Below are 115343 nucleotides of genomic sequence, written 5' to 3' on the forward strand. Positions count from 1 at the left end.
ATCGCTTTGGTATCGCGGCGAATATCGACTTTCCCCTGCCTGCCAGTTTTATCTGGGATATGTTTGTTCGCGTCCTGCCGGACGTTCCCAAAGAGAGCGCGTTTAATAAATCAGGCATGAGTTGGAAGTTAATGGCGCTGCTGCCTGGCATGGTCGAGCAGGAGGCGTTCGCCCCGCTGCACCACTACCTTTCCGACGACGCCGATAAACGTAAGCTGTTTCAACTGGCCTCGCGAGTTGCCGATCTCTACGACCAGTACCTGGTTTATCGCCCTGAATGGTTAACACAATGGGAAGCAGATAAACGCGTTGACGGGCTGGGAGATGCGCAGCAGTGGCAGGCACCGCTGTGGAAAGCGCTGGTGAATTACACCGCCGAACTGGGGCAACCGCTCTGGCACCGCGCCAGTCTTTATCAGCGCTTTATTGATACCCTGGAAAACGCCGCTGAGCCGCCTGCCGGGCTGCCGCCGCGAGTGTTCATTTGCGGCATTTCGGCGTTGCCGCCAGTCTATTTGCAGGCGTTACAGGCGCTGGGCAAACATGTCGATATTTACGTGCTGTTCACCAACCCCTGTCGCTACTACTGGGGTGATATTAAAGATCCCGCGTTTCTGGCGCGTTTAATGGCGCGTCAGCGCCGCCGCCATCGTGATGCCCGCGAACTGCCGCTGTTTCGCGATCCAGACCGGGCACCCGGTCTGTTTAACGCCGAAGGTGAGCAGGATGTCGGCAACCCGCTGCTGGCTTCCTGGGGTAAACTCGGGCGTGACTATTTATATCTGCTTGCCGGGCTGGAACGTTACGAAGAGCTCGACGCGTTTGTTGATATTCCCCCCGATAACCTGCTGCATAACCTGCAGTCGGACGTTCTTGAACTGCGTAACGCGCAGGTCGCCGGGCGAACCGAAGAAGAGTTCGCCACCAGTGCGCACAAACGCGAACTGGATCCTGACGATCGCAGCCTGACGGTGCAGGTTTGCCACAGCCCGCAGCGCGAAGTGGAAGTGTTGCATGATCGCCTGCTGGCGATGCTGGAAGCGGATCCTTCGCTGACACCCCGCGATATTATCGTCATGGTGGCGGACATCGACAGCTACAGCCCGTTTATTCAGGCAGTATTCGGCAGCGCCACCGGCGACCGTTATCTGCCATACGCTATTTCTGACCGTCGCGCCCGTCAGTCACACCCGGCGTTGCAGGCATTTATCACGCTGCTCTCATTACCGGACAGCCGCTTTGTGAGTGAAGATGTTCTCGCATTGCTGGATGTCCCCGTGCTGGCGGCCCGTTTCAATATCAATGAAGAAGGGCTGCGCTATTTGCGCCAGTGGGTGAATGAGTCTGGCGTGCGCTGGGGAATGGACGACGATAACGTTCGTGAGCTTGAGCTTCCGGCTACGGGACAGCACACCTGGCACTTTGGCCTGACGCGCATGCTGCTCGGCTACGCCATGGAGAGCCGCGAAGGGGAGTGGCGCGATGTGCTGCCTTATGATGAATCCAGCGGGCTGATTGCCGAACTGGTGGGACATCTGGCGTCACTGCTCATGCAGCTCAACCTCTGGCGGCGCGGGCTGGCGCAGGAACGACCGCTCGAAGAATGGCTGCCAGTTTGCCGTGAAATGCTCAACGACTTTTTCCTGCCGGATGCCGACACCGAAGCGGCGATAACGCTCATCGAACAACAGTGGCAGGCCATCATTTCTGAGGGCGTGCTGGCGCAGTATGGCGAAAGTGTACCGCTGTCGCTATTGCGTGACGAACTCGCGCAGCGTCTGGATCAGCAGCGTATCAGTCAGCGTTTCCTCGCCGGACCGGTCAACATCTGTACGTTGATGCCGATGCGTTCCATTCCGTTCAAAGTAGTTTGTCTGCTGGGCATGAACGACGGCGTTTACCCGCGGACACTGGCGCCGCTCGGTTTTGATTTGATGAGCCAGAAACCACTGCGTGGTGATCGCAGCCGCCGTGATGATGACCGCTATCTGTTCCTCGAAGCGCTCATGTCTGCGGAGCAAAAGCTCTATATCAGCTATATCGGCCGTTCTGTGCAGGATAACAGCAAGCGTTACCCCTCCGTACTGGTGCAGGAGCTGGTGGACTACATCGGGCAAAGTCATTATCTGAAAGGCGACGAACAGCTCAACTGCGATGAAAGCGAGCAGCGCGTGAAAGCACACATTACACATTTGCATACGCGAATGCCTTTCGACCCGGGAAATTACCTGGACGATGAACAGCAAAGCTACGCGCGGGAATGGCTGGCAGCGGCAAGCCAGCAAGGGGAGGCGCATTCGGCGTTTATCCAGCCACTGGCGGCGCAGGAGATTGAGTCGGTTCCCTTCGAGCAACTACAGCGCTTCTGGCAGCACCCGGTGCGCGCCTTTTTCCAGATGCGGCTGCGGGTCAATTTTCGCGCCGAAGAGCGCGAAATTCCCGAGGCGGAACCGTTCACCCTCGAAGGGCTCACGCGCTATCAGCTCAATCAACAACTGCTGAACGTACTGATCGAACAGCAGGACGCCGACAGCATGTACCGCCGCTACCGGGCTGCGGGCGAACTACCTTATGGCGCGTTCGGCGAAATCGCCTGGGATACGCAGCGCCAGGAAATGCAGACGCTGGCCGAGCGAGTGATTGCCTGCCGTCAACCCAGCCAAAATATGGAAATCGATCTGCAATGTGAGGGTGTCAACATAACGGGATGGCTGCCGCAAGTTCAGCCAGATGGGCTGTTGCGCTGGCGACCCTCTTTGATTAGCGTTTCACAAGGCATGCAACTTTGGCTGGAGCATCTTGTCTACTGTGCCAGTGGCGGAACGGGAGAAAGTCGTCTGTTTGTGCGCAATGGGGACGAATGGCGTTTTGCTGCATTGCCCGCAGAAACGGCCATGGGGTATCTGGCAGAATTAGTGGCAGGATACCGTCAGGGGATGTGCTCGCCCCTGTTGTTCATGCCCGAAAGCGGCGGTGCCTGGCTTAAAGCCTGCTACGACGCTGAAAACGACACGATTTTGCAGGACGAAGAGACGCAACAAAAAGCGCGCAGTAAGTTCTTACAGGCGTATGAAGGCAACATGGTGATGCGCGGTGAAGGTGCTGATGTCTGGTATCAACGCCTCTGGCGCACCCTGGAGCCGGAAAACTACGACGCCATTCTTGAACAAACGACGCGTTACCTGCTGCCGGTTTTTCGATTTAATCAGTCGTAAGTGCTGTACAAAAATTGCGCACGTGAAAGGTTTCTTCTATCATGCGCAACTTGTCATGGACTGATGTGGTACAAAAAAAGATGCCGCGATTGATGGCATCAATGTTAATGATGAGGTCCATGAATGCCCCGCAACACCTGGTTTAGCGTTTTTGTTCTGTTTTTTGCCCTCTGGGCGCCCGTCAGTCAGGCAGACACAGGATGGCAGCCAATACAGGAAACCATCCGCAAAAGTGACAAAGATACCCGTCAGTATCAGGCCGTGAGGCTTGATAACGGCATGGTCGTGCTACTGGTGTCCGATAAGCAGGCGGTAAAATCACTTTCTGCGCTGGTGGTGCCGGTAGGGTCGCTGGAAGATCCCGAAGCGCATCCGGGCCTCGCGCACTATCTCGAGCATATGACGCTGATGGGGTCCAAAAAATACCCGCAGCCGGACAGCCTCGCCGAATTTCTCAAAATGCACGGTGGCAGCCATAACGCCAGTACCGCGCCTTACCGTACTGCGTTTTATCTCGAAGTCGAAAACGATGCGCTGGAAGGCGCGGTCGATCGTCTGGCCGATGCCATTGCCGCGCCCGTTCTGGACAAAAAATACGCCGAACGTGAACGCAACGCGGTGAACTCAGAACTGACGATGGCGCGTACCCGTGACGGGATGCGCATGGCGCAGGTCAGTGCAGAAACCATCAACCCGGCACACCCTGGCGCACGGTTCTCCGGCGGCAACCTCGAAACACTCAGCGACAAGCCCGGTAGTCCGGTGCACGATGCGCTGCTCGCGTTTCGCGACAAGTTTTACTCAGCGAACCTGATGAAGGCGGTGATTTACAGCAATAAACCGTTGCCGGTGCTGGCGCAACTCGCGGCAGAGACCTACGGACGCGTACCGAACAAAAATATTGAAAGGCCGGAAATCAACGTACCGGTGGTCACTGATGCCCAGAAAGGGATCATCATCCATTACGTTCCTGCGCTACCCCGCAAAGTGCTGCGCGTTGAATTCCGCATTGATAACAATACCGCGCAGTTTCGCAGCAAAACCGACGAACTGGTGACCTACCTGATCGGCAACCGTAGTCCGGGAACTCTCTCGGACTGGCTGCAAAAACAGGGTCTGGTCGAAGGCATTCGTGCGGATTCCGACCCGGTAGTGAACGGCAACAGCGGCGTACTGGCGATCTCCGCCACGCTGACCGACAAAGGGCTCACTCACCGTAACGATGTGGTGGCGGCGATCTTCAGCTACCTCAATCTGCTGCGGGAAAAGGGCGTTGATAAACGCTATTTCGACGAGCTGGCGCACGTGCTGGATCTCGATTTCCGTTATCCTTCCATCAATCGCGATATGGATTACGTCGAATGGCTGGCGGACACCATGATCCGCGTGCCGGTGGAACACACGCTCGATGCGGTCAATATCGCCGACAAATATGATGCCGACGCGGTGAAAGCGCGTCTGGCGATGATGACGCCGCAAAACGCGCGCGTCTGGTATATCAGCCCGAAAGAGCCGCACAACAAAACCGCGTATTTCGTCGATGCGCCGTATCAGGTCGATAAAATCAGCGCGGAGCAATTCGCCATCTGGCAGAAGAAAAGCAACCAGCTTGCGCTGAGTCTGCCTGAGCTCAACCCCTATATTCCCGACGATTTCACGCTGAATACCCCGGCGAAAAAATACGATCGTCCGCAGCTTATCGAAAATCAGCCCTCGCTGCGCGTGGTGTATATGCCGAGCCGCTATTTCCCCGATGAGCCGAAAGCGGATATCACGATGATCCTGCGCAACCCGAAAGCGATGGCCAGCGCCCGTAATCAGGTGATTTTTGCCCTGAACGACTATCTCGCCGGGATCGCGCTCGATCAACTGGCGAATCAGGCGGCTGTCGGCGGGATCAGCTTCTCCACTGGTGCCAATAATGGCCTGATGCTCAACGCCAACGGCTACACTCAGCGGCTGCCGCAGCTTTTTCAGGAATTATTGAAAGCGTATTTCAGCTACACGCCAACCCAGGAACAGCTGGATCAAGCCAAATCCTGGTATGCGCAGATGATGGATTCCGCCGAGAAGGGCAAAGCCTACGATCAGGCCATCATGCCGGTCCAGATGCTGTCGCAGGTACCGTATTTCCAGCGGGAAACGCGCCGCGAACTGTTGCCATCCATCACGCTCGATGAAGTTATGCGTTATCGCGACACACTGAAAGCCAACGGGCGACCGGAATTTATGGTGGTGGGCAACATGACCACTGAGCAGTCGAAAACGCTGGCCAGCGCGGTGCAGGCTGAGCTTGGTGCCAACGGCAACGAGTGGTGCCGTAATCAGGATGTCGTGGTGGATAAAAAGCAGTCTGTCATCTTTGAAAAAGCCGGAAGCAGTACGGATTCCGCGCTGGCCGCTGTTTTTGCGCCGCCAAATGTGGACGAATACAGTAGCTCGGCGGCGGCATCGCTGTTGGGGCAAATTGTGCAGCCCTGGTTCTACAACCAGTTGCGTACGGAAGAACAGCTCGGCTACGCCGTCTTTGCTTTCCCGATGAACGTCGGGCGCCAGTGGGGGATGGGTTTCCTGCTGCAAAGCAGCGACAAGCAACCCGCGTATCTGTGGGAGCGCTATAAAGCGTTCTTCCCGATAGCCGAAGCGAAACTGCGGGCGATGAAGCCGGAAGAATTTGCGCAAATCCAGCAGGCGGTGATTGCCCAGATGACGCAGGCACCACAAACGTTGGGTGATGAAGCGTCGCAGCTCAGCAAAGATTTCGATCGCGGTAATATGCGTTTCGATTCACGTGATAAAGTAGTGGCTCAGATTAAACTGCTGACGCCGCAAAAACTTGCCGATTTCTTCCATCAGACGGTGGTTGAGCCGCAGGGTATGGCGATACTTTCTCAGGTTTCCGGCAGCCAGAACGGGAAAGTGGACTATGTTCACCCGCAGGGCTGGAAGGTCTGGGAAAACGTCAGCACATTGCAGCAAACCTTACCTCTGATGAGAGCGAATGAATGACCGATACCGCTGAGCCCCTTGATCCCCTGCGCCTGCCGCTTACCGGCGAGCGCCTGATTGAAGCCTCTGCGGGCACCGGAAAAACGTATACCATCGCCGCGCTTTATCTGCGGCTGTTGCTCGGGCTGGGCGAGGAAAATGCCTTCCCCCGCCCGGTCAACGTCGAAGAGCTGCTGGTGGTCACCTTTACCGAGGCTGCCACCGAGGAGCTGCGCGGTCGTATCCGCAGCAATATCCATGAATTGCGCATCGCCTGCCTGCGCGGGCGGTCTGATAATCCGCTTTATACCAGCCTGCTGAACGAGATTGATGACAGGCAGCATGCGGCAGATGTGCTGATGCTGGCAGAGCGCCAGATGGACGAAGCCGCCGTGTTTACCATTCACGGCTTTTGTCAGCGCATGCTGAGCCTGAATGCCTTTGAATCCGGCATGCTGTTTGAACAACAGCTCATCGAAGATGAATCCCGGCTACGCTACCAGGCCTGTGCCGATTTCTGGCGCCGCCATTGTTACCCGCTCTCCAGAGACATCGCTGGCGTGATCCACGCCTCGTGGAAAGGGCCGCACGAGCTGCTCAAATCCATCGACCGCTATCTGCAGGGCGAAGCGCCGCAGATTAAATCTCCCCCTGCCAGCGACGAAACGCTGGCCTCTCGTCATCAGCGTATCCTGACACAAATCAATGAGGTCAAAGCGCAATGGCAGGCCGCGGTTGCCGACATTGGCGACATTATCGAGCGGTCGGGCATCAACCGGCAGAAATTTAACCGCACTAATCAGACGAAATATATTGAAAAGGTGAACACCTGGGCGGCGGAAGAAACGACCAGCTACGCGCTACCGGATGCGCTGGAGAAATTTTCGCAATCGTTCCTGCGCGAACGCACGAAGCCGGAAGGCGACGTGCCGGTACACCCGCTGTTTACCACCATTGAAACCCTGCTGTCGCAACCACTGACGCTGAACGACCTGGTGATCACGCAGGCGATGGTCGAGATCCGCGACGCTGTCGCCCGTGAAAAACGCCGCCGTGGCGAGCTGGGTTTTGACGATATGCTGAGCCGTCTGGATGACGCGTTGCGCAGTGAAAACGGCGATGCGCTGGCTGCTGCTATCCGACAGCGATTCCCGGTGGCGATGATCGATGAGTTCCAGGATACCGACCCGCAGCAGTACCGTATTTTCCGCCGTATCTGGCGGCAACAACCGGATACCGCACTGTTACTGATAGGCGACCCCAAACAGGCTATTTACGCGTTCCGCGGCGCGGATATTTTCACTTATATGAAAGCGCGCGGCGACGTGACAGCACACTACACGCTGGACACCAACTGGCGTTCGGCGCCGGGTATGGTGGAGAGCGTGAATCGCCTGTTCAGCCAGATGGACAACCCCTTCATGTTCCGCGAGATCCCGTTTCAGGCGGTGAACGCGGCAGAGAAAAACCACGCGCTGCGTTTTGAAATCGCCGGAGAAAACCAGTCGGCCATGAATCTGTGGCTGATGCCCGGGAATGGCGTCAGCGCGGGCGATTATCAGACGCTGATGGCGCAACTGTGCGCCACGCAAATCCGCGACTGGCTGACGGCAGGGCAGCAGGGCAAGGCGCTGCTGTGGCGCGAAGAAAAGCCAGAGCCGGTGAAAGCGTCAGATATTACCGTGCTGGTGCGAAATCGCCAGGAAGCCGCGCTTATCCGCGACGCGCTCAATTTGCTGGCGATCCCTTCTGTCTATCTGTCGAATCGCGATAGCGTGTTCGAAACCCCGGAAGCTCAGGAGATGCTCTGGGTACTGCAGGCGGTCCTGGCGCCGGAGCGCGAGAGTCTGTTACGCAGCGCACTGGCTACCGCGCTGTTTGGGCTGAACGCGCAGGATATCGATCAACTGAATCAGGATGAGCTTGCCTGGGATGCGCTGGTGGAAGAGTTTGCCGCCTGGCGTCTGTTATGGCAGCAGCGCGGCGTTATGCCAATGCTGCGCGCGCTGATGAGTGCACGTCATATGGCGGAAAACCTGCTGGCGACGCCGGGAGGCGAGCGCCGCTTAACCGATATTCTGCACATCAGCGAATTGTTGCAGGAAGCCGCATCCCAACTGGAAAGCGAGCACGCACTGGTACGCTGGCTGGCCCAGCATATTGCTGAACCGGATACCAACGCCGCCAGCCAGCAGATGCGGCTGGAAAGCGATAAACATCTGGTGCAGATCGTTACGATCCATAAATCGAAAGGGCTGGAATATCCGCTGGTCTGGCTGCCTTTTATCGCCCGTTTTCGCAAGCAGGATCAGGCGTTTTATCATGACCGACACTCCTTTGAGGCGGTGCTCGATTTACGCGAGGGCGAAGAGAGCCTCGAACTGGCGGAGGCTGAGCGGCTGGCGGAAGATTTGCGTCTCCTCTATGTCGCCTTAACCCGCGCAATTTGGCACTGCAGCCTCGGCATTGCACCACTGACCAGCCGCCGCAGTGACAAACCTGGCGACACAGATGTTCATCACAGTGCGCTGGGGCGACTGGTGCAGAAAGGCGAAGTGATGGATGCCGCGGGTCTGGAGGCGAGCCTGCGCGCGCTCTGCAACGAACATATAGCGCTAATGCGACCCGGCACGGTGGATAACACACGCTGGCAGGCGCCTGAAACAACGCTGACATCGCTTTCGGTGCGCGAGGTGACGCGCCGCGTCAGCGATGACTGGCGCGTCACCAGTTATTCCGGTTTGCAACAACACGGTCACAGCGTGGCGCAGGATCTGCTGCCGCGACTGGATATCGATGCCGCAGGCGCAGGTGAGATCCCCGAGGCTGCGCAATTAACGCCGCACCAGTTTCCGCGCGGTGCCTCACCGGGGACGTTCCTGCACAGCCTGTTTGAAGAACTCGATTTTACCCAGCCTGTCTCCCCCGAGTGGATGCGCGAACAGTTACAGTCAGGCGGCTATGACGAGAGCTGGACGCCGGTGTTAACGCAGTGGCTGGACACCGTGTTGCAGACGCCGTTGCCTGGCGCCGGGATTGCGCTACGGGAACTGAGCGCCAGGCAGAAACAGGTAGAGCTGGAGTTTTATCTGCCGATTGAGCAGATGCTCGAGCCGCAGGCGCTGGATGCGTTGATCCGCCATTACGATCCGCTGTCGGCGGGCTGTCCGCCACTGGATTTTCGCCAGGTACGCGGCATGCTGAAAGGCTTTATCGACCTGGTTTTCCGCCATGACGGGCGCTACTACCTGCTGGATTACAAATCAAACTGGCTGGGTGACAGTGGCGAAGCCTATACGCAACAGGCGATGGCGCAGGCGATGCAGTCGCACCGCTACGATCTGCAGTATCAGCTTTACAGCCTCGCGCTGCATCGCTATCTGCGTCATCGCATCGCGGACTACGACTACGACCGTCACTTTGGCGGCGTTATCTATTTGTTCCTGCGCGGTGTGGACAGCCGTGAACCCGGGCAGGGCATTTTTACCACTCGCCCGGTACGCGCGCTGGTCGATGGCATGGATAACCTGTTTGCCGGTACAACGCCGGAGGTGGCGCAATGAAGATGACCGAACTGTTGCTGAGCGCAGTAGAGCATAAACAACTGCGCCATCTGGACGTTCAGTTCGCCATGATGCTGGCTTCGCCGGAAGAGAATCCGGCACTGGCGCTGGCGGCGGCGATCCTCAGCCGCGACGCCGGAGAAGGGCACGTCTGTCTGCCGCTGTCTCGCCTGTGTGTGGATGAAAAGCTCAACGGCGTCGCCCGCGAAATCTGGACGCAGTTATTTGCGCAAGCGGGAGATCCGCAGCAGTGGCAGGATCTGCTACTGGAGACGCCGGCGGTCAGCCAGGGCGACGCACCCACGCCGCTCATTCTCTCTGGCGAGCGGTTATACCTGAACCGCATGTGGCGTAACGAACTGACGGTAGCCCGTTTCTTTAGCGAACATAATCAACCGATCCTCGTCAATGAAACTCGCCTGAGTGAGACACTGGCGGGGTTGTTTACGCCAGGCGAAGGCGTGGACTGGCAAAAAGTGGCAGCGGCGGTGGCGTTGACCCGGCGCATTTCTGTCATCTCCGGCGGGCCGGGAACCGGCAAAACTACCACCGTGGCGAGACTGCTGGCGGCGCTTATTCAGATGTCAGGAGACGAACGCTGTCGGATCCGTCTGGCGGCGCCAACCGGAAAAGCGGCGGCACGACTGACTGAGTCTCTCGGTAGTGCGCTGCGTAAACTCCCGTTAAGTGAAGAACAAAAAGCGCTGTTCCCTACTGACGCCAGCACGTTGCATCGCTTGCTGGGCGCGCAACCGGGTAGCCAGCGGATGCGTTATCATGCGGATAACCCGCTGCATCTGGACGTATTAGTGGTCGATGAAGCTTCAATGATCGATCTACCGATGATGGCGCGCCTGATTGACGCGCTGCCGCCGCACGGACGGGTGATTTTTCTCGGCGATCGCGATCAACTGGCGTCCGTGGAAGCGGGAGCAGTGCTGGGCGATATCTGCGCGTGGGTCAACGCCGGATATACGGCAGAGCGTGCAGCAGAGATCAGCAGGCTGATCGGCACGGAAATCCCGGCCGGGGAAGGAACCCACGCGGGCGGACTGCGCGACAGCCTCTGCCTGTTGCAAAAGAGCTACCGTTTTGGCAGCCATTCCGGTATTGGACAGCTGGCGCAGGCCGTCAATAAAGGCGATAAATCAGCCGTCAGCCAGGCGTTTCGCCAGGGTTTTGACGATATCACTCTTAAACCGCTGCGCACCCGTGACGAGTATGAAACCATGCTCAACGATGCACAGGCCGGGTATGCGCGCTATCTGCAGTGCCTACGGGACAACGCGAGCCCGGAGGTGATCCTCGCCGCGTTTGGTGAATTTCAGTTGCTGTCGGCGCTGCGTGAAGGGCCGTACGGCGTCAGCGGTCTGAATGAACAGCTTGAGCGGGTGCTGACGCGTCAGCGCTGGATCACGCTGCCGAAGCATTCCCGCTGGTATGAGGGGCGTCCGGTGATGATCTCGCGCAACGACAGTGCGCTGGGGCTGTTTAACGGTGATATTGGCGTGGCGCTCGATCGCGGTCAGGGGCTTCGCGTCTGGTTTATGATGCCGGATGGCACGGTGAAATCATTCCAGCCCAGCCGCTTACCGGAGCACGAAACCGCGTGGGCGATGACAGTGCATAAATCGCAGGGATCCGAGTTTGATCATGCGGCGCTGATCCTGCCTGCACAGCCCACGCCGCTGCTGACTCGCGAACTGGTCTACACCGCGATCACCCGCGCCCGTCAGCGACTGTCGTTATATGCTGATGAAAACCTGTTGGCGCAGGCGATTGTGGCGCGTACCGAACGGCGCAGCGGTCTGGCGGCGTTTTTTGCCGGGTAGATATGCTACCCGGCGGAGAACGCTTCAGCGCAAATCGGCCATCAGCACTTTTGAGCGGCGCTGATAGTTGTACATCTCTTTTTTGCTGTCCGGCAGCAGCTCAATGTCCACCGGCGTGAAGCCGCGCTCCTGGAACCAGTGAATGCTGCGCGTGGTCAACACAAACAGTTTGCTGAGCCCCATCTGTTTCGCCTGGCTGGCAATGCGGTTAAGCAGCACTTCGCCACGCGACGAACTGCGGTAGTCCGGATGCACCGCCACGCAGGCCATTTCGCCAATTTTCTCTTCCGGGAACGGATAGAGTGCAGCGCAGGCGATGGTGGTGTTATCGCGCTGGATAATGGTGAATTTATCGATCTCCATCTCCAGTTGCTCCCGCGAACGGCGCACCAGAATGCCCTGCTGCTCAAGCGGGCGGATCAGCTCAAGAATGCCGCCGATGTCATTGATGGTCGCGCGACGGATCTGCTCGGCGCTTTCCATGACAATCTGTGTCCCGATACCATCACGGGAGAAGAGCTCCTGTAACAGCGCGCCGTCTTCCTGATAGCTGATCAGATGGCTACGGCGTACGCCGCTGCGGCAGGCTTTTACCGCCCCGCGCAGGAAACGTACGGTGCCGGAGTGGTAGTCGCCATCGGCCTCCAGCGCCTCAAGCCGCGCCTGGGCTTCGTTCGGGAAAAGTTCCGGCAGGATTTCACCATCTTCGCCGTACACCCCCTGCGAAGAGCAGAAGCCAATCATCTTCTCTGCTTTCAGCTTGATAGCCAGCTGCGTGGCAATCTCTTCCGACGTCAGATTAAAGCTTTCACCCGTGACCGAGACCGCCACCGGCCCCATCAGCACGATAGCGCCGTTTTCTAACTGGCGGTGAATGGCTTCTTCATCAATGCGGCGAATGCGTCCGCTGTGGCAATAATCCACACCGTCGTCCACGCCCAGCGGCTGCGCGATGATAAAATTCCCGCTCACCACGTTAATATGCGCCCCCTGCAACGGCGTGTTGTTGAGGCTCATCGACAGACGCGCGGTAATGTCGAGCTGCAGAGTACCTGCCGCCTGTTTAACCAGTTCGAGGGTTGTGTCATCCGTCACGCGAATATGCTTGTGATACATCGGTTCGTAGTGATGGGTGATCAGATTGGCGTCAATCTGCGGACGTGCGCCATACACCACCACCAGCCGGATCCCCAGGCTGTGAAGCAGACCAATGTCGTTGACAATGCTGGAAAAATTCTCATGCTCGATGGCTTCCCCGCCCAGCATGATGACAAACGTTTTTCCCCGATGCGCGTTAATATAGGGGACGGAATGGCGAAATCCTTCAACCAGTTCGGTTCTACGTTCCTTCACCACGGCAAAACCCTCAATGCATGATTATTCGTAATTAGTGTATTTTTATTCTGTTTTGATGTCTCGTGCAAGCTTAAAATTTTTCCGGGTCTACGATATTTTTGAGTCGGGAAGCGCAAAACATAAGAATGTTTACCCTTTTCTGGATGACAGCTTATACACGTTTGGTTAAAGTTTTCGGTCAAACTGGACGTTTTATCGTTTAAATTCGTTTGCTTTGCTCGGGAGAAGCATGTCGGGAAGTCAGTCAGCAGTAAGCCGCCGCCGTTTATTGAAGGGGGCTGGCGCCATGTGGTTATTAAGCGTGAGTCAACTTGGCCTTGCCGCTGTCAGTCAGGTGGTGGCGGTGCGCGTCTGGCCATCGTCCACTTATACACGTGTGACGGTGGAATCCTCGCAGGTGCTGAAATACCGCCAGTTTGCGCTGAGTAACCCTGAGCGCGTGGTGGTGGATATCGAAGGGGTCAATCTGAACTCGGTGCTGAAAGGCATGGGAGCGCAGATCCGTGCTGACGATCCGTACATTAAATCCGCACGCGTGGGCCAGTTTGATCCGCAAACGGTGCGGATGGTGTTTGAACTTAAGCAGAACGTTAAACCGCAGTTGTTCGCGCTGGCGCCGGTCGCCGGATTCAAAGAACGACTGGTGATGGATCTCTATCCGGCTAATGCACAGGAAATTCAGGATCCGCTGCTGGCATTGCTCGAAGATTATAATAAGGGCGATCTGGAAAAACAGGTGCCGCCTGCGCAGAGTGGTCCACAGCCAGGTAAAGCGGGGCGCGATCGCCCGATTGTCATCATGCTCGATCCCGGTCACGGTGGTGAAGATTCTGGTGCCGTGGGGAAATACCGCACCCGCGAAAAAGATGTGGTGTTGCAGATTGCCCGCCGCCTTCGGGCGCTCATCGAGAAAGAGGGCAATATGAAGGTGTTCATGACGCGCAACGAGGATATCTTCATTCCGCTGAAAGTACGCGTGGCGAAGGCGCAGAAGCAGCGCGCCGACCTGTTTGTCTCCATTCACGCGGATGCGTTCACCAGCCGCCAGCCGAGCGGTTCGTCGGTGTTTGCGCTCTCTACCAAAGGCGCGACCAGTACTGCGGCAAAATACCTGGCGGAAACGCAGAACGCCTCGGATCTCATTGGTGGCGTGAGTAAGAGTGGTGATCGTTATGTCGATCATACGATGTTTGATATGGTGCAGTCGCTGACCATCTCTGATAGCCTGAAATTTGGCAAGGCGGTACTGCAGAAACTCGGGAAGATCAACGACCTGCATAAGAATCAGGTGGAACAGGCGGGCTTTGCGGTACTGAAAGCGCCTGACATCCCGTCGATTCTGGTTGAGACGGCGTTTATCAGTAACGTTGAAGAAGAGCGCAAGCTGAAAACCGCGACCTTCCAGCAACAGGTGGCAGAGTCGATTCTGGCGGGAATTAAAGCCTACTTCGCCGATGGCGCGACGCTGGCAAGACGAGGTTAACAGGATGGCGCCGAAAGGCGCTATTTTTTGCCAGGTGCAGAAACAAAAAAACACCCGTCAGGGTGTTCATTGCGTTTACGGCATCACGATTAAAATGTTGGTTGCGGGGGCCGGATTTGAACCGACGACCTTCGGGTTATGAGCCCGACGAGCTACCAGGCTGCTCCACCCCGCGTCCGTCTTTATACTTCGTATAAACTTTTCTTCACATTTTAATTGGTTGCGGGGGCCGGATTTGAACCGACGACCTTCGGGTTATGAGCCCGACGAGCTACCAGGCTGCTCCACCCCGCGTCCGTGGATGCGCACTATACTCTGCTGACTTTCTGTTGCAACCTTTTTTTTAACTAAAGGGTTAACTTTGCAGGTAATTGCGCAAAAACCTGTCAGATTGTCTGTTTTGTGCGCGGAATTCCGTTTTGACCGCGCCAGCGCATTTCTTTACCCCTGACGGTTTGTTATCTTCATCACGGATTCGGCTTAAGTAAAAGATGAGACATCATGAAAGGACGTTGGGCAAAATATCTGGTAACGGGAACGCTGCTGACACTACTGGCAGCCTGTAGTTCTAAACCGACCGACCGCGGTCAGCAGTACAGTGACGGGAAATTCACGCAACCTTTCTCACTGGTTAACCAGCCTGACGCCATTGGCGCGCCAATCAATGCCGGTGATTTTGCAGAGCAGGTGAATCAGGTCCGCGACGCCTCGCCACGCCTTTATGGCAGCCAAAGTAATGTCTATAACGCCGTGCAGCAATGGCTCCGCTCTGGCGGCGATACCCGCACGCTGCGCCAGTACGGCATCGACGCCTGGCAGATGCAGGGCGCTGATAACTACGGTAACGTGCAGTTCACTGGTTACTACACGCCGGTCGTGCAGGCACGCCACACGCCGCAAGGGGAGTTCAGATATCCCATTTACCGCATGCCGCCGAAGCGCGGCCGCCTGCCGTCCCGCGCCGAGATCTATGCTGGTGCACTGAGCGACAACTACGTTCTCGCATACAGTAACTCGCTGATGGACAACTTTATTATGGATGTGCAGGGCAGCGGTTATATCGATTTCGGTGATGGTTCACCGCTCAACTTCTTTAGTTATGCCGGGAAAAACGGCTGGTCATATCGCAGCATCGGTAAAGTGCTGATCGATCGCGGTGAAGTGAAGAAAGAAGATATGTCGATGCAGGCCATCCGCCAGTGGGGCGAAACGCACAGCGAAGCGGAAGTGCGCGAGTTGCTGGAGCAGAACCCGTCCTTCGTTTTCTTCAAGCCGCAATCCTTCGCGCCGGTGAAAGGCGCCAGCGCCGTACCGCTGATTGGTCGTGCGTCGGTGGCCTCTGACCGCAGCATTATTCCGGCGGGAACTACACTGCTGGCGGAAGTGCCGCTGCTCGACAACAACGGTAAATTCAACGGCCAGTACGAGCTACGTCTGATGGTGGCGCTGGATGTCGGCGGGGCGATTAAAGGCCAGCACTTTGATATCTACCAGGGCATTGGTCCGGATGCCGGACACCGCGCAGGATGGTACAATCACTATGGTCGCGTCTGGGTGCTGAAAAACGCCCCGGGAGCCGGCAATGTCTTTAGCGGTTAATTGAGGTCTTATGTCTGTGGTAATCAGCGATGCCTGGCGTCAGCGTTTTGGCGGCACGGCACGTTTGTACGGTGAAAATGCGCTGCAATGGTTTGCCGATGCGCACGTCTGCGTGGTGGGTATTGGTGGTGTCGGATCCTGGGCGGCGGAAGCGCTGGCGCGTACCGGTATCGGTGCGATCACATTAATTGATATGGATGACGTATGCGTCACCAACACCAATCGCCAGATCCACGCGCTCGGCAGCAATGTAGGGCTCGCCAAAGCTGAGGTAATGGCCGACCGCATTCGCCAGATCAACCCGGAGTGCCGGGTGAACGTCATCGACGATTTCGTTACCCCTGACAACGTGGCGCAGTACATGAGCGCCGGGTACAGCTATGTTATCGATGCCATCGACAGCGTGCGGCCAAAAGCGGCACTGATTGCCTATTGCCGTCGCTATAAAGTGCCGCTGGTCACCACCGGCGGGGCTGGCGGGCAGATCGACCCGACGCAGATCCAGGTCGCCGATCTGGCGAAAACCATTCAGGATCCCCTGGCGGCTAAGCTGCGCGAACGGCTGAAAAGCGAGTATGGCGTGGTGAAAAACAGCAAAGGCAAACTGGGCGTGGACTGCGTATTCTCAACGGAAGCGCTGGTTTACCCGCAGGCAGACGGCAGTGTTTGTGCCATGAAGAGCACCGCAGAAGGGCCAAAACGCATGGACTGCGCCTCGGGCTTCGGCGCAGCAACGATGGTGACCGCCACCTTTGGTTTTGTCGCGGTCTCCCATGCCCTCAAAAAAATGATGGCAAAAGCAGCGCGTCAGGCCTGATGCCGGCGCGCCGCATCGCTCACGGCCTCGCCCAACGCAGCCAGCCCCTGGCTGCGTGAAGCGCTGAGCTGAGCGCGAAGCCCCAGTTCGTCGAACAGCGTGAGCGGATCCTGCGCCAGCAGCTCCGCCGCGCTTTTCCCTTCCACTGCTGTCAGCAATACCGCCAGTAAACCGCGCACAATTCTCCCTTCGCTGTCGCCAAAGAAATGCAGTTTGCCGTCATTCGTCACAACTGTACCCAGCCAGACGCGGTTTTCACAACCGGCGATCTCTTTCGCCTGCGCTTTCAGTTCATCTGAGAGGGCGGGCAACTGCTTACCCAGCAAAATCAGCTGGCGGTACTTGTCTTCCCATGCCTGTAATGGCGTGAAAAGCTGATGCAACGACGCTGCGGTGACGGTGGTACCGAACGGGTGTCCGGCGTAGAGCGGGTTTGTCATTCATCCACCAGTAGTTCAAGGGCGCGGTCGACGGCGGCGACCAGCGCATGGACATCATCCTGTGTATTATAGGGCGCGAATGACGCGCGTAGCGTACCGCTGACGCCGAGCGCTGCCAGCAATGGTTGCGCACAATGTTGCCCGGCCCGCAACGCAATGCCGTATTCGGCGAGCAGGGTGACCATGTCGCTGTGATGCACGCCATCGAAATCAAACGCCAGCAGGCTGGAATCCTGACAGCGAAATGAGCGGAAACCGGGGCGTTTTGCCAGTTCGGCTTCAGCCAGTGTTGCCAGCCCACGGCTCCAGCTTTCGGCTTGTACCAGATCCACCTCCGCCAGCCATTCCAGCGCGGCGCTGAGGCCAATGACCCCGGCGACGTTCGGCGTGCCGGCTTCAAGCCGGTAAGGCAGCGCCTGCGTTTTGAAACCGTCGAAGGTCACTTCGGTGATCATCTTGCCGCCGCCGAGCCATGGCGACATGCCTTCCAGCAGTTCGCTTTTACCGTACAGCACACCAATACCGGTCGGGCCATACAGTTTGTGCCCGGAAAAGGCATAGAAATCGATATCCAGTTGTTGCACATCCGCCGGGAAATGCACTGCACCCTGCGCGCCGTCCACCATTACCACCATTCCTGCGGCATGCGCATGGCGAATGGCCTGCGGAAGATCGGGGCAACCGCCGGTGACATTCGACATTTGTCCCAGCGCCAGAATGCGGCTGCGTGGGGTGATGAGCGCTGGCAGGCGGGCGACATCCGGCAGGCAATCGCTGCCCAGCGGCAGTTTAACGATGCGGGCGCCGGTCTGCTCCGCCACCATCAGCCACGGCACAAAATTGGCATGATGCTCGGCTTCGCTGACGATGATTTCATCGCCAGGTTTCAGGCGTGGTCGCGCATAGCTTTGCGCCACCATATTGATGGCTTCGGTGGTGCCGCGTGTCCAGACGATGTTTTTGCTGTCCGGCGCGTTAAGCCATTCGGCAACCCGTTCGCGGGCCGCTTCATAGCGTGCCGTCAGGCGTTGCGCTTCGGCAAACTGGCTACGATGCACATTACCGGCGCTCAGGCTGTAAAATTGTGTCGTGGCGTCAATCACGGCCTGCGGTTTCAGCGCAGTCGCGGCACTGTCGAGATAGACGCCAGCATCGCTCAGGGCGGGAAACCGGGCGCGAAACTGTGCGGGATTAAATGCGTTCATGGTGTTCCTCATTACGATCCCTCGATCGTCGCGCAATTTGTCGGTGAGGGCAAGGGGAGCGAATGTCCCTCGGAATAGTCCTGTAATTCTGGCAAGGTAAAAATAGTACGTTATGCTATAGAGTGTTAGGCGAATGTTTTAGCCTGTCAGGAAAGTCGATTTATATAGCATAAATAGCCAGAAGGAGAAGAACATGAACAAGACAACTGCCATTATCTCTGCCTGTATGCTGACTTTTGCCCTGAGCGCCTGCTCCGGTCCGAACTACGTAATGCACACCACGGACGGACGGGCCATCGTTTCTGACGGTAAACCGAAAACCGATGATGAGACGGGCATGATTTCGTATAAAGACGCTAACGGCAACAAACAGCAGATCAACCGTAGTGACGTGAAAGAGATGGTCGCGCTTGAGAAATAACGGTTGGAGTAGCGAAAAAAAAGCACCGCAGCTTGCGGTGCTACATTAATCACTATGGACAGACAGGGTAAATGTACAGGAAGTGAAAAGGGTAGCTTTCCTACCGTGGTCTGAATCGCAGACCAATTGCAAACACAACAACACAACATCACAACCGTAAGCCAAAAGCCCATCAGAACACGCATTCCGAAAAAAGCTCTTCGTTCCGGCTCAGGAAGTGCCGCCACTATAGGTATTTGCTGGTAGTTCCTCAACGGACAAATTATAATGGCTCAGATAAAAAAAACTAATAGGTTAAACGTTGTTTCCTGTTTGTTATGTCGAGTTAACATCTAAGCCAGAGAACCATGTCAAAGCGATTACCACCTCTGAATGCATTACGTGTTTTTGACGCAGCAGCACGGCATTTAAGCTTCACTCGCGCCGCCGATGAGCTTTTTGTGACGCAGGCCGCAGTCAGCCACCAAATCAAGTCCCTGGAGGATTTTTTGGGGCTGAAGCTATTCCGCCGACGCAATCGTTCTCTTCTGCTGACCGAGGAAGGGCAGAGCTATTTCCAGGACATTAAAGAGATCTTTTCGCAATTAACCGAGGCGACGCGTAAACTGCAGGCACGCAGTGCGAAAGGGGCGCTGACGGTTAGTTTACTGCCCAGTTTTGCCATTCAGTGGATGGTGCCGAGACTCTCCAGCTTTAACTCAGCTTATCCGGGAATCGACGTCAGGATCCAGGCGGTGGACCGTCAGGAAGATAAGCTGGCGGACGATGTCGACGTGGCGATTTTCTACGGGCGGGGCAACTGGCCGGGGTTGCGTGTGGAAAAACTGTACGCAGAATATCTGATTCCGGTTTGCTCGCCGCTGCTGCTCACCGGTGAGAAGCCATTGAAAACCCCTGCCGATCTGGCGCAACATACGCTATTACACGACGCCTCGCGCCGTGACTGGCAGACGTACACGCGTCAGCTGGGCCTCAATCTTAACGTTCAACAGGGACCGATTTTCAGCCACAGCGCGATGGTGCTGCAGGCCGCAATCCACGGACAGGGTATCGCACTCGCCAACAATGTCATGGCGCAGTCTGAAATTGAAGCAGGCCGTCTGGTCTGCCCGTTTAATGATGTGCTGGTCAGTAAAAACGCTTTTTATCTGGTTTGCCATGACAGTCAGGCGGAACTGGGTAAAATAGCCGCCTTCCGGCAATGGATTCTGGCGAAAGCTGCAAGTGAACAAGAGAAATTCCGCTTTCGTTATGAACAATAAACACACGATCGTGCAGGCGGCAATGGGGGGCAGCCTGAACGATGAAGTGTAAATCAGTTTAGGGTAAGAACATGACTAGTCGTTTTATGCTGATTTTTGCCGCCATTAGCGGTTTTATTTTTGTGGCGTTAGGTGCGTTTGGCGCGCATGTGTTAAGTAAATCTTTGGGTGTGGTGGAAATGGGGTGGATCCAGACCGGCCTTGAGTATCAGGCATTCCACACGCTGGCGATTTTTGGTCTCGCGGTCGCCATGCAGCGCCGCATCAGTATCTGGTTTTACTGGAGCAGCGTTTTTCTGGCGCTGGGAACCGTGCTGTTCAGCGGCAGTTTGTACTGCCTCGCCCTCTCTCACCTTCGTCTGTGGGCGTTCGTCACGCCGGTGGGAGGCGTCAGCTTCCTCGCAGGGTGGGTATTAATGTTAATTGGTGCAATTCGTCTGAAGCGTAAGGGCGTCGTTCATGAATAAGGTTGTTCTCTATTGCCGCCCGGGCTTTGAGAAAGAGTGTGCTGCAGAAATTACCGACAAGGCCGCGCGCCTTGAGGTGTACGGATTTGCCCGCGTAAAAGATAACGCGGGTTATGTTGTTTTTGAATGCTATCAGCCGGAAGAGGCGGACAAACTGGCTCGCGAGCTGCCTTACAGCTCGTTGATCTTTGCCCGCCAGATGCTGGTGGCAGGCGAGCTGTTGCAGAATCTTCCCCCGGAAGATCGCATCACGCCGATCGTCGGTATGTTGCAGGGCGTGGTGGAAAAAGGCGGCGATTTGCGCGTCGAAGTGGCTGACACCAACGAAAGCAAAGAGCTGATGAAGTTTTGCCGCAAATTCACCGTGCCGCTGCGCGCGGCATTGCGCGAGGCAAAAATTCTCACCAACTATGAAACGCCGAAGCGCCCGGTGGTGCATGTCTTTTTCATTGCCCCGGGCTGCTGTTACGTCGGGTATTCGTACCCGAATAATAATTCCCCGTTTTATATGGGCATTCCGCGTCTGAAATTCCCCGCTGATGCGCCAAGTCGTTCCACGCTGAAACTGGAAGAGGCGCTACACGTGTTTATTCCGGCCGATGAATGGGATGAGCGTCTGGCTAACGGCATGTATGCGGTTGATCTCGGTGCCTGTCCTGGCGGCTGGACGTATCAGCTGGTGAAACGCAACATGTGGGTTTATTCAGTGGATAACGGCCCGATGGCGCAAAGCCTGATGGATACCGGGCAGGTCACCTGGTTGCGTGAAGATGGTTTCCGCTATCGTCCCAACCGTAACAACATCTCATGGATGGTCTGCGATATGGTGGAGAAACCAGCGAAAGTGGCGGCGCTGATGGCGCAGTGGCTGGTGAACGGCTGGTGTCGCGAAACCATTTTTAACCTCAAGCTGCCGATGAAAAAGCGCTACGAAGAGGTGTCACAGAATCTGGCGTACATTCAGGAACAGCTGAGTGAGCATGGCATCAACGCGCAGATTCAGGCACGCCAGTTGTATCACGATCGCGAAGAGGTGACTGTGCACATCCGCCGTATCTGGGCCGCCGTCGGTGGTCGTCGCGACGAACGCTAGTCTGTATGATTGCCCGGTGGCGCTACGCTTACCGGGCCTACACGCAACTGCTGCAAATTCCCGTCTAAGTGTAAATCCTTCCGTAACCGCGCCACATCCCGGCAAATAAAAGCCATCTCTTTATGCGCTTCCAGCTTTTTGCGCCATTTCTCCGGCACTTCATTCAGCCGGGCATACATCCCATCCAGATTTTCAAACTCCGTTAACAACTGCGTGGCGCTCTTCGGGCCAATTCCCGCCACGCCCGGCACTTTTGAACTGCTGATCCCCGCGAGCCCCCAGTAATCCGGCAACTGCTGCGGCGTGACGCCAAATTCGCTGGCGATAAATGGCGCGTCGAGCCAGCGTTTCTGAAAATAGTCGCGAATGCGAATGGTGGGGGACAGCAGCTGACAATAGCCTTTATCGGTCGAGACAATCGTGGCCTGATGCCCGGCCTGCGCCACTTTTACCGCCAGCGTCGCCGCCAGATCGTCGGCCTCGTTACCGGCAGATTCCCAGCAGCGCACGCCACGACCTTCAAACGCTGCCCGCAGCGCGGGCATTTCATCGTGCAGATCGTCCGGCATTGGTGGGCGCCCGGCTTTGTAATCCGGCAATAGCTGGTGACGCCAGCCCTGGCTGCGGGCGTCATCATCAAACACGGCCACCGCATGCGTCGGCTGGCTGTGAACCAGCAACTGTTCCAGTGCATGCAGGCAGGTTTCCGCGCAGGGCGACCCCTGTACAGCATGAATGCGACGAATCAGGTTAAGCGCGTCAACGATCAGCAGATGAACAGCCACGGAAATCCTCCTTGAGCAAGAGCGCTAAGGGTAACATCGTGATGTCTGTGAGGCTATTTACAGAGAATAATTCAGGAAGATGCCTCGCAAAACGAGGCATCCGGGGACGATTAATCGCAGGTGACAATCTTCATCGCCAGGCCGCCGCGTGAAGTTTCGCGGTACTTGGCGTTCATGTCTTTGCCGGTTTCGTACATGGTTTCGATGACCTTATCGAGGCAGACGCGCGGTTCGCTGGTGCGACGCAGCGCCATACGCGCCGCGTTGACCGCTTTCACTGCGGCAATCGCGTTGCGCTCGATGCACGGCACCTGAACCTGTCCGGCGACCGGATCGCAGGTCAGCCCGAGGTTGTGCTCCATGCCGATTTCCGCGGCAATGCATACTTGCGTCGGGCTACCGCCCAGCAATTCTGCCAGACCCGCCGCCGCCATGGAGCAGGCCACGCCGACTTCACCCTGACAGCCCACTTCGGCGCCAGAAATAGATGCGTTCATCTTATAGAGCGAACCAATGGCGCTGGCCACCAGCATATAGCGCGCCAGCGAATTCGCATTCACTTCGCGGATGAACTTGTCGTAGTAGGCCAGCACCGCCGGGACAATCCCGCAGGCGCCGTTGGTTGGTGCGGTCACTACGCGACCACCGGCGGCATTTTCTTCGTTTACCGCCAGTGCGAACATGTTGATCCAGTCAACGACTGCCATCGGATCGCTGGTTGTCTTGTCCTGACTTACCAGCATACGACGCAGCGCCGCCGCACGACGCGGAACCCGCAGTTTACCCGGCAGGACGCCTTCGGTGGTGATGCCGCGCTCAATGCCGCTGCGCATGACTTCCCAGACGTTTGCGAAATGCTGCTCAAGCGCCTCTTTGCTGTGCAGCGCCAGCTCGTTTTTCATCATCAGGCCGGAGAGCGACAGCCCGGATTCCTGGCAATGACGCTGAAGGTCAGCCGCAGATTTGTACGGGTAAGGCACCTGTACCGGCGCGCTGTCGGTCTGGCCGAAATGTTCTTCGTCAACGATAAACCCGCCGCCGATAGAGTAATACGTTTTGCTGTGCATCACGGTATTGCCGCTCAGGGCAGTGATGCGCATACCGTTCTCATGCAGGGAGAGATTATCGGTATGGAAATTCATGCACTGGTCGACAGGAAATTCGACTTCGTGCTCGCCGTTTGCCAGCAGCAGGCGACCGTGGGTATTCACATCCTGAATAAAAGAAGGGATGGAATCGATATCGACAGTATCCGGCAGATTTCCCGCCAGGCCCATAATAATGGCAATATCGGTGTGGTGACCTTTACCGGTCAGAGAGAGCGAGCCGTACACATCGACGACCACGCGGGTAATATCATTGAGGATCCCGCGTGCAATCAGGTCGTCCGTGAATTGTTTGCCCGCTTTCATTGGCCCGACAGTATGTGAACTGGAAGGACCAATGCCGATTTTGAAAATATCGAAAACGCTGATCATGATGCATCCATGGCTGAAAGGAAGTGCGCCACCCGAAGGTGGCGCGGGGGATTAACTGAACAGAGAGAAGAAAATCGCGGAGATGGCGATGAGGCCCATGATGACAACGAAGACGTTGCTGATGTGGCCGCTGTATTTACGCATTGCCGGGACTTTCTGAATCGCGTACATCGGCATCAGGAACAGGATCATCGCGATAACCGGGCCGCCCAGGGTTTCAATCATCCCCAGAATGCTCGGGTTCAGCGTCGCCACCGCCCAGGTGGTCAACAGCATGAACAGCGCAGTGATTTTGTTCAGACGGCTGAGTTCAATGGTTTTGCCTTTGCCGCGCAGAGACTTGATTACCATCCCGTTGAAGCCTTCACGTGCACCCAGATAGTGGCCGAGGAAGGATTTGGTGATGGCGATCATCGCGATGATCGGCGCCATCCAGGCAATCAGTGGGGCGTTAAAGTGGTTCGCCAGGTAAGACAGAATAGAAATGTTCTGCTCTTTCGCTGCGGCCAGGTCTGCCGGAGACAGGCTCAGTACACAACTGAAGACGAAGAACATTACGGTGATCACCATCATGATGTGCGCACGCGCCAGGATGCTGGAGCATTTTTTCTCTGCGCCGTCACCGTATTCTTCACGTTTCGCCACGGCGAAAGAGGAGATGATCGGTGAGTGGTTGAAGGAGAAAACCATCACCGGAATGGCCAGCCACAGCGTCATCCACAGGCCATTGCCGGTAGACGCGGCGCTGCTCAGCGACAGGGTTTCCAGCGCCGCGCCGCTCCATTGCGGGATCAGGTACAGAGCCAGCAGCATCAGCGCGGCCACAAACGGGAATACCAGGATGCTCATCGCCTTAACGATCATCTGCTCACCAAAGCGGACGATGGTCATCATACCGACGATCAGGATCAGCGACAGAATCGCACGCGGCGGCGCCGTCATGCCCAACTGGTGGGTAATAAAGCTGTCGACGGTGTTGGTGATCGCCACGCTGTATACCAGCAGAATCGGGTAGATGGCGAAAAAGTAGAGCAGGGTGATGATCTTACCTGCGCCGACACCGAAGTGCTCTTCAACTACTTCGGTGATATCTTCGCCCGGATTTTTACCGGACAGCACGAAGCGGGTCATACCGCGGTGGGCAAAAAACGTCATTGGGAAGGCGAGGATTGCCATGATAATCAGCGGGATCATCCCGCCGACGCCGGCATTGATCGGCAGGAACAAAACGCCTGCGCCGATGGCCGTGCCGTAAAGACCCAGCATCCACATGGTATCCGTTTTACGCCATGTGCTTCTTTTTTCAATCGAAGCAATAGTGCTGGTTTGAGTGCTTTCCATCTGTATCTCCTGGAAGAATCAAAAAAATATATTAAAAAAATAGAAATTACTGGTCTGAAATTCGTTCAATGACGGCTTTTTTGTAATATTTTCTCGTCAATCTTATGGGGCCGGAAAGATACATTTAACTTATCGATGTATCAGTGATCCCGATCCCAATTGCAATAATCAGCTCCCGATATGACAGTTTTTAGACCATCACTCTGTCTTTTTTGTCATGCCAGAATTTTATTGGCGCAAAGGCTAACACCGGCAGGATATACGGGAAAAGCGCACAGGCGTAATACCGCGTTTTCATCTGCAAAAAAATGCAGAAATGGCGGTTTCTGATGACTTATCAAAATTTTGTGCGATTAACGTAGCTTAACCTGCCGCAGAAAGGCGGATTCTGGAAAGTTTAGGTAAGAAAAAGAAATGGGCGGCTCTGGCGCCGCCCGGGAGATTATGAACAGATTTCGTAGCAGGGGATGTAGGCGGAACCCGGGAGTTTCATGCGGTGCTGGGCCACAAAGCCCTGCAGCAGATCGTCCATCCGGCGCATCATGTCGCTGTCGCCGTGGATCTTGTACGGGCCATGCTGTTCGATGGCGCGAATGCCCACCTCTTTCACGTTACCCGCGACGATACCGGAAAAAGCACGACGCAGATCAGCCGCCAGCACTTCGACGGGTTGATCCGGGTAGAGCTTCAGGTTTGCCATGTTCTCGTGAGTCGGCTCAAACGGCAGTTGCAGATCCGGCGCAATGCGAATCGACCAGTTGAAGCTGTAGGCGTCTCCCGTGTCGCGGCGGTTTTCTTTCACCAGCGGCATGGCCTTTTTCATCTGCCGGGCCACTTCGGCGGCATCGTCAATGATGATGCGGTAGTGGCGGCGCGCGTTTTCCCCCAGCGTATGAACGATAAACTCATCCAGCACGCGGAAGTAATCGGCACTCTCTTTAGGGCCGGTCAGGATCAGCGGCAGCACCTGATTTTTGTTGGCCGGATTCATCAGAATGCCGAGCAGGTACAATAATTCTTCCGCCGTACCCACGCCGCCCGGGAAGATGATGATGCCATGCGCAAGGCGCACAAACGCTTCCAGACGTTTTTCGATGTCCGGCATGATGATCAGTTCGTTCACCAGCGGGTTTGGCGGCTCGGCGGCGATGATTGAAGGCTCAGTCATGCCGATAAAACGCCCTTCTTTGTAGCGCTGTTGAGCGTGGCCAACCGCCGCGCCTTTCATCGGCGCTTCCATCGCTCCGGGACCACAGCCGGTGCAGATGTTCAGTTCACGCAAGCCAAGCTGGGTGCCGACGCGACGGGCATACAGGTATTCGGTTTCGTTGATGGAATGGCCGCCCCAGCACACGACCATGCCAGGCGCTTCGCCAACATGAAGCGCGCGGGCGTTACGCAGGATCGAAAACACCAGGTTGGTAATGTGGGTGGAACTGACCAGATCCAGATTCGGAAAACGGACGGTATTGTGGATTTGCCCATAAACGAACAGGATGTCACGCAGAACGGCAAACAGGTTGGCCTGTAACGCGCGGATAATACGTCCGTCGACAAAAGCCTCTTCCGGCGGGTTAATCAGCTCAAGCTTCACGCCGCGCTCGCGGCGCAGCACGTTGATGTCAAAGCTCTCGAAACGAGAAAGCAGCTCCTGGCTGCTGTCGGTCAGACTGCCGGAGTTAAGTACCGCCAGGGAACAGTTACGAAACAGTTGATACAGGTCGCTGCTGGCCGTGCGTTTCAGCATGTCTACTTCCAGCTGCGACAACATGTCCATAGAGCCCAGTGGGCTAATGTGTGTAATCAAGTGAACTCCTTACGGGACGATAATAAGCTTTCCCTATGGATTACAATAGCCTCGTCGGTTCTGTTTTCACAAGGTAATGCGCGGAAATGTCCGCGCATTTTACGTAAATATTTCTTATTGACGAGCCAGTCGTCCGGTGGCGGGGGCGAAGTCGGTGTTCGAACGCCAGGGGTTGATATCCAGACCGCCGCGGCGGGTATAGCGGGCATACACGCTCAGCGTTTCCGGCTGGCAGAAGCGCATAATGTCATTGAAGATACGCTCCACGCATTGCTCATGAAATTCGTTGTGATGGCGGAATGACACCAGATAGCGCAGCAGTTTTTCCCGGTCGATTTTCGCGCCGCGATACTGGATCTGCACCGAGCCCCAGTCCGGCTGATGCGTGATGAGACAGTTGGATTTCAGCAGATGGCTGACCAGCGTCTCCTCCACACGCTTGCCGCTGGCGGCACCCTGCAGATAGTCGGCGCTGAACTGGTAGTTGTCGATGTCGATATCCTGATCATCAATACACGTGCCGTTGAAGTGGGCGACCGGCTGTCCTTCGATTTCATCCAGACGGTACAGCGCCACCGTAACGTTGCCCTGCGCGCAGGCGCTGAGGTCGCGCTCAAGCGTAGTACGCACCGCGTCCCGGTCGGCAAAACGCGTCTGGTTAAAACTGTTGAGATAGAGCTTAAAGCTTTTTGATTCCACCAGATTAACCGTCGTGTCATCCAGTTCAACATGGCCCACCGCTACTTGCGGCAGCCCTTTCGCATTGAGCCACGACAGTTCGTACAGCGTCCAGATGTCCGCACCGTGGAAAGGCAGGTTGTCGGCGTGTAAGCCGAGAGGATCGCGATTCAGACTGCGCGGAACGCCCTGCAGCAGCGAGGCGTCGTAGGTGTCGCGGTAGTCGGTCGTTTTACCGAGCGTCAGGCCAGCCAGCGCCTGATGATTTTCATAAGAAGACATGTTTCACCGTGATAAAGCAGGTACACTATGGCGCAATTGTATACCGGCTGATGAGAAGAGAGAAATCGGTGGATAACCAGACCGCAGAAGCGCTTCAGGCGTTTACCCAACGGTATTGTGACGCATGGCGGCGTGAATATGACTCCTGGCCGCGCAGCGAGGATCTCTACGGCGTGCCGTCTCCCTGCACGCTATCCACCACTGATGAGGCGGTCTTCTGGCAGCCGCAATCGTTTGATCTGACGCCGAATGTAAACGCGGTTGAACGCGCCCTGGACATTGTGATACAACAGCCGCTTCATTCATACTATACCACCCAATATGCGGGTGATATGTCAGCAACGTTTATGGGTGAACCCCTGTTGTTGCTACAGACCTGGAGTCCGGATGACTTCCGGCGTGTTCAGGAAAACCTGATTGGTCACCTGGTCACACAGAAACGCCTGAAACTGTCGCCGACGTTATTTATCGCGACGCTGGACAGCGAACTGGACGTGATATCGGTCTGTAACCTGACCGGCGAAGTCATTAAAGAAACCCTCGGTACGCCACAGCGTACGGTACTTTCTTCCTCTCTTGCGAGTTTCCTCAATCAGCTTGACCCCCTTTTGTAATCCAGAGTACTACAGGACTTGTGAGACATCTCTTACACGCACTGTGAGAGATCGCCTTGAGACAGGTGAGAGACTGGCTTAAAAAAATAGCGAGTCTCTATAAATTTCAATAAGTTACAATTCTCACTTCATGCTTTCATATGAAACCAGGCTTACGGATTTGTCTTATGGCGGGGTTGTAAGACGAAGCGGAATAGGCGATCCTATGTTCGTCGACAGGAAGTCACACAAAAGAAGCGAACATCAGGATGATGACGCTTCAGGGAACACACCAGGACGGTGCTGCAGGGAAAGGCTTCAGGATGAAGCAAAAGGAGAACGCAGGAACGCGTTAAGGGACACCTCCAGGAGGGAGAACGAGAGCCGGTCGGGATGTTCGGTGGATCAGGAAGATCAAGGAATACTTAAGGATGAGTATATTCACATCGGGGTGGTGTGAAGCAGGATGCACGCGTTTACGGATGAACATGGGTCAGGAGACCCCAGGAAAAGTTGTCAAGGATGAGCAGGGAGCACGTTGAGTAGCCGGATTGCTGCGAAACGAACCGGGAGCACTGTTTCGACAGTGCTCCCTTTTTTTGTTTTTCCGCCGCCAGTGGTATCCTGCGTCACCGTTTTTTTGCACCGAGGTTCTCATGACTCTTCACGACAACGTACGTGCGCAGCTGCGCGCCATTGAAACCGTGATGCGGCTGCATCAGCACTGGCAGAGCGACGCACCCGACGCCAGCGCCTTCAACAGCGATCAGCCTTTCTGCATGGACACCCTGGCGCCGCTGGAATGGCTGCAGTGGGTGCTGATCCCGCGGATGCACCAGTTACTCGACAACGGTCAGCCGCTGCCGCAAAATTTTGCCATCGCCCCCTATTATGAAGTGGCTCTCGAGGCCAGCCACCCCCTGCGTGAGCGTGTGCTGCCCGAGCTACTGGCGCTCGACGCCCTGTTTGCGGACGACAACGCCTGATGCTGGAAATCATTTATCAGGACGAATGGCTGGTGGCGGTGAATAAACCGTCCGGCTGGCTGGTACACCGCAGTTGGCTCGATCGCGATGAAAAAGTGGTGGTGATGCAGACCGTGCGCGATCAGATAGGCCAGCACGTCTTTACCGCTCATCGTCTCGATCGCCCGACGTCCGGCGTGCTGCTGATGGGGCTGTCCAGTGAAGCGGGCCGTCTGCTGGCGCAACAGTTTGAACAGCATCAGATCCAGAAACGCTATCACGCCATCGTCCGTGGCTGGCTGACTGGCGACGATCTGCTGGATTACCCGCTGGTTGAAGAACTGGACAAAATTGCCGATAAATTCGCCCGCGACGATAAAGGTCCGCAGCCTGCCGTGACGCACTATCGTGGGCTGGCGACAGTGGAAATGCCTGTCGCCACCGGTCGTTATCCAACCACGCGTTACGGTCTGGTGGAGCTGGAGCCCAAAACGGGTCGCAAGCACCAGCTGCGCCGCCACCTTAAACATCTCCGTCATCCGATCATCGGTGACAGCAAGCATGGCGATTTACGCCAGAACCGCAGCGCCGCTGACCATTTTGGCTGTCACCGGCTGATGCTGCATGCCAGCACGTTGTCGCTGACGCATCCGTTTACCGGCGAGCCGTTAACGCTGCATGCCGGTTTCGACGAGGTCTGGATGCAGGCGCTGGCGCAATTCGGCTGGCGCGGTCTTCTCCCGATAAACGAAAGGGTTGAGTTTGCGGGCGGCAGCGGTCAGGATGGCGTTATCGATACAACATCAGGGAGTTGAACATGGCGGAAGTGGGTATTTTTGTCGGCACCATGTATGGAAACGCGTTGCTGGTTGCCGAAGAAGCAGAAACCATCCTGAGCGGGCTGGGGCATAAAGCCACCGTTTTTGAAGATCCCGAGATCAGTGACTGGGAAGCGTATACCGGAAAATACGCGCTGGTCGTTACCTCGACCACCGGCCAGGGCGACCTGCCGGACAGCATCGTCCCGCTGTTTGAAGGGATGAAAGACATGTACCAGCCGCACATGCGCTACGGCATTATTGCGCTCGGCGACAGCACCTACGCCAATTTCTGCGGCGGGGGTAAAAAGTTTGACGAGCGCCTGCAGGAGCAGGGCGCGCAGCGCATCGGCGAGATGCTGATGATCGACGCCAGTGAAGATCCCGAACCCGAAAGCGTCTCCAGCCCGTGGGTTGAACACTGGGCCACGCTGCTCAGCTGAACGTTCGCCCTTCTGCGGAAGGGCACACCTCACATTTCCTCTGATTTCCGTGAACCAGCCCCCACGCGGTTGGGCATAAGCCATAAATCTCCTTAACCAGACTTGTTAATGCTGTGTTATTGCACGGTGAGCACCCGACCACCTGTTTTTATACTTTCTGCTGCCAGTGCATAAAGCAGCCTGTCATCGCGCGGCGCTGCAATAAAAAAACATAAAACGTCATTCTGATTACCCTACCGGTTGTGCTGTTCAGAATGGATGTAGCTCAAAGCAAAGCTATGATTCAGGAGTACAACAATGAGTTCATTAAGTCACGAGGCGAGCGCCGTCGAAAAGCGCACTAACGCCCGCTACTGGATAGTGGTGATGCTGTTTATCGTCACCTCCTTCAACTACGGTGATCGTGCCACGCTATCGATTGCCGGTTCGGAAATGGCCAAAGAGATTGGCCTTGATCCGGTTGGCATGGGTTATGTTTTCTCCGCATTTTCCTGGGCCTATGTCATCGGTCAAATCCCCGGTGGCTGGCTGCTTGACCGCTTTGGTTCGAAACGGGTTTATTTCTGGTCGATCTTTATCTGGTCGCTCTTCACCCTGCTGCAGGGTTTCGTCGACGTATTCAACGGCTTTGGCATCATCGTGGCGCTGTTTACCCTGCGTTTCCTCGTCGGCCTTGCGGAATCGCCTTCTTTCCCAGGCAACAGTCGCATCGTCGCGGCCTGGTTCCCGGCGCAGGAGAGGGGAACCGCGGTGGCGATTTTTAACTCGGCGCAGTATTTCGCGACCGTGATTTTCGCGCCGATCATGGGCTGGCTGACGCACGAAGTGGGCTGGTCACATGTGTTCTTCTTTATGGGCGGACTGGGGATCATCATCAGCTTTATCTGGCTGAAAGTGATCTATGAACCCAATCAGCACCCTGGCGTGAACAAAAAAGAGCTGGAGTACATTGCCCAGGGCGGGGCGCTGATCAACATGGATCAGAAAAACGCGAAACCCCACGTGCCGATGAGCGAAAAATGGGGGCAAATCAAACAACTGATTAGCTCACGCATGATGATCGGCGTATACATCGGACAGTACTGCATTAACGCACTGACCTACTTCTTCATTACCTGGTTCCCGGTTTATCTGGTGCAGGCGCGCGGCATGTCGATTCTGAAAGCCGGGGTTGTCGCTTCCATTCCGGCGGTGTGCGGATTTATCGGCGGCGTGCTGGGCGGCATCATTTCCGACTGGCTGATGCGGCGCACCGGGTCGCTCAACGTCGCCCGTAAAACGCCCATTGTGCTCGGTATGCTGCTCTCCATGACGATGGTGTTCTGTAATTACGTCGATACGGAATGGATGATTATCGGCTTCATGGCGATGGCCTTCTTCGGTAAAGGCATTGGCGCGCTGGGCTGGGCGGTGATGGCTGACACGGCGCCGAAAGAGATCAGCGGTCTCTCCGGCGGGCTGTTCAACATGTTCGGCAACATTTCCGGCATCGTGACGCCGATTGCGATTGGCTACATTGTCGGGGTTTCCGGCTCCTTTAACGGTGCGCTGATTTATGTCGGGATCCACGCGCTGGTGGCGGTACTGAGCTACCTGGTGGTGGTCGGCGATATCAAGCGTATTGAACTGCAACCTGTGACAGGACGTGAATGATGAGTACACAATCCAGCCCCATCATTACTGAGATGAAAGTGATCCCCGTTGCCGGTCACGACAGCATGCTGCTGAACATCGGTGGGGCACATAACGCATACTTTACGCGCAATATCGTGGTGTTGAGCGACAACGCCGGAAATACCGGCGTGGGGGAAGCGCCGGGCGGTGAGGTTATCTACCAGACGCTGGTTGATGCCATTCCGATGGTGGTCGGCCAGGAAGTGGCGCGCCTGAACCGGGTGGTGCAGCGCGTGCATAAAGGTAACCAGGCAGCGGATTTTGATACTTTCGGTAAAGGCGCGTGGACGTTTGAACTGCGCGTCAACGCGGTCGCGGCTCTCGAAGCGGCGCTGCTGGACTTGCTCGGCAAAGCGCTCAATGTGCCGGTGTGCGAACTGCTCGGCCCGGGCAAACAGCGTGATGCGGTGACAGTCCTCGGCTATCTCTTTTACATTGGCGACCGCACGAAAACGGATCTGCCATATCTCGACGCCACACCAGGTTCGCATGACTGGTATCGCCTGCGCCATCAGGAAGCCATGAGCAGCGCCGCGGTGGTGCGACTCGCGGAAGCCGCACAGGATCGCTATGGCTTTAAAGATTTCAAACTGAAAGGCGGCGTGTTGCCTGGCGAGCAGGAAATCGACACCGTGCGGGCGCTGAAAAAGCGTTTCCCGAACGCGCGGATCACCGTCGATCCAAACGGCGCCTGGCTGCTTGATGAAGCCATTGCACTCTGCAAAGGGCTGCAGGATGTACTGACTTACGCCGAAGATCCCTGTGGCGCGGAGCAGGGCTTCTCAGGGCGTGAAGTGATGGCGGAATTCCGGCGTGCCACCGGGTTGCCAGTCGCCACCAACATGATCGCCACTAACTGGCGGGAAATGGGGCATGCGGTGATGCTCAATGCCGTCGATATTCCGCTGGCCGACCCGCATTTCTGGACGCTGTCCGGCGCGGTGCGCGTCGCTCAACTCTGCGACGACTGGGGGCTGACCTGGGGCTGCCACTCCAATAACCATTTCGACATTTCGCTGGCGATGTTTACCCACGTCGGCGCCGCGGCGCCAGGCACGCCAACCGCCATTGATACACACTGGATCTGGCAGGAAGGGGATGCGCGCCTGACGAAAAATCCGCTGCAAATTAAAGACGGCAAGATTGCCGTTCCCGATGCGCCAGGGCTTGGCATCGAGCTGGACTGGGATCAGGTGCAAAAGGCTCACGAAGCCTACAAACGACTGCCGGGCGGCGCGCGTAATGACGCAGGCCCAATGCAATATCTGATCCCCGGCTGGACTTTTGATCGCAAACGCCCGGTTTTTGGCCGTAATTAATTAAAGGACTGACTTATGACAACGCGACATTCCACACCGGTTGTGACTACCATGCAGGTGATCCCGGTTGCCGGTTTTGACAGTATGCTGATGAACCTGAGCGGCGCGCATGCACCGTTTTTCACCCGTAATATCGTGATCATTAAAGATAATTCGGGCCATACCGGCGTAGGTGAAATTCCGGGTGGCGAGAAGATCCGCCAGACGCTGGAAGACGCTGCGCCGCTGGTGGTGGGGAAAACGCTGGGCGACTATAAAAACGTCCTGACCGCTGTGCGCAATACTTTCGCTGATCGCGATGCTGGTGGGCGCGGATTGCAAACCTTTGATTTACGAACCACTATCCATGTGGTGACCGGTATCGAAGCCGCGCTGCTCGATCTGCTCGGTCAGCATCTGGGCGTGAACGTCGCCTCGCTGCTTGGCGACGGCCAGCAGCGCAGCGAAGTGGAAATGCTCGGTTATCTGTTCTTTGTCGGTAACCGGAAGCAAACGCCGCTGGCGTACCAGAGCCAGCCGGATGACGCCTGCGACTGGTATCGTCTGCGCCATGACGAAGCGATGACCCCGCAGGCCGTGGTGCGTCTGGCGGAAGCGGCGTATGAAAAATATGGTTTCAACGATTTCAAACTGAAAGGCGGCGTGCTGGCGGGCGAAGAAGAAGCCGAAGCCATCACCGCGCTGGCGACGCGTTTCCCGCAGGCGCGCGTGACGCTCGATCCGAACGGTGCCTGGCTGCTGGATGAAGCCATTAAAATAGGTAAACAGCTTAAAGGTGTGCTGGCGTATGCCGAAGATCCTTGTGGTGCCGAACAGGGTTTCTCGGGCCGTGAAGTGATGGCGGAATTCCGTCGCGCGACGGGGCTGCCGACGGCCACCAACATGATTGCCACCGACTGGCGTCAGATGGGCCATACTTTGTCATTACAATCGGTTGATATTCCGCTGGCTGACCCGCATTTCTGGACCATGCAGGGCTCGGTTCGCGTCGCGCAGATGTGCCATGATTTTGGTCTGACGTGGGGTTCTCATTCCAACAACCACTTTGACGTCTCGCTGGCGATGTTTACCCATGTTGCCGCGGCGGCGCCGGGGCAAATCACCGCCATTGATACGCACTGGATCTGGCAGGAAGGCAACCAGCGTCTCACGAAGCAGCCGTTTGAAATCAAAGGCGGCATGGTGCAGGTGCCGACGACGCCTGGACTGGGCGTCGAGCTGGATATGGATCGCGTTATGCAGGCGAATGAGCTGTACAAAAAACACGGTCTCGGCGCGCGTGATGATGCAATGGGAATGCAGTATCTGATCCCGAACTGGAAGTTTGATAACAAACGCCCGTGCATGGTGCGTTAATGAGTGATAGCCGCCCCGGGTGGGGCGGCAGTACGCCGTACAGACCCGTAAGGACAGCCTATGAAGATAGTTATCGCACCGGATTCATACAAGGAAAGCCTGAGTGCACTGGCGGTCGCGACCGCGATTGAACAGGGTTTCAGGGAGATTTATCCGGAAGCGGAATACGTCAAACTGCCGATGGCGGATGGCGGGGAAGGTACGGTGGAAGTGATGATTACCGCGACGCAGGGGCGACGGGTTGACGTCGATGTGACGGGGCCGCTTGGCGACACGGTGCGCGGGTTTTACGGCATTTCCGGCGACGGACAATGTGCGTTTATTGAAATGGCCGCTGCGAGCGGTCTCGAGCAGGTGCCGGTCGAGCGACGCAATCCGCTGAAAACGACGTCGTGGGGTACCGGAGAATTAATCCGTCATGCGCTGGATGCGGGCGTCAGGCAGATAATCATCGGCATTGGCGGCAGTGCGACTAACGATGGCGGCGCTGGCATGATGCAGGCGCTGGGCGCGCAACTCTTGACTGCCGATGGGCAGCAAATTGCTCATGGCGGCGGCGCGCTCGAAAAGCTCGATCGCATTGATATCCGCCATCTCGACCGTCGTCTGGCGACCTGTCAGATTGATGTCGCCTGCGATGTCACTAATCCTCTCACGGGCCCGGAAGGCGCTACCGCCGTGTTCGGCCCGCAAAAAGGGGCGACAGAGGCGATGATTGCGCAACTGGATCGGGCGCTGGAGCGCTATGCCCGGATCATCGCCCGCGATCTCGACGTTGATGTGCTGGAGCTGGAAGGCGGCGGTGCGGCAGGCGGGCTGGGCGCGGCGCTGTATGCATTTTGCGGCGCGCGCTTACGGCAGGGGATTGAGATCGTAACGGATGCGCTGAAGCTCGACGAGCAGGTCGCCGACGCGGATCTGGTGATCACCGGCGAAGGCCGCATCGACAGCCAGACTGTGCACGGTAAAGTGCCGGTGGGCGTTGCGAGAATTGCGACGCGGCATAACGTGCCGGTCATCGGGATTGCGGGTAGTCTGACGGCTGACGTCGGCGTCGTGCATCAGCACGGGATCGATGCGGTGTTCAGCGTCATCTACACCATCTGTACGCTGGAGGAGGCACTGGCGCAGGCGGGCGATAACGTGCGCATGGCGGCGCGCAATATTGCGGCGGTACTGAAAATCGGAACATCCCGGCGTTTCTGAACGCTGAAAAACACTGGCCCGACGGGTTGCCCGGGCCGATAATATTCAGCCAATCATCTTCCGCGCTTCGCGGGTCACGTTATCCATCTCATCAAGCAGTTCCAGAAACTCAGGCTCGAGTTCATCCGCCGACGTTCCGCTACGCAACTGGCCTTCAATCAGATGACACAAGTTTTTCAGCCGTGGCACACCGCTGTAGCCGCAACTGCCGTGTAGTTTATGGATAGCATCCACCAGCCCTTCCGGGTTTTCCCCCACCAGTTGTTCTTCCACTTTGTTACGGATTTCCGGCAGGAAGGCGATGAGCATCTGCAGCATTTCGCGCGCCAGATCAGTCTTACCCGCCGCCTGACGCAACGCCAGTTGCCAGTCGAGGGTGACGTTCAGGTTAACTGGCGGCTCCGGCAGATCCGGTAGCGCCGCGGTAACCGGCGTTGCCAGACCGGGTTTGTAGCGCAGCAACAGACTCCGCAATTTGCTCTCTTCGATGGGCTTCGCCAGATAATCGTTCATCCCGGCGCTGAGCAGTTTCTCTTTTTGACCTGCCATCGCATGCGCCGTCACGGCAATCACCGGGGTCAGTTGCTGATGCGGTAACTGACGGATCAGCTCGCAGGCGCGGATGCCGTCCATTTCGGGCATCTGAATATCCATCAGAATGAGATCAAGCTGCAACTGTCTGGCGCGATCAATCGCCTGCTGCCCGTTTTCGCATAGCTCTACTTGCTGAACCTGATCTTCCAGCAGCGCGCCAATCAGTTTCAGGTTGGCCGGGTTATCATCCACCGCCATCACCGTCATCGGCAGCTTGCTGTTATCGACCAGTTGCGGTGGCACCGGTTGGTTCAGGCGGCAGTACTCGGTTAACGCCGGGAGCAGGCGCGTTGCGGTCAGCGGTTTCAGCAGACAGGCCGCCGCGCCGTTACGCTTGAGCGCTTCCGCATTGACCTGGATATGGCACGGCAGCGCCAGCAGCAGGTAATCGGTCATCGCACAGGCCTGTTCCAGCCTCTCCTGATGCAGGTTCAGTTCCCGCATCGATACCGGGATCGCCACCAGCAGAATGTCGTAATGATCCTGCGGCAGCGCGGAGAAGGTCGGGCTGTAAACCACTTCCAGCGGCGTGGTCGCCAGCAGATCCAGCGTACATTGCGCGGCGGCAGCGTTAGCCTCAACGTAGGCAAGGCGTTTGCCAGCCAGGCTGTCCATCACCACCGTATCAGAAACCACATTCGTATTGAGGTCGAGATTAATATGGAACCAGAAGGTTGAGCCGCGATTTGGCTGGCTGTGGAAGGAGATATCCCCGCCCATCTCTTTTACCAGTTTTTGCGTGATAACCAGCCCGAGCCCGGTGCCGCCATGGCGACGCGAAATGCTGGCATCCGCCTGACGGAACGCCTGGAACAGGCGCGACTGGTCGCGCTCAGGAATACCGATGCCGGTATCGCGGATCTGCACTTCAATCTGCACTTTGGTATTGCTGATGGCGCGTTTCTCCACCAGCACATCAATGTTGCCGCTCTCGGTAAATTTAATGGCGTTACCCACCAGATTGGTGATCACCTGCTGCAGACGCAGCGGATCGCCAATCACGTTATCCGGCACGTCGCTTTTGATATTCAGCGTCAGTTCCAGGCTCTTGTCGTGGGCCGAATGCGCCAGCAACGTGACGACTTCATCCAGCGTGCTGCGCAACGGGAACGGAATGCTTTCGAGGAGCAGTTTTCCGGCCTCCAGCTTCGAGAAGTCGAGCACGTCGTTAATAATCGCCAGCAAATTATTAGCCGACCGTTCGATGGTATTCAGGTGATCGCGCTGAGTAGTGGTCAGATCGGTTTTCAGCGTCAGGCGGGTAAAGCCGATTACGCCATTGAGCGGCGTGCGCAGCTCGTGCGACATGTTCGCCAGAAACTCGGATTTAATTCGCGCCGCTTCCTGGGCGCGCTTTTTCGCCAGATCCAGTTCAACGTTCTGGATCTCCATCTGCTCCAGCGTTTCGCGCAGGTCAGATGTCGCCTGATCGACGTTATGCTGCATCTCTTCATGGTAAGCGGCGAGCGACATCGCCATCGAGTTAATGCCGTTTTTCAGCATATCCAGCTCGCCGAGCATAAAGCCTTCCACGCGGCTGTCGAGCTGCCCACGGCGGATGCGGTCAACGGTGTTCACCATGTTGCGGATCGGGCCAGTGACGTCGCGCATCAGCCGCCAGCCGAAAATCAGCGCAATGCCGATACAAAACAGCATCATCACGCTGGAGATAAAAATTTCTTTGTACTGTTGCAGGCGCACTGATTTGAGATCCAGCTCCAGCGCCACATAACCAAGCATATTCAACGGCGGCTTAGCTTCTGCACCGGGAGATTCATCTGGCGAATAACTTTCCGAAACGATCGGTGTTCGCAGGATCATGATATCGCCATGTCGTGAGACGCTAAGGCTACGTGGCAACGGCACCCCTTTCGGCAACCTGAGTTCGCTGGGATCAAGCTGATAGTTTGACGTGACAAACAGGCGGTTCTGTTCATCGTAGACCGAAATGGCCCGGACAATGTCCGAATGGCGGCGATGCAGAACGCTGATGAGCTGACCAATAGATTCGCGGTTTTGCAGATTCATGCCGTATTCGCTGGACACCGCGAGCGGTTCAATAATACTGGCTCCGGCGTCTTCCAGTTGACGCTGTAGATCGTTATAGCGGTGGACGACAAAGAAAATACTGAGCAGCAAGCCAATCAGTACGGTCGGCGCCAGGATCAGAATCATCATGCGAGCACGCAGGCTGTAGTTGGTCATGGAGTTCCGTTATGGGAGAATGAGAGTCAATATGTTCGTATGAGACAAATCTCTACAATGGCGCAATTCTACTCTGCAAAACGACGCGTGACGACGCGTGAGATCATAACCGTGACAGTCAATGACCTCGATCCCTTCGGTCAGGGCGTTGCCCGACATAACGGAAAAGCGCTATTTGTGAATGGCTTACTGCCGCAGGAGAGCGCAGACATCACGCTCACCGAGGATAAGAAACAGTATGCCCGCGGTCAGGTCAAACGTCGACTCAATGATAGCCCGGAACGTGAAACCCCGCGCTGCCCGTACTTTGGCGTTTGCGGCGGCTGCCAGCAGCAGCACGCGTCTGTCGCCCTGCAACAGCGCAGCAAACGCGCCGCGCTACAGCGAATGATGAAACATGAGGTGGACGAGGTGATCGCCGGTACGCCGTGGGGCTATCGCCGTCGTGCGCGCCTGAGCTTGAATTATCAACCGAAGACCCAACAATTACAGATGGGTTTTCGCAAGGCGAACGCCAGCGATATCGTCGATATCCGGCAGTGCCCCGTTCTGGTGCCCCGTCTTGGGGCGTTGCTTCCGGCGTTGCACGATTGTCTGAGCAACCTGAAATCTGCGCGTCAGTTGGGGCATGTTGAGCTGGTGCTGGCGGACAACAGCCCGCTGATGGTGCTGCGCCATACGGTAGCGTTACCGGCGGCTGATAAAGAAAAACTGGAATGCTTTTCGCATACGCATGACGTTGCGCTGTATCTGGCACCGCAAAGCGAGACGCTCGAACGCGTCACTGGCGAGGCGCCCTGGTATACCTCAAACGGTCTACGCTTAACGTTCAGTCCGCGCGATTTCATTCAGGTGAATGATGGCGTGAACCAGAAAATGGTGGCGACGGCACTGGCCTGGCTGGATGTGCAGCCAGACGATCGCGTGCTTGACCTGTTTTGCGGTATGGGCAATTTTACGTTGCCTGTGGCGCAACGTGCAGCAGAAGTTATCGGCGTGGAAGGCGTTCCCGCGCTGGTGGATAAAGGGCGTGAAAACGCCGTATTCAATCATTTACACAATGTGACCTTCTTTCATGAGAATCTGGAGGAAGATGTCACTCGTCAGGCGTGGGCGAAACAGGGCGTTGATAAAGTGCTGCTCGACCCGGCCCGCGCCGGTGCACCAGGCGTAATGGCGCATATTATCAAACTTGCGCCGAAGCGCGTGGTCTATGTTTCATGTAATCCTGCGACGCTTGCGCGGGATAGCGACGCGTTGTTACAGGCTGGCTATCAGATCCAGCGTCTGGCAATGCTCGACATGTTCCCGCACACCGGGCACCTGGAATCTATGGTGCTGTTTGCGTGTGAATAACTGACAGACAGTTTACGGCTTGTCGAGTTCGGCAGGCCCGGTCCCAAAAGGAGAGGACAATGGTTGCGGTACGAAGTGCACATCTCAATAAGGCTGGAGAATTTGATCCGCAGAAGTGGATCGCAAGTCTGGGGATCACCAGCCAGCAGTCATGTGAGCGCTTAGCCGAGACATGGACATATTGTCGTGAACACACCGAGGGACATGCGGATGCGGATTTGCTGCTGTGGCGCGGCGTTGAGATGGCGGAAATCCTCTCAACGCTGAGTATGGATATCGATACCCTGCGCGCGGCGCTACTCTTCCCGCTGGTCGACAGCGGCGTGGTCAGCGAAGAAGTGCTGACCGAGAGCGTCGGGAAATCGGTGGTGGATCTGATCCACGGCGTCCGCGATATGGCCGCTATCCGCCAGCTGAAAGCCACTCACACTGATGCCGTCTCGTCTGAGCAGGTCGATAACGTGCGCCGGATGCTGCTGGCGATGGTGGATGATTTCCGTTGCGTGGTCATTAAGATCGCTGAGCGTATCGCGCATCTGCGGGAAGTCAAAGACGCGCCGGAAGATGAACGCGTACTGGCGGCGAAAGAATGTACCAATATCTATGCGCCGCTGGCGAACCGTCTGGGTATCGGCCAGTTGAAATGGGAACTGGAAGATTACTGCTTCCGCTATCTCCACCCGGCAGAATACAAACGCATCGCCAAACTGCTGCATGAACGCCGTATCGACAGGGAACACTACATTGACGAGTTCGTCGGTCAACTTCGCTCTTCCATCAAAGAAGAGGGCGTCAAGGCTGAGGTTTATGGCCGTCCGAAACACATCTACAGCATCTGGCGCAAAATGCAGAAAAAACACCTCGCGTTTGACGAGCTGTTTGACGTGCGTGCGGTGCGCATCGTTGCGGAACGCCTGCAGGATTGTTACGCCGCGCTGGGGATAGTGCATACTCACTTCCGCCACCTGCCTGATGAATTCGACGACTACGTTGCTAACCCGAAGCCAAATGGCTATCAGTCCATTCATACCGTGGTACTTGGCCCCGGTGGGAAAACCGTCGAAATTCAGATCCGTACGAAGCAGATGCACGAAGACGCTGAACTTGGCGTGGCGGCGCACTGGAAGTACAAAGAAGGCGCGGTTGTCGGTGCACGCACGGGCTATGAGGATCGCATTGCGTGGCTGCGTAAGTTGATCGCCTGGCAGGAAGAGATGGCCGATTCCGGCGAAATGCTGGACGAGGTCCGCAGCCAGGTCTTCGACGATCGGGTGTACGTCTTTACGCCAAAAGGTGACGTGGTGGATCTCCCGGCAGGTTCAACGCCGCTCGATTTTGCTTATCACATCCACAGTGATGTGGGGCACCGCTGTATCGGAGCGAAAATTGGCGGGCGCATCGTGCCGTTTACCTATCAGTTGCAGATGGGTGATCAGATCGAAATCATCACCCAGAAACAGCCGAACCCGAGCCGCGACTGGCTGAACCCGAACCTGGGCTATGTCACGACCAGCCGTGGGCGCTCGAAAATTCACGCCTGGTTCCGCAAACAGGATCGCGACAAAAACATCCTCGCCGGTCGTCAGATCCTCGACGAAGAACTGGAGCGGCTGGGCATCAGCCTGAAAGAAGCAGAAAAACACCTGCTGCCGCGCTACAACTTTAATGAGGTTGACGAACTGCTGGCGGCCATTGGGGGCGGTGATATTCGTCTCAACCAGATGGTCAATTTCCTGCAGTCGCAATTCAACAAACCGAGTGCGGCGGAAGAGGATGCCGCCGCGCTGAAACAGCTTCAGCAGAAAACGTACACCCCGCAGGCCCGCAGTAAAGACAACGGGCGGGTAGTGGTTGAGGGCGTCGGTAATCTGATGCACCATATCGCCCGCTGCTGCCAGCCGATCCCCGGTGATGAGATTGTTGGTTTTATCACCCAGGGGCGCGGGATTTCCGTGCACCGGGCAGATTGCGACCAACTGGCGGAGCTGCAATCCCACGCGCCAGAGCGCATCGTCGACGCGGTGTGGGGAGAAAGCTACTCAGCCGGGTATTCGCTGGTCGTCCGGGTCGTCGCCAACGACCGCAGCGGCCTGCTGCGCGACATCACCACAATTCTCGCCAACGAAAAGGTCAATGTACTTGGCGTTGCCAGCCGCAGTGATACTAAACAGCAACTGGCGACCATCGACATGACTATCGAAATCTACAACCTGCAGGTGCTGGGCCGGGTGCTCGGTAAACTGAATCAGGTATCAGATGTGATCGACGCCCGTCGCTTGCATGGCGGGTAAGTGCCTCTTTTAAAGCCGGATAAGGCGTTAACCGCCACCCGGCTTACTCTTTTTAACGGGAATGACTATGACTCAAATCGACCGCCTGCTCGGCATTATGCAGCGCCTGCGCGACCCGGAAACCGGCTGTCCGTGGGACAACGAGCAGACGTTTGCCACGATCGCGCCATACACCCTCGAAGAAACATACGAAGTGCTGGACGCCATCAACCGGGAAGATTTTGACGATCTGCGCGGTGAGCTGGGTGATCTGCTGTTCCAGGTGGTGTTTTACGCGCAGATGGCCCAGGAAGAAGGGCACTTTGATTTTAATGATATCTGCGCTGCCATCAGCGACAAACTGGAACGCCGCCACCCGCACATTTTTGGTGATGCCACCGCTGGCGACAGTACGGAAGTGCTGGCACGTTGGGAGCAGATCAAAAGCGCGGAACGTGCTGAAAAAGCCCAGCACTCCGCGCTGGACGACATTCCCCACAGTCTGCCTGCGCTGATGCGCGCCCATAAAATTCAGCGTCGCTGCTCGGCGGTCGGTTTTGACTGGACTTCACTCGGCCCGGTGCTGGATAAAGTGCATGAAGAAATTGACGAAGTGATGCACGAAGCGCAGCAGGCGGTCATCGATGAGGCAAAACTGGAAGAAGAAGTGGGCGATCTGCTGTTTGCTACCGTGAATCTCTCCCGCCATCTTGGGGTGAAAGCCGAAGTGGCGCTGCACAAAGCGAACCTGAAATTCGAGCGTCGTTTCCGCGAAGTGGAAAGGATTGTTGCCGAGCGAGGCCTGGAAATGACCGGCGTTGATCTCGATACCATGGAAGCCGTCTGGCAGCAGGTAAAACAACAGGAAACTGATCTCTAACGGTTTTTCGCCATCAAGCGTAATTTGTGTGATTTTTAAAATGACAAGCGCTTGATTTGCGTCAAAAACATTTCGCCAAAAGCGGCTATTTTCTCCCTCCCCGTATCGTGTGAACCTGAGGAAAAGGAGGGAGAATGAAAGTTTGTGGCGCCTGCCATGTTCGGGTATACTACTTTCCCGTCCTGGTTATTCCATCGTCTTTTAAACCTAACTTCTCAGGTTCAGCATGACAACGAACTATATTTTTGTGACCGGCGGGGTAGTTTCCTCTCTGGGTAAAGGCATTGCCGCAGCCTCCCTCGCAGCCATTCTCGAAGCCCGTGGCCTCAACGTGACCATCATGAAACTCGATCCGTACATCAACGTCGATCCGGGGACCATGAGCCCAATCCAGCACGGGGAAGTGTTCGTTACTGAAGACGGCGCTGAAACCGACCTGGACCTGGGTCACTATGAGCGCTTCATTCGCACCAAAATGACGCGCCGCAACAACTTCACCACAGGTCGTATCTACTCAGACGTTCTGCGCAAAGAGCGCCGTGGCGACTACCTGGGTGCGACCGTTCAGGTCATTCCGCACATCACCAATGCCATTAAAGAACGTATTCTTGCTGGTGGCGAAGGCCACGACGTGGTGCTGGTAGAGATCGGCGGTACGGTGGGCGACATCGAGTCATTACCGTTCCTTGAAGCGATTCGGCAGATGGCGGTTGAAGTGGGCCGCGAACACACGCTGTATATGCACTTGACGCTGGTGCCCTACATGGCCGCCGCGGGTGAAGTCAAAACTAAACCGACGCAACACTCTGTTAAAGAGCTGCTCTCCATCGGTATTCAGCCGGATATTCTGATCTGCCGTTCCGATCGCGCGGTTCCTGCTAACGAACGCGCCAAGATTGCTTTGTTCTGTAACGTTCCCGAAAAAGCCGTTATTTCTCTGAAAGACGTCGATTCTATTTATAAAATCCCGGGCCTGTTGAAATCACAGGGTCTGGACGATTATATTTGTAAACGATTCAGCTTGAGCTGCCCGGAAGCAAACCTGGCCGAATGGGAACAGGTTATCTATGAAGAAGCTAATCCGGCAGGCGAAGTCACTATTGGTATGGTCGGCAAGTACATTGAACTGCCGGACGCCTACAAATCAGTGATCGAAGCGCTGAAACACGGTGGCCTGAAGAACCGTCTGACCGTCAACATCAAGCTTATCGATTCGCAGGATGTAGAAACCCGCGGCGTCGATATTCTGAAAGGGCTGGATGCGATTCTGATCCCGGGTGGCTTTGGCTACCGCGGTGTAGAAGGTAAGGTTGCCACCGCACGTTATGCGCGTGAAAACAATATTCCGTATCTGGGCATTTGCCTGGGTATGCAGGTTGCGTTGATGGAATTTGCGCGCAACGTAGCAGGTATGGAAAACGCCAACTCAACGGAATTTGTGCCAGACTGTAAGTACCCGGTTGTGGCGCTCATTACCGAGTGGCGTGACGAAGACGGTAACGTTGAAGTGCGTACAGAGAAAAGCGATCTCGGCGGCACCATGCGCCTTGGCGCGCAGGCGTGCCAGCTGGTTGATGACAGTCTGGTTCGCAAGCTGTACGGTACGCCGGTTATCACCGAACGCCATCGTCATCGTTACGAAGTTAACAACATGCTGCTGAAACAAATCGAAGCTGCGGGTCTGCGCGTTGCGGGCCGTTCCGGGGATGATCAGTTGGTCGAGATCATCGAAGTACCGAACCACCCATGGTTCGTGGCTTGTCAGTTCCACCCGGAGTTTACTTCTACGCCACGTGACGGGCACCCGCTATTTGCTGGCTTTGTGAAAGCCGCTGGCGAGTACCAGAAGCGTCAGGAGAAGTAAGAAAAGTTAGAACAGCAGTGCACCCTACGGGGTGCATTGTTTGTCTGGAGTTTTAGTTTAACTTGTACTGAGGAAAACCTAATGTCCAAAATCGTTAAAGTCATCGGTCGTGAAATCATCGACTCCCGTGGTAACCCGACTGTTGAAGCCGAAGTACACCTGGAAGGTGGTTTCGTCGGTATGGCAGCAGCGCCATCAGGTGCTTCTACGGGTTCCCGCGAAGCGCTGGAACTGCGCGATGGCGACAAATCCCGCTTCCTGGGTAAAGGCGTAACCAAAGCCGTTGCCGCGGTTAACGGCCCGATCGCTCAGGCAGTTCTGGGTAAAGATGCTAAAGACCAGGCGGGTATCGACAAGATCATGATCGACCTGGACGGTACTGAAAACAAATCTAACTTCGGTGCGAACGCAATCCTGGCGGTCTCTCTGGCTAACGCCAAGGCAGCAGCGGCTTCTAAAGGTCAGCCGCTGTATGAGCACATCGCTGAGCTGAACGGCACCGCGGGCAAATATTCCATGCCGGTTCCGATGATGAACATCATCAACGGTGGTGAGCACGCAGACAACAATGTTGATATCCAGGAATTCATGATTCAGCCGGTTGGCGCGAAAACCCTGAAAGAAGCCGTACGTATGGGTTCTGAAGTGTTCCATCACCTGGCTAAAGTTCTGAAATCCAAAGGCATGAACACAGCTGTGGGTGACGAAGGCGGCTATGCGCCGAACCTGGGCTCCAACGCTGAAGCACTGGCTGTTATCGCTGAAGCGGTTAAAGCAGCGGGTTACGTACTGGGTCAGGACATCACTCTGGCGATGGACTGCGCAGCGTCTGAATTCTACAAAGACGGCAAATACGTTCTGGCTGGTGAAGGCAACAAAGCGTTTACCTCTGAAGAGTTCACTCACTTCCTGGAAGAACTGACCAAACAGTATCCGATCGTCTCCATCGAAGATGGCCTGGACGAGTCTGACTGGGACGGTTTTGCATACCAGACCAAAGTACTGGGCAACAAAATCCAACTGGTTGGTGATGACCTGTTCGTAACCAACACCAAGATCCTGAAAGAAGGTATCGAAAAAGGCATCGCTAACTCCATCCTGATTAAATTCAACCAGATCGGTTCTCTGACCGAAACTCTGGCTGCTATCAAGATGGCAAAAGATGCTGGCTACACTGCCGTTATCTCTCACCGTTCTGGCGAAACTGAAGATGCAACCATCGCTGACCTGGCGGTAGGTACTGCAGCAGGCCAGATCAAAACTGGCTCTATGAGCCGTTCTGACCGCGTTGCTAAATACAACCAGCTGATTCGTATCGAAGAAGCGCTGGGCGAAAAAGCACCGTACAACGGTCGTAAAGAGATCAAAGGCCAGGCATAATCCGGCTCTTCGTTCTGATAAAAAAACCCGCTTCGGCGGGTTTTTTTATGTCTGCTATTTATAACAGCAGCGGTAATGTTGCACTGGCCGTCAGCTGGTTCGTCTCGGCGTAATGCGGGTCGCGCGCCACTAGTGTGGTGGTCAGCAGTTCTATCAGCAGCATCACGCCCACTTTGGCATTGAGTGCGCCGGCGCTGAGTGGACCTTCCGGTTTTGCGGCAACCAGCAGGATATCGCTGAGCGAAGCGAGCGGGCTGCGCGAGGTGTTGCTGAGCGTCAGCACACACACCCCATGTTTACGCGCCTGTTTGACCACATGAAGCAGGTCGCGGGTTGAGCCGGAACTGGAAATGGCGACCACCAGATCTTCCTCTGACAGCGTGCTGGCATTCATTGCTGCGCGGTGCATGTCGCTAAACAACTGCGCCGGTTTCCCCAGCCGCAGCAGCTTATAGTGTAAATACTCACCCAGGATCGCGCTGGCCGCGACGCCATAGATCTGTACTGAACGCGCCTGATGCAGCGCTTCGACTGCCGAGGTCAGCAGAGCGCGGTCCAGCAGCTTCGCCGTATCCTGTAGTGCCTGCACCGATTCATTCACGATATGGTCAATCTCATCGGCAGGTTGCTGGCCTGAGGAAGGCTGTTGTGTATCCAGTGCCAGCGCCATTTTGAATTCGTTGTAGCCCTTACAGCCCAGCGCACGGCAGAGCCGCGTCACGCTGGCTTCACTGGTACCACTTTCTCTCGCCAGCTCGGTAATAGTCATATACAGCACATTCGCAGGATCGTGCAGTACAAACTCCCCCAGCTTTTGCTGCGTGGGACTGTATCCGGAAACGCTCTGCCGCAGTCTGAGCAGCAGATTTTGTTTTTCTGACATGCAGGATCCTTATGAGTAATGACCGTCGCGAAAGCCGTAACAGAATACCAGTCATTTTGAAAAAGTATGATCAGTATCTTTCTTTTTGGTGATAATTTTCATCTTTAATTTTATTTGTGATAAATATTTTCAAATAAAGCGGATGGATGAAACTCAAAAAGAGGAAGGCGACGCGGATGCAAACAATATTGAACAGACTAAAAGGTAAGCTGGTGGTTTCGTGCCAGGCACTGGAGGACGAACCGTTGCACAGCGCGTTTATCATGTCGCGAATGGCTGTCGCGGCGGCGCAGGGCGGCGCGTCCGGGATCCGCGCCAATAGCGTGGTGGACATTGACGCGATCAAACAGCAAGTCTCATTGCCGGTCATTGGCATCATCAAGCGCGACTACCCGGACAGCGAGGTGTACATCACCCCCACTCTGCGTGAAGTGGATGAGTTAATGCGCGTTGCGCCGGAGATTATCGCCCTTGATGCGACAGACAGAGTGCGCCCCGGCGGGCTAACGCTTAGCGAACTGGTAGCGCAAATCCGTGCCCGCTATCCGTCAGTGTTGCTGATGGCGGACGTTTCTACCGTTGCCGAAGCGAAAACCGCACAGGCGCTCGGTTTTGACTGCGTGGGCACAACGCTCTATGGCTACACGCCAGCAACGGCGGGGCATCGGTTACCGGAAGAGGATTGCCGCCTGCTGCGTGAAGTGATCGCCGCCGTCTCGGTACCGGTGATTGCCGAAGGCAATGTCGAGACACCGGAACTGGCCGCTCGCTGCTTTGCGCTGGGGGCGCATGCCGTGGTGGTTGGCGGGGCGATCACCCGTCCGCAGCAGATCACCGCGCGCTTCGTGGCAGCAATTCACGCGCAAAGCACCGATGGCGCATGATCCTCACGGCGGGATCTGCGATACTTATCGTTTACCCCTTTCACTGAGATGATTATGCAGTACCCGATTAACGAGATGTTCCAGACCCTGCAAGGCGAGGGTTATTTCACCGGCGTTCCCGCTATTTTTATTCGCTTACAGGGATGCCCGGTCGGGTGTGCGTGGTGTGACACCAAACATACCTGGGATAAGCTCGCCGATCGGGAAGTGTCGCTGTTCAGTATTCTGGCGAAAACCAAAGAGAGCGATAAGTGGGGGGCGGCGAGCGCAGAAGATTTACTGGCAATCATCGGCCGCCAGGGCTGGACGGCGCGCCATGTGGTGATCACCGGGGGTGAGCCGTGCATCCATGATCTCACGCCACTGACAACGCTGCTGGAGCATAACGGCTTTAGCTGCCAGATTGAAACCAGCGGCACGCATGAAGTGCGCTGCTCTCATGCCACCTGGGTGACGGTATCGCCAAAGGTGAATATGCGAGGCGGTTATGGCGTGCTGTCGCAGGCGCTGCAGCGGGCGGATGAGATCAAACACCCGGTGGGACGTGTACGCGACATCGAAGCACTGGATGAGTTACTGGCAACGCTCTCCGACGACAAGCAGCGGGTGATTGCGCTCCAGCCGATCAGCCAGAAAGACGACGCGACGCGGCTGTGTATCGAAACCTGCATCGCCCGTAACTGGCGCCTGTCGATGCAGACACACAAGTATCTGAATATTGCATAGTAAAAACAGGGCGCTGAAGGCGCCCGTTTGTTTACGCATTCGACCAACTCTGAATCGCGTTAACCTGCTCCCGCTCCCCATGAAAAACACCGTACGATTTTTTCAGTATCACATCGGTATAGCTTGTTAACTCCCTGAAAATCCCTTTATTCATTGCCTCGTAGCGGCTGGCGTTTTCGGCTACTGGCAGGAATACATCTTTAATCCGCACCATCTTTTCAACTGCTTTTTCATAAGACGGATAGAGACCAAGCCCGACAGCAGTATTGATCGCCGCGCCCAGACTTGCGCAGCCGTTCACTTCGTTGCGTCTGACGGGGAGGTTAAACACATCGGCAAAAATCTGCATAAACAAGTCGCTATTTGAACCGCCGCCGGTGATGATGACCTGTCTGGCGAACTGGTTCATTTCATTACACATATTGTCGTAATTATTCTTCAGCGTCAGGGCGATGCTCTCCAGAATGGAGCGATAGATCCACGCGTAATCCATGTTGGAGGTAAAGCCTAGCATGATCCCGCGTTTGAACGGCTCCCAGGGGTTAGTCAGCCAGTCCAGCACGGTCATCAGACCGTCACAACCCGGCGGTACCCGAGCCGCTTTTTCGTTGAGCAAATCTTCCGCCGACAGGCCACGCGCTCTGGCATCCTGAATCAACGAATCGCCGAGCATGTCGCGCAGCCAACTGACAGTCCACATCCCCTTGCGGATGCCGTAACCTTCGTACAGCAGCGTTTCCGGGATCGAGGACATGATCGGCCAGTAGCTGGTGGGATTGTTGGGCAACGTCTTACCGTTCATCATCAGGGCGATATAGGTTCCGAGAGAAATGACGGCGGTTTCATCGTCCAGCAACCCGGCGCCGAGGGCTTCAACCGGTTTATCACTGGTGGTGCAGACGACGGGTAACCCTTGCGGGAAACCGGTGGCCCGCGCGGCATCGCCGGTGATATGGCCTAACACGGTGCCAGGCATTTGTACGTCAAACAGCATGTGGCGCGGAATATTAAATTTCCTGAATACCTCGGCATCGTCGCTCCATGTCCAGGTTTTATAATCCACCGGCCACTGACCGAAGTAGTTGGCGATGTTGTCCTTAAACTCACCGGTCAGGCGATGCGATAAATAACCGGAAAAAGAGGTCACCCAGGCGACTTCGTCATTCGCATGTTCATATGGCCGGGTGACGCGCGCATCCTGCCAGCTGATTAACGGCGCGGCGGGCGTGCCATCAGCTTTCAGCAGCGCGCGGCAGCAGCGGATCGAACCGAGGCCGATACCGACAATATCTTCCTTCCTGCCGGTAAACTGGCTCATCAGGTTCTGGCCCGCGGCGCAGAGCGAGGTCCACAGATCATCGTCAGGATGTTCTGCGGTATCCGCGTCCGGCGTATACATCGGTTGCAACAGGCCCTTGCCTTCACACACCACATTCCCATCGAGATCGTACATCACGACCTTGGTGCTCTGGCTTCCACCATCAATTCCGATGATGTATTTCGTAGACATTATGCTTCTCCTTTAATTACTGGCCCGGCGCTTCGGTCGTCAGTGATGGCGCATTTTCCGGGCCAGCGTTGGCGGCACGTATTTTTCTGAATAATAAGAATGTAAAGAGGATCACCAGGCACATGGCGGTCAGCCCCATCAGCCACATATTGTGATAGGCCTCGGCGGCGGGCAGCGTGTCCTGCCAGTGTCCGATGATCGGGTAGACGAAGATGTCAGGCAGGAAGCCGATGACGGAGCAGATCCCGACGGTGGTGCCCATGATATATCTCGGTGTTCTCGCTTCGCCCGGGCAGGCAAAATAGAGGCCGCGCGAGGCGTAGCAGGTAAACGCCAGCAGCAAAATCAGGCCAATCCCCACCATTACCGATTGCGGATGCGCGCTGGTGATCAGCAACGCTACCAGCGTCAACGCACCAATGACAGACAGCAACTGAATAACCCGTGTGGGTGATTTAAGCCGACTGTAGGTGGTAATCAACCCACCCAGCGGGCCGCACATGGCGCGGAAGATTTTATTGATCACAATCCCCATATAGCTTGCCGCGATAAGCGTCATACCGTACATCTCGGTCAGGTAATTGGTGGAGTAGCTGAGAATGGCGTAGATGGTATAAACGCCAAGAATAATCATGCTGCAATACCAGGTGGTGCTGATCCGTAGTACGGAAAGGATGTCGCTGAGCTGGAAGGTTTTTTTCTCCGTTGTCGTTTCTTCCGCGGGGTGGGTGTTATCACTGACGAAAAACCAGCACAGGATCCCGAGCAGAATATAGACCACGCTGTAAATCAGGATCACCGTTTTCAGGCTGTTGCTGTCTTCTGGCGCGAAACGGGAGAAAATCCACATAGTAAACACTGCCAGCGACATCACGCCGACGCCACGCAGGCCCTCCATCCAGCCCATGATTTTTCCCTGCTCGCTGTGATCGCCCAGCAGCGATGCGGCTTTAATGGAAACCGACCACAGCATCAGGATCGTGGTGATGGCAAAAGCCACCTGGATGAGCAACATTACCCATAGCGGCGGATAAGTGGACATTAATAACCCGAGCAGGCCGGTGGCGATCATCGCGGCGGTGATCATTTTGCGGTGGGAGAACTTGTCTGCCACAACCCCGCTGGGCGCATATAAAATAATGGCGGTAATACCAAACGTACTCATGATAAGTCCGATTTCGGTATTACTGAATCCCATAAATTTAGCCATGGGAATTTGATAGATATAGCGTAAATAGGCCAGATCAAAGCTTACGCCACCGCTGAAGCTTATAATTGCGAGCGTTATCCAACGGCGATATGAAGGAGTTTGCATATCGTAATCTCATTTTGTGAAGACAAAAAAAAGAGAAAAGTAAACCGCCTTTTCAGGTGGATTACTTTTCTCATGGTCTCTAGTAATTGCGTTCAGAAATATCACGGAATCTTTTTGTTGAGTGTGAGAATAATCACGAATCGCAGTTTTGCTCACCAAATAAAAATGAAATGTCTGTCTGTGACATTGCTCACATCCGCCGATAATCCACTGTGCTAAAAAATTGTCTCAGTTACCAGAGATGATGAGAAAGGTAACTTCCCTTTCGCGGGGGAAGTTACCTTTCTTTTTTTTTGCCTAAAGGAATTCGGAGCTAAATATGTCAATCGAGTCTCTCAACGCATTTTCAATGGATTTTTTCTCCCTGAAAGGTAAGACCGCTATCGTTACCGGCGGCAACAGCGGGCTGGGTCAGGCGTTTGCGATGGCGCTGGCGAAGGCCGGAGCAAATTTGTTTATCCCGAGCTTCATCGAGGATAACGGCGAAACGAAAGAACTTATCGAGCAACAGGGCGTAGAAGTCGCGTTTATGCAGGTGGATATCACTGCCAAAGGCGCACCGCAAGAGATTATCCAGGCCTGCTGCGCGCGTTTTGGTACCGTGGATATTCTGGTCAACAACGCGGGGATCTGTAAGCTCAACAAGGTACTGGAATTTGGTCGTGCTGACTGGGATCCGATGATCGACGTTAACCTGACGGCGGCGTTTGAGCTCAGTTATGAAGCCGCAAAAGTGATGATCCCGCAAAATCACGGCAAGATAATTAATATTTGCTCGCTATTTTCGTATCTCGGCGGGCAATGGTCACCGGCATATTCGGCAACAAAACATGCGCTTGCCGGGTTTACTAAAGCGTATTGCGATGAATTAGGGCAATACAATATTCAGGTTAATGGCATCGCGCCAGGGTATTACGCAACGGATATTACACTTGCCACCCGCAGTAATCCCGAAACCAATAAACGCGTACTCGACCATATTCCTGCTAATCGTTGGGGTGATACCCAGGATTTAATGGGGGCAATGGTCTATTTAGCCAGTCGGGCGTCTGATTATGTTAATGGACATTTATTAGTCGTCGATGGGGGATATCTGGTGCGTTAATTTCATCCGAACTATTTTTGCTGTTTCTCTCAATATTATTCCTTATTTATTATCAGGAAGGAGTTGTTATGCCATTATCCCGCGACGCGATTGTAGAGCAGGTCAAAGAGATTGTTGGCCCAGGGCAGGTGATTACCGATGAAACGGTGCTGAAAAAAAACAGTATCGACCGTTTTCGTAAATATGCTGATATCCATGGCGTCTATACGCTGCCGATTCCGGCAGCAGTGGTGAAATTAGGTTCAACCGAAGAGACGTCCCGTGTGCTGGCATTTATGAACCAGCACAAGATTAACGGCGTGCCGCGTACCGGCGCCTCGGCGACGGAAGGAGGGCTGGAAACCGCCGTGGAGAATTCGCTGGTGCTGGATGGCGCGGGCATGAATAAGATCCTGAATATTGATATCGAAAATATGCAGGCGACCGCGCAGTGCGGCGTTCCGCTGGAGGTGCTGGAAAACGCGCTGCGGGCGAAAGGTTACACCACCGGCCATTCGCCGCAGTCGAAACCACTGGCGCAGATGGGCGGCCTGGTGGCGACCCGCAGTATCGGCCAGTTTTCCACCCTATATGGCGCAATTGAGGATATGGTTGTCGGTCTGGAAGCTGTGCTGCCGGATGGCACTATCACTCGCATCAAAAATGTCCCGCGCCGCGCTGCCGGGCCGGACATCCGCCATATCATCATCGGCAATGAAGGCGCGCTGTGTTACATCACCGAAGTCACGGTGAAAATCTTCAAATACATGCCGGAAAACAATCTGTTCTACGGCTATGTACTGGATGAGATGAAAACCGGCTTCAACATCCTGCGCGACGTGATGGTGGAAGGGTATCGCCCGTCGATTGCTCGTTTGTATGATGCAGAAGACGGCACGCAGCACTTCACCCATTTTGCCGACGGAAAATGCGTGCTGATCTTTATGGCGGAAGGGAATCCGCGCATCGCGAAAGCCACTGGCGAGGGTATTGCGGAAATCGTTGCGCGCTACCCGCAGTGCCAGCGTGTGGACAGCCGCCTGATTGAAAACTGGTTTAATCATCTCAACTGGGGGCCGGATAAAGTCGCCGCCGAACGAGTGCAGATCCTCAAAACGGGCAATATGGGGTTCACCACCGAAGTCTCGGCAGACTGGGCGAATATTCACAAGATTTATGAAAGTGTGATCCAGCGGATCCGTCGGGAATTCGCGCACATTGACGATATCACCATGCTGGGCGGTCACTCCTCACACAGTTACATTAACGGCACCAATATGTACTTCGTCTATGACTACAACGTCGTGGACTGTAAGCCGGAGGAGGAGATCGACAAATACCACAATCCGTTGAACCAGATCATTGTGGAAGAAACGCTGCGTTTTGGCGGCTCGATGGTTCACCATCACGGTATTGGCAAACACCGAGTGCACTGGAGTAAGCAGGAGCACGGCAGCGCGTGGGCGCTGATGGAAGGGCTGAAACGTCAGTTTGATCCAAACGGGATCATGAATTGCGGAACGATCTACCCGATTGAAAAATAAATCCTGACGCGGCTTTCCGGTGGGAGAGCCGCGCTTTACCGGATACGAAAGGAGTGGCGATGAACACTTCACCGGTGCGAATGGACGATTTACCCCTGAAGGGATTTCACTGTCGGATTGCCGGGCTGACGTTTGGTGCGCATCTGACCGATGGCTACGTGCTGGGGGTGATTGGTTACGCCATGATCCAACTGGTGCCCGCCATGCAGCTTACACCGTTGCAGGAAGGGCTGATTGGCGGCTCTGCGTTAATAGGGCTGTTTGTCGGCAGCCTGACGCTGGGCTGGATTTCAGACCACATCGGGCGGCAAAAAATATTCAACTTCAGTTTTATGCTGATCACCCTGGCGTCGTTTTTACAATTTTTCGCCACCACGCCGGAACAACTGTTCTGGCTGCGCGTGCTGATTGGTTTTGGGCTGGGCGGCGATTACTCGGTAGGGCATACGTTGCTGGCGGAGTTCGCGCCGCGCCGCTACCGGGGCATGTTGCTGGGCTCATTCAGCGTGGTGTGGACGATAGGCTATGTGCTGGCGAGCGTGATGGGCCACTGGCTGATTCAGGGGCAACCGGATGCCTGGCGTCTGCTGCTGGCCTCCGCCGCCGCACCGGCGCTCATCATTACGTTATTGCGCTGGGGAACGCCAGAGTCGCCGCGATGGCTGATGCGCCAGGGGCGGATTTCCGAAGCCTACGCGGTGGTGCATCGCTATCTCGGGCCGAATGTGCAATTGGGCGAAGAGATGGCTGTGTCGACATCGCGGAACATCCGGGCGCTGTTTTCACAACGCTACTGGCGGCGCACGGCCTTTAACAGCCTGTTTTTTGTCTGTCTGGTCATCCCCTGGTTTGTGATTTACACCTGGCTTCCCACCATCGCCCTGACGCTGGGGCTGGCGGATGCGCTTACTGCCAGCCTGATGCTCAATGTGCTGTTGATCGTCGGTGCGCTGCTGGGCATTGTGCTGACGCAACTGCTTTCGCGCCGCCACTTTTTGCTCAGTAGCTTTTTCGTCCTGTCCGTCACACTGCTGGTGATGGCGTTTCTGCCAACGGAACAGCACTTCCTGCTGCTGATGTTGTTTGTGCTGTTCAGCACCATTATCTCGGCGGCCAGTAATCTGGTCGGCATTCTGCCTGCAGAAAGTTTCCCTACGGATATCCGCTCGTCGGGCGTTGGATTCGCCACGGCGATGAGCCGCCTCGGCGCGGCGATCAGCACCGGGTTACTGCCCTGGGCACTGGCGGTGTGGGGGATGCAAATTACGCTGCTGATCCTGACGGGGGTGTTGCTGGTCGGCCTGCTGGTGACCTGGTTGTGGGCGCCGGAAACCAAAGATCTGTCGCTGGTGGCCGCAGGAAACGGAGACAAACGTCCGGGAGGGGCGAATGAACGTTCTGTTAGCCTTTAAAGCGGAACCGGATCTGGCCGGGATGGCGGAAAGCGCCTGGCTCACGCCCGACGGCGGCGGGCCGGATACCATGCTCCTGCGATGCGAGCCGGGCGTGGACGAACAGGCGGCCGCGGCGCTGCTGCTGGAAAACCGGGCGGCGGGGCACGATCTGCGGCTGACGGCGCTCAGCATTGGTGATGACCGCGCGCTGCACTGGCTACGCCATTTTGCCGCGCTGGGGTTTGACGAACGTGTTCTGCTGGAAACCACCGCCAGTCTGCGTTTTGATCCCGCTTTTGTCGCCGGGCAGCTTGCCATGTGGCAGCAGCACTGCGATGCAGAGATGATCGTCACCGGCTGCCAGAGCAGCGAAGGGCAGAACGGGCAAACCCCCTGGCTGTTAGCGGAGAGGCTCGGCTGGCCGTGTCTTACTCAGGTTGAACGCTTTACCCTCGTACCGCCTTTTGTCACCGTGGAACAGCGCACAGAAACGGGAAGTCGCCAGTGTCGGGTGCGGCTTCCTGCGGTTATTGCCGTCCGGCAGTACGGCGACGCGGCGCTGCCGGTGCCGGGCATGCGCCAGCGCCTGGCAGCGAACCGTGCGGAGATTGTTCGCGTTCCGGTAACGCCGGGCGACACGCCGCCTGTCACCTGCCGGGATCTGCAAAGAAAAACACAACGGCGTGATGTGCACATCATCCAGGGGAACAGCGTGCAGGAAAAAGCGCAAACGCTGTGGACTATGTATCTTCGTTCAGGAATCAGACCATGACGCTGGCATTTGTCACCTATGACGACGGTCACGATGCCTTACTGGTGGAATGGCTAATGACGCAGGGCGTCATGGTGGATGACTGCGAACACTGGCGCGCGGCAGCCACGCCGGCGGTGGCGGAACAACTGCTGGCGGCGCTGGTCGCGCAGTGGCAGCAAACCCCGGTCGATGTTGTGCTTTTTCCTGCGGGCGCCCTGGGCGACGAGCTGGCGACCCGGCTCGCCTGGCGGCTGAAGGGCAGCGGCGTTTGTCAGATATCGTCGCTGGCTCTGGCGGCGGGCGAAGTAACAAAAGCCACTTTCGGCAGTGCGTTACAGGCCACGTTGGTGTTAACAATGCGTCCTTTTTGTCTGTCACTGGCGCGTCAACCAGCGCGTCACACGACGATATCATTGCCAGAAGGACTGACGCAGCGTGAGCTCTCGCTGGCGCCATTACCGGCATGGTGCGCGGAAATTAGCGTCTCGCCATCACCCTCTGTTCATCCGCTGACGTTAGCCAGACGCGTGCTGGCGGTCGGGCAGGGAGCGGAAAGTGTCGATGAAACCACGATCCTCGCCATGGCGGCGGCGATGGATGCAGAAGCCGGTTACAGCCGGGCAAGAGTGATGAATGGTGGGTTTGATGCGCTGCGGATGATTGGCATTTCCGGTCATTTGCTGGCGCCAGACGTGTGCATTGTGGCCGGGGCATCCGGTGCGCCCGCGTTCAGTGCCGGGATCCGTCAGAGTCAGTTTATTGTGGCGATCAATCGCGACGCGCAGGCGCCGATTTTCAGCACTGCCGATGTCGGCATTGTCGATGACTGGCCATCGCTACTGACGGCGCTGACAGCGTGTATGCGCGATAGCTAGTTAAGCTGTTTCGCCAGTTTCCAGACATCGGTATTGGTGGTGGAGAGCGCCGCGACACCGGCGTTGATGGCGTTACGGGCGTCTTCTTCATCACACACCAGCCCGCCGGCAATCAGCGGCTGGCGGATCTTTTCCGTTACCCAACCGAGCACTTTGGGCATGCAGCCCGGCAGAATTTCGATGCAGTCAGGGTTCGACTGCGCGACCTGTTTATCAATGTTATGGAAGGAGATGGAGTCGACGATAAACAGACGATGAATACAGAAATAGCCTTCTGCCCGCGCGGCTTTCAGCATCGCCGCTTTGGTGCTGATAATGCCGTCAGCTTTCGTCACCAGCTTGAGAAACTGAATCACTACCTCTTTATTCGACGTGCCTTCCAGCAGATCAACATGGATAAAGGCGTATTTCCCGGCGCTTTTAATTTTTTGCACAATGCCGCTGATGGTACAGATATTGCCGTACAGCACTGAAATAAACTGGCAGTCAGAGTCGATTGCCAGTTGCAGGCTGGCGTTATCTTTCACCGCCGCAATGACCGGGTTTTGTCGAAGCAGGTGTAACAGAGGCATACTTGCTCCCGTTAAATTGTGTGAAACCACAAAACCCGTCAGCGGAATGTATTACTCGCCGCGATACACGCAGCCCGCCGTGCAGGTTTCTTTTACCATCACCGCGCTCAGCAGTGGGACAACCGGCTTAACCTGATCCCAAATCCATTTTGCCAGCACTTCACTGGTCGGGTTTTCCAGACCGGGAATATCGTTCAGATAGTAATGGTCGAGACGATTGTATGTCGGCTTAAATGCCGCTTTCAGATCGGCAAAATCCATAATCCAGCCGGTATGCGGATCGACCTCACCGGTAATCTCCAGACGAACCATGAAGGAGTGACCGTGAAGACGCCCGCACTTATGACCTTCCGGCACGTGCGGCAGGTGGTGAGCGGCTTCGAAGGTGAAATCTTTAAACAACGTGGTGGACATGGTGAACTCTCAAATAAGACGAAAAACCGGAAAATCATACCGGAAAGCACCTTTTTTCTCATTAACTAAAACAGCCTTTCCTGGCGACCGGATAATGATACGGTGAGTGGTATATTTTTTGTTATAATATTCAAATGGTTAATTAATCGATTTTCCTGTTAACAGGTATGAGTAAAACAGGTTAGTCGATTTGGTTATTTATTATTTCCATCCCTTCTTTAATTGTTATTATCCTCGCCGTTAACCTTACCTTCAGTTTGGATTTTTCCGCAAAATGACGGCTTTAATACTGGAACATAACAACGCATGACGACACAGGCCCCACCTTCCAGTCTGCTCCCGCTTAACCCGGAGCAACTGGCCCGCCTGCAGGCGGCAACCACTGATTTTTCTCCAACCCAGCTGGCCTGGGTTTCTGGCTATTTCTGGGGCATGCTCAATCAGCATCCCGGCACGGTGACAACGGCCTCGCCCGTCGCGGCCGTTATCCCGGCCATCACCTTAATTTCTGCTTCCCAGACCGGCAACGCGCGTCGCGTGGCAGAGCAGCTTCGCGACGATCTGCTGGCGGAAAAACTGAACGTCAACCTGGTTAATGCCGGAGATTATAAATTCAAGCAAATCGCCGCCGAAAAACTGCTGGTTGTCGTCACCTCAACGCAGGGAGAGGGTGAGCCGCCGGAAGAGGCTGTTGCGCTACATAAGTTCCTGTTCTCGAAAAAAGCGCCGAAACTGAACGGTACTGCTTTTGCCGTGTTTGGCCTCGGTGACACCTCTTACGAATTTTTCTGCCAGTCCGGTAAAGACTTTGACAGCAAACTGGCGGAACTCGGCGGTGAGCGTCTGCTCGATCGCGTTGATTGTGATGTGGAGTACCAGACTGCGGCCACTCAGTGGCGCGCTCGTGTGGTGGAAGTGCTGAAGGCGCGTGCGCCTGTTGCCCCTGCGGCACAGACGGCTGTCGCGGCGACCGGGGCTTTCAACGAAGTTCACACCAGCCCGTACACCAAAGAAGCGCCGCTGACTGCGACGCTGTCAGTGAACCAGAAAATCACCAGCCGCGACTCGGAAAAAGATGTGCGTCATATCGAAATCGATCTTGGCGACTCTGGCTTGCGCTACCAGCCTGGCGATGCGCTCGGCGTCTGGTATCAGAACGATCCGGCGCTGGTCAAAGAACTGGTTGAACTGCTGTGGCTGAAAGGCGATGAGCCGGTGATGGTTGACGGTAAAACGCTGCCGCTGGCCGAGGCGTTGCAATGGCATTTTGAGCTGACGGTCAACACCGGCAACATCGTGGAAAATTACGCAACGCTGACCCGCAGCGAAAGCCTGCTGCCGTTAGTGGGCGATAAAGCCCAGCTCCAGCATTACGCCGCTACCACGCCGATTGTCGACATGGTGCGTTTTTCGCCGGCACAACTGGATGCCGATGCGCTGATCGGGCTGCTGCGCCCGCTGACGCCGCGCCTCTATTCCATCGCCTCTGCGCAGGCGGAAGTGGAAAGCGAAGTTCACGTCACCGTGGGTGTCGTACGCTATGACATAGAAGGCCGCACCCGCAGCGGTGGCGCGTCGGGCTTCCTTGCTGATCGCGTGGAAGAAGACGGGGAAGTGCGGGTGTTCATCGAGCACAACGATAACTTCCGCCTGCCTGCCAACCCGCAGACGCCAGTGATCATGATTGGCCCGGGCACCGGTATCGCGCCGTTCCGCGCCTTTATGCAACAGCGTGCCGCCGATGGTGCGGAAGGCAAAAACTGGCTGTTCTTTGGCAACCCACATTTTGTGGATGATTTCCTCTATCAGGTGGAATGGCAGCGCTACGTCAAAGAGGGCGTACTGAGCCGTATTGATCTCGCCTGGTCGAGAGACCAGAAAGAAAAAATCTACGTACAAGACAAACTGCGCGAACAGGGCGCTGAGCTGTGGCGCTGGATCAACGACGGTGCGCACATTTATGTCTGTGGCGACGCCAATCGCATGGCGAAAGATGTCGAACAGGCTTTATTGGACGTGATTGCCGAATTTGGCGCGATGGATGCCGAAGCGGCGGATGAATATTTAAGTGAGCTGCGCGTTGAGCGCCGTTATCAGCGAGATGTCTACTAATGAGCGAAAAACACCCAGGCCCTTTAGTGGTCGAAGGCAAACTGACCGATGCCGAGCGCATGAAAGTCGAAAGCAACTATCTGCGCGGGACGATTGCGGAAGATTTAAATGACGGCCTGACCGGCGGGTTTAACGGCGACAACTTTTTGCTGATCCGCTTTCATGGCATGTACCAGCAGGACGATCGCGATATTCGCGCCGAACGCGCTGAGCAGAAGCTGGAGCCGCGCATCGCGATGATGCTGCGCTGCCGCCTGCCGGGCGGGGTGATCACCACGAAACAGTGGAAGGCGATCGACAAGTTTGCCGGTGAAAACACGATTTACGGCAGCATTCGGTTGACCAACCGCCAGACGTTCCAGTATCACGGCCTGCTGAAGAAAAACGTCAAACCGGCGCATCAGATGCTGCACGAGGTGGGGCTGGACGCGCTGGCGACCGCCAACGACATGAACCGTAACGTGCTTTGTACGTCTAACCCGGTTGAGTCGCAACTGCATGCAGAAGCCTATGAGTGGGCGAAGAAAATCTCTGAGCACCTGCTGCCGCGTACTCGTGCTTATGCGGAAATCTGGCTCGATCAGGAAAAAGTGGCGACCACTGACGAAGAGCCCATTCTCGGCAAAACTTATCTGCCGCGTAAATTCAAAACCACGGTGGTGATCCCGCCGCAGAACGATATCGATCTGCACGCCAACGACATGAACTTCGTGGCGATTGCTGAAAACGGCAAGCTGGTGGGCTTTAACCTGCTGGTGGGCGGCGGTCTGTCCATCGAGCATGGCAACAAGAAAACCTATGCCCGCACCGCAAGCGAGTTTGGTTATCTGCCGCTGGAACATACGCTGGCGGTGGCGGAAGCGGTAGTCACGACCCAGCGCGACTGGGGTAACCGTACCGACCGTAAAAACGCGAAAACCAAATACACCCTGGAGCGCGTCGGCGTGGAAACCTTCAAAGCCGAAGTTGAGCGCCGCGCGGGGATCAAGTTCGAGCCGATCCGCCCGTATGAATTTACCGGTCGCGGCGATCGCATTGGCTGGGTAAAAGGCATCGATGACAAATGGCATCTGACGCTGTTTATCGAAAACGGCCGTATTCTGGATTACCCGGGTCGACCGCTGAAAACCGGGCTGCTGGAGATCGCGAAGGTTCACAAAGGCGATTTCCGTCTGACCGCCAATCAGAACCTGATCGTCGCAGGTGTGCCGGAAAGCCAGAAAGCGAAGATCGAAAAGCTGGCGCGGGCGCACGGGCTAATGGATGCGGTCAAGCCGCAGCGTGAAAACTCGATGGCCTGCGTGTCGTTCCCGACCTGTCCGCTGGCGATGGCCGAAGCCGAGCGTTTCCTGCCGTCATTTGTCGACAAAGTGGAAGCCGTCATGGGCAAGCACGGTGTTGGTGACGATCATATCGTCCTGCGCGTGACGGGTTGCCCGAACGGTTGTGGCCGCGCGATGCTGGCGGAGATCGGGCTGGTGGGCAAAGCGCCGGGCCGCTACAACCTGCATATCGGCGGTAACCGTGCGGGAACACGGATCCCCCGCATGTACCGGGAAAACATTACCGAGTCAGAAATTCTCGACAATATCGACGAACTGGTCGGGCGCTGGGCGAAGGAGCGCGAAGCAGAGGAAGGCTTCGGTGACTTCACGGTGCGTGCGGGCATCATTCGCCCGGTGCTCGACCCTGCCCGGGATTTCTGGGAATAACGAGAGGTACTTATGGCGATTCTCGATCTACAGGCTCTCAACGACTTGCCGAAAGTTGAGCGTGTGCTGGCGCTGGCGGAAACCAACGGGCAGCTGGAAAAACTGAGCGCGGAAGAGCGCGTCGCCTGGGCGCTGGAAAACCTGCCCGGCGACTATGTGCTCTCTTCCAGCTTTGGTATTCAGGCGGCGGTGAGCCTGCATCTGGTGAATCAGATCCGCCCGGATATCCCGGTGATCCTCACCGATACCGGCTATCTGTTCCCGGAAACCTATCAGTTCATTGATGAGCTGACGGAGAAGCTCAGCCTGAATCTGAAAGTCTATCGCGCCGAAACCAGCCCGGCCTGGCAGGAAGCGCGCTACGGCAAGCTGTGGGAGCAGGGCGTCGAAGGGATTGAGAAGTACAACGACATCAATAAGGTCGAGCCGATGAACCGGGCGCTGCGCGAATTGAATGCGCAAACCTGGTTTGCCGGGTTGCGCCGCGAACAGTCCGGCAGCCGGGCGACATTGCCGGTGCTCGCCATTCAGCGTGGCGTGTTCAAAGTATTGCCGATTATCGACTGGGATAACCGCACGGTGTACCAGTATCTGCAAAAACACGGCCTGAAATATCATCCGCTATGGGATCAGGGCTATTTGTCGGTGGGCGATACTCACACCACACGCAAATGGGAACCAGGCATGGCGGAAGAAGAGACGCGTTTCTTTGGCCTGAAACGCGAGTGCGGATTGCACGAAGGGTAATATTTTTATCCCACTCCCGTCCGGGAGTGGGATCACTTATGCTTTCGCCAGCTCTTTCATCAGCGGCAAGAGTACCCGCATCACGTCGCGGCTGCGGCGTTCAATGCGCCCCGGCAGCGCCTTATCGATATACTGTTGGTTATCCAGACGCACATCATGCCAGCTCACACCGTTCGGGAACGTGCGGGATTTCGCGCGTTGCTGGTAGCCGTCTTTCTTTCCTAACGTCCAGTTAGTCGCTTCGATGGAAAGTACCGGAATACCGGCCTTATCAAACACCTCGGCGTCGTTGCAGCAACCTGTGCCTTTGGGATAATCCGGGTTCAGGCCGGGATTCATCGCGGCGTTAATACCGTGACTGCGGGCGATGGCCAGCGCCCGGTCACGGGTTAATTTGCGCACCGAGGCAGGCGTCTGTTTGCCGCTGTTGAAATAGAGTTTGTCGCCCACCACGAGGTTATCGAGGTTAATCACCAGTAGCGTGTTTTTCCGCTCTTCCGCGCTCATGCGTTTGAGCAGGTTTTCGGCGCCGAGTTTGCCTTCTTCTTCACCGCTGGTGGCGATAAAACGAATGCCATATTGCGTGGCGGTGTTTTTCAGTTTTTCCGCCAGTTCGAGCATGACGCCAAGCCCCAGCGCGTTGTCGTCCATGCCCTGTAGTGTCAGGCCACCGAGATTGTTTTCGTTGTCGGCGTCGCTGCGCGGGGCGTAGGTATCCAGGTGCGCCATGACGATTATTTGCTGACGGGACAGGCCTTCATGTGCGGCGATCACCGTACTGCCGGTCACGTTATGCCAGTTCTGGCGGTTGTTTTTCGCGGTATAAATGTAGCGGCTGTTGAAGGTGCGGATGTCGCTCTGGTAACCCATCTGTGCGAACTGCTGGCGCAGATAATCCGCTGACAACATTTCGGCGGGCGTTCCCGTCATACGACCAGGAAAATAGGTCGCGATATGGCGGGCCTGGGTATTCGCGATATCACCGATGGGCGACGCAGCGCCCGGCACCGGAAAAGAAAAACATGCACCGAGCGTCAGTGAAATCAGAGAGCGGCGCAACGCGGAAAACATAACGTGTCCTTACACATACAAAAAAACGACGCACTAGTATGAAACTGTGACCCGGCTTACACAATTTCATTTGCACTTAAATCCCCGAAAAGCCTGACGTTAAGCACTTTTTGATATTTGCATTCCTGGCGGGTTATTCCTTTGAGGAACTAGTCATTCCATTTCGTAATTTCATTTGATCTAAGCCGCACCCTATAGTCCCTTTCTATACGCAAAGTACGTAAAGACAGGCTTAAGGAACGGTAATGGATCAAAAACGACTCACTCATTTGCGGCAACTGGAGGCGGAAAGCATCCATATCATCCGTGAAGTCGCCGCCGAATTTTCGAATCCGGTGATGCTCTATTCCATCGGCAAAGACTCCAGCGTCATGCTGCACCTGGCGCGTAAGGCGTTTTACCCGGGGACGCTGCCGTTCCCGCTGCTGCATGTTGATACCGGCTGGAAATTCCGCGAAATGTATGAGTTCCGTGACCGGACCGCCAAAGCGTACGGTTGTGAACTGCTGGTGCATAAAAACCCGGAAGGGGTGGCGATGGGGATTAACCCGTTTGTCCACGGCAGCGCCAAACACACCGATATCATGAAAACCGAAGGGCTGAAGCAGGCGCTGAACAAATACGGTTTTGACGCTGCGTTCGGCGGCGCGCGTCGCGACGAAGAGAAATCACGGGCGAAAGAGCGCATCTACTCTTTCCGCGACCGTTTCCACCGCTGGGACCCGAAAAACCAGCGCCCGGAGCTGTGGCACAACTACAACGGCCAGATCAACAAAGGCGAAAGCATCCGCGTGTTCCCGCTCTCCAACTGGACCGAGCTGGATATCTGGCAGTACATCTATCTGGAAAATATCGATATTGTTCCGCTGTATCTGGCGGCGGAGCGCCCGGTGCTGGAGCGTGACGGCATGCTGATGATGATCGACGACAACCGTATCGATCTGCAGCCGGGCGAGGTGATCAAAAAACGGATGGTACGTTTCCGTACACTTGGCTGCTGGCCGCTGACTGGCGCGGTGGAATCTGAGGCACAAACGCTGCCGGAGATCATCGAAGAGATGCTGGTTTCCACCACCAGTGAACGGCAGGGGCGCGTTATCGATCGCGATCAGGCAGGCTCGATGGAGCTGAAGAAACGTCAGGGTTATTTCTAAGGAGCCGCCATGAACACCACCATTGCACAACAAATTGCCGATGAAGGCGGCGTTGAAGCGTATCTGCACGCCCAGCAGCACAAAAGTCTGCTGCGTTTTCTGACCTGCGGCAGCGTCGATGACGGCAAAAGTACGCTGATTGGTCGCCTGCTGCACGATACCCGTCAGATTTATGAAGATCAGCTCTCTTCGCTGCACAATGACAGCAAACGTCACGGTACCCAGGGCGAGAAGCTGGATCTGGCGCTGCTGGTGGATGGCCTGCAGGCGGAACGCGAGCAGGGCATCACCATCGACGTGGCGTATCGCTATTTCTCAACCGAAAAGCGCAAATTTATCATCGCCGATACCCCTGGGCATGAACAGTACACCCGTAATATGGCGACCGGGGCATCTACCTGCGATCTGGCGATCCTGCTGATTGACGCGCGCAAAGGCGTGCTCGACCAGACCCGTCGCCACAGCTTTATTTCCACGTTGCTGGGGATTAAACACCTGGTAGTGGCGGTGAATAAAATGGATCTGGCGGATTTCAGCGAAGCGCGCTTCAACGACATCCGCGAAGAGTATCTGACGTTCGCCCAGCAACTGCCGGGAAACCTCGACATCCGCTTTGTACCACTGTCGGCGCTGGAGGGCGATAACGTCGCCAGCCAGAGTGAGAATATGCCGTGGTACAGCGGCCCGACGTTGCTGGAAGTGCTGGAAACGGTAGAGATCCTGCGTGCGGTGGAAAGCCAGCCGATGCGTTTCCCGGTGCAGTATGTGAACCGGCCAAATCTTGATTTTCGGGGTTATGCCGGGACGCTGGCATCCGGTACCGTCAGCGTCGGGCAGCGGGTCAAAGTCCTGCCGTCTGGCGTGGAATCGACGGTCGCGCGCATTGTTACCTTTGACGGCGACCTGCCACAGGCGCAGGCGGGCGAAGCCATTACCCTGGTGCTGAAAGATGAAATCGATATCAGCCGCGGTGACCTGCTGGTGGAGGCGAGCGCCTCGCTACCGGCTGTGCAGAGCGCCAGTGTGAATGTGGTATGGATGGCCGAACAGGCGCTGCAACCAGGCCAGAGTTATGACATCAAAATCGCCGGCAAGAAAACCCGTGCGCGCGTCGATTCGATTCGGTATCAGGTCGATATTAACAACCTGACTCACAGCGAGGTAGATTCGCTGCCGTTGAACGGTATCGGGCTGGTGGATCTGACCTTCGACGAGCCGCTGGTGCTCGACAAATATCAGAATAACCCGGTGACGGGCGGGCTGATTTTTATCGACAGACTGTCGAACGTCACCGTGGGGGCGGGGCTGGTCCACGAACCGCAGACTGAAGCCGCAGTGCAGACGTCTGAATTCAGTGCTTTTGAACTGGAGCTGAATGCGCTGGTGCGTAAACATTTCCCTCACTGGGGCGCGCGTGATTTGCTGGGAGGCCGGTAATGGCGCAGCATGACGAAAACGTCGTCTGGCACCCCCATCCGGTTACCCGGGAACAGCGCGAACAACGTCACGGTCACCGTGGCGTTGTACTGTGGTTTACCGGGCTTTCCGGCTCAGGAAAGTCCACTGTCGCCGGCGCGCTGGAAGAGGCGTTGCATGAGCTTGGCGTGAGCACTTACTTGCTGGATGGCGACAACGTGCGTCATGGGTTGTGTCGCGATTTAGGTTTCAGCGATGCCGATCGCAAAGAGAACATTCGTCGCGTCAGTGAAGTGGCGAAACTGATGGTCGATGCCGGGCTGGTGGTATTGACGGCGTTTATCTCTCCGCACCGTGCGGAGCGGCAAATGGCGCGTGAGTTGATCGGCGACGGGCGCTTTTATGAAGTCCATGTCGACACGCCACTGGCGATTTGCGAAGCCCGCGATCCTAAGGGACTGTATAAAAAGGCACGCGCCGGTGAACTGCGGAATTTCACCGGTATTGATTCAGCGTACGAATCTCCCGAAGCGCCTGAGATCCACCTTAAGGGCGAACAATTGGTAACAAATTTGGTTAACCAATTATTAGATCTCCTCAGGCGGGACGATATCATCAGATCCTAAGACAGCGCCGGATATGTTCATCTTCCGGCCGGTCAGGTAACAGGATTTGATATGCGCGATACCCAGAACATGAGCCTCACTTCCACCAAATCGCTTGCTGAAAGTGAGGAAACCACATGGACGCTGCCGGGCGCGGTGGTGGGTTTCATGGCATGGCTGCTGGCGTTGGGTATCCCGTTCCTGATCTACGGCAGTAATACGCTGTTTTTTCTGCTCTACACATGGCCCTTCTTTCTGGCGCTCATGCCTGTCGCCGTATTAATCGGTGTGGCGCTGCACTCACTGCTCGACAGCAAACTGCTCTATAGTCTTCCTGTTACCGTGCTCACGGTGATGGCGCTTTTCGGCCTGCTTTTCCTGTGGTTGATGGGGTGATCCGCGGCTCTGCGGCAACGAGGCGTACGTATTTGCGGGGAAAATGTGGTACATTTCCCGCGATGACGCGGCATCGTCCGCGCCGGGGTGGAGTACCCGGTCAAGATATGGGATGATGATGCCGTTTTTCAGGGGGCAGGATGGGTAAACTAACGCTGCTATTGCTGGCTTTGCTGGTCTGGCTACAATATTCGCTGTGGTTCGGCAAGAATGGTATTCATGACTACAGCCGGGTCAGCGAAGATGTCGCCGCACAGCAGGCGACGAACGCCAAACTCAAAGCGCGAAACGATCAGCTTTTCGCCGAAATTGACGATCTCAATGGCGGTCAGGAAGCGATCGAGGAACGCGCACGCAATGAACTTAGCATGACCCGCCCGGGCGAAACGTTCTATCGTCTGGTTCCGGATGCGTCAAAACGCAATCAGGCTTCAGGGCAGAATAATCGATAGACACTCCCAGGATTAAAACATGGCAGCAACTATTCCGGGCGTTTGCGCCGTGGTCCCGGCAGCCGGATTTGGCCGCCGCATGCAAACGGAATGCCCAAAACAATATCTCTCAATCGGTAACAAAACGATTCTCGAACACGCGGTGGACGCGCTGCTGGCAAATGCCCGCGTTCAGCGCGTGATCATCGCCGTCAGCGCAGGCGATGACCGTTTTCAGTCATTACCGCTGGCCTCGCATCCGCAGATTACCGTTGTCGAAGGCGGCGCCGAACGTGCCGATTCCGTCCTTGCCGGGCTGAACGCCGCCACAGGCGCCGAATGGGTGCTGGTACACGACGCTGCACGCCCTTGTCTGCATCAGGACGATCTCAAGCGTTTGCTGGCGCTCAGCGAAACCAGCCGCGTGGGCGGCATTCTGGCCGCGCCGGTACGCGACACCATGAAACGCGCCGAACCTGGTGCCACCGCCATTGCCCATACCGTCGACAGAAACGATCTCTGGCACGCGCTGACCCCGCAGTTTTTCCCCCGCGAATTATTAATTGATTGCCTGACCCGCGCACTCAACGATGGCGCGACCATCACGGATGAAGCGTCCGCACTGGAGTATTGCGGCTTCCATCCTGAGCTGGTGGCGGGTCGCGCTGATAATATTAAAGTCACGCGCCCGGAAGACCTGGCGCTGGCGGAATTTTACCTCACCCGATCTGACTATCAGGAGAAGGCGTAATGCGAATTGGACACGGTTTTGACGTGCATGCCTTTGGCGGCGAAGGCCCCATTATCATTGGCGGCGTACGTATCCCTTACGAAAAGGGGCTGTTGGCTCATTCTGATGGCGATGTCGCGCTGCATGCCCTGACCGATGCTCTGCTGGGCGCGGCGGCGCTGGGCGATATCGGCAAGCTTTTCCCGGATACCGATCCGGCCTTCAAAGGCGCTGACAGCCGCGCGTTGCTGCGCGAAGCCTGGCGTCGCATTCAGGCCAAAGGCTACACGCTCGGCAACGTCGACGTCACCATCATTGCGCAGGCGCCAAAAATGCTGCCGCACATTCCGCAAATGCGGGTGTTCATCGCCGAAGATCTCGGCTGCCATATGGATGACGTCAACGTGAAAGCAACCACCACAGAAAAACTGGGTTTCACCGGCCGTGGCGAAGGGATTGCCTGTGAAGCGGTGGCATTGCTGCACAAGGTCAACCCATGATTGCGTTTGACGACCTGACTTACCTGCACGGTCAACCGCAGGGGCAGGGCCTGCTGAAAGCCAGCCCGGAAGATTTTCTGGTGGTGGAAGATTTAGGGTTTGAGCCGGACGGCGAGGGTGAGCATATTCTCGTGCGGATCCTCAAAAACGGTTGTAACACCCGTTTTGTCGCCGATGCGCTGGCGAAATTCCTCAAGATACACGCTCGAGAAGTCAGCTTCGCCGGGCAAAAAGACAAACATGCGGTCACCGAGCAATGGCTCTGCGCCCGTGTGCCCGGCAAAGAGATGCCGGATCTCAGCAAATTCGCGCTGGAAGGCTGCCAGGTGCTGGAATATGCCCGTCATAAACGCAAGCTGCGACCGGGCGCGCTGAAAGGGAATTATTTCACGCTTATTCTGCGTGAAGTGTCGCACCGCGATGACGTGGACGCACGTCTGCAGGCCATCGCGGCGCGTGGCGTCCCGAACTATTTCGGCGCACAGCGCTTTGGTATCGGCGGTAGTAATCTGCACGGTGCGCTGCGCTGGGCGGAAAACGGCGGGCCGGTGCGCGATCGCAACAAACGCAGTTTTTGGCTCTCTGCGGCGCGGAGTGCCTTGTTTAATCAGATTGTCAGCGATAAATTAAAAAAAACAGACTTTAATCAAGTTGTTGACGGCGATGCGCTACAATTAGCGGGGCGTGGCAGCTGGTTTGTGGCGACGGAAGACGAGCGCGGCGAATTACAGACGCGCGTCGATAACCGGGAGCTGATGATCACCGCAGCATTGCCCGGCAGTGGCGACTGGGGAACCCAGCGTGCTGCGCTGGCCTTCGAAGAAAATACGCTGGCGCAGGAGACGCTGTTACAGTCGCTGCTGGTGCGGGAAAAGGTCGAGGCGGCGCGCCGTGCGGTGCTGCTTTATCCGCAACAGCTAAGCTGGAACTGGTGGGATGATGTGACCGTTGAGCTACGTTTCTGGCTACCTGCGGGCAGTTTTGCCACCAGCGTGGTAAGGGAACTGATCAAGACAACAGGTGATTATGCGAATATTGCTGAGTAACGATGACGGGATCCATGCCCCAGGCATTCAGACGCTGGCGAAAGCCCTGCGGGAATTTGCCGTGGTGCAGGTGGTCGCGCCTGATCGTAACCGCAGCGGAGCGTCAAATTCCCTGACGCTGGAATCCTCACTTCGTACGTTTACGTTTGAAAATGGCGACATCGCCGTGCAGATGGGTACGCCGACGGACTGCGTCTATCTTGGCGTCAATGCGCTGATGCGTCCGCAACCGGATGTCGTCGTGTCGGGCATCAACGCCGGGCCGAATCTCGGCGATGACGTCATCTATTCCGGCACTGTCGCGGCGGCAATGGAAGGGCGACATCTCGGTTATCCGGCGCTTGCAGTTTCGCTGGACGGCCATCAGCATTATGAAACCGCGGCGGCGGTGACTTGTTCGATTCTGCGTGCGCTGTCGCGCGAACCGTTGCGCACCGGGCGTATTCTCAATATCAATGTTCCCGACCTCCCGCTTGATCAAATCAAGGGGATCCGCGTGACGCGCTGCGGCAGTCGCCATCCGGCGGACAAAGTCATCCCGCAACAGGATCCGCGCGGAAACACGCTGTACTGGATTGGCCCGCCGGGTGAAAAATGCGACGCGGGGCCGGACACCGACTTTGCTGCGGTGGATGAAGGTTATGTGTCGGTCACGCCGCTGCATGTCGATTTAACCGCACATAGCGCGCATGACGTGGTATCCGGCTGGTTAGAACGCGTGGGAGTCGATGCGCAATGGTAAGCAAACGCGTACAAAGCCTTCTTGATCAACTACGTACTCAGGGTATTCATGATGAGCACGTACTTGAAGCGATAGCTCAGGTACCGCGTGAAAAATTCATTGATGAGGCGTTTGAACACAAAGCGTGGGAGAACGTCGCATTGCCAATAGGTCAAGGGCAAACCATTTCGCAGCCGTATATGGTTGCGCGAATGACGGAGCTTCTTGAACTCACTGAGGCGTCACGGGTGCTGGAGATCGGCACCGGATCCGGATATCAGACGGCAATTCTGGCACATTTAGTCCATCATGTTTGTTCGGTGGAACGTATAAAAGGTCTGCAATGGCAGGCGCGCCGTCGTCTCAAGCAACTGGATTTACACAATGTTTCTACCCGCCACGGCGATGGCTGGCAGGGATGGCAGGCGCGTGCGCCATTTGACGCCATCATTGTCACAGCCGCACCGCCGGAAATTCCGGCTGCGCTGATGTCGCAACTGGACGAAGGCGGCATTCTCGTTTTGCCTGTCGGCGACGAACACCAGTGGTTAAAACGGGTTCGTCGGCGGGGCAGCGAATTTATTATCGATACCGTGGAAGCCGTCCGCTTTGTGCCTTTGGTCAAAGGGGAACTGGCGTAATAACAGGAGTTTTCCTGGTTTATTCGGCGCGTGTTCGGGCGTAGGGTAGGCACATTTTCAGTGCCTGAGCCGGCGCGTTGCGCGGTAATGACATCACTGGCAGTTAACACATTCCTGGGGGATAAATGAGCGCGGGAAGCCCAAAATTTACCTTAAGCCGTATTGCGGCGCTATCGCTGGTCTCCGTCTGGCTTGCAGGTTGTACGAGTTCGAATAACGCACCAGCCCCAGTGAGCTCGGTGGGCGGAAATGCCGCTTCCGGCACCAATTCCGGCATGTTGATCACCCCACCGCCGAAGATGGGGAATTCGACGGCGCAACCGTCACAGCCGCAAATTCAGTCTGCACAGCCGATGCAGACGCAGCCTGTACAGACACAAACGATGTCGCAGCCGGTACAAACCAACGCGGAAGGTCATATCGTTTATAACCGTAAATACGGCGACATTCCTAAAGGCAGTTACTCGGGCGGCAGCACCTATACCGTGAAGCGCGGCGATACCCTGTTTTATATCGCCTGGATCACCGGCAACGATTTCCGCGATCTTGCACAACGTAACAACATTTCTGCACCTTACGGTTTGAATGTAGGCCAGACGTTACAGATCGGAAACGCAGCTGGACAGCCCATCACAGGTAACAATCCTGTTGCGCAAGCAAGCGTACAGGCCAGTAGCGGTTCGCAGGGCCTTACCTCAAAACCTGCACAAAATTCCGGCGCGGTGGTTGCTTCTAAACCAACAATTACGTATTCTGAGGATTCAGGTGAACAAAGTGCTAACAAAATGTTGCCCAACAATAAGCCTGCGACCCCGGTCACAGCGCCTGTTACGGCACCAGTTGCAAGCACAACCGAACCGACTGCAAGCAGTATGTCTACCAGTTCGCCGATTTCTTCATGGCGCTGGCCGACTGATGGCAACATTATCGAGAAATTCTCTGACAACGGGAATAAAGGTATCGATATCGCAGGCAGTAAGGGACAGGCTATCGCCGCGACCGCAGATGGGCGCGTCGTCTATGCCGGTAACGCACTGCGCGGTTACGGTAATCTTATTATCATCAAACATAACGATGATTACCTGAGCGCCTACGCCCATAACGACACTATGCTGGTCCGGGAACAACAAGAAGTTAAGGCGGGGCAGAAAATCGCTACCATGGGTAGCACCGGAACCAGTTCAACACGCTTGCATTTTGAAATTCGTTACAAGGGGAAATCCGTAAACCCGCTGCAGTATTTGCCGCAGCGATAATTCGACGGAATATGGCTTTACTTGCATGTTCCGTCAGGGGATCACGGGTAGGAGCCACCTTATGAGTCAGAATACGCTGAAAGTTCATGATTTAAATGAAGACGCGGAATTTGATGAGAACGGAATGGAGGTTTTCGACGAGAAAACCTTAAATGAAGAGGAACCCAGTGATAACGACCTGGCTGAGGAAGAGCTGTTATCGCAGGGTGCCACACAGCGTGTACTGGACGCGACTCAGCTTTACCTTGGGGAGATTGGATACTCTCCACTGTTAACAGCCGAAGAAGAAGTCTATTTTGCACGTCGTGCACTGCGTGGAGATGTTGCCTCCCGCCGTCGGATGATAGAAAGTAACCTGCGTCTGGTAGTGAAGATTGCCCGTCGTTACAGCAATCGTGGTCTGGCGCTGCTGGATCTGATTGAAGAGGGGAATCTGGGGCTGATTCGTGCCGTGGAGAAATTTGACCCGGAGCGCGGATTCCGCTTCTCAACCTACGCAACCTGGTGGATCCGCCAGACGATTGAACGGGCGATCATGAATCAAACCCGTACCATTCGTTTACCGATTCACATCGTTAAAGAGCTGAACGTTTATCTGCGTACCGCGCGTGAGTTGTCCCATAAGCTGGACCACGAGCCGAGTGCGGAAGAGATTGCCGAGCAGCTTGATAAACCGGTTGATGACGTCAGTCGTATGCTGCGTCTCAACGAGCGCATCACCTCGGTCGACACCCCGCTGGGTGGCGATTCCGAAAAAGCGCTGCTGGATATCCTGGCCGATGAAAAAGAGAACGGTCCGGAAGACACCACGCAGGACGATGACATGAAACAGAGCATCGTCAAATGGCTGTTCGAACTGAACGCCAAACAGCGTGAGGTACTGGCGCGTCGTTTCGGGCTGCTGGGGTATGAAGCCGCAACGCTTGAAGATGTGGGGCGTGAAATTGGTCTGACGCGTGAACGCGTTCGCCAGATTCAGGTAGAAGGTCTGCGTCGCCTGCGTGAAATCCTGCAAGGGCAAGGGCTGAACATCGAAGCGCTGTTCCGCGAATAAGCGAGCTTTCATCAAAAAAAGGCCAGTCATTGCGACTGGCCTTTTTCTTTTGCTGTAACGAGTGGGTTACAGCAGATTCTTCAGCCGGTAGATCCACTCCAGCGCCTGGCGTGGCGTCAGCGTATCAGGATCAAGATTTTCCAGCGCTTCAACCGCCGGTGATGTCTCTTCCGGTGCCGCAAGCAGCGACATCTGTGTTCCGTCAATCTGCGTGGCGGCGGCATTTGGCGTAATGCTTTCCAGCTCGCGCAGTTTCTGACGCGCGCGTTTGATGACCTCTTTCGGCACACCTGCCAGCGCGGCAACCGCCAGACCGTAACTTTTGCTGGCCGCACCGTCCTGCACGCTGTGCATGAAGGCAATGGTGTCGCCATGTTCCAGCGCGTCGAGATGGACGTTCGCCACGCCTTCCATTTTTTCCGGCAACTGCGTCAGTTCGAAATAGTGCGTCGCAAACAGCGTTAACGCCTTGATGCGACTTGCCAGATTTTCCGCGCAGGCCCAGGCCAGCGACAGGCCGTCATAGGTTGACGTACCGCGGCCGATTTCGTCCATCAGGACCAGACTGTACTCGGTGGCGTTGTGGAGGATATTGGCGGTTTCGGTCATCTCCACCATGAAGGTAGAACGCCCGCTGGCCAGATCGTCAGCCGCGCCGACACGGGTAAAAATGCGGTCAATGGGACCGATCTCCACTTTCTGCGCCGGAACGTAACTACCGATATACGCCAGCAGCGCAATGAGCGCGGTCTGACGCATATAGGTACTTTTACCGCCCATGTTCGGACCGGTGATGATAAGCATTCGGCGTTGCGGTGACAGGTTCAGCGGGTTGGCAATAAACGGTTCATTCAGTACCTGTTCCACTACCGGATGGCGACCTTCTTCGATGTGAATGCCGGGCTTGTCGCTGAACACCGGGCAACTGTAGTTGAGCGTATAAGCCCGCTCGGCCAGGTTGACCAGCACGTCCAGTTCAGCCAGCGCCGAGGCGCTCAACTGCAGCTCAGCGAGGTGCGGTAACAACAGGTCAAACAGTTCGTCATACAGTTGTTTTTCCAGCGCCAGCGCTTTGCCTTTCGAGGTGAGCACTTTGTCTTCGTACTCTTTCAGTTCAGGAATGATGTAGCGTTCGGCGTTTTTCAACGTCTGGCGGCGCACGTAGTGGATCGGTGCAAGGTGGCTTTGCCCGCGGCTTATCTGAATGTAATAACCGTGAACGGCGTTATAACCCACTTTCAGCGTGTCGAGACCCAGACGCTCGCGCTCGCGGATCTCCAGCCTGTCGAGATAATCCGTCGCGCCGTCTGCCAGTGCGCGCCATTCATCCAGTTCGGCGTTGTAACCGGGAGCGATCACGCCGCCATCACGCACCAGCACTGGCGGCGATTCAATCACTGCGCGTTCGAGCAGTTCGCGCAGCTCAGTAAACTCGCCCATTTGCTCGCGCAGGCGCTGCACCGGCGCGCTGTTGACCTCAGCCAGTTGCGCGCGCAATTCCGGCAACTGCTGGAAGGCATAGCGCATGCGGGCGAGATCGCGCGGACGGGCGGTGCGTAGCGCCAGACGCGCCAGAATACGTTCCAGATCGCCCACCTGGCGCAGTACCGGTTGCAACTCGCTGTAGCGATCCTGTAACGCGGCGATGGTTTGCTGACGCTCTTCCAGAACGCGGGTGTCGCGCACCGGCATATGCAGCCAGCGCTTGAGCATGCGGCTGCCCATCGGCGTCACGGTGCGATCCAGCACTGAAGCCAGCGTGTTTTCCGTACCACCCGCCAGATTCTGAGTGATTTCGAGGTTACGGCGAGTGGCCGCATCCATGATAATGCTGTCCTGCTGGCGTTCCATGGTGATGGAACGAATGTGTGGCAACGCGGTGCGCTGCGTGTCTTTCACATACTGCAGCAGACAACCGGCGGCGCACAGACCGCGCGGCGCGTTTTCAACACCAAAACCGACCAGGTCACGGGTGCCAAACTGCATGTTCAGTTGCTGGCGCGCGGTGTCGATTTCAAATTCCCACAGCGGACGACGGCGCAGGCCGCGGCGGCCTTCAATCAGCGCCATCTCGGCGAAATCTTCCGCGTACAGCAATTCTGCGGGATTAGTACGTTGCAGTTCGGCGGCCATGGTTTCGCGATCGGCGGGTTCGCTGAGACGAAACCGCCCGGAGCTGATGTCGAGCGTCGCGTAACCGTAGCCTTTGCTGTCCTGCCACAGCGCCGCCAGCAGGTTGTCCTGGCGTTCCTGCAACAGCGCTTCGTCGCTGATGGTGCCAGGCGTCACGATGCGGACGACTTTACGCTCGACCGGACCTTTGGTGGTCGCGGGATCGCCAATTTGTTCGCAAATTGCCACCGACTCGCCGAGGTTCACCAGTTTAGCCAGATAGTTTTCCACGGCATGGTGCGGAACGCCCGCCATCGGTATCGGCTCGCCTGCAGATGCGCCACGCTTCGTCAGCGAAATATCGAGTAACTGTGATGCGCGCTTCGCATCGTCATAAAACAACTCGTAAAAGTCGCCCATGCGGTAGAACAGCAGGATCTCGGGATGCTGAGCCTTGAGCTTCAGGTACTGCTGCATCATCGGGGTGTGAGCGTCGAAATTGTCGATAGTGGTCATGGAATCCGGATGTCCATTTTCATTGAAAATCAAAAAGATCTATTCAGTTCACCTACGCGTAATGACTGGTATTGTCGCATGAAAAAATGGTGGGGGGCATTAAAAAGTCTCCCCACATCAACTTTGATTAACGATTCTCTTTTTGCGACAGCGAGCGGATGACCAGCATGCCGGATTCCACGGCCACGCTGACCGACGTGCCGGTAGAAAACCCGGCAGCTTCCAGCCATTTGCCGCTCAGTACCAGGCTTGGGCTGCATGACAACCGGGTGGCGCGCCCGCTGTCGAGATCGATATGGCGTTTGCGGACGTAGCTGACGGTTAACTGGCGGAGGGGGTTCGCAACAGGGCTGGTGGGGGGGACGTTCATATTATGCATATTCTCTCCGGTTATTTTCAGAATTATTGCCGGGGCATCATATAACGTCGAACAAAATAAAGAATATTTCAGGAGAATAAATGCGAGGCGCTTTCCAGAATTTCACCCTCTTAAAAAAAGAAAAGAGGGTGAATCAGGAATTAAACATTTTCAGTAATACGTCGTGCGGTTTCATAATGGTCTTGCCAGTAGCTGTCAGACAGTTCTGACACCGTCACACCCTGGCTTTTTGACGCGTGGATAAATTTATCGTGACCGATGTATACGCCCACGTGGCGGTCTTCCGGCGAGGTTTTAAAAAATACCAGATCGCCCGGTTTCAGCTCGTGCTGCGTGATGCGGTAACCGCCTTTGATCTGCTCGCCGGTGGTGCGTGGCAGTTCCATCTGCAGCGAGCCGCGAAAAATTTTCTGCATCAGGGCGGAGCAATCAATTCCGCTGCGCGACTGACCGCCCCAGCGATATTGCGTCCCTTTCCATTTCGCATATTGGGACAGAATTTTGCTTTTAATATTTCCCTTCGGCGAAGGCAGTGTATACATCGATGGAGCGTATTCATCCATAGATGCTAATTCGGCTGGTAAATTAAAAGCGCAGGCATTACCTGCCAGCATGGATGTTGTAATAACAACCATTACAGGGATCAATTTTTTAAAATTCATAACAAACCGTCAATATATAAAAGAGAGAAAAGGGATTCCTTACGCGATATCTATCGGGTGCTGTCGGAAAGTAGGAGGATAATAATTTCTGGTTATTATTTGTTCAAGAAAAAGACAGTCCAGGTTTAGACTCTCAGAATCTTTCTCGACTGGTGCGCAAAAACGCAAAGGGGTATTATTGATGCAACTTATGTTTTGCAGAGGACACCACAGTGAGTGAACGTCTTGATCGTGAGAAGCTGACGATTCGCAGGATGATTGCGCTCTATGAACAGAAGTGTCCTGAGGCTTCTGCAGAGCCCGGGCATTATCTGGCACTGAACGCGTATGCGGATAAACGCCTTGATAAGTGCGTCTTTGGTGACGAAAAACCGGCCTGTAAGCAGTGCCCGGTGCATTGCTATCAACCGGCAAAACGGGAAGAGATGAAGCAGATTATGCGCTGGGCGGGGCCGCGCATGCTATGGCGCCATCCGATCCTGACCATTCGCCATCTGATTGACGATCGCCGCCCGGTGCCGGAACTACCTGAAAAATATCGTCCGAAAAAGTAATCCACGCGCCTACGCCAGCGCGTCTTTATCTATGCCAAGCCGTTTCATCCGTGAGAGCAGGGTGGTGCGTTTCAGCCCCAGCTTTTGCGCGGCGCCTCGTGGCCCGGCGACCACGCCGTTCGACGCTTTCAGCACCCGAACAATCAGCTGATATTCGTCTTCGCCATCCCGTGCCTGTTCCGTGGCGGTCAGCGGCATGTCCGGTATCTCTGTGGTCAGTTCCGGTAGTGACAGTTGCAGCACGTTGCCGTGCGTCAACAGCACAGCGCGCTCGACCACGTTCTCCAGCTCGCGCACATTTCCCGGCCACTCCATACGACTGAGCGCGCGCAGCGTTTCTGCCGGAATGCTGTCGATGTTGCGCCCCATGCGGCGGGAAATTTTAGTGGTGAAGGCTTTGACCAGCAAGGGAATATCTTCCGGACGCTCGCGCAATGGCGGCAGGTGGATCGGAAACACGTTCAGACGATAGTAAAGATCGCTGCGAAACTCCCGGTCGGTCACCATCTGCTTCAGGTTGCGGTTGGTGGCGGCAATCAGCCTGACGTCGGTCTGAATCAGCTTGTTGCTGCCGAGACGCTCAAACTCCTGTTCCTGCAATACCCGTAACAATTTTGGCTGCAACTCCAGCGGCATGTCGCCCACTTCATCCAGAAACAACGAGCTTTTATCCGCCAGTTCAAACCGCCCGATGCGTTGCGCGCTGGCGCCGGTAAAGGCACCGCGCTCATGGCCGAACAGATCGCTTTCCAGCAGCCCGGCAGGCATTGCGGCGCAGTTCATTTTCACCATCCGGCGGCTGTTGCGACTGCTGAGATTGTGGATAGCGCGGGCAATCAGCTCCTTGCCGGTGCCGGTTTCGCCGAGGATCAGCACGGTGCTGTCGCTTTGCGCCACCATTTCGACCTGCTTGAGCACGCTGTACATGGCGTCGCTGCGGCCGATGATCTCGCCGGATTCGCTTTCGACACTATTGAGCTGTTCCGTGAGCGCCAGGTTTTCATTTACCAGTCGCTCTTTCAGGCGATGAATTTCCTGATACGCAAGCGCGTTATCCACGGCGATGGAGATGCGTTCGGCAATCTGGCGCAGCAGCTTCAGGTTGGTGGTGGTAAATACTTTTTCATCACACTGCGCCAGCTTCAGCACGCCCAGCATGGTCTCGCCGGACATCAGCGGTAGCAGGCACAGCGTCTGGATTTTGTTATCCCAGATCTCAAACAGCATCCGCTCGTAGGGCGCAAACGGGTCGCGCTCGTGCAGGTTGAGCAGAAGCATCTCTTTGCTTTTAAATACTCGCTCTGTCAGCGTTCCCGCTTCGTCGGTTTCACTCTGGTTGTGGACAGGGTGATGGTCGTCGAGGTAATGGGTGGAGTAGATGTTGAGCTTGCCTTTGCGGTTGCTGCGCAGCACCACGCTGATGGCATCGATACGGAAATAGTGGTGGATCTCCTTCGCCACTTCGCTGACCAGTTCATCCATGTCGAGACGCGACAGCACGGCGTTGGTGATCGCCACCAGAATGCGGAAGTTATCGCGCTCATGGCACAGCATTTCGTAATCGACGTTGTTGGTGACCCGGCTCTGGATCTGCTCGGTGACGACAGCAACGAGCTGGGTAAACACATGCAGGCGCTGATACTCCTGCTCAGTCCACGGCCTGTCATCATTGCGAATAAATTCGCAGCCGCCAAAGATATGGCCTTCCGCTGCCAGCGGCAACAGGCAGTAACGGCCGAATGCCGGATAGAGCGGCTCTGCCGCCAGTTGGGGCCAGGCGTCGCGGAATTCCTGATAGTTGCAATGCAGCGCATCCGGTCGCGACAGCAGACGGCGCACTGGCCCGTGCGCCAGTACCGTTTCATCTTCGTAGGTGATGGGTTTTCCCGCGACCGGCGTGGCGTAGTAGCTGGCCCGGTGATTGCCAGGATGCCAGAGCACAATTGCCGCCCGATCCGCCAGCGCGGACTGCTTTACCAGCCGCAACAGCGCCTCGCTGAGCGCGGCAAGATCCGGCTGCTGTAGTAACGTGCGGGTGATATCGAACAGCCCCTGCTGCCCGAGATCCCCCATGGGGGTATATGACATTGCACTCATCCAAAAAATGACGCGGGAAACCGACGAATTTTATTGTGACTTAATGATTAATATCGGTTTTTTGAATAAAAGCATTAACAGATTCTGGGTAACGGCTCCGCATGCGGTAAATCCAGCGTACGCTTCACGCCGTACAGGCCCGTCAGGCGAACGCCGCGGCGTTCCACCACTTCACCAATCATAGCGGCATGCTGGCCGAGCGGGTGTGAACGTAGCTGTGCCAGCACGCTGTCGGCGGCATCACGGGCGACCGCGATCACCAGTTTGCCCTCGTTAGCGAAGTTGAGGGCTTCCAGACCGAGCAGTTCGCAGACGCCGCGCACCGCGGCATTGACCGGCAACTGCTGTTCGTTGAGTTCGATACCGCAGCCGCTGGCGGCGGCAAATTCATGCACCACCGCGTTCACGCCGCCACGGGTGGCATCACGCAGGGCTTTCACACCAGTAATGCCGCGCAGCGACTGGATCAGCGGCGTCAGTACCGCGCAGTCGCTTACCAGCTCGCCGTCAAGCCCCAGCTGTTCACGTAGGTTAAGGATGGTAGCGCCGTGATCGCCGAGCGTGCCGCTGACCAGCAACACGTCGCCAGGCGTTAGCGTCTGCGCGCCCCAGTGAATATCCGCCGGAATGGCGCCCAGCCCGGCAGTATTGATAAACAGCTTGTCCGCCGCGCCGCGCTGTACCACTTTGGTGTCGCCGGTGACGATGGCGATGTCCGCCGCTTTTGCTGTCTGCGCCATACTGTTAACCACCGCTTCCAGCGTCGCCATTTCCAGCCCTTCTTCGAGAATAAATCCGCAGGAGAGGAAACGGGGGATGGCGCCACTGACGGCGACGTCATTGGCGGTTCCGCAAACCGCCAGCTTGCCGATGTTGCCGCCAGGGAAAAACAGTGGATCGATAACATAGCTGTCGGTGGAAAACGCCAGCCGATCGCCCTGGGCGGTGAACTGCGCCAGATCAAGCCGCGCCTGATCTTCCTGCTCCGCCAGCCACGGATTATTAAACGCCTGCATAAACAGATCGTTGATTAACTGCTGCATCGCCTGGCCGCCGCTGCCGTGCGCTATCTGGACGCTTTTCATGCTTCACATTCCTGACTTCGATATTGATACCATGCGGCGCATGCGCCTTCGGAAGAGACCATCAGCGCGCCAAACGCACTCTGTGGGTTACAGGTATTGCCAAATAACGGGCACTGATGCGGTTTGCAACGGCCCGTCAGCACCTCGCCGCAGCGGGCGCGCGGATCGTCATACACTTTCTGCGGCGCTGGCCGGAAATACGCTTCGGCATCAAAACGCTGGTAGTCGTCGGTTAAGCGGACGCCGGAGTCGTTAATCAACCCCAGCCCGCGCCATTCGCTGTCGCCTCTGACGGTAAACACCTCGGCGATGGCGGCCTGCGCCAGCGGGTTGCCGCTGTCCGGCACCACGCGACGGTACTGGTTTTCCACCTCGCTTTTCGCGGCGATTTTCTGCTCGACCAGCATGCAGACGCCCTGCAGCAGATCCATCGGCTCAAACCCGGCGACCACTAATGGCCGGTGATACTGGCTGGCGATAAACCCGTAGGCGTCAGTGCCAATCACCATGCTGACATGCCCCGGCGCAAGGAACGCGTCGATGCCGTTATCCGGTTGCTCCAGCAAACTGCGCAGGGTCGGAATTAAAGTGATGTGCTGGCAGAAAAAGAAGAAGTTGTCGACATTCTGCTCGCGCGCCTGTTGCAGGGTAATGGCGGTGGTGGGCATGGTGGTTTCAAACCCGAGGCCGAAGAACACCACTTTGCGTTGCGGGTTTTGCTGCGCCAGTTTCAGCGCATCCATCGGCGAATAGACGATGCGAATATCCGCACCACGCGCTTTTGCCTGCATCAGCGAGCCGTTTTTGCCAGGTACGCGCATCGCGTCGCCAAAGGTGCAGAAAATCACTTCCGGGTGGCTGGCGATCTCGGTACAGGTATCAATGCGCCCCATCGGTAGCACGCACACCGGGCAGCCCGGGCCGTGGATGAATTCGATGTTTTCCGGCAACAACTGGTCGAGGCCAAATTTAAAGATGGCGTGCGTATGCCCGCCACACACTTCCATGATGCGCAGCGGTCGCGCGGCGGTGTAATCGAGAAGTCCGGCGCGCGCGCTGAGGTGAGCGATAAGTTTCATCACCTGTTCGGGCGCACGGTATTCATCCACAAAGCGCATTATCTCTCCTCACCGTACAGCAGGGCACCGACATCCGGCTCCACCTCGTACATGTTTTGCAGCGCCGCCAGCGTGTCGCGGGCTTCCGTTTCATTAATCACGCTCATGGCAAAACCGACATGCACCAGCACCCACTGACCGAGGCGCGACGCGCCGGTGTCATCAACGTGACCGACCAGAGTGAGATCGACATCGCGGCGAATGCCATTGACGTCCACTTTCGCCATGCTGCCGTCAATGGCGCAAATCTGACCGGGAATGCCTATGCACATCGCTGTGCCTCCAGCCAGTTTAGCCAGTGTTCCATGCCTTCGCCGCTGGTGGCGGAGATAAGGATGATTTCAATGTCCGGGTTCACTTCCCGCGCATACGCCATGCATTTTTCCACGTCGAAATTGAGGTACGGTAGTAAGTCGACTTTGTTGAGCAGCATCAGCGAGGCGGCAGCGAACATATGCGGATATTTCAGCGGCTTGTCTTCGCCTTCGGTGACCGACAGCACCGCCACTTTATGACGTTCGCCGAGATCAAACCCCGCCGGGCAGACGAGGTTGCCGACGTTTTCAATAAACAGAATGCCGCCATCGTCGAGCGGCAGACGCGGCGCGGCATCGGCAATCATCTGCGCATCCAGATGGCAGCCTTTACCGGTATTCACCTGAATGGCAGGCGTGCCGGTAGCGCGGATGCGCGCGGCATCGTTAACGGTTTGCTGATCGCCTTCAATGACCGCACAGGGCACACGGCCGTTCAGCCGTTGCAGGGTTTCGGTCAGCAGGGTGGTTTTACCGGAGCCGGGGCTGGAAACCAGATTCAGCACCAGTTGTTGATGCGCGGCAAAGCGCGCGCGGTTGCGGGCGGCGAGCTGGTTGTTTTTATCCAGCACGTCGATTTCCACTTCCAGCATCCGGCGCTGGCTCATGCCCGGCGCATGGGTGCCTGCTTCGCCATGACCGTAATGCAGGTCGCCGTGCTCAGATTGTGTGGGGGCGAAATCCTGCGTTTTGATCCCGGTGATGCTTAGCGCAGGGCGCGCAGCAGGGGCGAACGGGGCGCCACGAAACGCCGAATGAGGATTGTGTTCGTCACCTTCAATATAGAGGTTGCCTTCTCCGCAACCGCAAGTGGTACACATAGCTTACTCCTGATCAATTTCAATTCGCTGGATCTGCATCCCGTCATCCGCCACGATCTGCAGCGCGTCACTCTGACACTGCGGGCAGCGGCGAACATGTTGTGACAGCAGATGAACGTATTGCTGACAGCGTTCGCACCAGCACTCGGCCTGCTGCTCTTCAATATGCAGTTTACAGCCTTCCGCAAGCGTGCCGCGACATACCAGATCAAAACAGAAGCGAAGTGAGCTGCTTTCTACGCAAGAAAAAGCCCCAATTTTGAGCCAGACCCCGGTTACGCGTTTCGCGCCATTTGCCGCGGCCTGCTGTTCGACGATTTCTATCGCCCGCTGGCAAAGCGTAATTTCGTGCATAGTGCCTCCGTCTGCAATTTGTCGCAGAAATGCAAAATACAGACCAGCTTTTATCCCTTTGATTTTTGAAACGAATAGCACAAGCGACACGGTAAAAATGACACTTATGACGATCTGTCGCCACGAATGACGGTGGCCGGGGATCGGCTAAAAACGGCGATCGTCAGAAACGTCGTCACACTGTCGATGACAGGCCATACTGATGTCTTATTTTGTTTATCTTATTGATTTTAATATGAATGTTTAACTGGCATGAGATTTGCTAATCAAGCGAGATCATTTTCTTCAGCTTCAGAGGAATATACATGAACCGCTTTGTGATTGCGGATCCTCAGTGGTGCATCGGATGCAATACCTGCCTCGCAGCCTGCACTGATGTCCATAAAGCGCAGGGGTTACAGCAACACCCCAGGCTTGCGATGACGCGAACCGAAAGCAGCACTGCGCCTGTGCTCTGTCGTCATTGCGAGGACGCGCCCTGCAAACAGGTGTGTCCGGTGAACGCCATCGCCTTCGAGGACGGCGGCGTTCTGCTTAACGAAAGCCTGTGCATCGGTTGCAAGCTGTGCGGCCTGGTCTGCCCCTTTGGCGCGATTACGCCGGCAGGCAGTTCGCCGGTGGATGTGCCCGCGCAGTATGAACACGTCGTACCCGCCGGGCTGCTCGGTGATGTGCCGGCAAGCCCGGAGGGGATGAACCCTTTCCTGAGCTGGAACGCCGGTATCCGCACCGTCGCGGTGAAGTGCGACCTGTGCCACTTCCTGCCGGAAGGACCCGCCTGCATTCGCTCCTGCCCAACGCACGCACTGCATCTTATCGAACCTGAGTCGGTGAACGCGCAAATACAACAGCGCAGGGCGCTCACGGCGCTGTCGATGCCGGATGCGTTGCCGGGCATGGATTACCTCACAGGGGAGCAAAGCTGATGGATTCACTGCAATTACTAATGTGGTCTGTGGTGCTGTATGTCATCGGTGGGGTGATTTCGCTGCTGCTGCAGAATAACGAGCGGGGCGCTATCCGCGTCGCCGGGTTGTGCGCCATCGCCGGGGGTATCCTTGGGCTTTGCAGCGCGCTACCGGTGTTGCTCGGCGGAGAAGTGCTGACCTGGAGCGCCACGGGGCCGTTCTCGTTTGCCCCCTTTAGCGTGCGCATGGACAGCCTTGCGGCCTTTATGGTGACAGTGATTTCACTGCTGGTAACCCTCTGCGCGCTCTATTCACTCTCCTATATGGAGGAGTATCTGGGCAAAGGCGCGGCGTCGATGGGCTTCTTCATGAATCTGTTCATCGCCTCAATGGTTGGCCTGATGGTGATGGACAATGGCTTCTGGTTCATCATTCTGTTCGAAATGATGTCGCTGGCATCGTGGTTCCTGGTGATCGCCGACCAGAGCGAAGAGTCAATCAAAGCCGGTCTGCTCTACTTCTTCATCGCTCACGCCGGTTCAGTGCTCATTATGGTGGCCTTCTTCCTGATGTGGCGCGAAAGCGGCAGCCTCGAGTTTGAGTCGTTTCGTCACCTGAGCCTGACCCCGGTGATGGCTTCCGTGGTCTTTATTCTTGCCTTCCTCGGGTTCGGCGCCAAAGCCGGTATGCTGCCATTGCACAGCTGGCTGCCGAAGGCGCACCCGGCGGCACCTTCCCATGCTTCTGCATTAATGTCCGGGGTGATGGTGAAGGTGGGGATCTTCGGCATCATCAAAGTGGGTGTTGATTTGCTCGGCGCGAGCCAGAGCTGGTGGGGCATCCTGGTGCTGGCCTTTGGCGCGGTTTCCTCCGTGCTGGGCGTGCTGTACGCGCTTGCTGAGCACGATATCAAACGCCTGCTGGCGTGGCACACGGTCGAGAACATCGGCATCATCCTGATGGGCGTCGGGGTGGGGATGGTCGGCATTGCCAGCCATCATCCGCTGCTGGCGGTCATCGGTCTGCTCGGCGCGCTGTTCCACCTGCTGAACCATGCGCTATTCAAAGGGCTTTTGTTCCTTGGCGCCGGGGCGGTGATCTTCCGCGTTCACACCCGTGATATGGAAAAAATGGGCGGTCTGGCGAAGCTGATGCCGCTCACCGGCGCTGCTTTTCTCATTGGCTGTATGTCCATTTCTGCACTGCCGCCGCTGAACGGTTTCGTCAGCGAGTGGTTTACCTATCAGTCGCTTTTCACCATGAGTCACGACGGCGATTTCGCCATGCGTCTGGCGGGGCCGGTGGCGATCGTCATGCTGGCGATCACCGGCGCGCTGGCGGCGATGTGCTTCGTTAAGGTCTACGGCATCAGCTTCTGTGGCGGGGCGCGCAGTGAGCAGGCAGAGCATGCGCGCGAGGTGCCATGGCCGATGACGGCGGCAATGATCGTGATGGCGCTGCTGTGCGTTGCACTCGGTGTGGGCGCTTCCGTTGTCGCTCCGGTGCTGGCGCAGGTGGCGACCTCGCTGACGCACGGCGCCGATGTGACCGTAGCGAACAATATGCTGCTACAGCCGGGCGACAGTGCGCAGGCGATGCTCTCTCCGGCGGTCTCTTTCCTGCTGCTGATTGCGTTGCCAGTGCTACCGCTTGCGGTGTGGTGGGCGCTGCGCGGCGATCGCGGCGCATTTCGTCGTCGTGGGGAGCCGTGGGCTTGCGGTTATGCCTGGGAAGAGGCGATGTCGGCTTCCGCTGGCAGCTTTACCCAGCCACTGCGGGTGATGTTCGCACCGCTGTATCGCATGCGTAAGCAGCTTGATCCGTCGGCGGCGTTGAATCGCAGCCTGACGAAAGTCACCGAAGGGGCCGCGGCGGTCGAGCCGTTCTGGGACGACCGTATTATCTGGCCGCTGGTACGTCTGGTTCAGCGGATGGGGGCCGGCATCCAGCGGATGCAGAGCGGGGATTTCCGCCTCTACTGCCTGTATGTGGTGGTAGCGCTGGTCGTTCTGTTACTGGCTGTGGCCCTGTGAGGAGAATGAGATGTTAATCCAACAAACGCCAGAATGGGGAATGGGGCTGTTTGCGCTCTGTCAGGCGGCGGTACTGCTGGCGCTGACGCCGCTGATGACCGGTATTTCCCGCCAGATCCGCGCGCGGATGCAATCGCGCCGTGGCCCGGGCATTTTTCAGGACTATCGGGATCTCGGCAAGCTGATGAAGCGTCAGCCGGTAGGGCCGAAACAGTCCGGCGCCATGTTCCGCGTAATGCCATGGGTATTGCTCAGCAGCATGCTGCTGGTAGCGATGGCGCTGCCGGTCTTTACTCGCACGTCGCCGTTCGGCGGGGCGGGAGATCTGATCACTCTGCTGTATCTGTTCGCCCTGTTCCGTTTCTTCTTTTCGCTCTCGGGGCTCGACAGCAGCAGTACCTTCGCCGGGATTGGCGCCAGCCGTGAGCTGACTCTCGGCATTCTGGTTGAGCCGATTCTGATCCTCGGCCTGCTGGTGGTGGCGCTGATTGTTGGTTCCACCAACATTGGCACCATCAGTGCGGTGCTGTCAGCGGGCTGGTCCTCGCCGCTGGCTATCTTTATGGCTTTCCTGGCCTGCGGTTTCGCTGCGTTCATCGAGATGGGCAAAATCCCCTTTGACGTGGCGGAAGCGGAACAGGAACTGCAGGAAGGGCCGCTCACCGAATATTCCGGTGCCGACTTTGCGCTGGTGAAGTGGGGGATTGGCCTCAAGCAGGTAGTGGTCGCCGAGATGTTTCTCGCAGTGTTCATTCCGTTTGGCAAGGCGGCGAGTCTCACTGCATCGGCGCTGCTGCTGGCACTGGTGGTGATGATTATCAAGCTGGTGGTGGTCTTTGTGCTGGCCTCCATCGTTGAGAACTCGCTCGCACGCGGACGCTTCCTGCTGACCCATCGCGTGACCTGGCTGGGCTTTGGCATCGCGGTGCTGGCCTTCGTCTTTTACTTTACCGGTCTGTAAGGAGCGCCGCTAATGATGGAAAAAATAGCGCTGACGACCCTGCTGCTGCCGTTTATCGGCGCACTGCTGACGGCCTGCCTGCCGCAGCGCCGGGCGCGCATCGTCTGTACTTTGTTTGCGCTGCTGGCAACCCTTGGCACGGTGGCGCTTGGCTGGCAGTTTCTGGCAGGCGGAAAGGTGGCACAGACCTGGACGCTGGTGAGCTATCACGGTGTGGCGCTTTTTGGCTTCACTCTTGACCGGATAAGCACGCTGATTGTTTTCGCGGTGGTGTTCCTCGGCTTGCTGGTGAGCCTGTACTCTACCGGCTATCTGACGACCGGCAACCGTGAACACCCGCATGACGGCGGGAATCGTTACTACGCGTTTCTGCTTATCTTCATCGGCGCGATGGCGGGGCTGGTGCTCTCTTCAACGCTGCTCGGGCAACTGCTGTTCTTCGAAATTACCGGTGGCTGTTCCTGGGCGCTGATTGGCTACTACCAGACGCCAAAATCCCAGCGTTCGGCAATGAAAGCGCTGCTGATTACTCACGTTGCGTCGCTGGGGTTGTATCTGGCTGCCGCCACGCTGTTCCTCAACACCGGTACCTTTGAACTGAGCGCGCTGAGCCAGCTTTCAGGTAGCGCCAGTTATATCGTCTACGGCGGGATCCTGTTCGCTGCGTGGGGGAAATCGGCGCAACTGCCGTTGCAGGCCTGGCTGCCGGATGCGATGGAAGCCCCTACGCCAGTGAGTGCTTACCTGCATGCCGCGTCAATGGTGAAAGTCGGGGTGTATATTTTTGCCCGCGCCATTATCGACGGCGGTAACGTGCCGCACGTGATTGGCTGGGTCGGGATTGTGATGGCCACTATCACGCTGATCTACGGCTTCATGATGTACCTGCCGCAGAAAGACATGAAGCGCCTGCTGGCGTGGTCCACCATCACCCAACTCGCGTATATCTTCCTCGCATTGTCGTTGGCGGTGCTGGGCTCGAAAGAGGCGTTTGACGGTGGGATTGCCTACATCTTCAACCACGCGTTTGCCAAGAGCCTGTTCTTCCTGGTTGCCGGGGCATTCAGCTACAGCTGCGGCACGCGTTTGCTGCCGAAGTTGCGGGGTGTGATGAGCAAATCGCCGCTGCTCGGCATCGGTTTTTGCGTCGCCGCGCTGGCGATTGCCGGTGTGCCGCCGTTTAACGGTTTCTTCAGTAAATTCCCGATTTTTGCCGCTGGCTTTTCACTCTCCACCCACGACTGGGCGCTCATCCCGGTCATGGTGCTGGTGCTGATTGAGTCGGTGGCGAGCTTCGGCTGGCTGATTTACTGGTTTGGTCGCGTTGTGCCCGGGGAGCCGAGCCCGGAAGTGGCGCAGATGTCGCCGCTGCCGCTGGCAATGCGTGTGGTATTGGTCGTGCTGGTAGTGATGTCGCTGTGCTCAAGCGTGATTGCTGCCCTCTGGCTTAACTAAGGGAGTCGATGATGACCGGAACCTTAATTGTTAATAATCTCGCCGGGCTGATGATGGTGACATCGCTGCTGGTGATTGGTGCCAGGCATCCGCGTAGCTCCTGCTGGTTCTACGCCCTGCAATCGCTGGTGCTGGTGCTGATTTTCTTCACACTTTCCAGAACGCTGGATTCCGAACAACTGCTGATGTGGTCGTTCAGCGCCTTCCTCACCAAAGTGGTGCTGGTGCCGCTGATTATGGGCTATGCCCTGCGTAAGCTCGCCGATCCGGCAGCGGATGTGAGCCTGATAAGCCCGGCGATGTTAATGGTCGCGGCGGCAGTGATTGTGGTGCTGTGCTGGTTTGTGGTGCATCCGGTAGCGCTGCCGCTGTTGCACGAGCTGAAGCCTGCGCTGGCGGTGGCTCTGGGTCACTTCCTGCTGGGGCTGCTGTGTATCGTCACTCAACGCAACATCCTCAAACAGGTGTTTGGCTACTGCCTGATGGAAAACGGTTCGCATCTGGTTCTCGCCCTGCTGGCGTACAAAGCGCCGGAACTGGTAGAGATAGGGATTGCCACCGACGCTATCTTCGCGGTGATTGTCATGGTGCTGCTGGTGAGGAAAATCTGGCGCACGCTCGGCACGCTGGATGTCAACAAACTGACGGCGCTGAAGGGATAACACCATGAGTCATAATGCTATTTTCACTTTACTCATTGCCACGCCGCTGCTGTTTTCGCTGCTGGCATTTGTCTGCAGACCGCTTGGCGCGGCGGCCCGCACAGCGGTGACGCTGCTGCACGGCCTCGGCATTCTCGCGCTGCTGGGCGTCACGTTCTATGCCGTTCGCGCGGTCTGGCTGCAGGGGGAGATTTTCTCCGACAACCTGTGGCTGCACGTGGACAGCCTGAGCGCGCTGTTTCTCGCCATTCTCGGACTCATCGGTTTCCTGACCGGGCTGTATTCGATGGGGTATATGCGTCATGAGGTAGACGAAGGGGAAATTTCCGTCGCCACGCTGTGCAACTACTACGGTTTCTTCCATCTGTTCCTGTTCACCATGATGCTGGTGGTCACCAGTAATAACCTGATTGTGATGTGGGCGGCGATTGAAGCCACCACGCTCAGTTCGGCGTTTCTGGTGGGCATTTACGGTCAGCGCTCTTCGCTGGAAGCGGCGTGGAAGTACATCATCATCTGTACCGTCGGCGTGGCGTTTGGCCTGTTCGGTACTATCCTGGTGTACGCCAACGCGGCAAGCTTTATGCCGGATCCGGGCAATGCCATTTTCTGGACCGAAGTGCTGAAATATGCCGGGCAACTTGACCCCACGCTGATGCACCTGGCGTTTGTGTTCGTGCTGATTGGCTTTGGTACCAAAACCGGGCTGTTCCCGATGCATGCCTGGCTGCCGGACGCGCACAGTGAAGCGCCAAGCCCTACCAGTGCGTTGTTGTCGGCGGTGCTACTCAACTGCGCGCTGCTGGTGATCATTCGCTTCTACATCATCATTAGCCAGGCCATCGGCCCGCAGTTCCCCAGCACATTACTGCTGATCTTCGGCCTGCTGTCAGTGGCGGTGGCGGCGTTCTTCATTCTGGTACAGCACGACGTTAAACGCCTGCTGGCCTATTCCAGTGTGGAGAACATGGGGCTTATCGCCGTGGCGCTGGGGATTGGCGGCCCGCTGGGCGTGCTGGCGGCGCTGCTGCACACTCTCAACCACAGCCTCGCGAAAACACTGCTGTTCTGCGGTTCCGGTAACGTACTGCTCAAGTATGGCACGCGTGATCTGGGCGTGGTGCGCGGCATGCTCAAATTGATGCCATTCAGCGCGGTGCTGCTGGCAGGCGGTGCACTGGCCCTCGCCGGTATGCCGCCCTTCAACATTTTCCTCAGTGAATTTATGACCGTGACCGCAGGGCTCGCGGCCGGGCATCTGGGGCTGACCATCGTCCTGCTGTTGCTGTTAACGGTGGTGCTTGGTGGTCTGGTGCGGATGGTGGCCTGCCTGCTGTTTGGCGCGGCGCCTGAGGCCACCAGCCGCGGTGAGCTTGGTCTGCTGACCACGCTGCCGATGGCGATCCTGCTGGCGCTGATGCTGCTGATGGGCACGCATATTCCGCAGCCGGTCAGCCACATGCTGGAAAACGCGGCCTCGGTGGTGATGAAAGCCTCCCCGCAGCAGACGTTTCAGTGGCCCTGGGCGGCGAGTCGTGCCACATCCTCGAATCACAGTGATTGCACCCGCGAGTGTGCTGGAGAAATGAAGTGAGTTATCAACAATATATGAACGGTCTTGCACAGGGCGATCTCCGTGGTATGGGCTATGTGGCGGCGGTGCGGGAGAAATTCCCCGGCGCTATTCTTGAGGAAGAACGTCAGACTAACGACCAGCTCACCATCACCGTCAAAATGAACGTGATGCCGGAGATTGTCGAATTTCTCTACTATCAGTGCGGCGGCTGGCTGCCGGTGCTGTTCGGCAACGACGAGCGTACGCTCAATGGCCATTTCGCCGTTTACTATGCGCTGTCGATGGAAGAAGGGGAGAAGTGCTGGGTAGTGGTGAAGGCGCTGGTGGATCACTCTCTCGAGTTCCCGTCTGTCACGCCCCGCGTTCCGGCGGCGGTGTGGGGCGAGCGCGAAATTCGTGACATGTTCGGCCTGAAGCCAATTGGTCTGCCGGATGAGCGCCGACTGGTGCTGCCGGATGACTGGCCGGACGATATGCACCCGCTGCGTAAAGACACCATGGACTATCGCCAGCGCCCGGCGCCCACCACGGAGACCGAAACCTATCCGTTCATCAACGATGGCGACAAACGTTCGCGCGTCGTCCCCGTGGGCCCGATGCATATCACCTCTGATGAGCCAGGCCACTTCCGGTTGTTTGTCGATGGCGAGCAGATTGTTGATGCCGATTACCGTCTGTTCTACGTGCATCGCGGCATGGAAAAACTCGCCGAAACGCGAATGGGCTATAACGAAGTCACCTTCCTCTCTGACCGCGTGTGCGGTATCTGTGGCTTCGCTCACAGCGTGGCGTACGCCACATCGGTCGAAAATGCGTTAGGCATCGTGGTACCGCAGCGGGCACACACCATTCGCTCGGTGCTGCTGGAGGTCGAACGCCTGCACAGCCACCTGCTGAATATCGGGCTTTCCAGCCATTTCGTCGGCTTCGACACCGGTTTTATGCAGTTCTTCCGCGTGCGTGAGAAGTCGATGACCATGGCGGAGTTGCTCACCGGTTCGCGCAAAACCTATGGCCTCAACCTGATTGGCGGTATTCGCCGCGACATTCTGAAAGAGCAACGGATTAAAACCCTGCAACTGGTGCGCGAGATGCGGGCCGAGGTCAGCGATCTGGTTGAAATGCTGCTGGCGACGCCGAACATCGGACAGCGTACCCAGGGCGTCGGGATCCTCGACCGCAAAGTGGCGCGCGATTACAGTCCGGTTGGCCCGTTGATCCGCGGCAGTGGTTTCAAACGCGATATGCGCTTCGACCACCCGTATGCTGATTACGGCAACCTGCCGAAAACGCTGTTCTCTTTCGACGGCGGCGATGTGTTTTCCCGCGTCATGGTTCGCGTAAAAGAGACCTTCGATTCACTGGCGATGATCGAATACGCGCTGGAAACCATGGGGGAAGGGCCGTTGCTGACCGAGGGCTTTACCTATCAGCCGCACAAATTCGCACTGGGGTATGTCGAAGCGCCACGCGGCGAAGACGTCCACTGGAGCATGCTCGGCGATAACCAGAAGCTCTTTCGCTGGCGCTGCCGTGCGGCGACCTACGCCAACTGGCCGGTGCTGCGCTACATGCTGCGCGGCAACACGGTTTCCGATGCGCCGCTGATTATCGGGAGCCTCGATCCGTGCTACTCCTGTACCGATCGCGTGACCTTAGTGGATGTGCGTAAACGCAAGTCCACCACGGTGCCATACAAAGAGATTGAACGTTATGGCATTGAGCGTACACAGTCGCCGCTTAAGTAAGGATTGAACGATGCTGAAACTGTTTAAAACCATCCTGAAAGCGGGTGAACCGACGGTGAAATACCCGTTCAAACCGCTGGAGGTGTGTCCGGGCTTCCGTGGCAAACCGGAGCTGGATCCGCAGCAGTGCATCGCCTGTGCCGCCTGTACGATGGCGTGCCCGGCCAATGCGCTGACCATGGAAACCCATCCGGAAAGCAACGAGCGCATCTGGCAGTTGTTTATCGGCCGCTGTATTTTCTGCGGCCGTTGCGAAGAAGTGTGCCCGACGAGCGCCATTCGGCTGTCGGAGGATTTCGAGCTGGCGGTGACTAACAAAGCTGATCTGTACGTGAAAGCGGTGTTTCGTCTGGAACACTGTGTGGCGTGTCATCAGCCCTTTACGCCGGAAAAATCGGTGCAGTATGCCGTGGAGCTGCTGCGCCATTCCGGGGTCAGTGACGAGGCGCTGGCGGGCATGAGTACGCAATTCAGTACCTGTCCGGCGTGCAAACGCAAGCAGACTCTCGCCAGCCATGACCGGCAGCCCATCAGTTTTACCGTCGCGGAGGAGCGCCATGAGTGAATTTAATCATCACGTCAGCCAGCCGATTACGCTGACCGACGATGTCGCGCGGATGAAGCAAACGCTACTGAAAGATATTAAGCGTTCTGCTTATGTTTACCGAGTGGACTGCGGCGGCTGTAATGGCTGTGAGATCGAGATCTTTTCCGCCATCACCCCGGTCTTTGATGCCGAGCGCTTTGGTATCAAGGTCGTGGCCTCACCGCGCCATGCCGATATTCTGCTGTTTACCGGCGCCGTCACCCGCGCCATGCGCATGCCTGCGCTGCGGGCGTACGAGTCGGCACCGGACCCGAAAATCTGTATCTCTTACGGGGCCTGCGGCGTTGGCGGCGGGATTTTTCATGATCTCTACTGCGTCTGGGGCGGCAGCGACACCATTGTACCGGTGGATGTGTGGATCCCCGGCTGTCCGCCAACGCCCGCAGCCACTATCCACGGCTTTGCTGTGGCGCTGGGGCTGCTGGAGCAAAAACTCAAAGGGGTTGAGCACGTTCAGGGCGAAGACGAAAAACCGGCGCTGATCCTGCCTGAGATTCCGTTGAGCCTGCGCGTCTCGGTTGAACGCGAAGCGCGGCGGATGGCGGGTTACCGACAGGGGAAAATGATCAGCCACCGCTTCCTCGAACTCCTGCAACACCAGGAGACCGCGGGCGTGGAAGCCTGGCTTAAGCAGGAGAATGATCCCCGGCTGGCGGAAATTGTGCAGCGGCTGACGGGCATTGTTGCCGGGCAGGTGGTGGCATGAGCGAATCAGGAAAAGTCACCTTCTGGTCGCTGCGGCAGAAGTTTGTCGACAGTGACGATGATGTTCCCGCTGAGAGCCAGCAGGTGATGTACTACTCGCTGGCGATTGGTCACCACGTCGGCATGATTGACTGCCTGAAAACGGAGCTGCAGTGTCCGCTGGAAGGGTACAACGACTGGCTGACGCTGCTACCGGAAGGGGAAGGACGGCGCAAGCTGAGCGGATTGCTGAAGTTCGGCGAAATCACCATCGACGCGACGCACACCTCGCTGCTGGCTTATACCGTTGATGCGCTGAGCAAAACCGGCGCCGAGCCTTTCAAAAGCTGGAGCCTGCGTCTGATTGAACTGCTGGCAGAGATTGAGCGCGAGCCGGCTATCTACCTCATTGCGAAGCGTCACTGACGCGCATCTGATGCGGGAGCGGTTACAGCTCCCGCGTATTAATTCCCAGCCGCTGCATTCTCGACAATAACGTGGTGCGTTTCAGCCCAAGCTTGTTGGCTGCTCCTCTCGGTCCGGCGACAATACCGTTGGTTTCACGCAGCGCCTGCAGAATACGCGCCCGCTCGTCGTCGTCGTTTTCCGGCGTTTGCGGGTCGAACATAGCGGGCAGTTTGCGCGTGGTGATGTGAACAGGGGCGACCGGAGCCGTTGCCGGGGGGATTTTCAGCTCGTTGAGTTGCAGGTTCAGCGTGCTGCCTTCGGTGAGGATCACCGCGCGTTCAATCACGTTCTGCAGTTCCCGCGCGTTACCTGGCCACGGGTAGCGACACAACGCCTGGATCCCGGCGGCAGGCACGGTATCGATGGTTTTATTCATGCGCGCCGCCAGCTTGCGGGTAAAGCTGGTCACCAGCGGCGGAATATCCTCCGGGCGATCGCGTAGCGGCGGCACTTCCACCGGGAAGACGTTCAGGCGGTAAAAGAGATCGCTGCGGAAGGTTTTCTCGTCGACCATCTGCTTCAGATTGCGGTTGGTGGCCGCTACCACGCGCACGTCCACCGGGATCACCTGGTGACCGCCCACGCGTTCAATTTCACGCTCCTGGAGAACCCGCAGCAGTTTGGGCTGAAGCTCAAGCGGCATATCGCCAATCTCGTCGAGAAACAGCGTCCCGCCTTTCGCCATTTCAAAACGTCCGATATGGGTGCTGGTGGCGCCGGTGAATGCCCCTTTCTCATGACCGAACAGATCGCTTTCCAGCAGACTTGCCGGAATAGCCGCACAGTTTATTTTCACCAGCGGCCCGGCAGAACGTGGGCTGAGCTTATGGATTGCGCGGGCGATAAGCTCCTTGCCGGTACCCGTTTCTCCCAGTAGTAAAACCGTGCTGTCGCTGGTGGCGACGATTTCCACCTGGCGGAGTAAATTTTTCATCGCCGTGCTTTGAAAAATAATGTCGTTCAGGCTTTCGGCATTCTGGATTTGTTCGTTAAGCCAGGTATTTTCCTGTTTTAACGTATCCTTAAGTCGGGTTATTTCATCCCAGGCGTTGGAATTATCCACGCCAATGCTGATCCGCGAGGCAATTTGCCCTAACAGGGAACAGACGGCGGGGGTAAATGCGCTGATATCGGTATGGGCAAGGATCAGGATCCCCGGCGAGTGGGAATTAAAGGTCAGCGGTAATAACAGCGCGACCTGCATGCCAGCACAATAAAGATCGTGCAACAGCGGTTCAGTGGTTTCTGCGCTCAGGGCAACCGCCTGCGGATGCTGGAGCCGGTTTTGAATATCGCTCTCTGCCAGCGAATAGTTTTTCTGCTCGCAATAATAGCCCTGGTTTTCATTCCACAGGCAGTGGGTAACCGGGAAATGGCCCGTATTACCGCCATCAAGAAAAGCGATGGCAACTGAAGGAATGGCGAAGTAGCGGTGAATATCTTCCGAGATGGCGCCGACCATTCCGTCCCGGTCGAGGTGCGCGAGCACCGAGTTAGTGATATCCACCAGAATACGATATTCGTCTCGTTCGTCTTTTAACTGATGAAAGAATTCCAGCAGTTCCGGTTCGACGCCGGAATTAATCATTGCTATCAGATGGTTATTCCACTCTTCATTCGAGATGGGAATGGTTCTTATTTTCTTGCCTGACAGCTTCTTTACATCATTCATCTGTTCAGCCTGTTCGGGAGATATCGTCTGATAGTAGCAATGATTCAGCAATACTATTTAAGATCATTATTCATGTGCAGCGTGCAATATAAGATATCCGGCGCTGAGATTTCGTTGATATCAGTAGGTGTTTCTTCAATTAAGACAGATACAGGTGGGAGATGAAGGTGACCAGCGTATTACTGTGTGTCGGCAATAGCATGATGGGTGACGACGGTGCCGGTCCGTTGCTGGCGGAAATGTGTGCCGCTGCGCCACAAGGTGAATGGATTGTTTTCGACGGGGGAAGCGCGCCAGAACGAGAAGTGGCGGCGATTCGCGAACTCCAGCCACAGCGCCTGATGATTGTCGATGCCACCGACATGGGGCTCGATCCTGGCGAAATTCGCATCGTTGACCCGGACGATATCGCGGAAATGTTCCTGATGACCACGCACAACATGCCGTTGAACTACCTGGTGGATCAACTGAAAGAAGACGTTGGAGAGGTGATTTTTGTCGGCATTCAGCCGGATATTGTCGGGTTTTATTATCCGATGACACCGAACATCAAGGCGGCGGTGGAAACTGTTTATTCGCGTCTGGCAGGGTGGGAAGGGAACGGCGGATTTCTTCCGCTCTGAGCTGTGCCGGGCGGCGCTTCGCTTGCACCGGCCTACGGTTTTGTAGGCCTGGTAAGCGAAGCGCCACCGGGCAAAACAAACTACGCTAAATCTGCCCCGTTACTGGCAATCACTTTCTTATACCACCAGAACGATTTCTTGCGCGTACGCGCCAGCGTGCCGTTGCCTTCGTCATCGCGATCAACATAGACAAAACCGTAACGCTTGCTCATTTCTCCGGTCGAGGCGGCCACCAGATCAATGCAGCCCCAGGTGGTGTAACCTATCAGCGGGATCCCGTCGTCAATGGCGTCGCGCATCGCTTTGATGTGCTCGCGCAGGTAATCGATGCGGTAGTCGTCGTTGATCTCGCCACTAGCATCCGGTTCATCGCGCGCGCCAAGCCCGTTCTCCACCAGAAACAGCGGCTTCTGGTAGCGGTCGTACATCATGTTCATGGTGATACGCAGCCCCAGCGGATCAATACCCCAGCCCCAGTCGCTGGCCTCGAGATAAGGGTTTTTCAGCGACTTAACAACGTTCGCCGCGCTGGTGTTGTTGGTGTTCATCTCCGCCGACGCGCAGCGTGAGGCGTAATAGCTGAAGGAGACGAAATCGACGGTGTTTTTCAGTACCTCGTCGTCGCCCGGATCTTTAACAATCACTACCCCTTTTTCACGAAACACCCGCGCGGAATAGGCTGGATAAGCGCCGCGCGCCTGCACATCAATAAAGAACAGGTTTTCGCGATCCTTCTCCAGCGCTGTCCAGACATCTTCCGGTTTGCAGGAGTAAGGGTAAAAATTGCCGCCTGCCAGCATGCAGCCGACCTGGTTGTCCGGGTTGATCTCGTGGGCGATTTTCGTCGCCAGCGCGCTCGCCACCAGCTCATGATGCGCCGCCTGATACTTCACCTGATCCTGATTTTCACCTGCTTCAAACACCAGTCCGGCACCGGAGAAGGGGCTGTGCAGCATGATGTTGATCTCGTTGAAGGTCAGCCAGTATTTCACCAGACCGTCAAAGGCTTCAAAACAGGTGCGCGCATAGCGGGTAAAGAAGTCGATCATCTTGCGGTTGCGCCAGGAGCCATATTCCGTCACCAGATGCATCGGCACGTCAAAATGGCACAGCGTCACCAGTGGTTCGATGTTGTACTTTTTGCACTCTTCAAACACCGAACGGTAAAAGGCGATCCCCGCTTCGCAGGGAAACGGCTCGTCACCGTTCGGGTACAGGCGGCTCCAGGCGATGGAGGTGCGAAATACGCTGAACCCCATCTCCGCCATCAGCGCGATATCCTCTTTGTAGCGATGATAAAAATCGATCGCCACGTGGCTTGGGTAAAATTCGTCGTCACGCAACTGAAAACGCTTTTCCAGACCCAGCTTGACCGGCATTCTGCCTGCGCCGTGTGGGATCATATCGACGGTGGTTAATCCCTTGCCGCCTTCCTGATACGCGCCTTCAGACTGGTTGGCGGCCAGTGCGCCGCCCCATAAAAACCCTTGCGGAAAACTCGACATCCGTTACCTCTTTACTGTGTTAATTCAGGCTTTTGCCGCGTTGGTATCGGCGGCATGCAGCGCCCGGGCTTTCGCTGCGTCCTCTTCAACCGGGATATCCTCAAAGCCAAGCAGCAGCGTCAGGACAAAGGACAGTACGACCGCCAGCGCCATCACGCCAAACACCCAGACGATGGAAACCGGGTTGGCCGGGTCAAAGAACTGGACACTGGTGAACAGGCCCGGTGCTGCCATCGAATGGCTGGCAAGCCCGGCGACACCGGCGACCGCGCCGCAGACAAAACCGCTGATCAGGCTGGCGATAAGTGGGCGTTTCAGGCGAACCGCCACCCCGTACAGCGCCGGTTCAGAAATCCCCGCCAGAATGGCGGACGCCGCAGCGGCCAGCGCCGTCTGGCGCAGTTCCGGGTTTTTGGTTTTCCATGCCACCGCCAGTGAAGAGCCGCCGAGCGACAGGTTCGCGCCGATTTCCGACGGCATAACCATGCCCTCTTTGCCGGTTTCGGCGATGGTCTGAATAATGGTCGGAGTAAACACGCGGTGCATCCCGGTCATCACCAGCAGCGGCCACAGAGCGCCCATAATGGCGACCGACAGCCAGCCGAGGTAGCCGTGAATGGTGTACACCAGTGCAGAAATCGCGCTACCGATCCAGATGCCAATCGGCCCAATTAACAGGATAGCCAGCGGCGCCGCGATCAGCACAATCAGCATCGGCTTGAGGAAGTTTTTGGTCACTGCCGGGGTGATTTTGTCGACCCAGCGTTCGATGTACGACAGGCACCAGGTCATCACCAGTGCCGGGATAACCGTATAGGTGTATTTCACCGCGGTGACCGGAATCAACGCGAACTGCACCTGCTCGCCCTGGGCGGCTTTCGCCATCAGGTCGATAAACGCCGGATGCACCAGCACACCAGCAATGGCAATCGCCAGCGACATGTTGGTTTTGAATTTTAGTGCGGCTGAAGCCGCCACCATCAGCGGCAGGAAGAAGAACGCGCCATCGCCGATGACCGTCAGAATGGTCAGCGTGGGCGACGCTTTTGGCAGCGCGCCGGACATTTCCAGCACCATCGCCAGCAGTTTGATCATAGAGCCGCCGATAATGGCCGGGATCAGCGGCGACATGGTGCCGATCAGCGCGTCGAGGATCCCGGCGCCGATGCGGCGGAGCGTCAGCTTCGGTTTTTCCGTCGGCTCTGCGGGTTTGAGATCTCCCGGCAACAGGGCGACCACTTCCTGATAAGCCTGGGAGACGGTGTTGCCGATAATCACCTGGCATTGATTGTCGCTGCGCACCACACCCAGCACGCCATTGAGGCTTTTCAGCGTTGCACTGTCGACGCGGTCGTTATCTTTCACCACGAAGCGCAGCCGGGTCATGCAGTGGGTGACTGCGGTAATATTATCGACGCCACCGAGAGCATCGATGACGGCGCGGGCCAGAGCCGGATAATTTTTGGACATCGGATTGTCATCCTGTTTTAGGGGTACGAATATCACGTAGGAAACCGGTTCCACAAAATCATGATGAGTTTCATAATGTGAAGCAAGATATCATCCAAATCATTTTTTCGTTTTGTGATTCAGATCGTCAATTGCAGCGGGGTGCTGAAAAAGCACAACGGCTGAAGTACACTGCGAAGATTAATTTCAAATGGATACGCAACATGGCAACGATGCTGGAAGTGGCAAAGCGTGCCGGGGTCTCGAAGGCCACGGTTTCCCGGGTGCTATCGGGGAATGGCTATGTCAGCCAGGAGACCAAAGATCGCGTTTTTCACGCCATCGAAGAGAGCGGTTATCGGCCGAATCTGCTGGCGCGCAATCTGGCGACGCAAAAAACCCAGACGCTGGGTCTGGTGGTCACCAACACGCTTTATCACGGCGTTTATTTCAGTGAGCTGCTGTTTCATGCCGCGCGGATGACAGAAGATCAGGGGCGTCAGCTGATTCTGGCGGACGGTAAGCACAGCGCCGAAGAAGAGCGCGAGGCGATCCAGTATCTGCTTGATATGCGCTGCGACGCGATCGTGATTTACCCCCGTTTTCTCAGCGTCGAAGAGATGGATGAGATCGTCGAGAGTCACTCGCGGCCGATTGTGGTGCTGAATCGCCGCCTGCGGCATAACAGCAGCCACAGCGTGTTCTGCGATCACAAAGCCACCAGCCAGGCGGCGGTCGAACAGCTGATTGCGCTGGGCCACCGCGACATTGCCTTCGTGACGGGTTCGCTCGATTCGCCGACCGGTGTGGAACGTCTTTCGGGTTACAAAGAGGCGCTGTCCCGGCACAACATCCCGCTGCGCGAGTCGTTGATCGTGTCGGGTAAATGGACGCCCGCCAGCGGTACGGAAGCGGTAGATACACTGCTGGCGCGGCAGGAAACGTTCAGCGCGATTGTCGCCAGCAACGATGACATGGCGGTCGGCGTCCTCAAGCAGTTGCATCATCACGGCGTGCAGATACCGCAGCAGGTGTCGGTGATCGGGTTCGATGACATCGCGTTAGCGCCGTATATGATCCCGTCGCTGGCGAGCGTCAGAATTCCTGTCACGGAGATGATCAAAGAGACAATTGACCGGGTGATTTTTATGCTCAACGGCGGTGAGTTTAAATTACAACAACGCTTTACCGGCGAGCTGATTTCGCGCGATTCTGTCACACACGGGCCGCACGCCTGATGTCGTCAGCTGTCATCGTCACAAGTGTCGATGACAGCGTTCCTGTATTGTAATTTCTCAATAAATCAATCAATTAAAAGATGGCGTGATTTATGCATTCTTCCGACGTTAACTGTTAATGCTGGAGAACTGGATGAACCGTTTCATCATCGCTGATGCGAGCAGATGTATTGGCTGCCGCACCTGTGAAGTGGCCTGCGTGGTTTCCCATCAGGAAAATCAGGACTGCGCGGCGCTGACGCCACAAACCTTCCTGCCACGTATTCATGTGATTAAAGGCGTGAACGTCTCCACGGCTACCGCCTGTCGCCAGTGCGAAGACGCGCCCTGCGCCAACGTCTGCCCGAACGGCGCCATCAGCCGCGATCAGGGCTTTGTGCATGTGATGCAGGAACGTTGCATCGGTTGCAAAACCTGCGTGGTGGCCTGCCCGTATGGCGCGATGGAAGTGGTGGTGCGCCCGGTGATCCGCAACAGCGGCGCGGGGCTGAAAGTGCGGGCGGAAAAAGCCGAAGCTAACAAGTGCGATCTCTGCTTTCATCGCGTCGACGGCCCTGCCTGCATGGCGGCGTGTCCGACCCACGCGCTGGTGTGCGTCGACCGCAATAAACTCGAGCAGCTCAGCGCAGAAAAACGCCGCCGTGCGGCGCTCGACACCCACGTGTCGCTCCCCTTTTAAAATCTCGTCAACCGCGCTAATGTCGGCGTGAAAGGGCAGGTAGCGACGACATAAGCGAGGCACATGAACAGTAACGGCGTACAGCTGCGCATTCGCGGCAAAGTGCAGGGAGTCGGTTTTCGACCTTTTGTCTGGCAACTGGCCTGCCAGTCTCAGCGCGTGGGCGATGTCTGTAACGATGGCGCGGGCGTGCTGATCCGTCTGCTGGGCGAGGAAGGAGATTTCATCACTCAGTTGCAGGCGCACTGCCCACCACTGGCGAAAATCGACAGCGTGGAACGTTCGCCGTTTGACTGGTCGCCGATCCCCACTGACTTTACGATCCGCGAAAGCGGTGCGGGCAGTATGGCGACGCAGATCGTCCCCGATGCGGCCACCTGTGCGGAATGCGTCGCCGAAATGAATGATCCGCGCGATCGCCGTTACCGTTACCCCTTTATCAACTGTACCCACTGCGGTCCGCGCTTTACCATCATCAACGCCATGCCTTATGACCGTCCTTTTACGGTGATGGCGGCGTTCCCGTTGTGCGCCGACTGCGACGCCGAATATCGCAATCCGGCGGATCGTCGTTTCCACGCCCAGCCAGTGGCATGCCCCGTCTGCGGGCCACAACTACAGTGGCAACAGGGAACGCAAACGCAACATAAAGAAGCGGCATTGCAGGCGGCGATTGATCTGCTGCGTACTGGCGGCATTGTCGCCATCAAAGGTATCGGCGGTTTTCATCTCGCCTGCGATGCCCGTAACGACGCGGCTGTCGCGCTGCTGCGTGCGCGCAAACATCGCCCGGCGAAACCGCTGGCGGTGATGATCCCGGATGTCAGCATTGTTCCGCCCGCGGCACGTCAGTTGTTAATGACGCCGGCCGCGCCCATCGTGCTGGTGGCGAAATCCTGCATGCCCGATCTGAGCGACGCCATTGCGCCGGGGCTGGATGAAGTGGGCGTGATGCTGGCGGCGAATCCGTTGCAGCATCTCCTGATACAGGCGCTTCAGTGCCCGCTGGTAATGACCTCCGGCAACCTGAGCGGCAAACCGCCCGCCATTACCAATGCGCAGGCGCTGGCCGATTTACAGGGGATCGCCGACGGATTTTTATTGCATAACCGCGATATCGTACAGCGTATGGACGACTCGGTGGTTCGCGCCAGTGGCGAAATGCTGCGCCGTTCGCGGGGTTACGTGCCGGATGCACTACCATTGCCGCCGGGGTTTGCCGATGTTCCGCCCATACTGTGTCTGGGCGCCGATCTGAAAAATACCTTTTGCCTGGTGCGCGGTGATCAGGCGGTACTGAGTCAGCATCTTGGCGATTTGAGTGATGAGGGCGTTGAAAAGCAGTGGCGCGATGCGCTGACGCTGATGCAGGACATCTACGATTTCACGCCGCAGCGGGTGGTGGCGGACGCGCACCCGGGTTACTGCTCATCGCAATGGGCGGCATCAATGGCGCTGCCGGTACAGACGGTTCTGCATCATCATGCTCATGCTGCCGCCTGTCTTGCCGAACACGGCTGGCCACTCGCGGGTGGCGATGTGATCGCCCTGACGCTCGACGGCACCGGGATGGGCGAACACGACACGCTGTGGGGCGGGGAGTGCCTGCGCGTTAATTATCGCGAATGTGAGCATCTTGGCGGCCTCCCGGCAGTGGCGCTACCGGGAGGCGATCTGGCGGCGCGTCAGCCGTGGCGAAACCTGCTGGCGCAGAGTCTGGCGTTCATCCCGGACTGGCAGCAGGAACCGCAGTTGCAGAAGTTGCAGGGGTATAACTGGCCGGTGGTGGCGCGGGCGATTGACAAAGGCATTAACGCGCCGAAGGCGTCCTCCTGTGGGCGTCTGTTTGATGCGGTGGCCTGCGCGCTGGATTGCGCGCCAGAAACATTGAGTTACGAAGGCGAGGCTGCCTGTCTGCTGGAAGCGCTCGCCGCAACCTGTGAGGATCGCAATCATCCGGTGACGCTACCCTGCCGGGAAGGCGAGCTTGATCTCGCTACGTTCTGGCAGCAGTGGCTGCACTGGCAGGCGACGCCCGCACAAAAAGCCTGGGCATTCCATGATGCGCTGGCGCAAGGGTTCGCCGCGCTGATGCGCTACCATGCGTTGTCCCGTGGCATTCAGACGCTGGTGTTCAGCGGCGGCGTAATGCACAACCGCCTGTTGTGCGCACAGTTGTCGTTGTACCTGAGCGATTTCACGCTGCTTTTCCCGTCGCGTTTACCGGCAGGTGATGGCGCAATTGCCTTCGGTCAGGCGGTAATTGCCGCTGCGAGCAGAGAAACCCCCGGCAGGCGAACTGTCCGGGGATGAAGCCTTAGAGAATACCGGCCTGATAGAAGTTTTGCAGGTTGATGGCGCCGCACAGCCGACCCTGTTCATCAACCACCGGCGCGGCGCTGATTTTGTGGCGCATCAGGATCTCTTTGGCGTCGATGGCGCGCTCCTGCGCCTGTAGCGTCACGCCGCCGCGGGTCATCGCTGTGTCCACCGCATCGTTGAGCGAGCCGCCTTTGACCAGCCAGCGACGCAGATCGCCGTCGGTGAAAACGCCTTCCACGCCGCCGTTTTCATTGCAGACCGCCACCAGACCCAGCCCGGTACGGCTCAGCTCCAGCATCGCGTCCATCACGCTGGCGCTGTTGCTGACCTGCGGTACTGCGTCATCCTTGCGCATCAGATGATGCACATGATTCAGCAGGCGTGCGCCCAGCGCCCCTGCCGGGTGCGAACGGGCAAAATCCTCTTCACTGAAACCGCGCGCCTGCATGACTGCCATCGCCAGCGCATCGCCCAGCATCAGGGTATTGACCGTACTGGAGGTGGGTGCGAGGTGCATCGGGCAGGCTTCCCGCTCGACGGAAATATCCAGCACCGCAGCGGCGGCCAGCGCCAGCGGCGACTGCGATTTGCCGGTCATCGCCAGCAGCGCGACGTTGCGCTCTTCAAGGCGGGGAATAATCAGTTCCAGCTCTTTTGCACTGCCGGAGTAGGAGATAAACAGCATGACGTCGCGGCTGTCGATCATCCCCAGATCGCCGTGCAGCGCTTCCGCCGGGTGAACAAAAAACGCAGGGGTACCGGTGCTGGCGAAAGTGGCAGCGAGTTTTTTGCCGATATGCCCGGATTTCCCGATGCCGGAGACGATCAGCTTGCCTTTGCAGTTGATGATGGTTTCCGCCGCGCGGACGAAGCTTTCGTCGAGGCGATCCGGGAGTCGGCTGGCTTCCTGCAGTTCCAGTAACAGCGTCTGACGCCCGGTGTTCAGCAGAACATTACTCATGAGGTTCTCCGGTAATAATGACATCAATGCCCTTCGCTTCGAGGGCCTCGCGGAACGCCGGGTCGATACCGGCGTCGGTAATAATTTTGTCGACTGTCTCCAGACCGCAGACAATGTTCGGGCTCTTGCGGCCAAACTTCGAGGAATCCGCCATCAGGATCACCTCGCGGGCTGCGTTGCACATCGCTTTGCTGACCGTATACACCTCGTTAAACGTGGTGACGCCGGCGATCAAATCAAGGCCATCGGTGCCCATAAACAGCTTGTCGAAGCTGAACTGCTCGAAGGCGTTTTCCGCCAGCTGGCCGTGGAACGAGGCTGATTTTTTGCGAAAGGTGCCGCCCGGCATCAGGATCGTCTGCTCGTTATCAAACTCCGCGAGCGCGTTGACAATATGCAGGCTGTTAGTCATCACGGTGATATTACTGAAGCGGTTGAGGAGCGGAACCATTTGCAGCACAGTGCTGCCCGCGTCGAGGATAATCGAATCGCCATCATGAATGAAACGTACCGCCGCGTCGGCGATTAGCGCTTTTTTATGGGTGTTGATCAGCGTTTTATGATCGATGGGCGGATCCGCTTCATCTTTATTCAGCACGACACCGCCGTAGGTGCGAATGACCGTGCCTGCATGTTCGAGAGCCACCAGATCCTTTCGAATGGTTGTGCCGGTCGTGTCAAAGTGCTGCGCCAGCTCTTCAACCGAACCTTTTCCCTGCGCCTGCAGGTATTCAATAATCGCTGCCTGGCGCTGACGTGGTTTCATAAGCGTTAGTATCCTGCGTTCAGATTTCACAATGATAATTTCGCAAGATATAAACGTTCGAAACGAAATTATCCATGTTTCAATTTAAGCGCTAATGATAGTGCATTCTGACAGAGCGGATCATGGGGAAAGATCACATCAGGCTGTAATTCCTTGAGCGGTTTTCCTTCCAGTCCGGTGATTTTTTTCGGCCTGGCAAAGACGGTTAAGCCTCTCATTATTAACGTATCGACGACGTTATCGTTATTATCCAGCGCGATCGCCACAACAACGCGGGGTTTGAAGCGCCCCCCTGAACGACCCACGCCTACGCGGCCCTGCTGGCAGAGCTTGTCAAATGCGCGATTAAACAGGTGGATCTGCCAGCCGCCAAACGCCATCTGTAACAGCCAGGCGATAACGGCCACCGCGATTAATGCAGAAACCATGCTTCCCTCCTTGTAATATCGGCCCCAGAGCGGGGCCGATTTTATCAGAACATCACCTGTCCGCCGGTGATATTGATCGACTGTCCGGTGCAATACGCGGCACCCGGGCTTGCGTAGAACAGCAACACGTTCAGTACATCCTGATAGTCGCAGCCGCGCTTGAGCGGGACTTTGTCGATGTAATACTGCTCGACTTCATCGGCAGCGATGCCCAGTTTCTCTGCATATTGCGGCAGCAGCGACTGGAACATCGGCGATTTCAGCAGGTTACCCAGCATCAGTGAATGCACGGTAATGCCGTATTCCGCCAAATCGAGCGCCAGCGACTGTGTCAGCCCGACGCCGCCAAACTTCGCGGCGCTGTACCCGGAGTTGTGTTTACTGCCCACTTTGCCGGATTTCGAGTTGATCTGAATGATCCTGCCAGCGATGCCGTCGCGGATCATCAGGCGGGAAAACTCGCGGGCGCAGAGGAAATAGCCCACCAGATTGACCTGCAACGACCGATCAAAATCACCTAACGTAAAATCACTGATAAACGCGGCTTTCGCGATCCCTGCGCTATAGATAAGTAAATCAACGCGACCGAAAACATCATCTACTCCCCGGGAGAGCGCCTGAACGCTGGCTTCGCTGGTGGCATCCGAGCCAAAACCATACGCCATTCCCTCACCATATTGAGCGTTAATTTCCTGTGCGACGTGGTTGGCTTTTTCACTCTGAATATCCACCACCGCCACACGATACCCTTCAGCAGCAAGCCCGTGGCACAAAAATGCGCCTAACGTTTGTCCTCCACCGATGACAACGGCAACCTGACTCATCTCTTTCTCCTTACAACTTAAGCTAAAAATTTCAGAACGCAGCCCGGTGCGATAGCGACCGGAACCGGACCGGCAACGTGGACGGTGCCCGGGAATTCCGCTGTGGTTTGCCCGTCAAAGCGCAGCGTGATGTGGCCCAGCTCGCGCAGGTTTTGTTCCGCGACGTCACCTACCGCGGTTACCGGATAGCGATGCTCACCCAGTTCCAATGCCGCCCCGGCATGCAGCGAGCCGGAAAGCTCGCCATGACAGTGAATAAAGCAGTACTCCTCGATATCGGCAGGCGCTCCCTCGCGAAAGGTGATTAACATGCTGTCTTCCAGTGCCAGACAGGCGCTGGCACCAATTTGGGTAATCGTGGTCTGGTAAATGACCGTCATTTTCGGAACCTCTTATTGATAAATAAATCCGGAAACAAACCAGGCAATCAGTACCGTTGGCGCACCGGTCAGGAAGCGGCTGACCAGCACGGAGGGCACGCCCACGCGCACGGTCTCCTGGCGCGCTTCCGCCAGCGACAGTCCAACAGGAATAAAGTCACACGCCGCCTGGGCGTTAATGGCAAACAGAGCGGGCAGCGCCAGATGCGGCGGAATGTTGCCCTGACCAATCTGCACACCAATCAGTACACCGATAACCTGCGCAATGACCGCGCCTGGCCCAAGGAAGGGCGACAGCAGCGGGAACGAACAGATCAGCGCCAGCGTCACCAGACCCAGCGGATGGCTGGCAAGCGGTGCGAGTCCGTGCGCAATCCAGTCGCCAAGCCCTGACGCCATGATGATCCCGATAAGCGCCGACACGAAGGCCATAAAAGGAAGAATGGTTTTCAGCACCGTGTCGATGGTGTCGCGTCCGGCCTGGAACAGCACGGCAACGGCAGAACCCATTCCCATCCCGACTTTGGCCAGCAGACCGTCGCTCTGTTCGGTGATTTTTTTGCTGGTGTCGTATTCACGCGGCGCGGCTTTAGCGGCGGGCTGCGTAGCCTGCTGCGGCGCGTCGCCAGCGAGACGAATGTTCTCTTCTTTCACCCCGGAGACATAAATATCTTCGGTGATGTACTGCGCCAGCGGGCCGGATTTCCCTGTGGCGTGGATATTGACGGTAGGAATACGTCGTTTCGGATAGAGCCCGCAACGCAGCGTGCCGCCGCAGTCGATGATTGCCACACCAATTTCATTTTCCGGCGGCTCGCCTTCTTTAAAACCGTCCACCGCCTGCCAGCCTGTCAGCTCAGCCAGCCGGTCAACAATGGCCGGACGCGTTCCTGCCGTGATGTAGACAATCTTTTTCCCGTCCGTCACGTCCAGTTCCAGCGGGCCGCCCCAGCCGCTGGCGCCTTTCTCTATACGAATACGCGTCATGATGTTGCCCCTGTTAAATGCACTTTCTGCTCAAGCTCAATGGCCATCTTTTTCTCAAAAATCGAGGTGGTCAGGTCGGTGACCCAGCCGCGGAAGAAGTTCGTCACCAGACCGACCAGCAGATAGCTGACGGCCAGCGGGCCGAGCGGTAAACCGAGCGTGGTCAGGCCGCTGGCGATGCCGAGATAAACAAACAGTTCGCCGGGGTTGATGTGCGGGAATAAACCGTTCATGGAGTGGCAGCTGTAGGAAGCTGCGGCGTAGTAGCTGGGCTTGTATTTTTCCGGCATAAAGCGGCCGAGGCTCAGCGTCATTGGGTTACAGAACACAAAGGTGCCGATGCAAGGCAGCAACAGATAGCGGCTAACTGGATTTCCCGCACACTTTTGCGCCAGCTTTTCGATTCGGTGTTGACCGATAAAGTTGATCAATGCGTTCATGATCACCAGCAGACTGATCAGCAGCGGCAGGATCCCGGTCACCATCCCGGTGAAGACCTCCCCGCCTTTCTGAAACAGCCCGATGAACCATTCGGCACCATGGGTAATGGTTTCTATCATTATTATCTCCTTCAGAGGTTTTATTTTTCATCTCGTGAGCCATTTTAATCACTTTGAAAGATTTAAAAGTGTTATTGCGATCTCAAAATGAAAGATAAATCTTTTAATTTGAAAGATTGTTGGGAAAGGAGAAAAAATGACGTGCCGGGGAGAGTACTGCTTCCTTGTCGGCGGTGGGATGCTTTACCATACTCATTTCTTGCCGAAATTTGTTGAATGGATATCCCATGTTGAAGCGTCGTTTCCTGGCTTTGCTCCCCCTCGCTGTTCTGATCGCTGCCTGCAGCAGCTCACCGAAAACCACCGCCCCGCAAACGGCAAATTCCCCCGGGTCTTCTGGCAGATTTTTGCTGGAGCCGCAGCACAATGTGATGGTGATGAGCGGCGACTTCGCTAATAACCCGGCAGCGGAGCAGTTCATCGATAAGATGGTGAGTAAGCACGGTTTCAACCGGGAACAGTTGCACGACATTTTGTCGCAGGCCAAACGGCTTGATTACGTGTTGCGCCTGATGGACCGACAGGCACCAACGGCGCAGGTGCCGACCGGACCTAACGGCGCGTGGCTGCGCTACCGCAAGCAGTTCATCACGCCGGATAACGTGCAAAACGGCGTGGCGTTCTGGAATCAGTATCAGGACGCGCTGAACCGCGCCTGGCAGGTCTATGGCGTGCCGCCGGAAATCATCGTCGGTATTATCGGCGTTGAAACCCGCTGGGGGCGCATCATGGGCAAAACCCGTATTCTCGACGCGCTGGCGACGCTCTCCTTTAACTACCCACGCCGCGCGGAATACTTCTCCGGCGAGCTGGAAACGTTCCTGCTGATGGCGCGTGACGAACAGGACGATCCGCTCGATCTGAAAGGGTCGTTTGCCGGGGCGATGGGCTACGGCCAGTTCATGCCGTCTTCCTATAAACAGTACGCGGTGGATTTCAACGGCGACGGTCACATCAACCTGTGGGATCCGGAAGACGCTATCGGCAGCGTGGCAAACTACTTCAAACAACACGGCTGGGTGGCAGGTGACTCCGTGGCGGTACTGGCGACAGGCCAGGCGCCAGGGCTGGAAAACGGCTTTAAAACCAACTATAACGTCGCGCAGCTGACTGCCGTGGGTTTGTCGCCCACACAATCGCTGGGGAACCATCAGCGGGCGAGCCTGCTGCGTCTGGATGTCGGCACTGGCTATGAGTACTGGTACGGCCTGCCGAACTTCTACACCATCACCCGTTATAACCACAGCACCCACTATGCGATGGCCGTCTGGCAACTGGGGCAAGCCGTGGCGCTGGCGCGCGTACAGTAATCATCATGCGCCCTTTCTGCCCGGCGGAAAGGGCGTGCCGGACGATTTTTCTGAAGCCTCCTCGTAAAATCTTCACGTCATCCCCATCTTCGTGTGGAAAGTGGTATCGTGAGGCTCCTCATTTTTGGCTATTCGGGGTGATGTATGACCGATCAAGAATTGATGCAACTGAGCGAGCAGATTGGACAGGCGCTGAAGGCGCAGGGGGCAACGGTCACCACGGCGGAATCCTGCACTGGCGGCTGGATTGCGAAAGTGATCACCGATATCGCGGGAAGCTCCGCCTGGTTTGAGCGCAGCTTTGTCACCTACAGTAATGAAGCCAAAGAGCAGATGATTGGTGTACGCGGTGTAACGCTGGAGACGCACGGCGCCGTCAGCGAACCGGTGGTGGTTGAAATGGCCATCGGCGCATTGCGGGCAGCAAGAGCCACCTACGCGCTGTCAGTGAGTGGCATTGCCGGGCCGGATGGCGGCAGCGAGGCAAAACCGGTGGGTACCGTCTGGTTTGGTTTCGCCTGCGCCAATGGGCAGGGAATTACGCGCTGCGAACAGTTTACTGGCGACCGCGATGCGGTGCGCCGTCAGGCCACTGCCTACGCGCTAAATACCCTCTGGCAACAATTTCTACAAAATACTTGATACTGTATGATTGTACAGTATAATTGCTTCAACAAAACAGAGTTTACCCGGTAACACCCGGCATGAAAGCATGACAGGAGTAATAATGGCTATCGACGAAAACAAACAGAAAGCGTTGGCGGCAGCACTGGGCCAGATCGAAAAACAATTCGGTAAAGGCTCCATCATGCGCCTGGGTGAAGACCGCTCTATGGATGTAGAAACCATCCCGACCGGCTCGCTTTCACTGGATATCGCACTGGGCGCAGGCGGTCTGCCAATGGGCCGTATCGTCGAAATCTACGGGCCGGAATCTTCCGGTAAAACCACGCTGACGCTGCAGGTGATTGCCGCCGCACAGCGTGAAGGTAAAACCTGTGCCTTTATCGATGCGGAACACGCGCTGGACCCAATCTACGCTCGCAAGCTGGGTGTTGATATCGACAACCTGCTGTGTTCCCAGCCGGATACCGGCGAACAGGCGCTGGAAATCTGTGACGCGCTGGCGCGCTCCGGTGCGGTCGACGTTATCGTTGTTGACTCCGTCGCGGCGCTGACGCCGAAAGCGGAAATCGAAGGCGAAATCGGCGACTCTCACATGGGCCTCGCGGCACGTATGATGAGCCAGGCGATGCGTAAGCTGGCCGGTAACCTGAAACAGTCCAACACGCTGCTGATTTTCATCAACCAGATCCGTATGAAAATTGGTGTGATGTTCGGTAACCCGGAAACCACCACCGGGGGTAACGCGCTGAAATTCTACGCTTCCGTACGTCTGGATATCCGCCGTATCGGTGCGGTGAAAGAGGGCGACAACGTCATTGGTAGCGAAACCCGCGTGAAAGTGGTGAAAAACAAAATTGCGGCACCGTTCAAACAGGCTGAATTCCAGATCCTCTACGGCGAGGGTATTAACTTCTTCGGCGAGCTGGTTGATCTCGGCGTGAAAGAGAAGCTCATCGAGAAAGCCGGTGCATGGTACAGCTACAACGGCGACAAAATCGGTCAGGGTAAGGCTAACGCAATTAGCTGGCTGAAAGAGAACCCGGCTGCGGCGAAAGAGATCGAGAAGAAAGTGCGTGAGCTGCTGCTCGGCAACCAGACCTCCACACCGGACTTCGCTGTTGATAGCAGCGGTGAAGGCGTAGAAGAAACCAACGAAGATTTCTGATGACGTTATAAACAAGAAAAAGGGCTGCTGATGCGGCCCTTTTGTTTTTTCTCACTGATGGGGTTTATCATGTCTGAATCTACGGGACGCCGCTCCGCTTATGCCCGTCTGCTGGACAGAGCCGTGCGAATTCTGGCGATGCGCGATCACGGCGAACAGGAACTTCGCCGCAAACTTGCCGCACCAGTAATGACAAAAAATGGCCCCGAAGAGACGGACGCCACAGCGGATGACATCGAAAATGTCATCAACTGGTGCAAAGAGAGCCATTATCTGGATGATGCGCGCTTTGCCCGCCAGTTCATCAACAGCCGCAGTCGCAAAGGTTACGGGCCGTCACGCATCCGTCAGGAGCTGAATCAAAAAGGCATTTCACGTGAAATCAGCGAATTAGCCCTGTATGAGTGCGACGTGGACTGGGCAGAGAAGGCACGCGATCAGGCAGTGCGAAAATATGGCGAACCACTGCCGACAGAATTTGCGATAAAAGCAAAAGTGCAGCGATTTTTGCTTTATAGGGGGTATCTGATGGAAGATATCCAGGAAATATGGCGAAATTTTGCAGATTGACCCCATCGGGGATTTTACTTCCCTTTAAAGAAAACTTATCTTATTCCCACTTTTTTCCGTCAGGACGCTGACCCGCTCAAAAAGTGGTCAACCGGCACCTGCGCAATTCGTTAGCTTGATTTCAGGATAATTATGAGCAAGAGCACCGCTGAGATCCGTCAGGCGTTTCTCGATTTTTTCCATAGCAAGGGACACCAGGTTGTTGCCAGCAGCTCCCTGGTGCCGAACAACGATCCGACCCTGCTGTTTACCAACGCCGGGATGAACCAGTTCAAGGATGTGTTCCTTGGTCTCGACAAACGTAATTATTCCCGCGCGACCACCGCGCAGCGTTGCGTGCGTGCGGGCGGTAAACACAACGACCTGGAAAACGTCGGCTACACTGCACGTCACCACACTTTCTTCGAAATGCTGGGTAACTTCAGCTTCGGCGACTATTTCAAACACGACGCCATCAATTACGCATGGGAGCTGTTAACCGGTGAAAACTGGTTCAACCTGCCAAAAGATCGCCTGTGGGTGACCGTCTACGAAACCGACGATGAAGCCTTTGACATCTGGGCAAACGAAGTCGGCGTTCCGCGTGAGCGCATCATTCGTATCGGCGACAACAAAGGCGCGCCGTTTGCCTCAGACAATTTCTGGCAGATGGGCGATACCGGCCCGTGCGGTCCGTGCACCGAAATCTTCTTCGATCACGGCGACCATATCTGGGGTGGACCTCCGGGTAGCCCGGAAGAAGACGGCGATCGCTACATTGAAATCTGGAACATCGTCTTCATGCAGTTCAACCGTCAGGCCGACGGCACCATGGAACCGCTGCCGAAACCGTCCGTTGATACCGGGATGGGGCTGGAGCGTATTGCGGCTGTGCTGCAGCATGTGAACTCAAACTATGAAATCGATCTGTTCAGCAAGCTGATCCAGTCCGTGGCTCGCGTAACGGGTGCGACCGATCTCAACAATAAATCGCTGCGGGTTATCGCTGACCATATTCGTTCCTGTGCGTTTCTGATTGCCGATGGTGTCATTCCGTCGAATGAAAACCGTGGCTACGTGCTACGCCGTATCATTCGTCGCGCCATTCGTCACGGTAATATGCTGGGCGCGAAAGACACCTTCTTCTACAAACTGGTTGCGCCACTGATTGAGGTCATGGGCTCAGCCGGTGAAGACCTGAAACGCCAGCAGGCACAGGTTGAGCAGGTGCTGAAAACCGAAGAAGAGCAGTTTGCCCGCACGCTGGAACGCGGACTGGCGCTGCTCGACGAAGAGTTGGCAAAACTGAAGAGCGACACGCTGGACGGCGAAACCGCTTTCCGCCTGTACGACACTTACGGTTTCCCGGTAGATCTAACCGCCGATGTGTGCCGCGAGCGCAATATCAAAGTTGACGAAGCAGGCTTTGAAGCCGCGATGGAAGCGCAGCGCCGCCGTGCCCGCGAATCCAGCGGTTTCGGCGCTGACTACAACGCAATGATCCGCGTTGACGGAGCATCAGAATTCAAAGGTTATGATCATCTGGAACTGAACGGCAACGTGACGGCGCTGTTTATCGACGGCAAAGCCGTGGATAGCGTC

At 56.5% G+C, this 115343-nt stretch carries 100 protein-coding genes and 2 tRNA genes (2 of these 102 cut by a window edge); 66 read left to right on the forward strand and 36 right to left on the reverse strand.

Going from position 1 to position 115343, the window contains the following annotated elements; genetic code table 11:
* The 4 genes from recC to recD all read left to right on the forward strand — a co-directional run.
* Positions 1–3215, forward strand: partial view of an exodeoxyribonuclease V subunit gamma gene (recC, locus tag QMG90_RS05295; RefSeq protein ID WP_283282900.1) — the 3' portion only. Its footprint begins 154 nt before the window's first position; 3215 of the gene's 3369 nt are visible here — the last part of the coding sequence; its start codon lies beyond the left edge, outside the window; it ends in the stop codon at positions 3213–3215.
* 123 nt (positions 3216–3338) lie between these two features.
* The gene (gene ptrA / locus QMG90_RS05300) at positions 3339–6224 is read left to right on the forward strand and encodes a pitrilysin (protein WP_283282901.1); all 2886 of its coding nucleotides are present in this window, start codon (positions 3339–3341) and stop codon (positions 6222–6224) included.
* On the forward strand, positions 6221–9766 hold the full coding sequence (gene recB / locus QMG90_RS05305; protein ID WP_283282902.1) for an exodeoxyribonuclease V subunit beta: 3546 nt from the start codon (positions 6221–6223) through the stop codon (positions 9764–9766). Before ptrA ends, recB begins: the two co-directional genes overlap by 4 nt.
* On the forward strand, positions 9763–11598 hold the full coding sequence (gene recD, locus QMG90_RS05310; protein WP_283282903.1) for an exodeoxyribonuclease V subunit alpha: 1836 nt from the start codon (positions 9763–9765) through the stop codon (positions 11596–11598). The genes recB and recD overlap by 4 nt, the downstream gene beginning before the upstream one ends.
* Positions 11599–11622: 24 nt before the next feature.
* Here recD and argA read toward each other — a convergent pair whose 3' ends face one another.
* Positions 11623–12954, reverse strand: a complete 1332-nt coding sequence (gene argA / locus QMG90_RS05315) for an amino-acid N-acetyltransferase (RefSeq protein WP_283282904.1) — start codon at positions 12952–12954, stop codon at positions 11623–11625.
* A gap of 229 nt (positions 12955–13183) precedes the next feature.
* On the opposite strand from argA, the gene amiC reads away from it, so the two are divergent.
* A complete protein-coding gene (amiC, locus tag QMG90_RS05320; RefSeq protein ID WP_283282905.1) occupies positions 13184–14437 on the forward strand; it encodes an N-acetylmuramoyl-L-alanine amidase AmiC in 1254 nt (417 codons plus the stop codon).
* 98 nt (positions 14438–14535) lie between these two features.
* Here amiC and QMG90_RS05325 read toward each other — a convergent pair.
* Positions 14536–14612 (reverse strand) — tRNA-Met (locus QMG90_RS05325).
* A 42-nt stretch (positions 14613–14654) separates the two neighbouring features.
* Positions 14655–14731: transfer RNA gene (locus QMG90_RS05330), tRNA-Met, on the reverse strand.
* Between the two features lie 207 nt (positions 14732–14938).
* On the opposite strand from QMG90_RS05330, the gene mltA reads away from it, so the two are divergent.
* Together mltA and tcdA are read left to right on the forward strand one after the other, a co-directional pair.
* Positions 14939–16036: a murein transglycosylase A gene (mltA, locus tag QMG90_RS05335; protein WP_283282906.1), complete on the forward strand. Its 1098-nt coding sequence runs from the start codon at positions 14939–14941 to the stop codon at positions 16034–16036.
* A gap of 10 nt (positions 16037–16046) precedes the next feature.
* Positions 16047–16853, forward strand: a complete 807-nt coding sequence (gene tcdA / locus QMG90_RS05340) for a tRNA cyclic N6-threonylcarbamoyladenosine(37) synthase TcdA (RefSeq protein ID WP_283282907.1) — start codon at positions 16047–16049, stop codon at positions 16851–16853.
* Here the strand turns inward: tcdA and csdE are convergent.
* Both csdE and csdA read right to left on the reverse strand, forming a co-directional pair.
* A complete protein-coding gene (gene csdE / locus QMG90_RS05345; RefSeq protein WP_283282908.1) occupies positions 16844–17293 on the reverse strand; it encodes a cysteine desulfurase sulfur acceptor subunit CsdE in 450 nt (149 codons plus the stop codon). The genes tcdA and csdE overlap by 10 nt on opposite strands.
* A complete protein-coding gene (gene csdA / locus QMG90_RS05350; RefSeq protein ID WP_283282909.1) occupies positions 17290–18498 on the reverse strand; it encodes a cysteine desulfurase CsdA in 1209 nt (402 codons plus the stop codon). The genes csdE and csdA overlap by 4 nt, the downstream gene beginning before the upstream one ends.
* 193 nt (positions 18499–18691) lie before the next feature.
* Here csdA and QMG90_RS05355 point away from each other — a divergent pair, with 193 nt between their 5' ends.
* From QMG90_RS05355 to rlmM, 4 genes are all read left to right on the forward strand, one after another.
* The gene (locus QMG90_RS05355; protein WP_038157673.1) at positions 18692–18919 is read left to right on the forward strand and encodes a YgdI/YgdR family lipoprotein; all 228 of its coding nucleotides are present in this window, start codon (positions 18692–18694) and stop codon (positions 18917–18919) included.
* Between the two features lie 347 nt (positions 18920–19266).
* Positions 19267–20181 (forward strand): glycine cleavage system transcriptional regulator GcvA, encoded by a 915-nt coding sequence (gene gcvA / locus QMG90_RS05360; RefSeq protein WP_038157671.1) that lies wholly within the window; start codon positions 19267–19269, stop codon positions 20179–20181.
* Positions 20182–20252: 71 nt separating this feature from the next.
* Positions 20253–20648, forward strand: coding sequence for a DUF423 domain-containing protein (locus QMG90_RS05365; protein WP_049850475.1), 396 nt, complete (start codon positions 20253–20255; stop codon positions 20646–20648).
* Positions 20641–21741 (forward strand): 23S rRNA (cytidine(2498)-2'-O)-methyltransferase RlmM, encoded by a 1101-nt coding sequence (rlmM, locus tag QMG90_RS05370; RefSeq protein WP_283282910.1) that lies wholly within the window; start codon positions 20641–20643, stop codon positions 21739–21741. The genes QMG90_RS05365 and rlmM overlap by 8 nt, the downstream gene beginning before the upstream one ends.
* Here rlmM and xni read toward each other — a convergent pair.
* The 5 genes from xni to queF form a co-directional block, all read right to left on the reverse strand.
* Positions 21738–22526 (reverse strand): flap endonuclease Xni, encoded by a 789-nt coding sequence (gene xni, locus QMG90_RS05375; protein WP_283282911.1) that lies wholly within the window; start codon positions 22524–22526, stop codon positions 21738–21740. The genes rlmM and xni overlap by 4 nt on opposite strands.
* A 110-nt stretch (positions 22527–22636) precedes the next feature.
* Positions 22637–24004: an L-serine ammonia-lyase gene (locus QMG90_RS05380; RefSeq protein WP_283282912.1), complete on the reverse strand. Its 1368-nt coding sequence runs from the start codon at positions 24002–24004 to the stop codon at positions 22637–22639.
* Between the two features lie 51 nt (positions 24005–24055).
* Positions 24056–25345 (reverse strand): HAAAP family serine/threonine permease, encoded by a 1290-nt coding sequence (locus tag QMG90_RS05385; protein WP_283282913.1) that lies wholly within the window; start codon positions 25343–25345, stop codon positions 24056–24058.
* A gap of 442 nt (positions 25346–25787) precedes the next feature.
* The gene (gene ppnN, locus QMG90_RS05390) at positions 25788–27152 is read right to left on the reverse strand and encodes a nucleotide 5'-monophosphate nucleosidase PpnN (RefSeq protein WP_283282914.1); all 1365 of its coding nucleotides are present in this window, start codon (positions 27150–27152) and stop codon (positions 25788–25790) included.
* Positions 27153–27266: 114 nt separating this feature from the next.
* On the reverse strand, positions 27267–28112 hold the full coding sequence (gene queF, locus QMG90_RS05395; RefSeq protein ID WP_283282915.1) for an NADPH-dependent 7-cyano-7-deazaguanine reductase QueF: 846 nt from the start codon (positions 28110–28112) through the stop codon (positions 27267–27269).
* Between the two features lie 68 nt (positions 28113–28180).
* Between queF and syd the strand changes: the two genes are divergently transcribed.
* The 8 genes from syd (at position 28181) to QMG90_RS05435 (ending at position 36486) form a co-directional block, all read left to right on the forward strand.
* Positions 28181–28726 carry a SecY-interacting protein gene (syd, locus tag QMG90_RS05400; protein ID WP_283283889.1) on the forward strand — a complete coding sequence of 182 codons (546 nt, stop codon included), beginning with the start codon at positions 28181–28183 and terminating at the stop codon, positions 28724–28726.
* Between the two features lie 635 nt (positions 28727–29361).
* Positions 29362–29691 carry a YqcC family protein gene (locus QMG90_RS05405; protein WP_283282916.1) on the forward strand — a complete coding sequence of 110 codons (330 nt, stop codon included), beginning with the start codon at positions 29362–29364 and terminating at the stop codon, positions 29689–29691.
* A complete protein-coding gene (gene truC, locus QMG90_RS05410) occupies positions 29691–30485 on the forward strand; it encodes a tRNA pseudouridine(65) synthase TruC (protein ID WP_283282917.1) in 795 nt (264 codons plus the stop codon). The genes QMG90_RS05405 and truC overlap by 1 nt, the downstream gene beginning before the upstream one ends.
* Positions 30486–30487: 2 nt before the next feature.
* Positions 30488–30931, forward strand: coding sequence for a flavodoxin (locus QMG90_RS05415; protein ID WP_283282918.1), 444 nt, complete (start codon positions 30488–30490; stop codon positions 30929–30931).
* Between the two features lie 297 nt (positions 30932–31228).
* Positions 31229–32584: an MFS transporter gene (locus QMG90_RS05420; RefSeq protein WP_283282919.1), complete on the forward strand. Its 1356-nt coding sequence runs from the start codon at positions 31229–31231 to the stop codon at positions 32582–32584.
* Positions 32584–33924 (forward strand): enolase C-terminal domain-like protein, encoded by a 1341-nt coding sequence (locus tag QMG90_RS05425; RefSeq protein ID WP_283283890.1) that lies wholly within the window; start codon positions 32584–32586, stop codon positions 33922–33924. The genes QMG90_RS05420 and QMG90_RS05425 overlap by 1 nt, the downstream gene beginning before the upstream one ends.
* Before the next feature lie 15 nt (positions 33925–33939).
* Complete coding sequence (gene gudD / locus QMG90_RS05430; RefSeq protein WP_283282920.1) at positions 33940–35280, forward strand: glucarate dehydratase; 1341 nt, start codon at positions 33940–33942, stop codon at positions 35278–35280.
* A 60-nt stretch (positions 35281–35340) separates the two neighbouring features.
* On the forward strand, positions 35341–36486 hold the full coding sequence (locus QMG90_RS05435; RefSeq protein ID WP_283282921.1) for a glycerate kinase: 1146 nt from the start codon (positions 35341–35343) through the stop codon (positions 36484–36486).
* A gap of 45 nt (positions 36487–36531) precedes the next feature.
* Here QMG90_RS05435 and barA read toward each other — a convergent pair whose 3' ends face one another.
* Positions 36532–39285, reverse strand: a complete 2754-nt coding sequence (gene barA / locus QMG90_RS05440; RefSeq protein WP_283282922.1) for a two-component sensor histidine kinase BarA — start codon at positions 39283–39285, stop codon at positions 36532–36534.
* 57 nt (positions 39286–39342) lie between these two features.
* Here barA and rlmD point away from each other — a divergent pair, with 57 nt between their 5' ends.
* From rlmD to eno, 5 genes are all read left to right on the forward strand, one after another.
* Positions 39343–40641 (forward strand): 23S rRNA (uracil(1939)-C(5))-methyltransferase RlmD, encoded by a 1299-nt coding sequence (gene rlmD / locus QMG90_RS05445; RefSeq protein WP_283282923.1) that lies wholly within the window; start codon positions 39343–39345, stop codon positions 40639–40641.
* A gap of 59 nt (positions 40642–40700) precedes the next feature.
* Positions 40701–42932, forward strand: a complete 2232-nt coding sequence (gene relA / locus QMG90_RS05450; protein ID WP_283282924.1) for a GTP diphosphokinase — start codon at positions 40701–40703, stop codon at positions 42930–42932.
* Positions 42933–42999: 67 nt separating this feature from the next.
* Entirely contained in the window at positions 43000–43791 is a 792-nt protein-coding gene (mazG, locus tag QMG90_RS05455) for a nucleoside triphosphate pyrophosphohydrolase (RefSeq protein ID WP_283282925.1), read from the forward strand.
* 226 nt (positions 43792–44017) lie between these two features.
* Positions 44018–45655, forward strand: a complete 1638-nt coding sequence (gene pyrG, locus QMG90_RS05460; RefSeq protein ID WP_049850489.1) for a glutamine hydrolyzing CTP synthase — start codon at positions 44018–44020, stop codon at positions 45653–45655.
* A gap of 81 nt (positions 45656–45736) precedes the next feature.
* Positions 45737–47035, forward strand: a complete 1299-nt coding sequence (gene eno / locus QMG90_RS05465; protein WP_283282926.1) for a phosphopyruvate hydratase — start codon at positions 45737–45739, stop codon at positions 47033–47035.
* A 58-nt stretch (positions 47036–47093) separates the two neighbouring features.
* Here eno and QMG90_RS05470 read toward each other — a convergent pair whose 3' ends face one another.
* Positions 47094–47918, reverse strand: coding sequence for a MurR/RpiR family transcriptional regulator (locus QMG90_RS05470; protein WP_283282927.1), 825 nt, complete (start codon positions 47916–47918; stop codon positions 47094–47096).
* 176 nt (positions 47919–48094) lie between these two features.
* Between QMG90_RS05470 and QMG90_RS05475 the strand changes: the two genes are divergently transcribed.
* Together QMG90_RS05475 and queE are read left to right on the forward strand one after the other, a co-directional pair.
* Positions 48095–48802 (forward strand): N-acetylmannosamine-6-phosphate 2-epimerase, encoded by a 708-nt coding sequence (locus QMG90_RS05475; RefSeq protein ID WP_283282928.1) that lies wholly within the window; start codon positions 48095–48097, stop codon positions 48800–48802.
* A 54-nt stretch (positions 48803–48856) separates the two neighbouring features.
* Positions 48857–49528: a 7-carboxy-7-deazaguanine synthase QueE gene (queE, locus tag QMG90_RS05480; RefSeq protein WP_283282929.1), complete on the forward strand. Its 672-nt coding sequence runs from the start codon at positions 48857–48859 to the stop codon at positions 49526–49528.
* Between the two features lie 31 nt (positions 49529–49559).
* Here queE and QMG90_RS05485 read toward each other — a convergent pair whose 3' ends face one another.
* Together QMG90_RS05485 and QMG90_RS05490 are read right to left on the reverse strand one after the other, a co-directional pair.
* Positions 49560–51038, reverse strand: coding sequence for an FGGY-family carbohydrate kinase (locus tag QMG90_RS05485; RefSeq protein WP_283282930.1), 1479 nt, complete (start codon positions 51036–51038; stop codon positions 49560–49562).
* 16 nt (positions 51039–51054) lie between these two features.
* Positions 51055–52353, reverse strand: a complete 1299-nt coding sequence (locus tag QMG90_RS05490; RefSeq protein WP_283282931.1) for an MFS transporter — start codon at positions 52351–52353, stop codon at positions 51055–51057.
* A 319-nt stretch (positions 52354–52672) separates the two neighbouring features.
* On the opposite strand from QMG90_RS05490, the gene QMG90_RS05495 reads away from it, so the two are divergent.
* From QMG90_RS05495 to QMG90_RS05515, 5 genes are all read left to right on the forward strand, one after another.
* Positions 52673–53458 carry an SDR family oxidoreductase gene (locus QMG90_RS05495; RefSeq protein WP_283282932.1) on the forward strand — a complete coding sequence of 262 codons (786 nt, stop codon included), beginning with the start codon at positions 52673–52675 and terminating at the stop codon, positions 53456–53458.
* A gap of 68 nt (positions 53459–53526) precedes the next feature.
* On the forward strand, positions 53527–54981 hold the full coding sequence (locus QMG90_RS05500) for an FAD-binding oxidoreductase (protein WP_283282933.1): 1455 nt from the start codon (positions 53527–53529) through the stop codon (positions 54979–54981).
* A gap of 59 nt (positions 54982–55040) precedes the next feature.
* Entirely contained in the window at positions 55041–56393 is a 1353-nt protein-coding gene (locus QMG90_RS05505) for an MFS transporter (protein WP_419097958.1), read from the forward strand.
* Positions 56371–57147, forward strand: a complete 777-nt coding sequence (locus QMG90_RS05510; RefSeq protein WP_283282934.1) for an adenine nucleotide alpha hydrolase family protein — start codon at positions 56371–56373, stop codon at positions 57145–57147. Before QMG90_RS05505 ends, QMG90_RS05510 begins: the two co-directional genes overlap by 23 nt.
* A complete protein-coding gene (locus tag QMG90_RS05515) occupies positions 57144–58004 on the forward strand; it encodes an electron transfer flavoprotein subunit alpha/FixB family protein (RefSeq protein WP_283282935.1) in 861 nt (286 codons plus the stop codon). The genes QMG90_RS05510 and QMG90_RS05515 overlap by 4 nt, the downstream gene beginning before the upstream one ends.
* Here the strand turns inward: QMG90_RS05515 and QMG90_RS05520 are convergent.
* Both QMG90_RS05520 and queD read right to left on the reverse strand, forming a co-directional pair.
* Positions 58001–58576, reverse strand: a complete 576-nt coding sequence (locus tag QMG90_RS05520; protein ID WP_283282936.1) for a glycerol-3-phosphate responsive antiterminator — start codon at positions 58574–58576, stop codon at positions 58001–58003. The two genes, QMG90_RS05515 and QMG90_RS05520, sit on opposite strands and share 4 nt — an antisense overlap.
* 51 nt (positions 58577–58627) lie before the next feature.
* Positions 58628–58990: a 6-carboxytetrahydropterin synthase QueD gene (queD, locus tag QMG90_RS05525; protein WP_283282937.1), complete on the reverse strand. Its 363-nt coding sequence runs from the start codon at positions 58988–58990 to the stop codon at positions 58628–58630.
* Positions 58991–59296: 306 nt separating this feature from the next.
* On the opposite strand from queD, the gene cysJ reads away from it, so the two are divergent.
* Genes cysJ through cysH form a run of 3 tightly spaced genes read left to right on the forward strand, consistent with a single transcriptional unit; the run spans position 59297 to position 63561 of the window.
* Entirely contained in the window at positions 59297–61102 is a 1806-nt protein-coding gene (cysJ, locus tag QMG90_RS05530; protein WP_283282938.1) for an NADPH-dependent assimilatory sulfite reductase flavoprotein subunit, read from the forward strand.
* A complete protein-coding gene (gene cysI / locus QMG90_RS05535) occupies positions 61102–62814 on the forward strand; it encodes an assimilatory sulfite reductase (NADPH) hemoprotein subunit (RefSeq protein WP_283282939.1) in 1713 nt (570 codons plus the stop codon). The genes cysJ and cysI overlap by 1 nt, the downstream gene beginning before the upstream one ends.
* 12 nt (positions 62815–62826) lie before the next feature.
* Positions 62827–63561, forward strand: coding sequence for a phosphoadenosine phosphosulfate reductase (gene cysH, locus QMG90_RS05540; protein ID WP_283282940.1), 735 nt, complete (start codon positions 62827–62829; stop codon positions 63559–63561).
* Between the two features lie 36 nt (positions 63562–63597).
* On the opposite strand, the gene QMG90_RS05545 is transcribed toward cysH, so the two are convergent.
* Positions 63598–64632: an aminopeptidase gene (locus QMG90_RS05545; protein ID WP_283282941.1), complete on the reverse strand. Its 1035-nt coding sequence runs from the start codon at positions 64630–64632 to the stop codon at positions 63598–63600.
* A gap of 245 nt (positions 64633–64877) precedes the next feature.
* Between QMG90_RS05545 and cysD the strand changes: the two genes are divergently transcribed.
* The 12 genes from cysD to rpoS all read left to right on the forward strand — a co-directional run bounded on the left by cysD (position 64878) and on the right by rpoS (position 74582).
* Positions 64878–65786 carry a sulfate adenylyltransferase subunit CysD gene (gene cysD / locus QMG90_RS05550; RefSeq protein ID WP_054177627.1) on the forward strand — a complete coding sequence of 303 codons (909 nt, stop codon included), beginning with the start codon at positions 64878–64880 and terminating at the stop codon, positions 65784–65786.
* 9 nt (positions 65787–65795) lie between these two features.
* Positions 65796–67223, forward strand: coding sequence for a sulfate adenylyltransferase subunit CysN (cysN, locus tag QMG90_RS05555; protein WP_283282942.1), 1428 nt, complete (start codon positions 65796–65798; stop codon positions 67221–67223).
* Complete coding sequence (gene cysC, locus QMG90_RS05560) at positions 67223–67828, forward strand: adenylyl-sulfate kinase (RefSeq protein WP_283282943.1); 606 nt, start codon at positions 67223–67225, stop codon at positions 67826–67828. The genes cysN and cysC overlap by 1 nt, the downstream gene beginning before the upstream one ends.
* A 51-nt stretch (positions 67829–67879) precedes the next feature.
* On the forward strand, positions 67880–68203 hold the full coding sequence (locus tag QMG90_RS05565) for a DUF3561 family protein (RefSeq protein WP_283282944.1): 324 nt from the start codon (positions 67880–67882) through the stop codon (positions 68201–68203).
* Between the two features lie 140 nt (positions 68204–68343).
* Entirely contained in the window at positions 68344–68655 is a 312-nt protein-coding gene (gene ftsB, locus QMG90_RS05570; RefSeq protein ID WP_038157594.1) for a cell division protein FtsB, read from the forward strand.
* Positions 68656–68674: 19 nt separating this feature from the next.
* A complete protein-coding gene (gene ispD, locus QMG90_RS05575) occupies positions 68675–69385 on the forward strand; it encodes a 2-C-methyl-D-erythritol 4-phosphate cytidylyltransferase (protein ID WP_283282945.1) in 711 nt (236 codons plus the stop codon).
* Positions 69385–69864: a 2-C-methyl-D-erythritol 2,4-cyclodiphosphate synthase gene (ispF, locus tag QMG90_RS05580; RefSeq protein WP_283282946.1), complete on the forward strand. Its 480-nt coding sequence runs from the start codon at positions 69385–69387 to the stop codon at positions 69862–69864. The genes ispD and ispF overlap by 1 nt, the downstream gene beginning before the upstream one ends.
* A complete protein-coding gene (truD, locus tag QMG90_RS05585; protein ID WP_283282947.1) occupies positions 69861–70910 on the forward strand; it encodes a tRNA pseudouridine(13) synthase TruD in 1050 nt (349 codons plus the stop codon). The genes ispF and truD overlap by 4 nt, the downstream gene beginning before the upstream one ends.
* Positions 70891–71652, forward strand: a complete 762-nt coding sequence (surE, locus tag QMG90_RS05590; protein ID WP_283282948.1) for a 5'/3'-nucleotidase SurE — start codon at positions 70891–70893, stop codon at positions 71650–71652. The genes truD and surE overlap by 20 nt, the downstream gene beginning before the upstream one ends.
* The gene (locus tag QMG90_RS05595) at positions 71646–72272 is read left to right on the forward strand and encodes a protein-L-isoaspartate(D-aspartate) O-methyltransferase (protein ID WP_038157581.1); all 627 of its coding nucleotides are present in this window, start codon (positions 71646–71648) and stop codon (positions 72270–72272) included. The genes surE and QMG90_RS05595 overlap by 7 nt, the downstream gene beginning before the upstream one ends.
* Before the next feature lie 125 nt (positions 72273–72397).
* A complete protein-coding gene (nlpD, locus tag QMG90_RS05600) occupies positions 72398–73528 on the forward strand; it encodes a murein hydrolase activator NlpD (protein ID WP_283282949.1) in 1131 nt (376 codons plus the stop codon).
* Between the two features lie 61 nt (positions 73529–73589).
* Positions 73590–74582 (forward strand): RNA polymerase sigma factor RpoS, encoded by a 993-nt coding sequence (rpoS, locus tag QMG90_RS05605; protein WP_038157575.1) that lies wholly within the window; start codon positions 73590–73592, stop codon positions 74580–74582.
* A gap of 66 nt (positions 74583–74648) precedes the next feature.
* Here the strand turns inward: rpoS and mutS are convergent, their stop codons facing one another.
* From mutS to QMG90_RS05620, 3 genes are all read right to left on the reverse strand, one after another.
* Positions 74649–77210 carry a DNA mismatch repair protein MutS gene (mutS, locus tag QMG90_RS05610; RefSeq protein WP_283282950.1) on the reverse strand — a complete coding sequence of 854 codons (2562 nt, stop codon included), beginning with the start codon at positions 77208–77210 and terminating at the stop codon, positions 74649–74651.
* 127 nt (positions 77211–77337) lie between these two features.
* Complete coding sequence (locus QMG90_RS05615) at positions 77338–77589, reverse strand: SymE family type I addiction module toxin (RefSeq protein ID WP_283282951.1); 252 nt, start codon at positions 77587–77589, stop codon at positions 77338–77340.
* Positions 77590–77729: 140 nt separating this feature from the next.
* Positions 77730–78251 carry an NlpC/P60 family protein gene (locus QMG90_RS05620; protein WP_283282952.1) on the reverse strand — a complete coding sequence of 174 codons (522 nt, stop codon included), beginning with the start codon at positions 78249–78251 and terminating at the stop codon, positions 77730–77732.
* 254 nt (positions 78252–78505) lie between these two features.
* Between QMG90_RS05620 and QMG90_RS05625 the strand changes: the two genes are divergently transcribed.
* Complete coding sequence (locus QMG90_RS05625; protein WP_283283892.1) at positions 78506–78805, forward strand: nitrous oxide-stimulated promoter family protein; 300 nt, start codon at positions 78506–78508, stop codon at positions 78803–78805.
* Positions 78806–78814: 9 nt separating this feature from the next.
* On the opposite strand, the gene flhA is transcribed toward QMG90_RS05625, so the two are convergent.
* The 6 genes from flhA to hypA all read right to left on the reverse strand — a co-directional run bounded on the left by flhA (position 78815) and on the right by hypA (position 84594).
* Entirely contained in the window at positions 78815–80893 is a 2079-nt protein-coding gene (gene flhA / locus QMG90_RS05630; protein ID WP_283282953.1) for a formate hydrogenlyase transcriptional activator FlhA, read from the reverse strand.
* A gap of 83 nt (positions 80894–80976) precedes the next feature.
* Positions 80977–81987 (reverse strand): hydrogenase expression/formation protein HypE, encoded by a 1011-nt coding sequence (gene hypE, locus QMG90_RS05635; protein WP_283282954.1) that lies wholly within the window; start codon positions 81985–81987, stop codon positions 80977–80979.
* Positions 81984–83105 (reverse strand): hydrogenase formation protein HypD, encoded by a 1122-nt coding sequence (gene hypD, locus QMG90_RS05640; protein WP_283282955.1) that lies wholly within the window; start codon positions 83103–83105, stop codon positions 81984–81986. Before hypD ends, hypE begins: the two co-directional genes overlap by 4 nt.
* Positions 83105–83377: a HypC/HybG/HupF family hydrogenase formation chaperone gene (locus QMG90_RS05645; RefSeq protein ID WP_038157553.1), complete on the reverse strand. Its 273-nt coding sequence runs from the start codon at positions 83375–83377 to the stop codon at positions 83105–83107. The genes hypD and QMG90_RS05645 overlap by 1 nt, the downstream gene beginning before the upstream one ends.
* A complete protein-coding gene (gene hypB, locus QMG90_RS05650) occupies positions 83368–84240 on the reverse strand; it encodes a hydrogenase nickel incorporation protein HypB (protein ID WP_283282956.1) in 873 nt (290 codons plus the stop codon). Before hypB ends, QMG90_RS05645 begins: the two co-directional genes overlap by 10 nt.
* 3 nt (positions 84241–84243) lie before the next feature.
* Positions 84244–84594: a hydrogenase maturation nickel metallochaperone HypA gene (gene hypA / locus QMG90_RS05655; protein ID WP_283282957.1), complete on the reverse strand. Its 351-nt coding sequence runs from the start codon at positions 84592–84594 to the stop codon at positions 84244–84246.
* A gap of 305 nt (positions 84595–84899) precedes the next feature.
* Between hypA and QMG90_RS05660 the strand changes: the two genes are divergently transcribed.
* From QMG90_RS05660 to QMG90_RS05705, 10 genes are read left to right on the forward strand one after another with little or no spacing between them, the layout of a single operon-like run.
* A complete protein-coding gene (locus tag QMG90_RS05660) occupies positions 84900–85520 on the forward strand; it encodes a 4Fe-4S dicluster domain-containing protein (protein WP_283282958.1) in 621 nt (206 codons plus the stop codon).
* On the forward strand, positions 85520–87535 hold the full coding sequence (gene hyfB / locus QMG90_RS05665; RefSeq protein ID WP_283282959.1) for a hydrogenase 4 subunit B: 2016 nt from the start codon (positions 85520–85522) through the stop codon (positions 87533–87535). The genes QMG90_RS05660 and hyfB overlap by 1 nt, the downstream gene beginning before the upstream one ends.
* Before the next feature lie 10 nt (positions 87536–87545).
* The gene (locus tag QMG90_RS05670; protein WP_283282960.1) at positions 87546–88496 is read left to right on the forward strand and encodes a respiratory chain complex I subunit 1 family protein; all 951 of its coding nucleotides are present in this window, start codon (positions 87546–87548) and stop codon (positions 88494–88496) included.
* A 12-nt stretch (positions 88497–88508) separates the two neighbouring features.
* The gene (locus tag QMG90_RS05675) at positions 88509–89951 is read left to right on the forward strand and encodes a hydrogenase 4 subunit D (RefSeq protein ID WP_283282961.1); all 1443 of its coding nucleotides are present in this window, start codon (positions 88509–88511) and stop codon (positions 89949–89951) included.
* Between the two features lie 11 nt (positions 89952–89962).
* Positions 89963–90613, forward strand: a complete 651-nt coding sequence (gene hyfE / locus QMG90_RS05680) for a hydrogenase 4 membrane subunit (RefSeq protein ID WP_283283893.1) — start codon at positions 89963–89965, stop codon at positions 90611–90613.
* 4 nt (positions 90614–90617) lie between these two features.
* Positions 90618–92207 carry a hydrogenase 4 subunit F gene (locus QMG90_RS05685; protein ID WP_283282962.1) on the forward strand — a complete coding sequence of 530 codons (1590 nt, stop codon included), beginning with the start codon at positions 90618–90620 and terminating at the stop codon, positions 92205–92207.
* Positions 92204–93937 (forward strand): hydrogenase large subunit, encoded by a 1734-nt coding sequence (locus QMG90_RS05690; protein ID WP_346733136.1) that lies wholly within the window; start codon positions 92204–92206, stop codon positions 93935–93937. Before QMG90_RS05685 ends, QMG90_RS05690 begins: the two co-directional genes overlap by 4 nt.
* A gap of 10 nt (positions 93938–93947) precedes the next feature.
* The gene (gene hyfH / locus QMG90_RS05695; protein ID WP_283282963.1) at positions 93948–94502 is read left to right on the forward strand and encodes a hydrogenase 4 subunit H; all 555 of its coding nucleotides are present in this window, start codon (positions 93948–93950) and stop codon (positions 94500–94502) included.
* Entirely contained in the window at positions 94495–95250 is a 756-nt protein-coding gene (locus QMG90_RS05700) for an NADH-quinone oxidoreductase subunit B family protein (RefSeq protein WP_283282964.1), read from the forward strand. The genes hyfH and QMG90_RS05700 overlap by 8 nt, the downstream gene beginning before the upstream one ends.
* A complete protein-coding gene (locus tag QMG90_RS05705; RefSeq protein WP_283282965.1) occupies positions 95247–95654 on the forward strand; it encodes a formate hydrogenlyase maturation HycH family protein in 408 nt (135 codons plus the stop codon). Before QMG90_RS05700 ends, QMG90_RS05705 begins: the two co-directional genes overlap by 4 nt.
* Before the next feature lie 22 nt (positions 95655–95676).
* Here QMG90_RS05705 and QMG90_RS05710 read toward each other — a convergent pair whose 3' ends face one another.
* A complete protein-coding gene (locus QMG90_RS05710; protein ID WP_283282966.1) occupies positions 95677–97368 on the reverse strand; it encodes a sigma 54-interacting transcriptional regulator in 1692 nt (563 codons plus the stop codon).
* A gap of 167 nt (positions 97369–97535) precedes the next feature.
* Between QMG90_RS05710 and hycI the strand changes: the two genes are divergently transcribed.
* A complete protein-coding gene (hycI, locus tag QMG90_RS05715) occupies positions 97536–97991 on the forward strand; it encodes a hydrogenase maturation peptidase HycI (protein WP_283283895.1) in 456 nt (151 codons plus the stop codon).
* 80 nt (positions 97992–98071) lie between these two features.
* Here the strand turns inward: hycI and QMG90_RS05720 are convergent, their stop codons facing one another.
* Both QMG90_RS05720 and ascF read right to left on the reverse strand, forming a co-directional pair.
* Positions 98072–99496, reverse strand: a complete 1425-nt coding sequence (locus QMG90_RS05720) for a 6-phospho-beta-glucosidase (RefSeq protein ID WP_283282967.1) — start codon at positions 99494–99496, stop codon at positions 98072–98074.
* Positions 99497–99520: 24 nt separating this feature from the next.
* Entirely contained in the window at positions 99521–100966 is a 1446-nt protein-coding gene (ascF, locus tag QMG90_RS05725; protein ID WP_283282968.1) for a PTS cellobiose/arbutin/salicin transporter subunit IIBC, read from the reverse strand.
* Between the two features lie 203 nt (positions 100967–101169).
* Here ascF and QMG90_RS05730 point away from each other — a divergent pair, with 203 nt between their 5' ends.
* The 3 genes from QMG90_RS05730 (at position 101170) to hypF (ending at position 105175) form a co-directional block, all read left to right on the forward strand.
* Positions 101170–102183 carry a LacI family DNA-binding transcriptional regulator gene (locus QMG90_RS05730; RefSeq protein ID WP_283282969.1) on the forward strand — a complete coding sequence of 338 codons (1014 nt, stop codon included), beginning with the start codon at positions 101170–101172 and terminating at the stop codon, positions 102181–102183.
* A gap of 133 nt (positions 102184–102316) precedes the next feature.
* On the forward strand, positions 102317–102862 hold the full coding sequence (gene hydN, locus QMG90_RS05735) for an electron transport protein HydN (RefSeq protein ID WP_283282970.1): 546 nt from the start codon (positions 102317–102319) through the stop codon (positions 102860–102862).
* 63 nt (positions 102863–102925) lie between these two features.
* Entirely contained in the window at positions 102926–105175 is a 2250-nt protein-coding gene (gene hypF / locus QMG90_RS05740; protein ID WP_283282971.1) for a carbamoyltransferase HypF, read from the forward strand.
* A 4-nt stretch (positions 105176–105179) separates the two neighbouring features.
* On the opposite strand, the gene gutQ is transcribed toward hypF, so the two are convergent.
* The 7 genes from gutQ to srlA form a co-directional block, all read right to left on the reverse strand.
* Positions 105180–106145 carry an arabinose-5-phosphate isomerase GutQ gene (gutQ, locus tag QMG90_RS05745; protein WP_283282972.1) on the reverse strand — a complete coding sequence of 322 codons (966 nt, stop codon included), beginning with the start codon at positions 106143–106145 and terminating at the stop codon, positions 105180–105182.
* Positions 106138–106911 (reverse strand): glucitol operon DNA-binding transcriptional repressor SrlR, encoded by a 774-nt coding sequence (gene srlR, locus QMG90_RS05750; RefSeq protein ID WP_283282973.1) that lies wholly within the window; start codon positions 106909–106911, stop codon positions 106138–106140. The genes gutQ and srlR overlap by 8 nt, the downstream gene beginning before the upstream one ends.
* A gap of 68 nt (positions 106912–106979) precedes the next feature.
* Positions 106980–107339 carry a transcriptional regulator GutM gene (gutM, locus tag QMG90_RS05755; protein ID WP_283282974.1) on the reverse strand — a complete coding sequence of 120 codons (360 nt, stop codon included), beginning with the start codon at positions 107337–107339 and terminating at the stop codon, positions 106980–106982.
* A 44-nt stretch (positions 107340–107383) separates the two neighbouring features.
* A complete protein-coding gene (gene srlD / locus QMG90_RS05760; protein ID WP_054177669.1) occupies positions 107384–108163 on the reverse strand; it encodes a sorbitol-6-phosphate dehydrogenase in 780 nt (259 codons plus the stop codon).
* Between the two features lie 17 nt (positions 108164–108180).
* On the reverse strand, positions 108181–108543 hold the full coding sequence (srlB, locus tag QMG90_RS05765; RefSeq protein WP_283282975.1) for a PTS glucitol/sorbitol transporter subunit IIA: 363 nt from the start codon (positions 108541–108543) through the stop codon (positions 108181–108183).
* 12 nt (positions 108544–108555) lie between these two features.
* On the reverse strand, positions 108556–109530 hold the full coding sequence (srlE, locus tag QMG90_RS05770; RefSeq protein ID WP_283282976.1) for a PTS glucitol/sorbitol transporter subunit IIB: 975 nt from the start codon (positions 109528–109530) through the stop codon (positions 108556–108558).
* The gene (gene srlA / locus QMG90_RS05775; RefSeq protein WP_049849912.1) at positions 109527–110090 is read right to left on the reverse strand and encodes a PTS glucitol/sorbitol transporter subunit IIC; all 564 of its coding nucleotides are present in this window, start codon (positions 110088–110090) and stop codon (positions 109527–109529) included. The genes srlE and srlA overlap by 4 nt, the downstream gene beginning before the upstream one ends.
* A 227-nt stretch (positions 110091–110317) precedes the next feature.
* Between srlA and mltB the strand changes: the two genes are divergently transcribed.
* The 5 genes from mltB to alaS form a co-directional block, all read left to right on the forward strand.
* On the forward strand, positions 110318–111400 hold the full coding sequence (gene mltB, locus QMG90_RS05780) for a lytic murein transglycosylase B (protein WP_283282977.1): 1083 nt from the start codon (positions 110318–110320) through the stop codon (positions 111398–111400).
* A 144-nt stretch (positions 111401–111544) separates the two neighbouring features.
* Positions 111545–112042 carry a nicotinamide-nucleotide amidase gene (gene pncC / locus QMG90_RS05785; RefSeq protein WP_283282978.1) on the forward strand — a complete coding sequence of 166 codons (498 nt, stop codon included), beginning with the start codon at positions 111545–111547 and terminating at the stop codon, positions 112040–112042.
* Between the two features lie 85 nt (positions 112043–112127).
* Entirely contained in the window at positions 112128–113192 is a 1065-nt protein-coding gene (recA, locus tag QMG90_RS05790) for a recombinase RecA (RefSeq protein ID WP_283282979.1), read from the forward strand.
* Positions 113193–113261: 69 nt separating this feature from the next.
* A complete protein-coding gene (gene recX / locus QMG90_RS05795; RefSeq protein WP_283282980.1) occupies positions 113262–113762 on the forward strand; it encodes a recombination regulator RecX in 501 nt (166 codons plus the stop codon).
* Positions 113763–113894: 132 nt separating this feature from the next.
* Positions 113895–115343: the 5' portion of an alanine--tRNA ligase gene (gene alaS / locus QMG90_RS05800; protein ID WP_283282981.1), read on the forward strand. The gene runs 1182 nt beyond the window's last position; the window shows 1449 of its 2631 coding nt (coding positions 1–1449); the start codon lies at positions 113895–113897; its stop codon lies beyond the right edge, outside the window.

Source organism: Trabulsiella odontotermitis, from assembly GCF_030053895.1.
Lineage (GTDB): Bacteria > Pseudomonadota > Gammaproteobacteria > Enterobacterales > Enterobacteriaceae > Trabulsiella > Trabulsiella odontotermitis_C.

Excerpts from the sequence above, each read along its gene's own strand:
- ptrA (WP_283282901.1), top strand. The coding sequence starts at position 3,339 with ATGCCCCGCAACACCTGGTTTAGCGTTTTTGTTCTGTTTTTTGCCCTC.
- recB (WP_283282902.1), top strand. The coding sequence starts at position 6,221 with ATGACCGATACCGCTGAGCCCCTTGATCCCCTGCGCCTGCCGCTTACC.
- recD (WP_283282903.1), top strand. The coding sequence starts at position 9,763 with ATGAAGATGACCGAACTGTTGCTGAGCGCAGTAGAGCATAAACAACTG.
- amiC (WP_283282905.1), top strand. The coding sequence starts at position 13,184 with ATGTCGGGAAGTCAGTCAGCAGTAAGCCGCCGCCGTTTATTGAAGGGG.
- mltA (WP_283282906.1), top strand. The coding sequence starts at position 14,939 with ATGAAAGGACGTTGGGCAAAATATCTGGTAACGGGAACGCTGCTGACA.
- tcdA (WP_283282907.1), top strand. The coding sequence starts at position 16,047 with ATGTCTGTGGTAATCAGCGATGCCTGGCGTCAGCGTTTTGGCGGCACG.
- csdE (WP_283282908.1), bottom strand. The coding sequence starts at position 17,293 with ATGACAAACCCGCTCTACGCCGGACACCCGTTCGGTACCACCGTCACC.
- csdA (WP_283282909.1), bottom strand. The coding sequence starts at position 18,498 with ATGAACGCATTTAATCCCGCACAGTTTCGCGCCCGGTTTCCCGCCCTG.
- QMG90_RS05355 (WP_038157673.1), top strand. The coding sequence starts at position 18,692 with ATGAACAAGACAACTGCCATTATCTCTGCCTGTATGCTGACTTTTGCC.
- gcvA (WP_038157671.1), top strand. The coding sequence starts at position 19,267 with ATGTCAAAGCGATTACCACCTCTGAATGCATTACGTGTTTTTGACGCA.
- QMG90_RS05365 (WP_049850475.1), top strand. The coding sequence starts at position 20,253 with ATGACTAGTCGTTTTATGCTGATTTTTGCCGCCATTAGCGGTTTTATT.
- rlmM (WP_283282910.1), top strand. The coding sequence starts at position 20,641 with ATGAATAAGGTTGTTCTCTATTGCCGCCCGGGCTTTGAGAAAGAGTGT.
- QMG90_RS05380 (WP_283282912.1), bottom strand. The coding sequence starts at position 24,004 with ATGATCAGCGTTTTCGATATTTTCAAAATCGGCATTGGTCCTTCCAGT.
- QMG90_RS05385 (WP_283282913.1), bottom strand. The coding sequence starts at position 25,345 with ATGGAAAGCACTCAAACCAGCACTATTGCTTCGATTGAAAAAAGAAGC.
- queF (WP_283282915.1), bottom strand. The coding sequence starts at position 28,112 with ATGTCTTCTTATGAAAATCATCAGGCGCTGGCTGGCCTGACGCTCGGT.
- QMG90_RS05405 (WP_283282916.1), top strand. The coding sequence starts at position 29,362 with ATGACTCTTCACGACAACGTACGTGCGCAGCTGCGCGCCATTGAAACC.
- truC (WP_283282917.1), top strand. The coding sequence starts at position 29,691 with ATGCTGGAAATCATTTATCAGGACGAATGGCTGGTGGCGGTGAATAAA.
- QMG90_RS05415 (WP_283282918.1), top strand. The coding sequence starts at position 30,488 with ATGGCGGAAGTGGGTATTTTTGTCGGCACCATGTATGGAAACGCGTTG.
- QMG90_RS05420 (WP_283282919.1), top strand. The coding sequence starts at position 31,229 with ATGAGTTCATTAAGTCACGAGGCGAGCGCCGTCGAAAAGCGCACTAAC.
- QMG90_RS05425 (WP_283283890.1), top strand. The coding sequence starts at position 32,584 with ATGAGTACACAATCCAGCCCCATCATTACTGAGATGAAAGTGATCCCC.
- gudD (WP_283282920.1), top strand. The coding sequence starts at position 33,940 with ATGACAACGCGACATTCCACACCGGTTGTGACTACCATGCAGGTGATC.
- QMG90_RS05435 (WP_283282921.1), top strand. The coding sequence starts at position 35,341 with ATGAAGATAGTTATCGCACCGGATTCATACAAGGAAAGCCTGAGTGCA.
- barA (WP_283282922.1), bottom strand. The coding sequence starts at position 39,285 with ATGACCAACTACAGCCTGCGTGCTCGCATGATGATTCTGATCCTGGCG.
- rlmD (WP_283282923.1), top strand. The coding sequence starts at position 39,343 with ATGGCGCAATTCTACTCTGCAAAACGACGCGTGACGACGCGTGAGATC.
- relA (WP_283282924.1), top strand. The coding sequence starts at position 40,701 with ATGGTTGCGGTACGAAGTGCACATCTCAATAAGGCTGGAGAATTTGAT.
- mazG (WP_283282925.1), top strand. The coding sequence starts at position 43,000 with ATGACTCAAATCGACCGCCTGCTCGGCATTATGCAGCGCCTGCGCGAC.
- pyrG (WP_049850489.1), top strand. The coding sequence starts at position 44,018 with ATGACAACGAACTATATTTTTGTGACCGGCGGGGTAGTTTCCTCTCTG.
- eno (WP_283282926.1), top strand. The coding sequence starts at position 45,737 with ATGTCCAAAATCGTTAAAGTCATCGGTCGTGAAATCATCGACTCCCGT.
- QMG90_RS05470 (WP_283282927.1), bottom strand. The coding sequence starts at position 47,918 with ATGTCAGAAAAACAAAATCTGCTGCTCAGACTGCGGCAGAGCGTTTCC.
- QMG90_RS05475 (WP_283282928.1), top strand. The coding sequence starts at position 48,095 with ATGCAAACAATATTGAACAGACTAAAAGGTAAGCTGGTGGTTTCGTGC.
- queE (WP_283282929.1), top strand. The coding sequence starts at position 48,857 with ATGCAGTACCCGATTAACGAGATGTTCCAGACCCTGCAAGGCGAGGGT.
- QMG90_RS05485 (WP_283282930.1), bottom strand. The coding sequence starts at position 51,038 with ATGTCTACGAAATACATCATCGGAATTGATGGTGGAAGCCAGAGCACC.
- QMG90_RS05490 (WP_283282931.1), bottom strand. The coding sequence starts at position 52,353 with ATGCAAACTCCTTCATATCGCCGTTGGATAACGCTCGCAATTATAAGC.
- QMG90_RS05495 (WP_283282932.1), top strand. The coding sequence starts at position 52,673 with ATGTCAATCGAGTCTCTCAACGCATTTTCAATGGATTTTTTCTCCCTG.
- QMG90_RS05500 (WP_283282933.1), top strand. The coding sequence starts at position 53,527 with ATGCCATTATCCCGCGACGCGATTGTAGAGCAGGTCAAAGAGATTGTT.
- QMG90_RS05505 (WP_419097958.1), top strand. The coding sequence starts at position 55,041 with ATGAACACTTCACCGGTGCGAATGGACGATTTACCCCTGAAGGGATTT.
- QMG90_RS05510 (WP_283282934.1), top strand. The coding sequence starts at position 56,371 with ATGAACGTTCTGTTAGCCTTTAAAGCGGAACCGGATCTGGCCGGGATG.
- QMG90_RS05515 (WP_283282935.1), top strand. The coding sequence starts at position 57,144 with ATGACGCTGGCATTTGTCACCTATGACGACGGTCACGATGCCTTACTG.
- QMG90_RS05520 (WP_283282936.1), bottom strand. The coding sequence starts at position 58,576 with ATGCCTCTGTTACACCTGCTTCGACAAAACCCGGTCATTGCGGCGGTG.
- queD (WP_283282937.1), bottom strand. The coding sequence starts at position 58,990 with ATGTCCACCACGTTGTTTAAAGATTTCACCTTCGAAGCCGCTCACCAC.
- cysJ (WP_283282938.1), top strand. The coding sequence starts at position 59,297 with ATGACGACACAGGCCCCACCTTCCAGTCTGCTCCCGCTTAACCCGGAG.
- cysI (WP_283282939.1), top strand. The coding sequence starts at position 61,102 with ATGAGCGAAAAACACCCAGGCCCTTTAGTGGTCGAAGGCAAACTGACC.
- cysH (WP_283282940.1), top strand. The coding sequence starts at position 62,827 with ATGGCGATTCTCGATCTACAGGCTCTCAACGACTTGCCGAAAGTTGAG.
- QMG90_RS05545 (WP_283282941.1), bottom strand. The coding sequence starts at position 64,632 with ATGTTTTCCGCGTTGCGCCGCTCTCTGATTTCACTGACGCTCGGTGCA.
- cysD (WP_054177627.1), top strand. The coding sequence starts at position 64,878 with ATGGATCAAAAACGACTCACTCATTTGCGGCAACTGGAGGCGGAAAGC.
- cysN (WP_283282942.1), top strand. The coding sequence starts at position 65,796 with ATGAACACCACCATTGCACAACAAATTGCCGATGAAGGCGGCGTTGAA.
- cysC (WP_283282943.1), top strand. The coding sequence starts at position 67,223 with ATGGCGCAGCATGACGAAAACGTCGTCTGGCACCCCCATCCGGTTACC.
- QMG90_RS05565 (WP_283282944.1), top strand. The coding sequence starts at position 67,880 with ATGCGCGATACCCAGAACATGAGCCTCACTTCCACCAAATCGCTTGCT.
- ftsB (WP_038157594.1), top strand. The coding sequence starts at position 68,344 with ATGGGTAAACTAACGCTGCTATTGCTGGCTTTGCTGGTCTGGCTACAA.
- ispD (WP_283282945.1), top strand. The coding sequence starts at position 68,675 with ATGGCAGCAACTATTCCGGGCGTTTGCGCCGTGGTCCCGGCAGCCGGA.
- ispF (WP_283282946.1), top strand. The coding sequence starts at position 69,385 with ATGCGAATTGGACACGGTTTTGACGTGCATGCCTTTGGCGGCGAAGGC.
- truD (WP_283282947.1), top strand. The coding sequence starts at position 69,861 with ATGATTGCGTTTGACGACCTGACTTACCTGCACGGTCAACCGCAGGGG.
- surE (WP_283282948.1), top strand. The coding sequence starts at position 70,891 with ATGCGAATATTGCTGAGTAACGATGACGGGATCCATGCCCCAGGCATT.
- QMG90_RS05595 (WP_038157581.1), top strand. The coding sequence starts at position 71,646 with ATGGTAAGCAAACGCGTACAAAGCCTTCTTGATCAACTACGTACTCAG.
- nlpD (WP_283282949.1), top strand. The coding sequence starts at position 72,398 with ATGAGCGCGGGAAGCCCAAAATTTACCTTAAGCCGTATTGCGGCGCTA.
- rpoS (WP_038157575.1), top strand. The coding sequence starts at position 73,590 with ATGAGTCAGAATACGCTGAAAGTTCATGATTTAAATGAAGACGCGGAA.
- mutS (WP_283282950.1), bottom strand. The coding sequence starts at position 77,210 with ATGACCACTATCGACAATTTCGACGCTCACACCCCGATGATGCAGCAG.
- QMG90_RS05615 (WP_283282951.1), bottom strand. The coding sequence starts at position 77,589 with ATGCATAATATGAACGTCCCCCCCACCAGCCCTGTTGCGAACCCCCTC.
- QMG90_RS05620 (WP_283282952.1), bottom strand. The coding sequence starts at position 78,251 with ATGAATTTTAAAAAATTGATCCCTGTAATGGTTGTTATTACAACATCC.
- QMG90_RS05625 (WP_283283892.1), top strand. The coding sequence starts at position 78,506 with ATGATTGCGCTCTATGAACAGAAGTGTCCTGAGGCTTCTGCAGAGCCC.
- flhA (WP_283282953.1), bottom strand. The coding sequence starts at position 80,893 with ATGTCATATACCCCCATGGGGGATCTCGGGCAGCAGGGGCTGTTCGAT.
- hypE (WP_283282954.1), bottom strand. The coding sequence starts at position 81,987 with ATGAAAAGCGTCCAGATAGCGCACGGCAGCGGCGGCCAGGCGATGCAG.
- hypD (WP_283282955.1), bottom strand. The coding sequence starts at position 83,105 with ATGCGCTTTGTGGATGAATACCGTGCGCCCGAACAGGTGATGAAACTT.
- QMG90_RS05645 (WP_038157553.1), bottom strand. The coding sequence starts at position 83,377 with ATGTGCATAGGCATTCCCGGTCAGATTTGCGCCATTGACGGCAGCATG.
- hypB (WP_283282956.1), bottom strand. The coding sequence starts at position 84,240 with ATGTGTACCACTTGCGGTTGCGGAGAAGGCAACCTCTATATTGAAGGT.
- hypA (WP_283282957.1), bottom strand. The coding sequence starts at position 84,594 with ATGCACGAAATTACGCTTTGCCAGCGGGCGATAGAAATCGTCGAACAG.
- QMG90_RS05660 (WP_283282958.1), top strand. The coding sequence starts at position 84,900 with ATGAACCGCTTTGTGATTGCGGATCCTCAGTGGTGCATCGGATGCAAT.
- hyfB (WP_283282959.1), top strand. The coding sequence starts at position 85,520 with ATGGATTCACTGCAATTACTAATGTGGTCTGTGGTGCTGTATGTCATC.
- QMG90_RS05670 (WP_283282960.1), top strand. The coding sequence starts at position 87,546 with ATGTTAATCCAACAAACGCCAGAATGGGGAATGGGGCTGTTTGCGCTC.
- QMG90_RS05675 (WP_283282961.1), top strand. The coding sequence starts at position 88,509 with ATGATGGAAAAAATAGCGCTGACGACCCTGCTGCTGCCGTTTATCGGC.
- hyfE (WP_283283893.1), top strand. The coding sequence starts at position 89,963 with ATGACCGGAACCTTAATTGTTAATAATCTCGCCGGGCTGATGATGGTG.
- QMG90_RS05685 (WP_283282962.1), top strand. The coding sequence starts at position 90,618 with ATGAGTCATAATGCTATTTTCACTTTACTCATTGCCACGCCGCTGCTG.
- hyfH (WP_283282963.1), top strand. The coding sequence starts at position 93,948 with ATGCTGAAACTGTTTAAAACCATCCTGAAAGCGGGTGAACCGACGGTG.
- QMG90_RS05700 (WP_283282964.1), top strand. The coding sequence starts at position 94,495 with ATGAGTGAATTTAATCATCACGTCAGCCAGCCGATTACGCTGACCGAC.
- QMG90_RS05705 (WP_283282965.1), top strand. The coding sequence starts at position 95,247 with ATGAGCGAATCAGGAAAAGTCACCTTCTGGTCGCTGCGGCAGAAGTTT.
- QMG90_RS05710 (WP_283282966.1), bottom strand. The coding sequence starts at position 97,368 with ATGAATGATGTAAAGAAGCTGTCAGGCAAGAAAATAAGAACCATTCCC.
- QMG90_RS05720 (WP_283282967.1), bottom strand. The coding sequence starts at position 99,496 with ATGTCGAGTTTTCCGCAAGGGTTTTTATGGGGCGGCGCACTGGCCGCC.
- ascF (WP_283282968.1), bottom strand. The coding sequence starts at position 100,966 with ATGTCCAAAAATTATCCGGCTCTGGCCCGCGCCGTCATCGATGCTCTC.
- QMG90_RS05730 (WP_283282969.1), top strand. The coding sequence starts at position 101,170 with ATGGCAACGATGCTGGAAGTGGCAAAGCGTGCCGGGGTCTCGAAGGCC.
- hydN (WP_283282970.1), top strand. The coding sequence starts at position 102,317 with ATGAACCGTTTCATCATCGCTGATGCGAGCAGATGTATTGGCTGCCGC.
- hypF (WP_283282971.1), top strand. The coding sequence starts at position 102,926 with ATGAACAGTAACGGCGTACAGCTGCGCATTCGCGGCAAAGTGCAGGGA.
- gutQ (WP_283282972.1), bottom strand. The coding sequence starts at position 106,145 with ATGAGTAATGTTCTGCTGAACACCGGGCGTCAGACGCTGTTACTGGAA.
- srlR (WP_283282973.1), bottom strand. The coding sequence starts at position 106,911 with ATGAAACCACGTCAGCGCCAGGCAGCGATTATTGAATACCTGCAGGCG.
- gutM (WP_283282974.1), bottom strand. The coding sequence starts at position 107,339 with ATGGTTTCTGCATTAATCGCGGTGGCCGTTATCGCCTGGCTGTTACAG.
- srlD (WP_054177669.1), bottom strand. The coding sequence starts at position 108,163 with ATGAGTCAGGTTGCCGTTGTCATCGGTGGAGGACAAACGTTAGGCGCA.
- srlB (WP_283282975.1), bottom strand. The coding sequence starts at position 108,543 with ATGACGGTCATTTACCAGACCACGATTACCCAAATTGGTGCCAGCGCC.
- srlE (WP_283282976.1), bottom strand. The coding sequence starts at position 109,530 with ATGACGCGTATTCGTATAGAGAAAGGCGCCAGCGGCTGGGGCGGCCCG.
- srlA (WP_049849912.1), bottom strand. The coding sequence starts at position 110,090 with ATGATAGAAACCATTACCCATGGTGCCGAATGGTTCATCGGGCTGTTT.
- mltB (WP_283282977.1), top strand. The coding sequence starts at position 110,318 with ATGTTGAAGCGTCGTTTCCTGGCTTTGCTCCCCCTCGCTGTTCTGATC.
- pncC (WP_283282978.1), top strand. The coding sequence starts at position 111,545 with ATGACCGATCAAGAATTGATGCAACTGAGCGAGCAGATTGGACAGGCG.
- recA (WP_283282979.1), top strand. The coding sequence starts at position 112,128 with ATGGCTATCGACGAAAACAAACAGAAAGCGTTGGCGGCAGCACTGGGC.
- recX (WP_283282980.1), top strand. The coding sequence starts at position 113,262 with ATGTCTGAATCTACGGGACGCCGCTCCGCTTATGCCCGTCTGCTGGAC.